General features: G+C 57.4%; 100 protein-coding genes and 2 tRNA genes (1 of these 102 cut by a window edge). 38 read left to right on the top strand and 64 right to left on the bottom strand.

Annotation, left to right across the window (positions count from 1 at the left end; genetic code table 11):
- Positions 1-78: 78 nt before the first annotated feature.
- Positions 79-417, top strand: a complete 339-nt coding sequence (bamE, locus tag ACB042_RS00800) for an outer membrane protein assembly factor BamE (protein ID WP_005337980.1) — start codon at positions 79-81, stop codon at positions 415-417.
- 182 nt (positions 418-599) lie between these two features.
- Positions 600-1,229: an NAD(P)H-binding protein gene (locus ACB042_RS00795; RefSeq protein ID WP_371177582.1), complete on the top strand. Its 630-nt coding sequence runs from the start codon at positions 600-602 to the stop codon at positions 1,227-1,229.
- Positions 1,230-1,355: 126 nt separating this feature from the next.
- Here ACB042_RS00795 and ACB042_RS00790 read toward each other — a convergent pair whose 3' ends face one another.
- Positions 1,356-3,050, bottom strand: a complete 1,695-nt coding sequence (locus ACB042_RS00790; RefSeq protein WP_371177581.1) for an aspartate aminotransferase family protein — start codon at positions 3,048-3,050, stop codon at positions 1,356-1,358.
- A 222-nt stretch (positions 3,051-3,272) separates the two neighbouring features.
- On the bottom strand, positions 3,273-4,289 hold the full coding sequence (locus tag ACB042_RS00785; RefSeq protein ID WP_371177580.1) for a lipoate--protein ligase A: 1,017 nt from the start codon (positions 4,287-4,289) through the stop codon (positions 3,273-3,275).
- Positions 4,290-4,718: 429 nt separating this feature from the next.
- Here ACB042_RS00785 and ACB042_RS00780 point away from each other — a divergent pair, with 429 nt between their 5' ends.
- A complete protein-coding gene (locus ACB042_RS00780) occupies positions 4,719-7,181 on the top strand; it encodes a diguanylate cyclase domain-containing protein (protein WP_371177579.1) in 2,463 nt (820 codons plus the stop codon).
- A 51-nt stretch (positions 7,182-7,232) separates the two neighbouring features.
- On the opposite strand, the gene ACB042_RS00775 is transcribed toward ACB042_RS00780, so the two are convergent.
- Genes ACB042_RS00775 through ACB042_RS00735 form a run of 9 tightly spaced genes read right to left on the bottom strand, consistent with a single transcriptional unit; the run spans position 7,233 to position 16,946 of the window.
- Positions 7,233-8,432: an ABC transporter permease gene (locus ACB042_RS00775; RefSeq protein ID WP_064341472.1), complete on the bottom strand. Its 1,200-nt coding sequence runs from the start codon at positions 8,430-8,432 to the stop codon at positions 7,233-7,235.
- On the bottom strand, positions 8,432-9,646 hold the full coding sequence (locus ACB042_RS00770; protein ID WP_371177578.1) for an ABC transporter permease: 1,215 nt from the start codon (positions 9,644-9,646) through the stop codon (positions 8,432-8,434). The genes ACB042_RS00775 and ACB042_RS00770 overlap by 1 nt, the downstream gene beginning before the upstream one ends.
- Positions 9,647-10,336, bottom strand: a complete 690-nt coding sequence (locus ACB042_RS00765; RefSeq protein ID WP_236370074.1) for an ABC transporter ATP-binding protein — start codon at positions 10,334-10,336, stop codon at positions 9,647-9,649.
- Positions 10,329-11,468 (bottom strand): efflux RND transporter periplasmic adaptor subunit, encoded by a 1,140-nt coding sequence (locus tag ACB042_RS00760; protein ID WP_371177577.1) that lies wholly within the window; start codon positions 11,466-11,468, stop codon positions 10,329-10,331. The genes ACB042_RS00765 and ACB042_RS00760 overlap by 8 nt, the downstream gene beginning before the upstream one ends.
- A gap of 27 nt (positions 11,469-11,495) precedes the next feature.
- Positions 11,496-14,660: an efflux RND transporter permease subunit gene (locus ACB042_RS00755; RefSeq protein WP_371177576.1), complete on the bottom strand. Its 3,165-nt coding sequence runs from the start codon at positions 14,658-14,660 to the stop codon at positions 11,496-11,498.
- A complete protein-coding gene (locus ACB042_RS00750) occupies positions 14,653-15,693 on the bottom strand; it encodes an efflux RND transporter periplasmic adaptor subunit (RefSeq protein WP_371177819.1) in 1,041 nt (346 codons plus the stop codon). The genes ACB042_RS00755 and ACB042_RS00750 overlap by 8 nt, the downstream gene beginning before the upstream one ends.
- Positions 15,694-15,734: 41 nt before the next feature.
- Positions 15,735-16,205, bottom strand: a complete 471-nt coding sequence (locus ACB042_RS00745; RefSeq protein ID WP_279491147.1) for a YeeE/YedE family protein — start codon at positions 16,203-16,205, stop codon at positions 15,735-15,737.
- Between the two features lie 13 nt (positions 16,206-16,218).
- On the bottom strand, positions 16,219-16,632 hold the full coding sequence (locus ACB042_RS00740; protein WP_069554757.1) for a YeeE/YedE family protein: 414 nt from the start codon (positions 16,630-16,632) through the stop codon (positions 16,219-16,221).
- Positions 16,632-16,946, bottom strand: a complete 315-nt coding sequence (locus ACB042_RS00735; RefSeq protein ID WP_005338008.1) for a helix-turn-helix transcriptional regulator — start codon at positions 16,944-16,946, stop codon at positions 16,632-16,634. Before ACB042_RS00735 ends, ACB042_RS00740 begins: the two co-directional genes overlap by 1 nt.
- Before the next feature lie 88 nt (positions 16,947-17,034).
- Between ACB042_RS00735 and ACB042_RS00730 the strand changes: the two genes are divergently transcribed.
- The 4 genes from ACB042_RS00730 to ACB042_RS00715 all read left to right on the top strand — a co-directional run bounded on the left by ACB042_RS00730 (position 17,035) and on the right by ACB042_RS00715 (position 20,337).
- Positions 17,035-17,220, top strand: a complete 186-nt coding sequence (locus tag ACB042_RS00730) for a DUF2892 domain-containing protein (RefSeq protein WP_005338011.1) — start codon at positions 17,035-17,037, stop codon at positions 17,218-17,220.
- A gap of 54 nt (positions 17,221-17,274) precedes the next feature.
- Positions 17,275-18,546, top strand: coding sequence for an NAD(P)/FAD-dependent oxidoreductase (locus tag ACB042_RS00725; RefSeq protein ID WP_206900136.1), 1,272 nt, complete (start codon positions 17,275-17,277; stop codon positions 18,544-18,546).
- Between the two features lie 382 nt (positions 18,547-18,928).
- Positions 18,929-19,333: a hypothetical protein gene (locus ACB042_RS00720; protein WP_371177575.1), complete on the top strand. Its 405-nt coding sequence runs from the start codon at positions 18,929-18,931 to the stop codon at positions 19,331-19,333.
- Positions 19,334-19,608: 275 nt separating this feature from the next.
- A complete protein-coding gene (locus ACB042_RS00715) occupies positions 19,609-20,337 on the top strand; it encodes an MgtC/SapB family protein (protein ID WP_123173429.1) in 729 nt (242 codons plus the stop codon).
- Positions 20,338-20,427: 90 nt separating this feature from the next.
- Here ACB042_RS00715 and ACB042_RS00710 read toward each other — a convergent pair whose 3' ends face one another.
- The 8 genes from ACB042_RS00710 to grpE all read right to left on the bottom strand — a co-directional run bounded on the left by ACB042_RS00710 (position 20,428) and on the right by grpE (position 31,217).
- Complete coding sequence (locus ACB042_RS00710) at positions 20,428-21,438, bottom strand: substrate-binding domain-containing protein (protein WP_371177574.1); 1,011 nt, start codon at positions 21,436-21,438, stop codon at positions 20,428-20,430.
- A 27-nt stretch (positions 21,439-21,465) separates the two neighbouring features.
- Positions 21,466-22,881, bottom strand: a complete 1,416-nt coding sequence (locus ACB042_RS00705; RefSeq protein ID WP_371177573.1) for a glycoside hydrolase family 32 protein — start codon at positions 22,879-22,881, stop codon at positions 21,466-21,468.
- On the bottom strand, positions 22,881-24,245 hold the full coding sequence (locus tag ACB042_RS00700; protein ID WP_042657031.1) for a sucrose-specific PTS transporter subunit IIBC: 1,365 nt from the start codon (positions 24,243-24,245) through the stop codon (positions 22,881-22,883). The genes ACB042_RS00705 and ACB042_RS00700 overlap by 1 nt, the downstream gene beginning before the upstream one ends.
- An 83-nt stretch (positions 24,246-24,328) precedes the next feature.
- Positions 24,329-25,285, bottom strand: a complete 957-nt coding sequence (locus ACB042_RS00695) for an aminoimidazole riboside kinase (protein WP_335849294.1) — start codon at positions 25,283-25,285, stop codon at positions 24,329-24,331.
- A gap of 115 nt (positions 25,286-25,400) precedes the next feature.
- Positions 25,401-26,906 carry a carbohydrate porin gene (locus tag ACB042_RS00690; RefSeq protein WP_371177572.1) on the bottom strand — a complete coding sequence of 502 codons (1,506 nt, stop codon included), beginning with the start codon at positions 26,904-26,906 and terminating at the stop codon, positions 25,401-25,403.
- Positions 26,907-27,170: 264 nt separating this feature from the next.
- A complete protein-coding gene (gene dnaJ / locus ACB042_RS00685; RefSeq protein WP_005338032.1) occupies positions 27,171-28,313 on the bottom strand; it encodes a molecular chaperone DnaJ in 1,143 nt (380 codons plus the stop codon).
- A gap of 101 nt (positions 28,314-28,414) precedes the next feature.
- Positions 28,415-30,343, bottom strand: a complete 1,929-nt coding sequence (gene dnaK, locus ACB042_RS00680; protein WP_005338034.1) for a molecular chaperone DnaK — start codon at positions 30,341-30,343, stop codon at positions 28,415-28,417.
- A 298-nt stretch (positions 30,344-30,641) separates the two neighbouring features.
- Positions 30,642-31,217, bottom strand: coding sequence for a nucleotide exchange factor GrpE (gene grpE / locus ACB042_RS00675; RefSeq protein ID WP_005338036.1), 576 nt, complete (start codon positions 31,215-31,217; stop codon positions 30,642-30,644).
- A gap of 291 nt (positions 31,218-31,508) precedes the next feature.
- Between grpE and nadK the strand changes: the two genes are divergently transcribed.
- The 6 genes from nadK to ACB042_RS00645 all read left to right on the top strand — a co-directional run bounded on the left by nadK (position 31,509) and on the right by ACB042_RS00645 (position 40,227).
- Complete coding sequence (gene nadK, locus ACB042_RS00670; protein ID WP_005338038.1) at positions 31,509-32,393, top strand: NAD(+) kinase; 885 nt, start codon at positions 31,509-31,511, stop codon at positions 32,391-32,393.
- Positions 32,394-32,643: 250 nt separating this feature from the next.
- Positions 32,644-34,308 (top strand): DNA repair protein RecN, encoded by a 1,665-nt coding sequence (recN, locus tag ACB042_RS00665; protein ID WP_150388746.1) that lies wholly within the window; start codon positions 32,644-32,646, stop codon positions 34,306-34,308.
- Between the two features lie 279 nt (positions 34,309-34,587).
- Positions 34,588-35,478: a manganese-dependent inorganic pyrophosphatase gene (locus tag ACB042_RS00660; protein ID WP_371177571.1), complete on the top strand. Its 891-nt coding sequence runs from the start codon at positions 34,588-34,590 to the stop codon at positions 35,476-35,478.
- Positions 35,479-35,726: 248 nt separating this feature from the next.
- The gene (macA, locus tag ACB042_RS00655) at positions 35,727-36,890 is read left to right on the top strand and encodes a macrolide transporter subunit MacA (protein WP_194495902.1); all 1,164 of its coding nucleotides are present in this window, start codon (positions 35,727-35,729) and stop codon (positions 36,888-36,890) included.
- On the top strand, positions 36,887-38,860 hold the full coding sequence (locus tag ACB042_RS00650; RefSeq protein WP_371177570.1) for a MacB family efflux pump subunit: 1,974 nt from the start codon (positions 36,887-36,889) through the stop codon (positions 38,858-38,860). Before macA ends, ACB042_RS00650 begins: the two co-directional genes overlap by 4 nt.
- A gap of 2 nt (positions 38,861-38,862) precedes the next feature.
- On the top strand, positions 38,863-40,227 hold the full coding sequence (locus tag ACB042_RS00645; RefSeq protein ID WP_204379519.1) for an efflux transporter outer membrane subunit: 1,365 nt from the start codon (positions 38,863-38,865) through the stop codon (positions 40,225-40,227).
- 532 nt (positions 40,228-40,759) lie between these two features.
- On the opposite strand, the gene ACB042_RS00640 is transcribed toward ACB042_RS00645, so the two are convergent.
- The 19 genes from ACB042_RS00640 to ACB042_RS00550 form a co-directional block, all read right to left on the bottom strand.
- Positions 40,760-41,170 carry an H-NS family nucleoid-associated regulatory protein gene (locus ACB042_RS00640; protein ID WP_167572285.1) on the bottom strand — a complete coding sequence of 137 codons (411 nt, stop codon included), beginning with the start codon at positions 41,168-41,170 and terminating at the stop codon, positions 40,760-40,762.
- Positions 41,171-41,778: 608 nt separating this feature from the next.
- The gene (locus tag ACB042_RS00635) at positions 41,779-43,494 is read right to left on the bottom strand and encodes a Wzy polymerase domain-containing protein (protein ID WP_371177818.1); all 1,716 of its coding nucleotides are present in this window, start codon (positions 43,492-43,494) and stop codon (positions 41,779-41,781) included.
- A gap of 118 nt (positions 43,495-43,612) precedes the next feature.
- On the bottom strand, positions 43,613-44,683 hold the full coding sequence (locus ACB042_RS00630; protein WP_371177569.1) for an LPS O-antigen chain length determinant protein WzzB: 1,071 nt from the start codon (positions 44,681-44,683) through the stop codon (positions 43,613-43,615).
- Between the two features lie 20 nt (positions 44,684-44,703).
- Positions 44,704-45,234 carry a dTDP-4-dehydrorhamnose 3,5-epimerase gene (gene rfbC, locus ACB042_RS00625; RefSeq protein ID WP_144712363.1) on the bottom strand — a complete coding sequence of 177 codons (531 nt, stop codon included), beginning with the start codon at positions 45,232-45,234 and terminating at the stop codon, positions 44,704-44,706.
- A 273-nt stretch (positions 45,235-45,507) separates the two neighbouring features.
- On the bottom strand, positions 45,508-46,398 hold the full coding sequence (rfbD, locus tag ACB042_RS00620; protein WP_371177568.1) for a dTDP-4-dehydrorhamnose reductase: 891 nt from the start codon (positions 46,396-46,398) through the stop codon (positions 45,508-45,510).
- A gap of 6 nt (positions 46,399-46,404) precedes the next feature.
- Complete coding sequence (locus ACB042_RS00615; RefSeq protein ID WP_235690375.1) at positions 46,405-47,541, bottom strand: sugar transferase; 1,137 nt, start codon at positions 47,539-47,541, stop codon at positions 46,405-46,407.
- A 174-nt stretch (positions 47,542-47,715) separates the two neighbouring features.
- Positions 47,716-48,882: a nucleotide sugar dehydrogenase gene (locus ACB042_RS00610; RefSeq protein ID WP_144712358.1), complete on the bottom strand. Its 1,167-nt coding sequence runs from the start codon at positions 48,880-48,882 to the stop codon at positions 47,716-47,718.
- Between the two features lie 3 nt (positions 48,883-48,885).
- Complete coding sequence (locus tag ACB042_RS00605) at positions 48,886-49,635, bottom strand: glycosyltransferase family 2 protein (protein ID WP_144712356.1); 750 nt, start codon at positions 49,633-49,635, stop codon at positions 48,886-48,888.
- A gap of 26 nt (positions 49,636-49,661) precedes the next feature.
- Positions 49,662-50,435: a glycosyltransferase family 2 protein gene (locus ACB042_RS00600; RefSeq protein ID WP_144712354.1), complete on the bottom strand. Its 774-nt coding sequence runs from the start codon at positions 50,433-50,435 to the stop codon at positions 49,662-49,664.
- Between the two features lie 59 nt (positions 50,436-50,494).
- Positions 50,495-51,757 (bottom strand): hypothetical protein, encoded by a 1,263-nt coding sequence (locus ACB042_RS00595; protein WP_144712352.1) that lies wholly within the window; start codon positions 51,755-51,757, stop codon positions 50,495-50,497.
- 18 nt (positions 51,758-51,775) lie between these two features.
- Positions 51,776-52,774 carry a glycosyltransferase family 2 protein gene (locus ACB042_RS00590; RefSeq protein ID WP_371177567.1) on the bottom strand — a complete coding sequence of 333 codons (999 nt, stop codon included), beginning with the start codon at positions 52,772-52,774 and terminating at the stop codon, positions 51,776-51,778.
- A 68-nt stretch (positions 52,775-52,842) separates the two neighbouring features.
- Complete coding sequence (locus ACB042_RS00585; protein ID WP_144712348.1) at positions 52,843-54,093, bottom strand: O-antigen translocase; 1,251 nt, start codon at positions 54,091-54,093, stop codon at positions 52,843-52,845.
- Positions 54,090-55,193, bottom strand: a complete 1,104-nt coding sequence (locus ACB042_RS00580; protein WP_371177566.1) for a DegT/DnrJ/EryC1/StrS family aminotransferase — start codon at positions 55,191-55,193, stop codon at positions 54,090-54,092. The genes ACB042_RS00585 and ACB042_RS00580 overlap by 4 nt, the downstream gene beginning before the upstream one ends.
- A gap of 3 nt (positions 55,194-55,196) precedes the next feature.
- Positions 55,197-55,658, bottom strand: a complete 462-nt coding sequence (locus ACB042_RS00575) for an acyltransferase (protein ID WP_371177565.1) — start codon at positions 55,656-55,658, stop codon at positions 55,197-55,199.
- On the bottom strand, positions 55,639-56,064 hold the full coding sequence (locus ACB042_RS00570; RefSeq protein WP_144712342.1) for an FdtA/QdtA family cupin domain-containing protein: 426 nt from the start codon (positions 56,062-56,064) through the stop codon (positions 55,639-55,641). The genes ACB042_RS00575 and ACB042_RS00570 overlap by 20 nt, the downstream gene beginning before the upstream one ends.
- 1 nt (position 56,065) lies before the next feature.
- Positions 56,066-56,932 carry a glucose-1-phosphate thymidylyltransferase RfbA gene (rfbA, locus tag ACB042_RS00565; protein ID WP_144712340.1) on the bottom strand — a complete coding sequence of 289 codons (867 nt, stop codon included), beginning with the start codon at positions 56,930-56,932 and terminating at the stop codon, positions 56,066-56,068.
- A complete protein-coding gene (gene rfbB, locus ACB042_RS00560; protein ID WP_371177564.1) occupies positions 56,929-58,017 on the bottom strand; it encodes a dTDP-glucose 4,6-dehydratase in 1,089 nt (362 codons plus the stop codon). The genes rfbA and rfbB overlap by 4 nt, the downstream gene beginning before the upstream one ends.
- A 625-nt stretch (positions 58,018-58,642) precedes the next feature.
- Positions 58,643-61,792, bottom strand: coding sequence for an efflux RND transporter permease subunit (locus tag ACB042_RS00555; RefSeq protein WP_371177563.1), 3,150 nt, complete (start codon positions 61,790-61,792; stop codon positions 58,643-58,645).
- A 17-nt stretch (positions 61,793-61,809) separates the two neighbouring features.
- On the bottom strand, positions 61,810-63,003 hold the full coding sequence (locus ACB042_RS00550) for an efflux RND transporter periplasmic adaptor subunit (protein WP_021231193.1): 1,194 nt from the start codon (positions 63,001-63,003) through the stop codon (positions 61,810-61,812).
- Positions 63,004-63,143: 140 nt separating this feature from the next.
- Between ACB042_RS00550 and ACB042_RS00545 the strand changes: the two genes are divergently transcribed.
- The 6 genes from ACB042_RS00545 (at position 63,144) to ACB042_RS00520 (ending at position 67,159) form a co-directional block, all read left to right on the top strand.
- Positions 63,144-63,782 (top strand): TetR family transcriptional regulator, encoded by a 639-nt coding sequence (locus ACB042_RS00545; protein WP_167572295.1) that lies wholly within the window; start codon positions 63,144-63,146, stop codon positions 63,780-63,782.
- A gap of 105 nt (positions 63,783-63,887) precedes the next feature.
- Entirely contained in the window at positions 63,888-64,439 is a 552-nt protein-coding gene (locus ACB042_RS00540) for a hypothetical protein (protein WP_304520046.1), read from the top strand.
- 192 nt (positions 64,440-64,631) lie between these two features.
- Positions 64,632-65,813 (top strand): dicarboxylate/amino acid:cation symporter, encoded by a 1,182-nt coding sequence (locus ACB042_RS00535; protein ID WP_005359180.1) that lies wholly within the window; start codon positions 64,632-64,634, stop codon positions 65,811-65,813.
- 225 nt (positions 65,814-66,038) lie between these two features.
- A complete protein-coding gene (locus ACB042_RS00530) occupies positions 66,039-66,353 on the top strand; it encodes a DUF134 domain-containing protein (protein WP_371177562.1) in 315 nt (104 codons plus the stop codon).
- Positions 66,350-66,931, top strand: a complete 582-nt coding sequence (locus tag ACB042_RS00525; RefSeq protein ID WP_371177561.1) for a NifB/NifX family molybdenum-iron cluster-binding protein — start codon at positions 66,350-66,352, stop codon at positions 66,929-66,931. Before ACB042_RS00530 ends, ACB042_RS00525 begins: the two co-directional genes overlap by 4 nt.
- A gap of 42 nt (positions 66,932-66,973) precedes the next feature.
- Positions 66,974-67,159, top strand: a complete 186-nt coding sequence (locus tag ACB042_RS00520) for a hypothetical protein (protein WP_005338109.1) — start codon at positions 66,974-66,976, stop codon at positions 67,157-67,159.
- Positions 67,160-67,323: 164 nt separating this feature from the next.
- Here ACB042_RS00520 and ACB042_RS00515 read toward each other — a convergent pair whose 3' ends face one another.
- The gene (locus tag ACB042_RS00515) at positions 67,324-68,448 is read right to left on the bottom strand and encodes an HD-GYP domain-containing protein (protein ID WP_371177560.1); all 1,125 of its coding nucleotides are present in this window, start codon (positions 68,446-68,448) and stop codon (positions 67,324-67,326) included.
- A gap of 292 nt (positions 68,449-68,740) precedes the next feature.
- Between ACB042_RS00515 and rimO the strand changes: the two genes are divergently transcribed.
- Complete coding sequence (gene rimO, locus ACB042_RS00510) at positions 68,741-70,069, top strand: 30S ribosomal protein S12 methylthiotransferase RimO (protein ID WP_021231199.1); 1,329 nt, start codon at positions 68,741-68,743, stop codon at positions 70,067-70,069.
- Between the two features lie 80 nt (positions 70,070-70,149).
- On the opposite strand, the gene ACB042_RS00505 is transcribed toward rimO, so the two are convergent.
- Together ACB042_RS00505 and ACB042_RS00500 are read right to left on the bottom strand one after the other, a co-directional pair.
- Positions 70,150-70,731, bottom strand: coding sequence for a DUF1349 domain-containing protein (locus ACB042_RS00505; RefSeq protein WP_371177559.1), 582 nt, complete (start codon positions 70,729-70,731; stop codon positions 70,150-70,152).
- Positions 70,732-70,958: 227 nt separating this feature from the next.
- On the bottom strand, positions 70,959-71,336 hold the full coding sequence (locus ACB042_RS00500; RefSeq protein ID WP_371177558.1) for a hypothetical protein: 378 nt from the start codon (positions 71,334-71,336) through the stop codon (positions 70,959-70,961).
- A gap of 721 nt (positions 71,337-72,057) precedes the next feature.
- On the opposite strand from ACB042_RS00500, the gene ACB042_RS00495 reads away from it, so the two are divergent.
- Positions 72,058-74,172 carry an NACHT domain-containing NTPase gene (locus ACB042_RS00495; protein ID WP_371177557.1) on the top strand — a complete coding sequence of 705 codons (2,115 nt, stop codon included), beginning with the start codon at positions 72,058-72,060 and terminating at the stop codon, positions 74,170-74,172.
- 6 nt (positions 74,173-74,178) lie between these two features.
- Positions 74,179-75,075, top strand: coding sequence for a hypothetical protein (locus tag ACB042_RS00490; RefSeq protein WP_371177556.1), 897 nt, complete (start codon positions 74,179-74,181; stop codon positions 75,073-75,075).
- Positions 75,076-75,300: 225 nt separating this feature from the next.
- On the opposite strand, the gene thrC is transcribed toward ACB042_RS00490, so the two are convergent.
- The 4 genes from thrC to ACB042_RS00470 all read right to left on the bottom strand — a co-directional run bounded on the left by thrC (position 75,301) and on the right by ACB042_RS00470 (position 80,987).
- Positions 75,301-76,575 (bottom strand): threonine synthase, encoded by a 1,275-nt coding sequence (thrC, locus tag ACB042_RS00485; RefSeq protein ID WP_371177555.1) that lies wholly within the window; start codon positions 76,573-76,575, stop codon positions 75,301-75,303.
- The gene (gene thrB, locus ACB042_RS00480; protein ID WP_216948243.1) at positions 76,572-77,567 is read right to left on the bottom strand and encodes a homoserine kinase; all 996 of its coding nucleotides are present in this window, start codon (positions 77,565-77,567) and stop codon (positions 76,572-76,574) included. The genes thrC and thrB overlap by 4 nt, the downstream gene beginning before the upstream one ends.
- Positions 77,568-77,569: 2 nt before the next feature.
- The gene (thrA, locus tag ACB042_RS00475; protein WP_371177554.1) at positions 77,570-80,029 is read right to left on the bottom strand and encodes a bifunctional aspartate kinase/homoserine dehydrogenase I; all 2,460 of its coding nucleotides are present in this window, start codon (positions 80,027-80,029) and stop codon (positions 77,570-77,572) included.
- 250 nt (positions 80,030-80,279) lie between these two features.
- The gene (locus tag ACB042_RS00470; RefSeq protein ID WP_371177553.1) at positions 80,280-80,987 is read right to left on the bottom strand and encodes a tRNA/rRNA methyltransferase; all 708 of its coding nucleotides are present in this window, start codon (positions 80,985-80,987) and stop codon (positions 80,280-80,282) included.
- A gap of 206 nt (positions 80,988-81,193) precedes the next feature.
- On the opposite strand from ACB042_RS00470, the gene aceK reads away from it, so the two are divergent.
- Complete coding sequence (gene aceK / locus ACB042_RS00465) at positions 81,194-82,921, top strand: bifunctional isocitrate dehydrogenase kinase/phosphatase (RefSeq protein ID WP_371177552.1); 1,728 nt, start codon at positions 81,194-81,196, stop codon at positions 82,919-82,921.
- Positions 82,922-82,999: 78 nt separating this feature from the next.
- Here the strand turns inward: aceK and tesB are convergent, their stop codons facing one another.
- From tesB to ACB042_RS00435, 6 genes are all read right to left on the bottom strand, one after another.
- On the bottom strand, positions 83,000-83,866 hold the full coding sequence (tesB, locus tag ACB042_RS00460; protein ID WP_019445657.1) for an acyl-CoA thioesterase II: 867 nt from the start codon (positions 83,864-83,866) through the stop codon (positions 83,000-83,002).
- Positions 83,867-84,099: 233 nt separating this feature from the next.
- Entirely contained in the window at positions 84,100-85,023 is a 924-nt protein-coding gene (gene rluB, locus ACB042_RS00455; protein WP_005347347.1) for a 23S rRNA pseudouridine(2605) synthase RluB, read from the bottom strand.
- Positions 85,024-85,157: 134 nt separating this feature from the next.
- Complete coding sequence (gene scpB / locus ACB042_RS00450; RefSeq protein ID WP_005350230.1) at positions 85,158-85,730, bottom strand: SMC-Scp complex subunit ScpB; 573 nt, start codon at positions 85,728-85,730, stop codon at positions 85,158-85,160.
- Complete coding sequence (locus ACB042_RS00445) at positions 85,714-86,583, bottom strand: ScpA family protein (protein WP_371177551.1); 870 nt, start codon at positions 86,581-86,583, stop codon at positions 85,714-85,716. Before ACB042_RS00445 ends, scpB begins: the two co-directional genes overlap by 17 nt.
- On the bottom strand, positions 86,576-87,196 hold the full coding sequence (locus ACB042_RS00440) for an L-threonylcarbamoyladenylate synthase (RefSeq protein ID WP_371177550.1): 621 nt from the start codon (positions 87,194-87,196) through the stop codon (positions 86,576-86,578). Before ACB042_RS00440 ends, ACB042_RS00445 begins: the two co-directional genes overlap by 8 nt.
- Positions 87,197-87,302: 106 nt before the next feature.
- On the bottom strand, positions 87,303-88,184 hold the full coding sequence (locus ACB042_RS00435) for a PHP domain-containing protein (protein ID WP_371177549.1): 882 nt from the start codon (positions 88,182-88,184) through the stop codon (positions 87,303-87,305).
- A 448-nt stretch (positions 88,185-88,632) separates the two neighbouring features.
- On the opposite strand from ACB042_RS00435, the gene ACB042_RS00430 reads away from it, so the two are divergent.
- From ACB042_RS00430 to ACB042_RS00395, 8 genes are all read left to right on the top strand, one after another.
- Positions 88,633-90,267, top strand: coding sequence for an anthranilate synthase component 1 (locus tag ACB042_RS00430; RefSeq protein ID WP_371177548.1), 1,635 nt, complete (start codon positions 88,633-88,635; stop codon positions 90,265-90,267).
- Positions 90,260-90,859, top strand: a complete 600-nt coding sequence (locus ACB042_RS00425) for an aminodeoxychorismate/anthranilate synthase component II (RefSeq protein WP_005359135.1) — start codon at positions 90,260-90,262, stop codon at positions 90,857-90,859. Before ACB042_RS00430 ends, ACB042_RS00425 begins: the two co-directional genes overlap by 8 nt.
- A 15-nt stretch (positions 90,860-90,874) precedes the next feature.
- A complete protein-coding gene (trpD, locus tag ACB042_RS00420; protein ID WP_019445648.1) occupies positions 90,875-91,903 on the top strand; it encodes an anthranilate phosphoribosyltransferase in 1,029 nt (342 codons plus the stop codon).
- Positions 91,903-93,411, top strand: a complete 1,509-nt coding sequence (gene trpCF / locus ACB042_RS00415) for a bifunctional indole-3-glycerol-phosphate synthase TrpC/phosphoribosylanthranilate isomerase TrpF (RefSeq protein WP_371177547.1) — start codon at positions 91,903-91,905, stop codon at positions 93,409-93,411. Before trpD ends, trpCF begins: the two co-directional genes overlap by 1 nt.
- 47 nt (positions 93,412-93,458) lie before the next feature.
- The gene (gene trpB, locus ACB042_RS00410; protein WP_005338139.1) at positions 93,459-94,652 is read left to right on the top strand and encodes a tryptophan synthase subunit beta; all 1,194 of its coding nucleotides are present in this window, start codon (positions 93,459-93,461) and stop codon (positions 94,650-94,652) included.
- Positions 94,649-95,455, top strand: coding sequence for a tryptophan synthase subunit alpha (gene trpA, locus ACB042_RS00405; RefSeq protein ID WP_371177546.1), 807 nt, complete (start codon positions 94,649-94,651; stop codon positions 95,453-95,455). The genes trpB and trpA overlap by 4 nt, the downstream gene beginning before the upstream one ends.
- 543 nt (positions 95,456-95,998) lie before the next feature.
- Positions 95,999-96,790 carry a TIR domain-containing protein gene (locus ACB042_RS00400; RefSeq protein ID WP_245147482.1) on the top strand — a complete coding sequence of 264 codons (792 nt, stop codon included), beginning with the start codon at positions 95,999-96,001 and terminating at the stop codon, positions 96,788-96,790.
- 104 nt (positions 96,791-96,894) lie between these two features.
- Complete coding sequence (locus ACB042_RS00395) at positions 96,895-97,359, top strand: hypothetical protein (protein ID WP_245147481.1); 465 nt, start codon at positions 96,895-96,897, stop codon at positions 97,357-97,359.
- 231 nt (positions 97,360-97,590) lie between these two features.
- Here ACB042_RS00395 and ACB042_RS00390 read toward each other — a convergent pair whose 3' ends face one another.
- Entirely contained in the window at positions 97,591-98,124 is a 534-nt protein-coding gene (locus ACB042_RS00390; RefSeq protein ID WP_371177545.1) for a metal-dependent hydrolase, read from the bottom strand.
- 216 nt (positions 98,125-98,340) lie between these two features.
- On the opposite strand from ACB042_RS00390, the gene ACB042_RS00385 reads away from it, so the two are divergent.
- Positions 98,341-99,117 carry a BPL-N domain-containing protein gene (locus ACB042_RS00385; RefSeq protein WP_371177544.1) on the top strand — a complete coding sequence of 259 codons (777 nt, stop codon included), beginning with the start codon at positions 98,341-98,343 and terminating at the stop codon, positions 99,115-99,117.
- 183 nt (positions 99,118-99,300) lie between these two features.
- Here ACB042_RS00385 and ACB042_RS00380 read toward each other — a convergent pair whose 3' ends face one another.
- A complete protein-coding gene (locus ACB042_RS00380) occupies positions 99,301-99,450 on the bottom strand; it encodes a hypothetical protein (protein WP_005338159.1) in 150 nt (49 codons plus the stop codon).
- A 443-nt stretch (positions 99,451-99,893) separates the two neighbouring features.
- On the opposite strand from ACB042_RS00380, the gene ACB042_RS00375 reads away from it, so the two are divergent.
- Positions 99,894-101,993: a hypothetical protein gene (locus ACB042_RS00375; protein ID WP_371177543.1), complete on the top strand. Its 2,100-nt coding sequence runs from the start codon at positions 99,894-99,896 to the stop codon at positions 101,991-101,993.
- Between the two features lie 78 nt (positions 101,994-102,071).
- Here ACB042_RS00375 and ACB042_RS00370 read toward each other — a convergent pair whose 3' ends face one another.
- The 7 genes from ACB042_RS00370 to ACB042_RS00340 all read right to left on the bottom strand — a co-directional run bounded on the left by ACB042_RS00370 (position 102,072) and on the right by ACB042_RS00340 (position 108,470).
- On the bottom strand, positions 102,072-103,280 hold the full coding sequence (locus tag ACB042_RS00370) for a NupC/NupG family nucleoside CNT transporter (RefSeq protein WP_371177542.1): 1,209 nt from the start codon (positions 103,278-103,280) through the stop codon (positions 102,072-102,074).
- Between the two features lie 358 nt (positions 103,281-103,638).
- Positions 103,639-104,064, bottom strand: a complete 426-nt coding sequence (gene arsC, locus ACB042_RS00365) for a glutaredoxin-dependent arsenate reductase (RefSeq protein ID WP_005338171.1) — start codon at positions 104,062-104,064, stop codon at positions 103,639-103,641.
- A 61-nt stretch (positions 104,065-104,125) separates the two neighbouring features.
- On the bottom strand, positions 104,126-105,190 hold the full coding sequence (gene arsB, locus ACB042_RS00360; RefSeq protein WP_270660003.1) for an ACR3 family arsenite efflux transporter: 1,065 nt from the start codon (positions 105,188-105,190) through the stop codon (positions 104,126-104,128).
- A gap of 109 nt (positions 105,191-105,299) precedes the next feature.
- Positions 105,300-107,063 carry an arsenical pump-driving ATPase gene (gene arsA / locus ACB042_RS00355; protein ID WP_371177541.1) on the bottom strand — a complete coding sequence of 588 codons (1,764 nt, stop codon included), beginning with the start codon at positions 107,061-107,063 and terminating at the stop codon, positions 105,300-105,302.
- A 27-nt stretch (positions 107,064-107,090) separates the two neighbouring features.
- Entirely contained in the window at positions 107,091-107,459 is a 369-nt protein-coding gene (gene arsD, locus ACB042_RS00350; RefSeq protein WP_371177540.1) for an arsenite efflux transporter metallochaperone ArsD, read from the bottom strand.
- A 4-nt stretch (positions 107,460-107,463) separates the two neighbouring features.
- Positions 107,464-107,832 carry an ArsR/SmtB family transcription factor gene (locus ACB042_RS00345; RefSeq protein ID WP_371177539.1) on the bottom strand — a complete coding sequence of 123 codons (369 nt, stop codon included), beginning with the start codon at positions 107,830-107,832 and terminating at the stop codon, positions 107,464-107,466.
- Positions 107,833-108,071: 239 nt separating this feature from the next.
- Positions 108,072-108,470 (bottom strand): META domain-containing protein, encoded by a 399-nt coding sequence (locus ACB042_RS00340; RefSeq protein ID WP_005359119.1) that lies wholly within the window; start codon positions 108,468-108,470, stop codon positions 108,072-108,074.
- A 157-nt stretch (positions 108,471-108,627) separates the two neighbouring features.
- Between ACB042_RS00340 and ACB042_RS00335 the strand changes: the two genes are divergently transcribed.
- Positions 108,628-109,107, top strand: a complete 480-nt coding sequence (locus ACB042_RS00335) for a hypothetical protein (RefSeq protein ID WP_371177538.1) — start codon at positions 108,628-108,630, stop codon at positions 109,105-109,107.
- 1 nt (position 109,108) lies between these two features.
- Here ACB042_RS00335 and ACB042_RS00330 read toward each other — a convergent pair whose 3' ends face one another.
- The gene (locus ACB042_RS00330; protein WP_005338188.1) at positions 109,109-109,588 is read right to left on the bottom strand and encodes a putative 4-hydroxy-4-methyl-2-oxoglutarate aldolase; all 480 of its coding nucleotides are present in this window, start codon (positions 109,586-109,588) and stop codon (positions 109,109-109,111) included.
- Between the two features lie 42 nt (positions 109,589-109,630).
- The gene (locus tag ACB042_RS00325; RefSeq protein WP_371177537.1) at positions 109,631-110,038 is read right to left on the bottom strand and encodes a DUF3293 domain-containing protein; all 408 of its coding nucleotides are present in this window, start codon (positions 110,036-110,038) and stop codon (positions 109,631-109,633) included.
- Positions 110,039-110,434: 396 nt separating this feature from the next.
- On the opposite strand from ACB042_RS00325, the gene arcA reads away from it, so the two are divergent.
- The gene (gene arcA / locus ACB042_RS00320) at positions 110,435-111,154 is read left to right on the top strand and encodes a two-component system response regulator ArcA (RefSeq protein WP_005338193.1); all 720 of its coding nucleotides are present in this window, start codon (positions 110,435-110,437) and stop codon (positions 111,152-111,154) included.
- 162 nt (positions 111,155-111,316) lie between these two features.
- Here the strand turns inward: arcA and ACB042_RS00315 are convergent.
- Positions 111,317-111,391: transfer RNA gene (locus ACB042_RS00315), tRNA-Gly, on the bottom strand.
- Positions 111,392-111,406: 15 nt separating this feature from the next.
- A tRNA-Gly gene (locus ACB042_RS00310) sits at positions 111,407-111,480 on the bottom strand.
- A 201-nt stretch (positions 111,481-111,681) separates the two neighbouring features.
- On the opposite strand from ACB042_RS00310, the gene cydD reads away from it, so the two are divergent.
- From cydD to rcsF, 3 genes are all read left to right on the top strand, one after another.
- A complete protein-coding gene (gene cydD, locus ACB042_RS00305; RefSeq protein ID WP_371155117.1) occupies positions 111,682-113,451 on the top strand; it encodes a cysteine/glutathione ABC transporter permease/ATP-binding protein CydD in 1,770 nt (589 codons plus the stop codon).
- Complete coding sequence (cydC, locus tag ACB042_RS00300) at positions 113,444-115,174, top strand: cysteine/glutathione ABC transporter ATP-binding protein/permease CydC (protein ID WP_371177536.1); 1,731 nt, start codon at positions 113,444-113,446, stop codon at positions 115,172-115,174. Before cydD ends, cydC begins: the two co-directional genes overlap by 8 nt.
- Positions 115,175-115,337: 163 nt before the next feature.
- On the top strand, positions 115,338-115,343 hold the 5' end (the start) of the coding sequence (rcsF, locus tag ACB042_RS00295) for an Rcs stress response system protein RcsF (protein WP_013723982.1). Its footprint extends 366 nt past the window's final position; the window shows 6 of its 372 coding nt (coding positions 1-6); its start codon is at positions 115,338-115,340; the stop codon falls past the right edge of the window.

Below are 115,343 nucleotides of genomic sequence, written 5' to 3'. Positions count from 1 at the left end.
AATGGCTTTTTACTTCCGTGGAGGGAGTCGGTATGATTTGCCGAGCCAAAAAGACTGTATGGATGATCTGAACTCGATATGCGGATGAAACACCTGATTGCCGCGGCTTTGACCGCCCTCACCCTCTCCGGTTGCAGCCTGGTCTATCGTATCGATATTCCCCAAGGCAACTATGTGGAACAAAAACAGGTCGACAAACTGCGCCAGGGGATGACCCGCGAGCAGGTCAGCTATGTACTGGGGACCCCCATGCTGCGTGACGGCTTTGACCCCAACACCTGGTACTACCTCTATGAATTCCAGCCGGGCCACGGCGACAAGGAGCGCAAAGAGCTCACTGTCACCTTCGCCAATGACAGGCTGACCACAGTGACGGGTGACTTCCCGCTGCCAGCAGCTTTCAATACCCCGCTCTGATATCCCGCAAAACCGGCCTCGCGCCGGTTTTGTTTTATCCAGCCCCGCGTAATTCATCCTGCCCTTGATCCTGTCAGGGGATACAGTGTCATCTCCCCCATTGCAGCTGCTCGCAAATTGCCTGATGCTGATGAGCAGCCACCATGGCATCAACACCATCGAATGACACAGGGAGAATCCCCATGAGCCGGATCCTGATTGCCGGAGCCAGCGGCCTGATCGGTCGCGAACTGGTGCAGCAACTGCCTGCCGAACATGAACTGACCCTGCTCTGTCGCAAGCCGGGCAAGGATGCACACCACTGGCTGCCGGTCAATTTTGATGATCTGGCCAGCGTCACCCTCTCCCGCCCGGTCGATATCGCCTTCTGTGCCCTCGGCACCACCCGCAAGGAGGCGGGCTCTGCCGAGGCGTTTCGCCGGGTCGATCTCGACTATGTGGTCGCCTTTGCCGATCTTGCCCGCCGCCACGGCTGTCAGCGGCTGATCGTGGTCTCGAGCATGGGGGCCAGTGCATCGTCCCCGGCTCTCTATCCGCGTACCAAGGGGGAGATGGAGCAGGCCCTGCTGGCCCAATCCTGGCCACGGCTCGCCATCGTACGCCCCGCTATGCTGCTCGGAGATCGCCAGCCACCGCGCCTCTCCGAGCAGATCTTTCAGACCATCTATCCGCTGTTTCGGCCGCTGCTGGTGGGCAAGCTCGCCCGCTGGCGCGCCATCGAGGCCCGTCAGGTGGCCCGCGCCATGATCGCCCTCTCGAAACTGCCCGCCGGGTGCGAGATTGTCGAGAACGAGCAACTGCTAGCACTCTGAACCCGGCCTTTTCCATCGCTATCGCATACCGTCGTTAAAACAGCAGGGCAAGCCAACCGGCTTGCCCTTTGTTCGTACTCTTGATCTGCCGCCACTAGCCACGCCCAGCAGCCAGGGTGCCCAACATCAACCGCGAATATGGTCGATAAAGGCGTCGATCTGCTCGCGAGTGCAGGCAGGATTCATAAAGACCGCCTTCTCCCCGGCGATGTAGGAGTATTTGCCGCGGGCATCGTAGTCGGAGTGGGCCACCGCCTCCACCCAGTTGGTGTAGAGCCCCACCTTGCCGCGCCCCTTGAACAGGCTGCGGTGGTAGTCGGTGTTACGCTGCAGCCGCGCCTTGTAGGCAGGGTCGCTGGAGCGGGCCAGCTCGAAGGCGAATTCGGCCTCCGGATCGCTCACCCACTCGGGGTTGTAGATCTTGAAGCCGACACTCGGCCCCTGATTCTCATGCGCCACCAGCTTGACGTTGCCAAGCTGACTCAGGCGATAGCGGAAGTAGTTGGCATTTTGCAGGCAGTGGGCCAGCACGATACGATACCCCTCCACTCCCATATAGTTGAGCGCCGCATAGGCGCCAAACAAACCGTTCGCCCCGCGGGAGCACTCGATGGTGGATTGCAGGTGGGTCTGGCCCTGAATGTCCCGCTCGAAGTAGGAGAAGTTCTCCGGGTCGTTCTCCATCGCCTTGAGGTCATCCTGATCCTTGATCATCACCAGACTGGAGGTGTAGGGCACATAACCCCACTTCTGGAAGTCGACAGTGAAGGAGTCGGCATATTTGAGCTCGGCAAAGCGCGCCACGTTGCGCTCGATCCCCGCAAGAGTTGCGCTGTTGATGGCGAGCGGGTTGACGGCAAAGTCGTAACCCAGGAAGAAGATCATCGACCAGCCGATGGCGGCATCGACGTGGATATGGGGTTTGACCGCCACCTCAAACTGCTCGCACAAGCGATTGCGCAGTTCGAACACGGGTTTCACCTGATCCACCCCGAAGGTGTCGGTGGTGCCCATGGTGAGCATGATGGTGGGCACCACGTGTTTGAGGGCAAAACAGGCGGTCAGGGTGCGCTCGAGATGGTCGAGATCGATGTCGTTGTTCTCGCCGACCTGAATGCGGATAGTCTTGTTCTCGATATCGACCCCGAGCAGGGAGAGGTTGGTGATGTTGGAGTAGTGACCGCCCTGGGAGTTGATGATGCGGTAATCCTGATAGTGGCCGAGCCCCTTGTGCTTGGCCTCCGGCAAGGTTTTGCGAATGCCGAGCAGGTAGCCGTAGAGGTTACAAAAGGTCCCCCCCTGGGTGAAGATGCCGGTGGCGCGAGCCGGGTCGTAACCCGCCAGCAGCGCTATCTGGCGCACCACCTTCTTCTCCAGCTCCTCGGCCACTCCGGCGTATTCGGAGTAGACCAGATTGGGGTTGGCCAGAATACCCAGCTGGGCGCCATAGATAGCGGGGTCCGCCGACATGGTGATGACGTTCTCGACGCTGGAGGGGTTCTCCCAATCCTTCGACAGCGCGGCGGCAAACAGCAGCTCGGCCATCGGCTCGCCCGGGGTACGCATGGTGGCGGGCACCGGCATGGTCTCGCAGAGATCGGCCAGGCGGGCACGGCCATCAGGCCAGGCGTTCAGGCGGGCATCCGGCGCCAGACCACGGGCCCGAAATTCATTGAGGGTGGCAAATCCGGGTTCGCGAAAAACGGGCCAGAGATCGGGATTACGCGAGAAAAAGTTGGCTTTGACGCTGGCGAAACGGGCGGAGAAATCGGGATGGACGGCATTGACGCTTTCGTCTTGCAGATAAACTAAGTCACTCATTTTTATACCATTAGTACAGCAAATGTGCGGCCGTTATACCCCTGAGGCAGCAGGGCCGACAGTGACAATATCTAATGGCCTACCCTACTTTTTGTCATGTATCAGTCATCACAAGGGCTGGCAAAAAGGCGCCTTTGAGGCGCCTCTTTATATTTCGTGATCTTGCTCCCATCCTGGCTGACAGCGCCCTCACTAACGGACCACCATCAGCACAGCGCCCCCTCAACGCAGGGAGGCCAACAGCCACCGTGCAAACTCCGCCAGCTCGCTCTGCTGCTGCGGAAAGGCCGCCAGCCAGGGCTGCAAGCGCGCGGCGACAGCGTCCGGCCGATAGCCGCAACCCGCCAGTTCGGCCGCCAGCAGATCAAACGGGGCCGGCTCCAGAGTATCGCTAAAGAGCTGCGCCCGAGTGATGACCCCTTTCTCCACATCAAAGTGCAGCTCCACCCCGCCCCAGCTGAACCGCTCCTCCAGCAGATGGCTGAAGGCCGGGGCATGACCATAGTTCCACTCCCAACTGCGCTGACGGGCGAAGGTCTCGGCAAAACCGGGCAGATCCGGCATCTGCTCCGGGGAGATATGCTCGGGCTCAACTCGCGCGCCGTAATGATGGAAAAAGGCCTCCTGCAGCGCCTCGCTCACCTGTTGATGGTCGATCCCCGGCTGCAGTTCGCACAGATTGGCCACCCGGCTGCGCACCGAGGTGATCCCCTTGGCCGCCAGCTTCTTGGGGTCGGGGTTGAGGTAGTTGGCAAGGCGGCCGAGATCGGCGTCCAGCAGCAGGGTGCCGTGGTGGAACCCGCGATCCTGAGTCTCCCGATAGGCCGACCCCGATACCTTGCGCTCCCCGTCCGGGGTCGCCACCAGCAGATCGTTGCGACCGGAGGCAAACGCCTCGATCCCCAATCGCTTGAGCCCGTCCAGCACGATGGCGGTGGAGACGCTCTTGTCATACTCCGGCTTGCCCGCCATGAAGGTGAAGCAGCTGTTGCCAAGGTCGTGGAACACGGCGCCACCACCGCTGCTGCGGCGCGCCAGGGTGACCCCGTCCTCTTCCATGCGGCGGGTATTGCACTCCTTCCACGGGTTCTGGGCACGGCCAATCACCACGGTATTGGCATTGCGCCAGAGGAACAGCACCCGCTGGCCGGGGTCCATCTGGCGGAAGATGCACTCCTCAACGGCCAGATTGAACAGGGGATCGTGAGAGTCGGAGACAAGCAGACGCAAGCGGGACATAAAAAGACCTTATCCGGAACTGGGGGCAGCATGATAACACTGACGGGGTACCATCACTGAGCCATCGCACATTAACCGGTGCGCAGCAGCCGCGATACATTTGCGTCACACCTGACCGCCCCATAAAAGTATCTATTGATATAACGACACAGCTTGACGTGCAACCACGGAAAAAATGCAGTCAAGCTACAATGACAACGATAAAAACGGGAAAAAGTGGCTAGAATGCGACCACTTCGATAGGCCATATGACTCTCTTATTGGTCACATAACTTGCAAAAAACGGCATGTATCCATCCCGTGTGATGAACGACACAAAAATGACTTTCCAACCCCCCTATACCCCATTGCAAACGCCTTTTCTCCCCTTGCAGGTGACACAAAATTGCTTGAATCTAGCCTAGACACCGCTCCCGAGAGAAACGTTGTATGACGGAGAACGCAGCCCCCCGCCAGCCCCTCAGCTGGTTTATGCCAATGCTGGTCAGTATGGTCATCGCGACCCTGACCTCTTCCCCCGTGCGAGCCGGCGAGCAGGTCATCGTCCAGTTGCCGTGGCAACACCAGTTCCAGTTTGCCGGTTACTACGCGGCCATCGCCAAAGGGTTTTATCGGGAGGCCGGTCTGCATGTCACCCTGCGCGAAGCGGACTCCCGCACCGATGTGGTCAACGAGGTGATCTCGGGAAAGGCCCAGTTTGGCATCAGCGGCAGTGATCTGCTGCTGGATCGGGCTGCCGGTCGTCCGGTGGTGGTGCTCGCCGCCCTGCTGCAGCACTCGCCGCTGGTTCTGCTCACGCTGGATAGGCCAGATATTCGCAACCCGGCCGATCTGGCCAACAAGCGACTGATGCTGGAGCCGGGCTCCAACGAGCTGCTGACCTACCTTTCCAACCAGACCCGCAGCCGCGACTGGGTCACCCTCCCCTATAAACAGGGGATAGAGGCACTGCTGGCGGGCAAGGTGGATGCCATCAGCGCCTACAGCACTACCGAGCCCTTCTATCTGCAACAAAAAGGGATCCCCTATCGGGTCTTCAGTCCGCGCACCATCGACTTCGACTTCTACGGCGACAACCTGTTTACCTCCGAGCGGGAGCTGATCACCCGACAGGATCGGGTCTACGCCTTCCAGCAGGCCAGCCTCAAGGGGTGGCGCTATGCGATGGACCACCCCGAAGAGATGATCAACCTCATCATGGAGCAGTACCCGACCGGGGCTGGCCGTGAACAGCTGGAGTTCGAGGCTCGTGAAACCAGAGAGCTGATGCAGCCGGATCTGATCGAACCTGGCTACATGCAGCAGGAGCGCTGGCTGCAGATCGCCAAAACCTATCTGGAGGCGGGCATGCTCACGGTATTGCCCAACCTCGACCGCTTTATCTACGACCCGGCGCAGGAGCGGCTGCGCCAGCAACGGCAGCTGCTCGACAAGAGCGTGGCGGTGGCCATGCTCATCACCTTTACCCTGATGACCCTGCTCGGCATCTTCTTGCACCTCTATCTGCGCCTGCGCCAGGAGGCGCGGGATCGCCAGCGGCTGACCCGTGAACTGGCCCAGAGCGAGCAACACTACCGCTTCGTGGCGGAGAACAGCGCCGATGTAATCTGGACCATGGATGCCGCCAGCTTGCGCTTTCGCTACGTCAGCCCGGCCATCACTCCTCTGAGCGGCTACGAGGCCCCCGAGCTGTTTGCCCTGCCCCTCAAACAGCTGCTGCCGGATGCCTCAAGGCAACTGCTGCGCGAGGAGATCTCCGCCACCCTGGAGGCCTGGCAGCGGGGGGAACATGACCAGACTCGCCGGGTCATTCGCACCCAGTTGCGCCACAAGGATGGCCATCTGGTGGCGACCGAGACCATCACCACCCTCCATGGCAACCACAACGCCCAGCCGGAGGCGATCCTCGGGGTCACCCGGGATATCACCGAGCGGGCAGCGCGAGAGGAGATGATGCGCCGCCTCGCCTTCTACGACCCCCTCACCGGGCTGCCCAATCGCCGCTTGCTGCAGCAACGGCTCAAGGAGCTGATGGAGCAGGAGACGCCCCGTCCGCTGGCATTGATGTTTATCGATCTCGATCACTTCAAGCCGATCAACGACACCTTCGGCCATGAGACCGGGGATATTCTGCTCAATATGGTGGCCGAGCGGATGAGCCACTGCGTGCGCAAACAGGATCTGGTGGCACGGCTGGGGGGCGACGAGTTCGTTATCTTGCTGCCGGATAGTGGCGACGAAGTGCTGGCGGTGGCCGACAAGCTGCACCAGCAGCTGCGCCATCCGTTCCAGCTGGAGGGGCAGGAGCTGCTTATCTCCAGCAGTATCGGGCTGGCGCTCTATCCCGAGCACGGGGAGGATGCCAAGACGCTGATGCACCACGCCGATCAGGCCATGTATCAGGCGAAGAATCGCGGCCGCGGCCGGGTCTGCCTCTTTACCGAGGGCCTTGATCCCGAGCAGGGGGCACTGCTGTGGCAACCCGGCCACGAGTGCGGTCACCCGCGCATCGATGCCGAGCATCGCCAGCTCTTCGTATTGACCAACCGGCTGCTGGAGCGGATGAAAGATCAGCACGAGGATCCGGCCCCGTTTCTGGAGAGTCTGGAGAGCCTGTTCGACATGGCTCGTCACCATTTCGCCTTTGAAGAGCAGATGCTGGCGGAGATCGACTATCAGGAACTCGTCAGCCACCGTCAGGATCACCAGCGCCTGCTCAACAAAGCAAGCCAACTGCTGCACGCTGCCAAAGCGGGGACGCTGGGCAACGACGAGCTGCTCAACTTCATCATTCAGGAGCTGGTAGTCGGCCACATGAGTCAGGCGGATCGCCGCTACTTCCCTCTGTTCAGATCTGAGCGCAACGCGCCGGTTGCGGAGGTGGTCGCCTAGTTCCCCCCTGTTCAGACCCGAGCGTAACGCGCCTCTTGCGAAAGGAGCGACCTAGTCACCGCGCAGGGCCACCACGGGGTCGAGACGCACAGCCCGCAGCGCAGGAGCGACCCCGGCCAATAGGCCAACCAGGGCGCTGCAACCGAGCGCCAGCAGCAGATAGAGAGGATGGAGGGTGAGCGGCAAGCCGGCCGCCAGCAGGGTGAGCAGCAGCTTGAGCCCGCCGAGCAGGGTCAGTCCCATGGCTCCGCCCAGCAGCGCCAGCACCACGGCTTCGAGCAGGAACAGCAATAAAATACGCCGCCGCGGACAGCCCAGCGCCATCAGCAAGCCCACTTCAGGGATCCGCTCCTGCTGGGCGATGCTCATGATGCTGAAGATGCCGACCGCCCCGATCAGCAGCGAGATAATGCCGAGCCCGCCAACCGCCAGCTTGATGATGGAGAGTATCTTGTCGAGGCTGGTCAGCATGTCCTGCTGGGAGGTGAGGGTGAAATCCTCGGCGCCGTGGCGGGCGATCAGCACCCGCCGGATCTGGGCAGTGATATCGGCCTCCGTCTGTCCGGCGCGATAGATGACGTCGATCTCCTGCAGCCCCTCCTTGTTGAACAGCGCCTGGGCGTGAGCGGCGGGCAGATAGATCATGTCATCCAGATCAAAGCCAAGAAATTGCCCCTTGGGGGCCAGCACCCCAGCCACCCGAAAACGGCGATCACCGGCGCGCAGCAGGTTCCCCGGTGCATCACCACCGGGGAACAGCTCTGCTGCCACCTTGGCACCCAGCACCGCATAGGCGCGGGGCATGGCACTGTCATCCGCAGGCAGAAAACGCCCCTGCACCAGGGTGAGTCGCCAGCCGGAGAGCGCCGCCGGGCCGGTGCCCAAAATGGCGGTGCTGCGAGTCAATCCGCGGCTACGCACCTCCCCCTGCCCCTGCACTACAGGGAGCGCAGCCTCTACCCCGGCCAATCTGGCGAGGGCATCGGCATCCTCCAGCAGCAGGGGACGGCTGCTGGAGAGGATGCCGGGCGGGCCGCCGGCGGTCTCTGTCTTGCCCGGGGTCACGGCGATCAGCCGGGTGCCAAATTGGGAGAAGCTGTCGAGCAGATAGAGCCTGAGCCCCTCGCCGATGCCGGTGAGCAGGGTCACCGAGGCGATCCCGATGGCAATGCCCAGCGCCGACAACAGACTGCGACTGCGCCCCGCCAGCAAGGCACGCCAGAGCCAGAACAACAGATCGGCGGCGCGCATCAGCCACCGCTCCACTGCCCGCTGCGCAGGCTGCTGACCGGATCTTGCCTTGCGGCCCGGGAGGCGGGCAGCCAGCTAAAAAACAGCCCGGTCAGCAGGGCCGCCGGTATGGTGCAGAAAGTAGCGAGCAAGGGGACCGCCGCCGGAAATCCGGGCCAAATCACTCCAGCGAGGCCAACCAGGGCATAGCCCAAGACCGTGCCAAACAGCGCGCCACTGCCGCTCAGCAGCAGCGCCTCCCACAAAAACAGCTGGCGGATCTGGCGACTATCGGCCCCCAGCGCCTTGAGCAGGCCGATCTCGCCAGTGCGCTGGCGGGTGCTGATCAGCGCCAGATTCATCATCATGATGCCGGAGACCAGCAGGCTGATGGCGCCGATGCCAGCAACCGCCAGGGTGAGGGTCGAGAGAATGGTGGAGAAGGTGGCCAGCATGGCGTCGCGGCGCACCACGGTCACATCGAGCCCCCCGTGACGCGCTTGCATCAGCTGCTCCAGTCGCTTGACCAGCGGGGGCACCGCTTGCCCCGCCAGCGGCTGGATCAGCAGCCGAAACAGCCCCTCGGTGTTGAACAGCCGCATGGCGCTACCGACCGGGATCAGCGCGGCCTCGGCCATATCCATCCCCAGATTGCTGCTCTGGCTGGTGAAGACCCCCACCACCCGAAAGCGGCGATTGTCAAAACGCAGCCACTGTCCGACCGGATCGGCCTGACCGAACAGCTCACGGGCCACCTTGGCCCCGAGCAGAACGGCCGGGCGATCCTCTGCGGCATCCCCCGGCAGCCAGCGGCCGGAGAGCAGCTCCAGCCCGTGGGTATGGCGCAGCCCGTTGCTGCTGCCAAGCAGCATGGTCTGGCGCAGCCGCGCCCCCTGTTTGGCCTCGGCAAAGCCCATCACCAGCGGCACCAGCCGCACGTTTGGCTGGTGCTGGCCAAGGTAGTGCATGTCATCGAGAGTGATCTGCCGCAGACTGTTGCCGGTGACCGGCGGCAGCCCACCGGTGGTCTCCTTGCGGCCCGGGAACATCACCAGCAGATCCTTGCCAAGGGAGCTGAACTGGTCGGCCACATAGCGCCTCGCCCCCTCCCCCAGCGCGGTGAGCAGCAGCACAGAGGTGACGCTCAGACTCACCGCCAGGATCAAGACCAGCGCCCGTGAACGCTGACGCAGCAGGGCCACGGCGGCAAAGCGGATCACATCGGGGCGCCGCATTCAGCCACCCCCGCTATCAATGTTGATGCGGCCATCGTTCATCAGGATCCGCCTGCCCGCCCGCTCACCGAGGCGCGGATCGTGGGTCACCACCACCAGCGTGATCCCCTGCTCCCGGTTGAGCCCCTCCAGCAGGGTAATCACCTCCTCCCCGGAGCGGGAGTCGAGATTGCCGGTGGGCTCGTCGGCCAGGATCAGCCGCGGCGCCATCGCCATGGCCCGGGCGATGGCTACCCGCTGACGCTGACCGCCGGAGAGCTCGGCAGGGCGGTGTCCGGCCCGGTTCTCCAGCCCCAGATCCCCCAGCAGTCGTTGGCTGCGACGATGGCGCTCGGCGGGGGCGATCCCGCACAGCATCAGCGGCAGCTCGACGTTTTCACGGGCGGTGAGGCGGGAGATGAGGTGAAACGACTGGAACACGAAGCCGATGCGATGGCCGCGCAGCTGGGCCAGCGCAGGTTCTGACAGGGTGGCGGTGTCCTCGCCCCCCAGCCAGTAGCGCCCCTCGTCTGGCCGATCCAGCAGCCCCAGCACATTGAGCAGGGTCGATTTGCCGGATCCCGAGGGGCCCATCACCGCCAGATACTCCCCCTCGGCAACCCGCAGGGAAACGCGGTCGAGGGCGGCCACTTCGCTCCCCCCCAGAGTGAAACGACGGCTGACGGCATCAAGGCGAATGAGATCACTCATCCGTCTGCTCCGTGGCGGCGCTGAAAGGGCCCTCCCCGACAATCTGTCCGGGCTGGGCTGCCAGCCGATCACCGGCGGCGAGCCCCTCGGCCACCTCAATCCAATTCCAGTTCTCCACGCCCCAGCGGGGCACCACCCGCACCAGCTTATCCCCTTCCAGCCGCAGCACACTGCCATCGTCGGCCCGGCTGCTGGCCGCTACCCGCAGCACATCGGTAGCGCGGGTCACTTCGACTTCGAGGTCAGCACTGTAGCCGATAAGCAGGGGGACATCGGTGGGCAGGGCAGTGAGCGCAGCCTCCACCTCGACGGTGCGGGCCTGCTTCTCCAGCTCCTTCACATAGGGGGCGATGCGGGTGACGGTGGCGGCAAAATCGCGCCCGGGCATGGCGTCGAGCAGCACCCGGGCAGACTGGCCCACCTTGAGGCGGGCAGCATCCACCTCATCGATGGGGGCTGAGACATAGAGACAGCGATCGTCGATAAGATCGATAACCGGAGGCATGGCCACTCCGGGCGGTGAGGGAGTCATGTATTCGCCCAGCTTGCTGTTGACCTCCGCCACCACACCGGCAAACGGCGCCAGCAGGCGACGCTCGCTCAGGCGGGCCTCCACCTGGGCGACCTGCGCCTCGTCAACCCGCTCCTGCTGACGGGATGCCTGGCAGACATAGCGGCGGGTATCGGCCAGATTCTGGGCCTGCTCGGCAAGGGTGCGGGAGGTGAGGTTTTTGGCCAGCAAGGTGGCCAGCCGGTTGGCCTCCCGCTCGTAGTAGGCCGCCTCGCTGCAACGCTCCTCACGCTGGGTCTTGCCAAGGGCCTGCTGGGCGCGGGCACGGGCGAGATCGGCGTGAATATCGTCACTCCAGAGGGTCAGCAGCAGATCTCCCCGGGCTACCCGCTCCCCGGCCTTGACGGCGATCTGCTCCACCACACCGCCACCGGGCAGACTGAGTCCGGCCCGCTGACACGACTTGATGGTGCCGGCCCGGGTGTTGACCACGGTGACCAGCACATCCCCCCGCCCGACCTCAGCCAGCCTGATCGGCGTCGGCTGCGGTCGCCACCACCATGCCAGAGCAGCAGCCGCTACCACAGCGCCACTTCCCCACCACAACCAACCTCTCTTCATCGCGCATCCTTTCGCTAGTGACTCCCGTCATGAGCGTCGGGAGAGCAGGGCATAATAGAGCAAGGGTATCACCACCAGGGTGAGCAAAGTGGAGACCAGGATCCCGAAAATCAGGCTGATGGCCAGTCCGTTGAAGATGGGATCATCGAGGATAAACAGGGCTCCGATCATCGCCGCCAACGCCGTCAGCATGATGGGTTTGGCCCGCACCTGCGCCGCTTCGATCACCGCCTGCTCGAACGCCACTCCGGCGCTGCGCTGCTGCTCGATAAAGTCCACCAGCAGGATGCTGTTGCGTACGATGATCCCGGCCAAGGCGATCATCCCTATCATCGAGGTGGCGGTAAACTGGGCCCCCAGCAGGGCGTGGCCCGGCATCACCCCTATGATGGTGAGCGGAATGGGAGCCATGATGATGAGTGGCACCAGATAGGAGCGGAACTGGGCCACCACCAGCAGATAGATGAGGATCATCCCCACCCCGTAGGCGATACCCATGTCGCGGAAGGTCTCGTAGGTGATCTTCCACTCCCCGTCCCACAACAGCGCCACCTCCCCCAGCTTGTCGGGCTGCTGCACGTAATACTGGGGCAGATCGATATCGGCACCGGCGGCAAACATGCCGTAGAGCGGGCTGTCGGTGTGGCCACCCATGTCGGCCACCACCATCACCATGGGCTGCATGTTCTTGTGCATGATATAGCTGGGGGCCACCTCATCACGGCGACTCACCAGCTCGGAGACCCGCACCAGCTGGCCGCTCTGGCTGCGCACCTTGAGGGCCAGTACGCCCGCCAGCTCCCGTTTGTCACCGGGTGCCAGTTCGATGCGGATCGGCACCGGATACTTGGCGCCGTGCCCCTGCAGCCAGCTGGCATCCTGATAACCCACCCCGCCATTGAGGGTGTTCACCAGATCCCCGAGATCGACCCCGAGCAGGGCCGCCTTGCTGCGATCCACCACCAGCCGCCACTTGGGCTGCGGGTCGGTCAGATAGATATCCACATCCACCAGATCCGCCGTGGCCACAAAACGGGCCTGTACGGCGCGCGCGGCCGCTTCGCGGGCGGCCTGAGTCGGGCCATAGATCTCGGCAACGATGGGGGACCAGACCGGCGGGCCGGGCGGCACCTCTACCACCTTGAGGTTGCCCCCTGCCGCACTGGCGATGGCCTGCAGCGGCTCCCGAACCGACTGGGCAATCTGGTGGCTGCTGCGATCCCGCTCATGCTTGTCCACCAGATTGACCTGAATATCCCCCACGTTGGCGCCGCTGCGGATAAAGTAGTGACGAACCAGGCCGTTGAAATTGATGGGGGCGGCTGTGCCGGCGTAGATCTGGTAATCCTTCACCTCCTCCACCTTGGCAAGCTCCCGCCCGACCGCCAGCAGGGTGCGCTCGGTCTGCTCCAAGGTCGCCCCCTCCGGCATATCGAGCACCAGCTGGAACTCCGACTTGTTGTCAAAGGGGAGCATCTTGAGCACCACCCACTGCACCACCGGCATGGCGGTGGCGGCCCCGACCAGCAGCAACACCGCCAGCCAGAGCTTGCGTCTGGCACGCTTGGCGCCATCACCAATCAGGAAAGGGCTCATCAGCCGGTGAAAGAGACCCGCCTTGGCCTCGCCGTGGGCACCGTGCACCTCACCCTTGAGCAAATGGCTCGCCAGCCAGGGGGAGAAGATAAAGGCCACCAGCAGGGAGATAAGCATCCCCATGCTGGCATTGATGGGAATGGGGCTCATGTAAGGGCCCATCAGCCCGCTGACAAAGGCCATCGGCAGCAGGGCCGCGATGACGGTCAGGGTCGCCAGTATGGTCGGCCCCCCCACCTCGTCCACCGCCCCCGGTATCAGATCCTTGAGCGCCCCCTTGCCCAAACCGCGATGGCGGTGGATGTTCTCCACCACGACTATGGCGTCATCCACCAGAATGCCGATGGAGAAGATCAGCGCAAACAGCGACACCCGGTTGAGGGTAAAGCCCCAGGCCCAGCTGGCGAAGAGAGTCAGCGCCAGGGTGATGACGATGGCAACGCCAACTACCAGCGCCTCGCGCCAACCCATGCTCACCAGTACCAGCAGCACCACCGCCGTGGTGGCAAAAATCAGCTTGCCGATCAGGGTGTTGGATTTGGTCTCGGCGGTGACGCCGTAGTCCCGGGTCACCGTCACCTCGACGCCGGCAGGGATAAGCCGATTTTTGAGACTCTCGACCCGCGCCTCCACCCGCTTGGCCACATCGACCGCGTTCTGGCCCGGCTGCTTGCCGATGGCCAGGGTCACCGCCGGATAACTGGCCTGCCCCTGCCCCATCCAGCTGCGCTTGGTCGGAGTCTCCTGACCCAGAGAGACCCTGGCCACATCCCCCAGATAGACCGGCTTGCCGTCGTGCAGCCCCACCACCAGTTCTCTAGCCTCCTGCTCACTTTGCAGGAACTGCCCCACCTGCACCTTGATCTCACTGTTGTCCTGCTCGATGGCCTGTGTCGGGCCCACCTGATTGGCGGCCGCCAGTCGTTGGCTCAGCTCGCCCCAGCTGATGCCGTGGGCGCTGAGGGCCGCCGGATCCGGCATCACCCGCAACACGGCACTCTGGCTGCCCAGCGTGTAAATATCGCGGGTACCGGGAATGCGCTTGAGTTCGGTCTCCAGCTCATGGGCGACCCGGGTCAGCTCGGGTGCCCCCAGTTGCTTGCTCCCCTCTTTGCTCCATAAGGTCAGACTGACGATGGGGACATCATCGATCCCCCGGGGTTTTACCAGCGGCTGACCGACCCCGATCCCCTGTGGCAACCAGTCGCGGTTGGAGTCGAGCTGGTTGTTGAGATCGACAATGGCCTGCTCACGGCTCACCCCTACCTTGAACACCACCACCAGCAGGGCGCCATCGGGTTGGGAAAAAGAGTAGAGAGTATCAATCCCCTTTATCTGGGAGACCACCTGCTCGGCAGGGGTGGTGACGAGAGAGGCCACTTCAGCCGGGCTGGCTCCCGGGAAGGGAATGTAGACATCGGCGAAGGTGACATCGATCTGCGGCTCCTCCTCCTTGGGGGTCACCAGCACTGCAAACAGACCGAGCAACAGCCCCACCAGCGCCAGCAGCGGGGTGATGGCCGAGCCCTGAAACAGCGCAGCCAGCCGACCAGCAGGCCCCAGCCTCTCCTTGTTGCCGTTCAGCTCGCTACTCATGGGCCACCTCCTGCTGCTGCGCCCAGGCATCGGGGGCCAGCTTGTCACCGGCTTGCAGCCCGGCCAGGATCTCGCACTGCCCTTCAAAGCAATGGCCGACCCGCACCGGCGTCAGGGCCCAGCCAGCGGGTTGCTGCAGATAGACGCCGTTGAACTCCCCTTGCCGCAGCAGGGCGCGATCCGGCACCTGCAACACCTGACGCTCACCCTGTTTGAGCTGCACCTTGAGCCACATGCCGGGCAATACCCCGGCGGTTTGCGGCGGCAAGTCGAGGCGCAACCTGAAGGCGTGGCTCTGGCTGTCGGCATAGTTGAAGCGGGTCAATTTGACCGGGGTAACAGACTTGCCATCCGGCAGCAGCACCTGCACATCCGCAGGCTCACGAGCCAGCGTCAGGGCGGATTGGGGCAACTCGACCTCCACCCGCAAGGTGTCGAGAGAGAAGCCGGAGAGCAGTGGGGTACCGGGGGCGACAGTCTCCCCCAGCTCCACCAGCCGTTTGGTCACCACCCCGGCGTAAGGGGCCAGAATACGGGTATAACCGTAAGCCTCGCGGGCCTGAGTGAGGGCCGCATCGGCCGCATTGACCTCAGCGCGGGCGGCGCGATCAGTCGCCTGGGCATTGTCGAGCTGGGCGCGGGTGATCACCCCCTTGGCAATCAGCGCCTGAAAGCGGGCAAGCTGCCGCTCTGCCTCTACCTGCTGGGCCTGCGCCCGCGCCAGCCGCGCCTCGGCCCCCGTGACGGCGGCAAACTGCTCCTTGCCGCTGATCTCCAGCAGCGGTTGCCCCGCTTGCACCTGATCGTTCACATCCACCAGCATGCGGGAGACCCGACCACTGGTCTGGGCCGCCACCGTTCCCTGATTGATGGCACTGACGGTGCCATCCAGCGTCAGCCAGTCGGTCACCGGCTGTGGCGCCACTGTCAACAGGGGCTCTTGCACCCCGTCTGCGGCAAAGGCCCGGGGGGATGTCATGGCCTGCGATGTCATCATCAATAAGGTGATCCCCAGCAACCGGATCTTTTCCATCATTACTCTCCTTCCCTGGCGTAATCTGTCACTTCACGGGATCAGGTGGTATGGGACTGGCGCACCTTATCCACTCCCCGAGCTGGCGCCTTGGTCAGAACCCTGGCCAGTCCTTTGTCAAACAGCAAGATCCCGGCCACCATGGCCGCTATAAACAACATTATCATGGGCTGCCCGCTGGAAATGAGACTCAGAGCAGGCCCCGGGCAGATGCCCACCAGCCCCCAGCCGATGCCAAACAGCGCGGCCCCGCCGATCAGCCTGCGCTCCAGCCTGGGGGCCGGTACGGCGGCGATGGGCTCCCCCAGCACACTCTGGCGACGGGGTTTCACCAGCAGAAAATAACCCGGCATAAAGACCAGCAGAGCCCCTCCCATCACAAAGGCGAGGCTGGGATCCCAGGCCCCGGCCAGATCGAGAAAACCGGTGACCCGAGCAGGATCCATCATGCCGGAGATGGCCATCCCCAGTCCGAACAACACACCCGCAAACAAACTTGTCAGCAACTTCATGGCGATCAGCCCCTTACAGCAGATGATGAGTGACGAAGACGGTGATAAAGCCAGCCGCCATAAAGGTCAGAGTGGCGACGATGGAGCGCAGGGAGAGCCGCCCCATGCCACAGATGCCGTGGCCGCTGGTGCAGCCATTGCCAAGACGGGTACCGACCCCGACCAGCAGACCGGCCAGCAGCACAACGGGCCAGCCGGGCAAGGTGGTGAATGCGGGCATGGTGGCCCAACCCAGGGTCAGCGCCAACCAGGCGCCCGCCCCGAGCCCCAGCAGAAACAGCACCCGCCAGGGTGCACGGTGTTGCAGCGCACCGGCCAGAATGCCGCTGATCCCGGCCACCCGGCCGTTGAACAACATCAGGATCAGGGCCGACAGCCCCGCCAGCATGCCACCGCCCAAAGAGAGCAGCCATTGGCTTTCCATCATCAAGATTCCTTATTTTCTGAGTGACAAAAATGGGTTTGCAGCGCTCCCAGCACATCGGCGGCCGCCTCGCTCACCAGCGAGTAGTAGATCTGCTGGGAGACCTTGCGCGAACGGATCAGGCCGTAGCGCTTGAGCACTGACAACTGCTGGGAAAACGCCGACTGCCCGAGTTGGCTATGGGCCAGCAGCTCCCCGACCCCCTTCTCCCCCTCCACCAGCTGGCAGAGCACCATCAGGCGTTCGGGATGAGCCAACGCCTTGAGCAGGGAGGCGGCGGCTGTCGCATGTCTGTTCATCTCGTCGAATTGGCTCATAAGAGTAAATTAGCAATTGCTGATATTTGTTCTATTGTATAAAACAACACTAAATTAGCAATATCTAAAGTAGATAAGGAGAAAGACCATGACAGTAGATAACGGAGTCAGAATCGTCGCGGGTTGCATGTTGCTGCTCTCGCTGATCCTTACCACCTGGGTTCATCCTGGCTTTGTCTGGTTGAGTGCCTTTGTCGGGGTCAACCTGATCCAGAGCGCATTCACCGGTTTCTGCCCGGCAGCGATGATCCTCAAACGGATGGGATTTAAATAACAGGGTCGGATGACCCGGCTCACATGAGCGTGTAATAAACGCAGGAGGCTGAACATGGCAACGGTAATCGTCATCGGCGCGGGTCTCGGGGGCATGTCTGCCGCCTACGAACTCAAGGCCGAACTGGGCAAGCAGCATGAGGTGATCCTCATCAATGACAAGCCGGACTTTGAATTCACCCCCTCCAACCCCTGGATTGCCGTCCAGTGGCGGGAGCGTAAGGAGACCTCGATCCCCATCGAACCCCATGTGAAGAAGAAGGGGATCCGCTTTATCCATGCCGCTCTGACCGAGCTGCAACCGGCGGCGCAGCAGCTCACCCTCTCCGATGGCCAGACCCTGCGTTACGACTTTCTGGCGATCTGCACCGGCCCGGCCCTCGCCTTTGACGAGGTGGCAGGGGCTGGCCCCGAATCCGGTGGCACCACCAGCGTCTGTACCCTCTCCCACGCCGAAGAGTGCCGTCACAGCGTCAGCGCACTGGTCGATGAGCCCGGCCCTGTGATTGTCGGCGCCATGCCGGGCGCCTCCTGCTTCGGCCCCGCCTACGAGTATGCGTTCATCCTCGATCGCCACCTGCGTGACAAGAAGGTGAGAAAAAATGTGCCCATGACCTTTGTCACCAGCGAGCCCTACATCGGCCATCTGGGTCTCAACGGCGTGGGCGACTCCAAGGGGATGCTGGAGAGCGAATTGCGGATGCGCGACGTGCAGTGGATCTGCAATGCCCGCACCGTGGCGGCGCAAGATGGCCAGATGACGGTGGAGGAGCTGGACGATGAGGGCAACCTCAAGCGCACCCACACCCTGCCCTACAAACACGCCATGATGCTGCCCGCCTTTGTCGGCATTGCGCCGCTGCGGGGCATCGAGGGGCTGGTCAATCCCCGCGGTTTTGTCATCGTCGACGAGCACCAGCGCAACCCCGCCTTCCCGCAGATTTACGCCGCCGGGGTCTGCATCGCCATTGCACCGCCGCACAAGACGCCGGTACCAACCGGGGTGCCCAAGACCGGCTATATGATTGAGGCGATGGTGCGCACCCTGAGCCACAACATCAAGGCGGAGCTCAGCGGCCAGCCGCCGGTGACCAAGGCAGTGTGGAATGCCATCTGTCTGGCAGACATGGGGGACACAGGTGCCGCCTTCGTCGCCATGCCGCAGATCCCGCCGCGCAACGTCGCCTGGTTCAAGAAAGGAAAGTGGGTCCATCTGGCCAAGATCGCCTTTGAGAAGTACTTCCTGCACAAGATGCAGGTGGGGGATACCGAGCCCATCTACGAGAAACTGATGCTCAAATACCTCGGCATCGACAAGACCGAATGACCCCGCAGACCCGGCCCTCGCCGGGTCTGCTTTTGGCGGCCCTGCGCGGCAAAAACGGGGCTTTCGATTATGTTTCAAGATGTTGCTGCGGGCAGCGCGGGGTTTACCCTGCCTGCCGCCTCGGCTATCATTCGAGCCTCTTATCAATAGCGGAGACCATCAGTGGGCAACTCATCAAGTGACAGTTGTAGACCGACCCTCATCGTCGGTACCAAGGTCGCGAGCTAGCCGCAGGTCTTTCTCTGCCGCATGCTCGCAACCCTGCGAGAAGCGGAAATCCACTCCCCTCTTCTCCCTTTTTACACTTGACGTCTGGCAACCAGAGGCCAACCGCCACGGTCGCCATGCCTGCATAGTTTCTGCTTCCCACAAGGAGGCTGCTATGCGTTTTATCTCAATCAAACCGGCTGCGGATCGCGCGGTCGCAACAGGTTCTGTTGCTACCCGGGCTCACCCCCTGTTGAGCCGGCTCGGCCGTGGCATGCTGCCACGATGGCTGGGCGGCAAACAGCGTCAGCACCACTACCGGCTGCAGATCCGCTGTGAGGATCGCGCCGATATGGAGCAGGTGCTGGATATGGTGAACCACACCCTGCAACCGGCCGGGCTGCAACCGATGCAATCGATGAAGCCGGGTCGCGGCAGCGGGCGTGAGCTGGTGCTCAACCTGCAGTGCACCCCGCCCCAGCGCCGCTATCTGGTGCAGTTTGTTCATCAGGTCGGGGTGGCACATCCGGTGCGCTGGCAACTGCGCCCGCGCATCGACTGCGATCCCGAACTCAACTGACCGCACACCTGCGTTAACCACAGTGAAAGGGGCCAGCCACGCTGGCCCCCTTGTCGTGAGCAACAGCTTGCTCTGCGGCTGATCAGATAGCCGATACGCCGTTCATGCTCGCACGTATGTTCGCGCCTATGCTCGGCTCGCACCCCGAGCGCCCGAAGGCGGGCGCGCTGTGTTGTTTTTCTGCTGGCCATCCGCGCAATCACACCTGATCCATCCGCCATAGGGCGTTTCATCATGGATTGCGCCAAGCCAGCACTCATCAGAAGGAGTACGCCATGAAGATGTGGCAACAAATTGACATGATCTCCCTGCTCGATACTCTGGCCAGCCTGCTGCTCGCCTTTGTGCTAGGCAGTCTGGTCGGGCTGGAGCGCCAGTACCGCCAACGTACCGCGGGCCTTCGCACCAACGTGCTGGTCGCCGTGGGGGCCGCCCTGTTCGTCAGTCTGGCCCAGCGCATCTATGACCTGCACGGCGGCAACTACAACGTGGTCCATGTAGTGGCCTATATCGTCTCCGGCATCGGCTTTCTCGGCGCTGGCGTCATCATGCGCGAGTCGGGCAATATCCGTGGCATCAACACCGCCGCCACCCTCTGGGGCGTAGCTGCGGTCGGCGCCGCCTGTGGCGCAGGGTTGGCCATGGAGGCAATTCTGGGTGCCCTGTTCGTGCTGGCCGCCAACACTCTGCTGCGACCGCTGGTCAATCAGATCAACCGTCGCCCGGTGGACAATACCGACACCGAAGTGACCTACAAGGTGACGGCACTGACCCAGCGCGAGCATCAAAAAGAGGTGCTGCACTGGCTCGAGGAGATGCTGGAGCAGGCCAACTACCCCCTGAGCGAGCTCGACATCGAGCCGTTTGGCGCGGGGGATCTGGAGATCTCTGCGGTGCTGCTCGCCACCTCCATCGATGGCGACGAGCTGGATGCCCTGATGGTGAAACTCGGCATCCACCCCCATATCAAGCAGGTGTTCTGGCGCACCAGTACCACCGATTGAGCCGTTGATCAGAGGAACGAACCATCCGCCCGCAGCAAAAAGCCCCGCCAGCAATGGCGGGGCTTTTTCATATGGATGGGCGAAGAGTGGCTAGCGGCGGCTGCGCCAGCGCACCCTGGGGGTGATCACCTGGGCAGTCTGTGCGGGAGGACTGCCCGCAATCAGTTGCTGCATCAGCTCGAAAGCGGCGAGGGCCAGCGCCGGACAATCCTGCGCCACCGAGTCGATGCGCATGGGAATACAGTCGAGCAGGTCGTGATCGTCGAAGGTGCACAGGCGCATCCCTGTCTCCATCAACCCCGCCTCGTTGAGGTAGCGCAGTACCCCTTCCAGCAGGGTAAAGGAGGCGGTAAAGAGCCCCTTGGGGGGCGCTCCCAGCTCGGCCACCAGCTCGGCCATCAGCTGATAACCGGAGCTCGGCTGGTAGTCGCGATGGCGCACCCGGGCGGCATCGGCTTCAAAACCGGCGCGATGGAGCCCCAGCTCATAGCCCGCCAGCCGGTGACGGCTGGGGGAGAGATCCAGCAGACCGCCGAAGTAGTAGATCTGCTCGCCGCACTCGCTGGCCATGTCCCGCACCAACTCGGCGGTCGCCTTGCAGGCATCGGAGATCACCATGGGCAGGCGCGACTCGCCGATATGGCGGTCGAGCTGCACCACCGGCAGGCGGTTGTGGATGCGGGCATAGATGTCATCGCTGTGGCCGCTGGAGGCAACAATCAGCCCGTCCACCTGACGGCTGATAAGGTTGTCCACCACCCGCTGCTCGAGGGCGGGATCATCTTCGGAGCAGGCGATCAGCAACTGGATGCCCGCCTCCCGGCAGTGAGCCTCGAGGGCGCGGGCGATGCGGGCAAAACCGAAGTTGGTGAGATCGGGGATCACCAACCCCCAGGTGTAGCTGCGGGTCTCGCGCAGGGAGCGGGCATGAAAGCTCGGCAGGTAGTGACACTCCTCCGCCACCGCCTGAATGCGCTTGCGGGTATCGTCGGCAATGCGGTACTCCGCACTCTTCCCGTTGAGCACCAGACTGGCGGTCGCCTTGGACACCCCCGCCAGTTCGGCGATCTGGGCAATCGTGATCCGTTTCTTCTTCTCCACCTGGCCTCCCGGCTGACTAGAACCGGGCTATTGTACTAGGCATGCCGACAGCGGCCAGTGATTGAGGCAAATTTTGCAGCCATCATCGCCGTTACCTGATGATAGTTGCGGCTTTTCCCCTGGGAAGTAGCGCGCCGACAGGCTGTGACGACCCTCATCGATGAAACACTCCAGACTGGAGCGATCACACAGCACGGTGATCCGCCCGCCAGCCCATGGGCTGCTGCGGGTCTCCCACACCCCGCTCAGCCAGTTCTGGCGCCGCAAGGTGATGCGCCCCGGCTGCCACACCAGCTCGGCCACGGCACCGAACCAGAGGCTCCCCTCACCGCAGAGATCCAGATCGAGCCAGGCCGAGTCGATGGCCAGCCCCGGTAATTCACCGAGCGTCCCCTCGAAGCGGGCCAGCTCTCCCTTCAATGCCGCCAGCTCCGCCACCGGTCGCTGGCAGAGCCACTCATCCTGCCAGAACAGCTCCCGCGGGCAGCTCATCTGGTGGATCCAGCCGTAAGCGACAGTGGGCTGGCTCATCTCGTTCTCCTCCGGCAGCCCCAGCCAGCCAATCAGCAAGCGGCGCCCCTGACTGTCTCGGGTGGTTTGCGGTGCATAGAACTCGAAGCCCCGGTCCAGCTCGTGGAAAGCCCCGTGCTCGAAGCGCTCGCCGTCGAAGTTGCCCGCCAGCCAGCCGCACTGGTAGAGGTTGCGATAGTCCTCGCCTGCCGGGGCAATCCCCTGCGGGCAGCTGATCAGCACATGGCGCTCCCCCAGCGGGAAGAGATCCGGGCACTCCCACATATAGCCAAACTCACCCAGCCCCCCGTGCCCACTGCCGGCGATGGGGCCCACCCGCTGCCAGCTTTGCAGGGTGTCGCCGCGATAGAGCAGCACTTCCCCCTTGTCATCCAGGGTGCGCGCGCCCAGCACCATCAGCCACTGTTTGCCGTCGTGCCACACCTTGGGATCGCGCACATGGCCGCTGTAGCCTGCGGGCAGATCCAGCACAGGCCCTAGCTTGGCAAAACCGCCCTCACTGTCGGCGCGGGCCAGACACTGATAAGCGGTGCGGCTGCCATCCGGGTATTTGACATTGCCGGTGTAGATGAGGGTCAGACGCCCCTGCTCATCGCTCACCGCCGAGCCCGAGTAGCAGCCGTGGATCTCATAGGCTTCGGTGGGCAAGAGCGCCACCGGCTCGTGCTGCCAGTGCAACAGATCGGTGGAGGTGACATGGCCCCAACCCTTGTTGCGGTGCTCGCAGCCAAGCGGGTTCCACTGGTAGAAGAGGTGGTAGCGCCCGTCGTGCTCGATAAAGCCGTTGGGATCGTTGAGCAGCCCCACCGGGGCTGCCAGATGCCAGCGGGGCCGATGGGGATCGGCCGCCGCCTTGAGCTGTCCGGCCAGCAGCGACCGGACAATCTGGTTGAGAAGATCGCTTTCCTTCATCACTCCACCTTGTACTTGAGCAGGTAGGATGCGGCGAAGGCGGCGCCAAAGGCGATCACCAACCCGATGATGTAATGAATAAGGCTCATGGGCTGGACGATGGCCATGCCGGGAATACCGGTCAGCCCCACCGCCGTCATCCCCACCTTGGCCGCCACCACGTAGGCGCCGCCGCAGGCCCCGCCAAACAGACCGGCAAGGAAGGGTTTGATATAGCGCAGGTTGACACCAAAGATGGCCGCTTCCGTGATGCCCAGCAGGCAGGACATGGCAGCCGGCACGGTAATGGCCTTGATCTTCACATCACGAGTCTTGAAGTAGACCGCGAGGCAAGCCCCGCCCTGTGCCACGTTGGCCATGGCCCAGATGGGCAGCAGGAAGTTGACGCCAATTTGCGGATTGGCCAGCAACCCCGCCTCGATGGCATGGAAGCTGTGGTGGATGCCGGTGATGACGATCAGCGAATAGGTGCCGCCAAATACCAGCCCCGCCAGCCAGCCTGCCTGCTCATAGAGGGCGCTCAGACCGAACGAGATACCATCCCCCAGCACACGACCCGCCGGGCCGATAAAGAGTAGCGCCACGAAGCCGGTGATGATGACGGTCAAAAACGGGGTGAGGATCAGATCCAGCGCATCCGGAATGCGCTTGCGCAGCTGTTTCTCCAGATGGGACATAAACCAGACTGCCAAGAGCACCGGGAAGACGGTGCCCTGATAGCCGATCATGGCCACATCGAGCCCGAAGAAATCCATGGTCTTGAAGCCACCGGCCACGCCCCAGGCGTTGGTTAGCGCCGGGTGGGTGAGGATGCCACCAAGGGTCGCCCCGAGGTACGGATTGCCGCCAAACTCACGTGCTGCCGTAAAGCCGATCAGGATCGGCAGTATGATAAAGGCCGCCGAGCTGAACATGTCGAGCATCACAAACAGGGCGCTGTCGGCATTGACCCAACCGTAGGTGCGCACCATGCCGAGCAGCCCCATCAGCAGGCCCGAGGCGACGATGGCCGGAATGATCGGCACGAAGATGTTGGAGAGGGTTCGCGCCAACCGCTGGGCCACGTTGAGCTTGGCCGCCGCCATGTCGGTCAGCTCCGCCTTGCTGGCGGTGCCGGTACCGGTCAGCGCCACAAACTCCGCATAGACCTTGTTGACCAGACCGGTGCCGAAGATAACCTGAATTTGGCCCGCGTTGCTAAAGCACCCCTTGACCCCCTCCAGCTTGTCGATGGCGGCCTTGTTTACCTTGCTGTCATCGGCCAGCACCAACCGCAGCCGGGTGGCGCAGTGGGCAGCGCTGACGATATTCTCCTTGCCCCCGAGCAGGGGCACCAGATCCTTGGCTATCGCACTGATATTCATATTCTTCCTCTTATGACTCGCCACGCTGGCGAGTCCTTGTCACATGAGAGTAGGGGCTGTCGAGCCGGGCTTCTAGCCGCAGCTCAACAGCCGCTTGCGCCTGATCGCAAAAAGGCATCCAGTTCGGAGCGGGTCGGCAGCGCCGTCATGGCCCCCTTGGCGGTGGTGGCGAGCGCCCCGCAGCCGTGGGCCTGAGCCAGGATGGCGGGTAGCTCGGCCAGCGTCGGCAGCGACGAGCGCCCGGCCAGCGCCGCCAGCAGACCGGCGACGAAGGCATCCCCCGCCCCCGTGGTGTCGATGGGCGTCACTTTCTGCCCCACCCACTCCAGCAACTCGCCATCAAGGCGAGTCACCACCCCGGCCGCCCCTCTGGTCACCAGCACCAGCGCCGGGCCAGAGAGAGTTGCAAGCCCGGCCACCAGTTCATCCTCGCCACTCAGCAGTTGCAGCTCCTCAATGGAGAGCTTGAGCACATCCGCCTGCGCAATGGCCTGACGCACCAGCGGCAGCATCTCGGCGGGGTTGCCCCACACCTCGGGGCGCAGGTTGGGGTCGAAGCAGACCCGCCCGCCTGCCGCCTTGATGGCCGCCATGGCCTGCAGGCAGCTGGTGCGCACCGGTTCGTTGGCGAGCGCGATGGAGCAGGTGAGCAGCCACTGACCGGCATCGAAGCGGGGCAACTCATCCGGGGTGAGGAACTGGTCGGCACTGGGGCGCACCATAAAGGTGAAGCTGCGCTCCCCCTCATCATCCAGTGCCACCAACACGGTAGAGGTGCGATGGTCTGGATCGAGCCGCAGCTCACCGATATCCACCCCCTCCCCGCTCAGGGTATCGGCCATAAAGCGGCCGAACGGATCGGCACCAACCCGGCCGATAAAGGCCGCATCGCCACCCAGCCGTGCCACACCAACCGCCACATTGGCGGGCGCGCCACCCGGACACTTGAGGTAGTGCAACGCCCCTTCCGGGATCAAATCCACCACCGCATCCCCCATTACCCACACACGATTCGTCACCTTGCTACTCCACTGCTGCATCGGATCCACGGTCAAACCCGAACTCTGTTCTGTTGGCTGGCATTATCAGCTAAACCGTTTTAGCCAACCAACAGATCTCGGCACCGGCTGCCATTTTTGTGATCGGGATAACGAACTAGAACCAGGTTTCCATCTGTACGCCAAAGTTCCACTCGCCACCGGCGGTGAAGTTGCTCTGGCCCATGGCATCGTCGCTGGCGTAATTGTCGAGCTCGGAGGACCAGTCCATCCAGCTGGCGAACACCCGCAGCTCGGGACGTTCGAAGAAACCGGCGGTCTGCGCCTTGAAGGTGGGGGCGAAGGTGAGCTTGGTGAAGTTGCCGTTCACCGCCTGGCGTCCCTTGTAGCCCTTGGGATCGAGATCCATGTACTGCCAGGCTGCCTCGTAGACCAGCTCGACGTTCTGGCTCAGCACCTGCGCCACCCGGGTATTGAAGGTGAGCCAGCGGTACTCGTCCCCTTTCACGTAGCGATCCTGACTCTGCTCGGCCAGCAGGGCCGGGGCAAAACGCCAGCGCGAGTTGAGATCGGTGGCGCCAAACACGGCAACCCGCACTGCATCGGCGTCCGCCAGCAGCTCGCTGTCAGAGCCCAGCCCCTTGACCTCGGCCCCCAGCCCATGACCGTACAGCACCGCCGCCTTGGCAAAACCGGGGTTGATGCCAAAGAAGCTCTCGCCGTGGTAGGCCAGCAGGGTGTGTGCCCCCTTGTCCGCCGCCTCGCTGCCCGCCCCCTTGTCATTGATGCGGGCGTCATTGTCCTTGGCCGAGAGGCCGTTCACCATCCACTGCCAGTTACCGATGCGGTTGTTCATGGTGAGGATGTAGCTCTCGATATCGGAGAGACCGCTGGCGCTGATGTCGCCGTAATCGCGGCCATAGAGGGAGAAGTTGGCCTTCCAGCTGTCGGCCAGCTGCACGTCGTAAACACCGCCGCCGGTACCGGCCAGGAACACCACGTCGGAATCAAGCCAGTGGATGTCAAAGTTGTCCCGATCAAAGCGCTTGCCCGCCCACAGCACCGCATTCTTGAAGGGGCCGTCGAAGCTCGCCAGATTACCGATCTCGGCAAACACCTGACGGGTATTGAGGCTCGAATCGCTGGCGGTCCAGTCGTTGCTGGTCTCCACCCCGTCAGCCAGCATCAGCTTGTAGCGGGCCCAGCTGCCATCCTCGAAGGTCTGGGTTTTCAGCAGGTTGGCCTCCATGTAGGTGTCATCCTCGTTGCCAAGGCGACCGACGGCCCCGCCCACCGAACCGGCTGGCGTGATGTAGGGGCCGCCGCGCCCACCGTTGCCATTGCTGTTTACCAACAGGCCCGAGCGGGCATAGCCGTGAAACTCGAAGCCCTGGGCACCAGCGGTCTTCTCATCCACCTTCTGGCTGCGGTTGTTGACCACCTGCGCCTGCTCGCTGGCCGCGCTCGCCTTCACTTCCGCCTGACTGGCACGGCTCTCTGCTGCCTCGGCTCTCGCTTCGGCCGCCTGTACCCGCGCCTCCAGCGCCGCCAGTCTGGCCTCGACACTCTCACCTGCAACACTCGCCTGCGCCGCCCACAGCGGACTGCTCATCCCCAATCCCAGCGCTACCGCCAGCGCCAACTTGCTCTTGAACATCATCATCTTCCTCACCTGTCATCTGTGGCCCGGACGGGCGCTGTTGTTATCGACAGATGGAGCATAGCTAAACCGCTTTAGCCAACTCAATACAGCAACTAAACCGTTTCAGCGACAGTGTGAGCGGGATAACATTTGTACAGCAGGAATTGGCGGGAGTTGTGAGGAGGATCCCTCATCAGGATCCACTCAATAGGGCGGATCCTGGCTAAACGGCGGGCAAAAAAAGAGCCGGCACAAGGCCGGCTCTGTTTATTCGGGTCGCAGAAATCAGCTGGTCAGATCGTCGAAGAAGCGTTTCACCCCTTCGAAGAAGCCTTCCGATTTCGGCTTGTGGGTCTTGGCAGCGGCACCGCTGAACGACTCGTCCAGCTGGCGCAGCAGCTCTTTCTGCTGCTCGGTGAGGTTGACCGGCGTCTCGATCACCACCTTGCACATCAGATCCCCTACCTGACCGGAGCGCACGGACTTCACGCCCTTGCCACGCATGCGGAACATCTTGCCGGTCTGGGTCTCCGGAGTGACCTTGAGCTTGACGCGGCCATCCAGGGTCGGCACTTCAATCTCGCCACCGAGGGCGGCTGCGGTGAAGCTGATGGGCACTTCGCAGTAGAGGTTGTTGCCGTCACGCACGAAGATCTCGTGCTCTTTGACGTGCACCTGTACGTAGAGATCCCCTGCCGGAGCCCCTGCCTCCCCTGCCTCCCCTTCGCCGGAGAGACGGATGCGATCGCCGGTATCGACGCCCGCCGGAATTTTCACCGACAGGGTCTTGGTGCGCTGGTAGCGACCTTCACCGTGACACTTGCGGCACGGATCCTTGATGATCTTGCCGCGGCCGTGACAGTGCGGACACGCCTGCTGCACCGCGAAGAAGCCCTGACGCATCTGCACCTGGCCGGAGCCGTGGCAGGTCGGGCAGGTCTGGGCACTGCTGCCGGTGTGGGCACCGGAGCCGTTACAGACTTCGCAGTGAACCAGAGTCGGCACCTTGATCTCCTTGGAGACCCCGCGTACCGCCTCTTCCAGCGTCAGCTCCATGGTGTAACGCAGGTCGGAGCCACGGGCCGGGCCACGACGGGCACCACCACGGCCACCGCCGAAGATGTCACCGAATACGTCACCAAACATGTCGGCGAAGTCGGCACCGCCGCCAAAGCCACCGTGGCCACCGCCACCCTGGCTCGGGTCGACACCGGCATGGCCGTACTGGTCGTAACGGGCACGCAGGTTGGCATCGGTCAGGACCTCGTAGGCTTCCTTGACCTCTTTGAACTTCTCTTCGGATGCGGCATCACCCTGGTTACGATCCGGGTGATACTTCATGGCCAGGCGCTTGTACGCCTTCTTGATCTCGCGATCGTCGGCATCTTTCGCCACACCCAGTACTTCGTAGAAATCGCGCTTCGACATACTCATCCTGTGGTTACGCAGACGGGCGTTGGTTACCCAACGCCCGTGAATTCATTGACCAAGCCGATGGGCGAAGCGGACTTCGCCCATCTGGGTAGAGCTTACTTCTTGTCGTCTTTCACTTCTTCGAACTCGGCGTCGACTACGTCGTCGTCAGCCTTGGCAGAAGAGGAGGACTGACCGGCATCAGCACCGGCTGCACCCTGGGCCTGAGCCTGCTGCTGGGCAATTTCCATCAGCTTCTGGGACGCTTCCAGCAGAGCCTGCTGTTTGGCTTCGATAGCAGCCTTGTCGTCACCCTTGATGGCCGCTTCCAGCTCGCTCAGAGCAGCTTCGATCTTGGTCTTGTCGTCGGCAGGCAGGGCTTCACCGGCTTCGGTGATCTGCTTGCGTACGGAGTGGACCAGACCATCAGCCTGGTTGCGAGCCTGTACCAGCTCTTCAAACTTCTTGTCCTCGGCCGCGTTGGCTTCGGCTTCGCGTACCATGCGCTCGATCTCGTCATCAGACAGACCAGAGGAGGCCTGGATGGTGATCTTCTGCTCTTTGTTGGTCTCTTTGTCTTTCGCAGAGACGTGCAGGATACCGTTGGCATCGATGTCGAAGGTCACTTCGATCTGCGGCAGACCGCGCGGTGCCGGACGGATGCCTTCCAGGTTGAACTGGCCCAGAGACTTGTTGTCGCTGGCGCGCTTGCGCTCACCCTGCAGCACGTGAATGGTCACGGCAGACTGGTTGTCTTCGGCAGTGGAGAACACCTGGGACTTCTTGGTCGGGATGGTGGTGTTCTTCTCGATCAGCGCAGTCATCACGCTACCCATGGTTTCGATACCCAGGGAGAGCGGGGTGACGTCCAGCAGCAGTACGTCAGTCTTGTCACCGGACAGTACGGCGCCCTGGATGGCAGCACCCATGGCCACGGCTTCGTCCGGGTTAACGTCTTTACGCGGCTCTTTGCCAAAGAACTCGGCAACGGTCTTCTGAACCAGCGGCATACGGGTCTGACCACCAACCAGAATCACGTCGTCGATCTCGCCAACTGCCAGACCGGAGTCTTTCAGGGCAACACGAACCGGCTCCAGAGAGTCCTTCACCATGTCTTCTACCAGGGATTCCAGCTTGGCGCGGGTCACCTTGATGTTCATGTGCTTCGGACCGGTGGCATCTGCAGTGATGTACGGCAGGTTGACGTCGGTCTGCTGGGCAGAAGAGAGCTCGATCTTGGCTTTCTCGGCGGCATCTTTCAGACGCTGCAGAGCCAGCTGGTCGTTGCGCAGGTCGATGCCCTGCTCACGCTTGAACTCGTCTACCAGATAGTTGATGACGCGGTTGTCGAAGTCTTCCCCCCCCAGGTGGGTGTTACCGTTGGTCGCCAGTACTTCGAAGGTGGTTTCGCCTTCCACTTCGTCGATCTCGATGATGGAGATATCGAAAGTACCGCCACCCAGGTCATATACGGCAACCTTGCGCTCGCCCTTGACCTTGTTCACGCCGTAAGCGAATGCAGCAGCAGTCGGTTCGTTGATGATGCGTTTTACATCCAGACCGGCGATGCGACCGGCATCCTTGGTAGCCTGACGCTGGGCGTCGTTGAAGTAGGCCGGAACAGTGATAACGGCTTCGGTTACCGGCTCACCCAGATAGTCTTCGGCGGTCTTCTTCATCTTTTTCAGCACTTCGGCAGAGATCTGCGGCGGTGCCATTTTCTTGCCCTTCACTTCAACCCAGGCGTCGCCGTTGTCAGCTTTGGCGATGGCGTACGGCATGATTTTCAGGTCACGCTGCACTTCTTCATCTTCAAAACGACGACCGATCAGACGCTTGATGGCGAACAGGGTGTTTTTCGGGTTGGTGATGGCCTGACGCTTGGCCGGCTGACCAACCAGGATCTCGCCATCATCGGCATAGGCAATGATGGACGGAGTAGTACGATCGCCTTCTGCGTTCTCGATCACGCGAGCAGTGTCGCCATCCAGAATAGCGACGCAGGAGTTGGTAGTACCCAGGTCAATACCGATGATTTTACCCATTTGACGAATCTCCAAATACTTTGAATAAACTGGCGAGGAACTCGCCTTAATGCGTTAACGGCTAGGTGGGGGCTGCCAATCTGGCTTTCAAGCTCCCGGCATCAATTTTTTTGTGCCGCCGCGGCCTTGCTACCTATATGGGGTCGCCAGACGCAGCTTCAAGCCCCAACCCTAAAAAACCACACCCTTTGTCATGGTTGCGCGGTCACGTTGAGCCGTAAAACCGGGCAAGATGAACAGGTGCTGCACTGCGAAACAAAAAGCCCGCCACGGGGCGGGCTCGGGCACCCACAGCCAATCAGTCGACCGCTTTGGCGATCATCACCATGGCCGGACGGATCACCCGACCGTTGAGGTCATAGCCCTTCTGCATTACGGCGATCACGGTGTTCGGCGCCACATCGGCACTCGGTACCATGCTCATCGCCTGATGGGCGTTGGGGTCAAACGGCTGGTTGATCGGGTCGAGCGCTACCAGACCAAACTTGGCCACGCCGCTCTGCATGGATTTCAGGGTCAGCTCGACACCTTCAATCATCGGCTTGAGGGCTTCGTTCTCCTTGTCGGCCAGTTCGATGGCTCGCTCAAGGTTATCCAGCACCGGCAGCAGTTCGTTGGCGAACTTCTCCAGAGCAAACTTGTGCGCCTTCTCCACATCCAGCTCGGTACGACGACGCAGGTTCTCCATCTCGGCGGCGGTACGCAGGGCGCGTTCACGCTCTTCCGCCGCTTTTTGGATGGCAGTTTCCAGCTGTGCTTCCAGTTCGGCAATACGGGCCTGCTCGGCTGTCACTTCACTGTCTACATCGGTCGGCTCGACTGGCTGGGCTTCCACTTGCTCCATCGCTTCAACCTTTTGCTCTTCGTGGTTCATGACATCTCCAATTCCGGGGTTACTTATGAGGGCCCTGACGTCTGGTTGAGCGACCGGACGACCACAGACCGACTATGTCGGCGCTATTATGGGGATGCATCCCCGGCTTTCAAGGGGTAAAGGGCAATCAGGGTTGCTGAATAGCCGCAACCGTCGGTTTATCCGGGTTACCGCTCACCGTTTAACCAGTAGCCTCAAGGGGATAGCCACCCCCGTCACACGGGAGAGCGTCACAAGCGGAGCAAAGCACTGTATACTGGCCCGCAATACCCATCCCAGATCTGACTGACTATGGATTCTCCGTTCAAAACCATCGCCCTGATTGGCAAACCCCACCATGAGGGGGCCAACCAGACGCTGACCGGCCTGCATCAATACCTGACCGCCCGCGGCTTTCGGGTTCTGGTGGAGAGCCGGGTCGCCCAGACCCTGAGCATCCTCGATGAAAACGTGATGGATCTGGTGCAGCTCGGTCAGCAGGCCGATCTCGCCATCGTGGTCGGCGGTGACGGCAACATGCTGGGGGCGGCGCGGGTGCTGTCGCGCTTCGATGTGGCGGTGATCGGGGTCAACCGGGGCAACCTCGGCTTTCTGACCGATCTCTCGCCGCAGGATTATCTGCTGCCGCTGGAGCAGGTGCTGTCCGGCCACTACAAGAGCGAACACCGCTTCCTGCTGGAGGCCTCGGTCTATCGCCACGGCGAGCGCAAGTCGAGCAATCTTGCGGTCAACGAGGCGGTGCTGCACCCGGGCAAGATCGCCCACATGATCGAGTTCGAGGTCTATATCGATGGCAGCTTTATGTATAGCCAGCGTTCGGACGGCATCATAGTCGCCACCCCGACCGGCTCCACCGCCTACTCCCTGTCAGCGGGCGGCGCCATCCTCACCCCCAAGCTCAACGCCATCACGCTGGTGCCCATGTTCCCGCATACCCTCAGCAGTCGCCCCATCGTGCTCGATGCCGACAGCGAAGTACGGCTGCTGGTCTCGCCGGATAATCAGGACGATGCCATGCAGGTCAGCTGTGATGGCCAGGTGACCCTGGCGGTCCACCCGGGGGACGAGATCCTTATCAAGAAGAGCCACCATCAGCTTCATCTGGTGCATCCGCTCGACTACAGCTACTTCCACGTGCTGCGCAACAAGCTCGGCTGGGGCAGCAAGCTGTTTTAATCGGCGCTGACCGACAACGGCATTGCCAGAGAGGGTGCCTGAATTGGCGCCCTTCTCTTTTCTGTCGTGGCAACGTCGCCTGCACTCTCATACCCGTACCGCGTACCAATAGTCAGTACCGCATTTTCATAGCGATACCACACTGGCGCGGCTTTCCTGCGTTAAAAATGACGGCGCCCTCTTTACTGTATATAAGACCAGTATATACTGGATGCATACACAGTAATGTTGACCTATACAGGATGAGACCATGCTGACCCAGCTGACCGTCAACAACTTCGCCATCGTCAAGTTTCTCGAACTCGATCTGCAACCGGGCATGACCTGCATCACAGGTGAGACCGGCGCCGGTAAATCCATCGCCATCGACGCTCTCGGTCTCTGCCTCGGAGAACGGGCCGAAGCCGGCATGGTGCGACCCGATAGCGACAAAAGCGAGGTCAGCGCCCGCTTCCTGCTGGACAACAACCCGGCCGCCCGCGCCTGGCTCGCCACCAACGAACTGGAAAACGAAGGTGAGTGTATCGTCCGGCGAGTCATCTCCGCCGAGGGGCGCTCACGCAGCTATATCAACGGCGTGCCCGTCCCCCTCACCCAGCTCAAGAATCTGGGCCAGCTGCTGGTCAACGTGCACGGTCAACATGCCCACCAGATGCTGCTCAAACCCGACTACCAGCTCGCTCTGCTCGACGGTTATGCCGGTCACCATCTGCTGCTCGACGAGGTGCGCCAGCACTATCAGCAGTGGCGCCAACTGCAAAACGAACTGAACCGGCTCAAGGCCGAGCAGCAGCAGCGAGAGGCCCGCCGCCAACTGATCGAGTATCAGGTGCAGGAGCTGGACGAATTTGCCCTGCAACCAGGGGAGTTCGAAGAGATAGAAGAAGAGCACCAGCGTCTCGCCAACGGCACAGAGCTGATGCAAGAGTGCGGCGCTTGCCTCGATCTGCTCTATGACAACGAAGAGACCACTATCGCTGGCCTGCTGCAATCGGCCGTCGATCGGGCCGAGGGGCTGGTCAGCATGGACAGCCGCCTCACCCCGGTACTGGAGATGCTGAACGAAGCACTGATCGGGGTGCAGGAGAGCCACAGCGAGCTGCGCAGCTATCTCGATCGGCTGGAGCTGGATCCCGAGCGGTTCAACGAGCTGGAAGCTCGCCTCTCCAAGGCAATCAATCTGGCCCGCAAGCACCACGTCAAACCGGCAGATCTGGCTCAGTACCATCAGGAGCTGGCCTCGGATCTCGCCCGCCTCAACTCTGACGAAGAGCGGTTAGAGGGGATGGAGGATGAGCTGGCCGAGGCCCGTCAGGCTTTTGTCCAGGCCGCCGAGGCCCTGAGCCAGAGCCGTCAGCGTTACGCCCAGGAGCTGGGCGCCAAGGTAACCAGCAGCATGCACGAACTGGCGATGCCCGATGGCCGCTTTGCCATCGAGGTGCGCCCCGATGCCCAGAGCAGCCTCTCTCCGCTGGGTATAGATCGGGTGGAATTTATGGTCACCACCAACCCAGGCCAACCGATCCAACCGCTTGGCAAGGTGGCCTCCGGCGGTGAACTGTCGCGCATCAGTCTCGCCATCGTGGTGATCAGCGCTCGCAAGGTCTCCACCCCGACCCTGATTTTCGACGAAGTGGATGTGGGGATCAGCGGCCCGACTGCCGCCGTGGTGGGGCGCCTGCTGCGCCAGCTCGGGGAGTCCACTCAGGTGATGGTGGTCACTCACTTGCCTCAGGTGGCAGGCAACGGCCACCAGCATATGGTGGTGAGCAAGCATACCGATGGCAAAACCACCGAAACCCGGATGGATGCACTCGACCAGAATGCCCGCCTCAATGAGCTGGCACGCCTGCTCGGTGGCGACCAGATCACCGACAACACCCTAGCCAATGCCCGCGAGCTGCTGCGCCGTTGAATCAGGCCAAAACGCCGATTTGCAGCGATGGCGACTGACAGGGCTGACCGAACATGCTGACTTCGCAGGCACAGGCGAGCGCCATAGCCTCCACAGTCAGCAATAGCCAATAGCCAGCTGTGAGCACCGAACTCGCGTCAGGATTACCGACCCAGATCAATAAAATGGCGAGTTAGGCGAAGCTGGCAGCAACATGGGCGTGGATCCGGTTGCCTTCATGTGGCGGATTTCGCATAGTGTTGCCCCCCTTTATGGGTATCCAATTGTGAGGCTTTGTCTATGATCCACGTTTTTGGTCACAAGAATCCTGATAGCGACAGTATCTGCAGTGCGCTGGTTATCACCGACTGGCTCAATGGCCAGGGCCGTCAGGCCACCCCATGGAGTCTGGGTGACCTGCGCACTGAAACCCGTTTTATTCTGGAGCAGGCTGGCGTCAGCGAACCCGAGTTGCTGACCAAAGATCTGACCGGTGAAGATGTCTGGCTGGTGGATTTCAGTGATCTGGAACAGGGCCCTGCCACACTGGCACAAGCCAATGTACTGGGTCTGGTGGATCACCACCGTCTCGGCACTCTGGTCACCCAGTCTCCGCTGGATGCCTGGATCCGGGCTGTCGGCTGCACCTGCACCATCGCCTTCGATCTGCTGAGCCAGCAAGGCACTGTAACCCGCAGCCAGGCTCGCCTGATGCTGGGTGCCATCATGAGCGACACCCTCTGTCTCACCTCGCCCACCACCACCGAGCAGGACAAGATCGCCTGCGAGCGTCTTGCACCGCTGGCCGAAGTATCGCTGGCCGAGTTCGGCCAACAGCTGCTGATGGCGAAAACCGACCTGAGCGGCCTGACTCCGGCTCAACTGCTGCAGCAGGATGAGAAGGCATTCCAAGCCGAAGGTCTGAACTTCATCATGAGCCAGATTGAAGTGGGCAGCGAACAACAGCTTGCCGACCAGATCGAAACCCTGCAGCAGGAGATGGCCCTGCGCGTGGAGAGCGAAGGGCTCGACTTCTTCGTGCTGATGGTGACTGACCTGACGGCCGCAGCCAGCCGTATCTACTTTACCGAGCACGCCAAAGTACCGGCCGAGTCCAGCTACCACCCGGGCTTTGTCAGCCGCAAGAAGCAGGGTCTGCCCTGGGTGATGGATCTGCTGGCCAAGGCCTGATCCTCCCTCGCCATCACCTATTCCAAAGCCCTGCCTCTGCCCAGGGCTTTTTCATCGCCACCACCAGTCGCACTCCCCCCTCTTGCTGACCATCTTGCTCACCACTGCGGTCTCTCACGTACGCCTTTCACTGCTTATTGACAGTTAACGCCATAACTTTGCTTACATATTTGCGGCTGTTATTTATCAGGGCTTTGCTGCAGGATAATCGCCGCGCACAACCTTTTCCGTTTCCATTCAGGTGATCGATGAACATAACCCCCAAGCAGAGAACCCTGGCCATCACCATGTTGATCGCCGGGGTGCTCCTCGGCTGGCTGCTCTGGCCCAGTCAACCACCCAAGGCGATGCTAACCGCTCAAGTGACCCGCGAGGATATTGCCCAGACCGTGCTGGCCAGTGGTGTGCTGCAGGCCGTGGAGCAGGTGGATGTGGGGGCACAAGTCTCCGGTCAGGTTACCAAGCTGGCCGTCGAGGCTGGTGATCAGGTCAAGCAGGGAGACCTGCTGGCCGAGATCGATCCCCTGATTGCCCAGAACAACCTCAAGACGGCCGAGGCGGAGCTTGCCAGCAACCGCGCCCAGCTCAAGATCAAGCAGGCACAACTCAAACAGAACGAGCTCGCCTGGCGGCGCCAGCAGCAGATGTTCAAGCAGGAGGCGAGCTCACGGGCCGATCTGGAGAGTGCCGAGGCCCTGCTGGCGGTCACCCGCGCCGAACTGCAAAACAGTCAGGCCAATATCGACAACGCCCTGATCAAGGTTGATCGGGCCAAGACCGAGCTGGGCTACACCAAGATCCTGGCGCCGATGGATGGCACCGTCATCAGCATTGTGACCCGTCAGGGCCAGACCTTGGCTGCCAGCCAGACGGTGCCGACCGTGCTCAAGCTGGCCAACCTCGAGACCATGACAGTCAAGGCTCAGATCTCCGAAGCCGATGTCACCAAGGTCAAAGCCGGCATGCCGGTCTACTTCACCCTGATCGGCGATCCGGATACCCGCTATCAGGGTACGCTTCGCGCCGTGGAGTTAGCGCCTACCAACATCAACGATCAGGCCACCACAGGCACCACCACCAACAATGCGGCCGTTTACTACTACGCCCTGTTCGATGTGCCCAATCCCGATCATACCCTGCGAGTGGCAATGACCACCCAGGTGACCATAGTGCTCGGCGAGCGCAAGCAGGTGCTCACTGTGCCGCAAACCGCCCTCGGCAAGTCGCTGGGTGACAACGAGTATGAAGTCACCGTGATCAAGGACGATGAGACAACCGAAACCCGCCATATCAAGACCGGTATGAAGGACGAGATCCGCATTGAGGTGATCAGCGGGCTGAGTGAGAAGGAGGAGGTGCAGCTCAATCACGGAGCCCCCGCCGACAATGATGAGATGGCGGTGATGCTATGAGTGAGCCCCTGAACCAGCTGCCGTTGATCCAGCTGAAAGGGGTCGAGCGACGCTACCAGAGCGGCGACAGCGAAGTCACCGTGCTCCACCCTCTTGACCTCACCATCACGGCAGGAGAGATGATCGCCATTGTCGGCGCGTCCGGCTCTGGCAAGTCGACCCTGATGAACCTGCTGGGTTGTCTCGATAGCCCGAGCGGCGGCCAGTACCTGTTTCGCGGTCAGGACACCGCCACCATGGATGCGTTGGCGCTGGCCCGGCTGCGCTGCCACCACTTCGGCTTTATCTTTCAGCGCTACCACCTGCTGCCCCATCTCGATGCCGCCGCCAACGTGGAGATTCCAGCTGTCTATGCCGGTACCAGCCGCCCGGATCGCCAGGCGCGCGCGCGTCAGCTGCTGGACAGACTGGGGCTGGCCGATCGCAGCCACCATACCCCGGGCCAGCTCTCCGGCGGTCAGCAGCAGCGGGTCAGTATCGCCCGGGCGCTGGCCAATGGCGGCGAAGTGATCCTCGCCGATGAACCGACCGGCGCACTGGATAGCCAGAGCGGCAAGGAGGTGATGGCGATCCTCAAGGAGCTGCACGCTCAGGGCCACACCATCATTCTGGTCACCCACGATATGAACGTGGCCAGCCATGCCGACCGTATCATCACTCTCAAAGATGGTCGGATTGAACAAGATAGCGGCCCCAGCCAAACGGCCGTGTTGGCCCCAGCCACCGCTGTAGCCGCTCAAAAAATAGCTCCCACTAAAGGCGCCATGGGTCACGACTGGGATCGTTATCGGGAAGCGGGACGGATGGCGATGCATGCCATGCTCGCCCACCGGATGCGCACCTTCCTCACCATGCTCGGCATCATCATCGGTATCGCCGCAGTGGTGAGCGTGGTCGCTCTTGGTCAAGGGGCGCGCGCTAAGGTGATCGACCAGATCAATGCGATGGGCACCAACACCATCGAAATCTTCCCGGGTAAAGGATGGGGCGATGAGAAGATGGCCAGCATCCAGACCCTCAACAAGGGGGATCTCGATGCCCTGCTGGGGCAGCCCTATCTTGCGGGCGCCAGCCCCGAGATCGGCAGCTCAGGGCAGTTGCGCTACCGCAACAAGACCAACAGCGGCAACGTGACCGGGGTCGGTAACGACTATTTCAAGGTGAAGGGGATGACGCTGGTCAGTGGTCGCTTACTGGAGTGGCAAGATATCCAGCAGCGTGCCGCCGTTGCCGTGGTGGACAAGAAGAGTATCACCAGCCTGCTTGGCAAGGAGGATCCGGTCGGCAAGGTGGTACTGGTCGGCACCTTGCCGGTGCGGATTGTCGGTGTAGTTTCGCAGGAGACCGGCTTCGGCCCCACCAGCCAGTCGGTCAATATCTGGCTGCCCTACAGCGCGGTGATGAGTCGTCTCATCTCGCAGCACCACTTCAGCCAGATCACCATCCGGGTCAAAGACGGGGTACAACCGGCACTGGCCGAACAGGCGGTGATCGAGCTGATCACCAAGCGCCACGGGGTGAAGGATTTCTTCACCTTCAGCAGCGACAGCATCATCAAATCGGTGGAGAAAACCACCGCCACCATGACCCTGATGGTCTCGGCCATCGCGGTGATCTCGCTGATCGTCGGCGGGGTGGGCGTGATGAACATCATGCTGGTGTCAGTGGTCGAGCGCACCCGCGAGATCGGCATTCGCATGGCCGTGGGCGCCCGCCAGTCGGATATCCTGCAGCAATTCCTGATTGAAGCTGTGATGGTGAGCCTGCTGGGGGGGATCTTCGGCGTCGGCCTCTCGCTAGGCATTGGCGCACTCTTTTCACTGCTGGTGGACTCCATCAAGATGCAGTTCTCGCTCTTCTCCATCCTGATGGCCTTTGGCTGCTCGTCACTCATCGGGATCCTGTTTGGTTACCTGCCGGCACGCAATGCGGCGCGGCTCGACCCTGTTGTCGCACTGGCGAGGGAATAACAATGCACAAACTCTCCTGGCTGGCTCTCTGCATGGCCCTCAGCGGCTGTAGTCAGCACAGCACCTATCAAAGACCCGAGCTGGCGATCGCCCCCACATGGCAACAAGCAGAGGGCGCCCAACTGGCTGCGCAGGCAGGCCCCTGGTGGCGGGAATTTCATGATCCCCAGCTCGACAAATTGGTCGAGGCGGTACTGGCCGCCAACCCGGACATGCATGTGGCGGCCCTCAAGCTCAAAAGCGCCCGACTGGGCGCCGAGCAGGCCGATACCAACCTCACCCCCTCGGTCAATAGCACTATCGCCGCCAGTGGCAACAAGGATCTGAAAACCGGCAAAGGCACCAACAGTCTGGGCCCCTCGCTGAGCCTCAGTTACGAAGTGGATTTGTGGGGCAAGCTTGCCTCGGTGCGAGATCAGGCAAGCTGGGAGGCGGCGGCAAGCGAGCAGGATCTCGCCAGCACCCGACTACTGCTGATCGGCAATACCCTGGAGCAGTATTGGCAGCTCGGCTATCTCGGCTCTGCCATCACCCTTGGGGAACAGCAGCTGGCCAATCTGATCCGTACCGAGCAGCTGACCCAGACCAAATACCAAGCAGGCGCCATCACCCGGCTCGATCTGGCGCAGGCACGCCAACAGTTGGCCGGAAAACAGGCTGAGCTGGCCTCCCTCAAGGCGCAGCAGGAGCAGGCTCGCAATGCCCTGCGTCTGTTGCTGGGCCGCAGCAGCGGGCCGCTGGAGTATGCACCCGCTTCCCTTGCAAAGCAGACCATTCCTGAACTTGCGGTGGGTATTCCGGCCGATGTGCTGGCACGCCGCCCCGATGTCAAAGCGGCCGAATTGCGGCTGCGCAAGACGCTGGCTAAAGGAGACGAGATCCGCACCAGCTTCTACCCCAGCCTGACCCTGACCGGCAGTGCCAGCACCGCATCCGATAGATTGGCGCAGGTGCTGCAAAATCCGGTTGGTACGCTGGGAGCCAGCCTTGCCCTCCCCTTCCTTGAATACAACCGCACCCAGCTCGCCATCGAAAGCTCAGAGCTGGATTACCAGATCGCTGAAACCGAGTTTCGCAAACAGCTCTACACCGCACTGGTAGAGGTGGAAGACAATCTGGCCGCCCGCCACTATGGCCAGCAGCGACTCGATTATCTGCAGGAGCAGCTGAGTTATGCCCAGGAGGCCGAACGACTGGCAAAGGCTCGCTTCCAGGCGGGTGCGACCGGCGTGCAAGCCTGGCTCGATGAGCAGAACCGACTGTGGGATGCCCAGCAGAGCCTGTTGGCCCAGCAAAAAGAGCAGCTCACCACCACTGCCAAAATCTATCGCGCCCTGGGTGGCAGCGATAGCGTGGCGCCCCGATAACGCCTCGGCTATTCCCCACTCTGCCTGTAGAGTGGGGAATGCCATCACCATCGACCGCACAGAATTCCCTCTCCCACACGGCAGACGAACGCCATTGCTCATCATCAGGGGCAGTTACGGCAGCACATCCAATTACATGCATCGGCGACCCTGAATATCCCGGCCATACCTTGCGGCTCTCTCTACCTCACGCCCCCTGATCGGAGATAACGGTTACCGGATATTCCATCAGCAGCGAGCTCGGTGCTCTTGCCGAGCGGCTTACCGTGAATCGTGAGAGACATATCCGAAGCGCATATCTGCACGACGCATACAAATAGCGATATCACGCTGTTAATCCTACACGACAAAATTAATCGCAAACAACGATTGATATTGAGCAAAGTAACAGTGAAGTGAAACGACGGTAAAAAGGATACAAGCGAGGATGTAGATAGTAGAGCGGCAGAAGGCGGATTGGATAACGACGAGTAAAACGGCAAAAAATAATGCCGCTCTTGGGCGGCATTATTCAATCTCGGAACCTGACGAATTAGATCAGGAAATCGTTCAGGTCTTTACCCAGAGCTACTTGAGCAGCAATGGCTTTCGGCATACGGCCTTGACCGGTCCAGGTTTTTTCCTGGCCATCTTCTTCGTACTTGTATTTAGCCGGACGCGGAGCACGCTTGCTCTTGGCAGCGCCAGTTGCAGAAGCCGGAGCAGCGGCAGTCGCCAGCAGCTCGCGAGGATCAATACCAGCCTGCTGCAGCATTTCGGTGAATTCATTCAGCTTGCGCTGACGCTCTTCCTGTTCAGCACGCTCCTGTTCAACAGAATCGGCGCGCTCTTGGTAAACCAAGTCAAACTTCTCTTTAGCTTCCAGCAGTTGCTCAAACGGCAGCTCACGAATAGCCGCACGCAGACTGCGAATGTTCAGCAGAACTTTCAGAAACTCGTTCATTATTTCCTCACAAAAAAGTCGGTTACAGGGATACCGTTTCAGAATAGCATGGACAATTCGCGAGAACATACAGTTTTTCTATATTAACGTTCTTTTTTTCTTAAATTTCACCATCAAGATCGAATGCTTGCCACTATCAATAACAAACTGGCTGGAATGCAGATCTTCTGGGTAGTGTGGTGATTACCATCTTGTGTTCAAGAAACATCAGTATTTCAAGACTCATTAATTTCCAGTTCAGCATCCAACAAAACTAACTCTGTAACCTGCTTTATAAGCCTGAGCGCACATTTCTACCATACGTTCAACATCATGTGACAAGACTACGCCTATCTGTTTAGCAATGAACACGTCTAGAACCTGTCCCTTCACCTGATGATGAGGGGGATACTCCCAATTGACTATCAACCCATTCGACACCACCAATAAAATCACATATCAATCAATTTGTTGAGAGCGAATCATGACATTTCAAATATGCTTTTCGTAGCCCGTATAACAGACGTATGCGTCCGAAAACAGACTGTTCGGATACTGGTCGTCCAGAAGGTAAACAATAAAAAAGCCAGCCGTTTTTAAGGGCTGACTTTCTATGTAGCCAAATAGCACTATTTATTTTTGGTTATATTCTTGCCTGATTGGTCAACACCAGTAATCACAGCCTGTGAAGCGGATCCAGTTAAAAGGGGCTCGGTTGGATAGAGCTTGAGCGCTTCCGCTCGCATCGTATTGGCTTCCTCTGTACGACCCAATGCATTAAGCGCGATCACCATATTGGCGTATATGTTGGCACGGGGTGTATGGCGTACGAATGACAGCCCCCACTCCAGATAAACTTCCAGTTCAGCCTTGTTATTTGTCTGCAAGCCCACCATCAGACGAACCGAGTTCACATCAAATTCCACTCGGGTCAACCAAGCCATGGGATTGATGATATCAAGTAGCAAAGTCGGCTCTTTATACCCACCTCTTTCGTACTTGGTGACTACCCATGCGGTGTGAATTGCTGTGAGCATAAAGGGAACAACCAGCAGCGGGATAGCGATCGCCATAAATCGCAGTAACAACCATGGTCGGCACTCCATATCCCACCATGATGAGAAACCACGACTCGCCAGGTTGGTCTCTTCAATTTCGGTATCGATGATATAAATCAGCGTCAGCAATACCCACCACAACACGATCGCATGGTAGAGCGGGTATTCCGTCTGGGTATGAAGCAATATCGGTGTAACCGGAGCAAGCAGTCTCATGGCATTTACCCAACGCACACTCGCCAGACGCCATAATAATGCGCCTCCCATGATCACCATGCCGACCATGGGTGCAATACCGCCCTCAACAGCCCAATAGAGAAACTCGTTGTGGGGGTGGTCAAGATTGTACTCAATCTGCGCCATGGACGGATTCAGTGCTTTATCAGCCATGTAGTGATGAAGAAAAACAGATTCAAAACTGCCGTATCCCCAACCACTCCAGGGAGCCTGTGCAATCAGTTTTGCCGCGTAAGGCCAGTAAATAGAGCGCATACCACCGGACTGATAGATCTCTAATCCGCGTTTTGCTCCAGCCAGCCAATATTGTGATAACAGGCCAATCGCTACAGCCAAAATAACCAGACCCACTATACGCCATAACAGCCGCTGTCGATAAAGCTGAGGCATCAGTAAAAACAGTGCTAGCAGACCGCCTAACTGCCCCACTCGGGATTGCAAAACAACGAGCAGCAGTGCCGCAGATAGAATGACGCCATAGCGCAACGCCATCAGTAATCGACCACCCTCTCGGCGTAATTCCAGCCAGATAGCAAGGGCAAGGCCAGTTGCCATAAACGTCGCCATCACGTTTGGCTGTTGAAAGATCCCGTAAGGGCGATTGGCCTTGGTGTCATAGCCAATCCAGTTACCTGGCGTCAACAGGTAGAACTGCACCAGCCCCAGCACTGCCTCCATCGCGATCGCAATCAGGATGAGATAGAGCAAGCGCTCACGCTGCGCCTTATCAAAACGCCATTGATAGAGTCCAAACAAAAACAGTAGGCCAGCAAAAAGTCCCAGCAATCGGGTAATAGCATAATCCTTGAGTGCAAAACCTGGATAGAGCATCGGGAGCAGTAGCAAGAGAGCTCCTATCCATAAACCCGCTTGTAATGGAGAAAAGGCCAGACGTTGACGTAACGTCACCTGCCACAATCCCAATCCAATAGCCAGCGAGGCAAATACCCATCCCCATGCATTAAAGGGCAGATACAGCCCTGATCCTCCCGGGTTGTGCATAAAAAAATGCATCCCCAACAACCAATAGAGCCCACATAAAACCATCATGATTCGCGTTAACGTCACAGCCCAGCTCCTTAGGCCCACCCATCATTGAAAGGGCATACAAGATACAGATAAAAAGAGAGGGGGCACATTGCCCCCTCGATTACATCAACGATTCCAATTATGCCTCTTCTGGTCGGCGAAATGCATGGCGAATCAGCACAATACCAACACCAAGCATCCCTCCCAGCAGAGTTGCCAACACCACAATCAAGGGCCGTTTCGGCTTGTCACGGCTAAGAGGTTCATCTGGAGCATCCAGATAGGAGAAAGGACGAAATGCAATACCTTCCAAAGATATACTTTTTAAACGTGCCATCTTCAACTGCAAAGATTGCAACTTGGGTTGATAAACCTCAAGATCGATGGATTTCAGTAATGACAGTTTTTCTTCCAAACCTTTCGAACCCAGAGAAATGAGGAGACGCTCCTGAACATTATAGTTTTCCAATGGCGCACTGACACCAGCCGCTTTGGCTATTTTGTTAGCCATTGCCAATTCTAATATTTCCTGTTGCAGGGCACGTTTAGTATCCTCCACCATGATCAGGTACTCAGTTTTCATGCCATCCAACTGCAGATCACGTTGCTCTGCAAGTCGGTTTGTCAACTGTTTCTGTTGCAGTCTGACAATATAATCAATATACCCTTCCAACATTGCCAGCGACGTCTCGGCGGTAGGGGCTGCAAACTTGAGCTCAACCCCCGGCACCTCCCCCTTCTTGTCTACAGGCTGAGCCATGACAGATTTACTCCAGTCGCGTAACCAACGTACCTGTGCCTTGTCATCCAGCTCATGACTTTTTACAACTTCGGCAAATAAAGGACTGGCTTTGAGATAGTTACGGCGATTTTCGTAACTGTTGAACTCCAGAATAAATTCTTGGTAAAGATATTTTCCGCTGGGAAAACCGCCAAGACCCAATGCTGTTGCCTGCTGTGATACTTTCAGCATCGGTGTCATCTCTTCCGGCTTCGGCTCTGCAACCACTGCCGAAGCGGACCACTGCTGTGGAGCCAACAGCGCATAGGAGATACCACACACTGCAAATACGCCAGCAATAAGCACTATCAGCAGCTTCTGGTGCCACAACACCAGCATCAGCTCACGAAAATCAATCTCATCATTGGAGGATGGTGACCATCCGCAAGGCAGTTGGGTATCTGAATTATCGAGCATATTTTTATTCATAGTGGGCCCTACAAGTGAAGTCATAGCCAGAAAGGTGCATTACGATCTTTTTCAGAAAGTATCAATGGCACTTGATCCAAAATGGGCCACTCAATTGCCAAGGTCGGATCGGACCAGTTGAGGGTAGCCTCAAGTTCAGGGGCATAATAATCGGTGCACTTGTACAACACATGAGCCTCCTCGCTCATCACATAAAAACCATGGGCAAAACCTGGTGGGATCCACAATGATGCGCCCTCTGCAGCCGAAAGCCGAGCGCCAACCCATTTCCCATAAGTTGTACTCTTCTCTCGCAAATCTACCGCTACATCAAAAATGGAACCAGCAATAACCTGTACTAACTTACCCTGTGGTTTTTGTCGTTGATAATGCAGCCCGCGCAATGTCCCTTGCCGAGAGCGGCTCAGATTGTCCTGAACGAAACCAAAATCACCGCATCTACGGGTAAACAGGTCGTGGCGGAAGAGCTCCATGAAATCACCTCTGTCATCTTCATGGCATAGATGGTTAATCTGAACAACATCTGGAATTTTTAGTGGAATAAAATGCATAGAAGAGTCTTTGGTGTAAGGGGCAAGTGTATATCAGCATACGTAACGGTCTTTAACGTCCTATCTCAACATCTCTGGCTCAACAAAGGGGCGCCGACACACTGGCAGGTATCATACGCCCCGGAGCTGACGGTCACCTGATCGGTGTCAGGTGATGACGTTCATCGTGCTTCTCCAGGCAAAGAAAACCTAACTCACTCATCTGCCCAGATGCATGGTGTCTTTTACTTTGTATCCACATACCGTCATCTGGTGCAAAGCAAATGCAGGCCATCAATCCACAGTACCTAGGCCCGCAAGCCAGTGTCTCATCTGTTGCAGCCAAGGCGGCAACCTGACGCCAAATACAGCAGAAAACTGTCGGCAATCGAGCCTGGAGTTGAGTGGCCGGCGGGCCGCCTGGGGCCAGTTCGCCGAAGGAATGGGTTTTATCGGAACGGGCCGCGCCAGCAGGCCAAGCCGACAACCTTCCTGCACCAGGGCCGACGCAAAGCCATGCCAACTCGTCTCTCCTTCGGGACTCAGATGATAGAGACCGCACTTGTCTGGCGCCTTCACGACCTGCTCCAGCGCCAGGAGTACGGTCGTCGACAGCCAGTCCACCTGCGTCGGCGCCCCCCATTGATCCGCCACCACCTCAAGGGGCTGGCCCTCTTTGGCACGGCGCAGAATGGCACGCGCGAAGTGTGCCCCCTCCCCGCCATAAAGCCAGCTGGTTCGCACAATTAGATGATGGGGACACAGGGCCTGGATGGCCTGCTCGCCGGCCAGCTTGCTGGCCCCGTAGACATTGAGCGGGGATGGCGCATCCGCCTCGCGCCAAGGTCCACTGCCGGAGCCGTCAAACACATAGTCGGTGGAGAAGTGCACCAGCAGTGCCCCCCTGGCACTGGCCTCTCGGGCAAGAAGTGACACCGCCTCATGGTTGATGCGCTCGGCGAGCGCAGGCTGGGCCTCTGCAAGATCGACTGCCGTATAGGCCGCGCCGTTGAGGATGACATCCGGCTGATGGCGCTCCAGGGCACCGATCAGCGCACCGGGGTCTGTGATGTCGCACTCCGCCCTGCCAAGGGGCGTCACCTGCCAATGGGAATAATCCCGGCAGAGGGCAGAAAAAAAGGCTCGTCCCAACTGACCACGAGCCCCCAGCAACAAGATCCGCATCGAGGATTACCGCGCGCCGAAGCCGGTCAGAATGGTGCGGATGGTCTTGAACACGATGAGCACATCCAGCCAGAGGGAGAAGTGCTTGATGTAGTAAAAATCGTGCTCGATCTTGATGCGGGTATCATCAGCATCGGCGGCATAACCGTGCACCACCTGAGCCCAGCCGCTGATCCCCGGCCGCACGATATGACGATACATGTAAAAGGGGATCTCCCGCTCAAACTGATCGACGAAGGTGCGCTGCTCCGGCCTCGGCCCAATCAGGCTCATGTCCCCCTTGAGGACGTTGAAGAACTGCGGCAGCTCGTCGATGCGCAGCTTGCGGATCACCTTGCCCACCCGGGTGACGCGCATGTCGCCGTCCTGAGCAAACTGGGCACCGGCCTTCTCCGAATCCTTGCACATGCTGCGGAACTTGTAGATGCAAAAATCCTTGTTGCCCTTCCCCACCCGGTTTTGCAGGAACATCACCGAACCCGGGCTATCCAGCTTGATGAGGATAGCCGTCACCAGCATCAAGGGGGAGAACAGCGGGATCGCGATCAACGCGGCCAGGATGTCCATTCCCCGCTTGATAAAGGCATAAACAGGGGACGGCAAGAGGGAGCCAAGCTGGTTCTCATGGAGATGGTCGATCTTTACGCGTCCGGTCAGGGTCTCGCTGATCTGCTTGATGTGATAGACGGGGATGTGAGCCAGGGCACAGCGCGCCAGGAAACGCTCCCACTCCCCCGCCAGTTTCTCGTCCCGAAGATCTGCCACCACGGCGTCATAGCGCACGGCCCCAAGATCGGGCTTGTCCAGCAGGCGCCACTGCACGCTGGAGTGCCGTGTCAGGGCCTGGTAGTCGCCAAAGGGCAGCAAGGCGTATTTGGGTGTCCGGTAACGGCGACCGATGAAATAAGCCAGCCAGCAGCAGAGCAGGGCCACCACATACGATTCGAACAACACCTGACGGCTGTAAGGTAGGCGAAGGAAAAAGAGAACCCCCACCAAAGCACCATAGAGTGTCGTGACAGTCGGGATCATATAGGCAACGGGGCTCGCGCCCGGATAGCGCAGGAAGCGATGCAGCACGATCCCAGTCAACAGAAAGGCCACAAAGGCGCCGCTCAGGGTATTGATCCTGACGGCATCCATTTGATACCAAAACTCCCATCCCCAGCGCTCTATGGCTGGTAAACAAACCGTAAGCAGGGCCCCGAAGATAAACAGTGCAGGAGGAGTAAATATGATGCGCTCATACCAGCGTGAGTGGCGACGTTGATAACTCACTTGATTCCTCAATATGATTTTTATAAGGGGAAAATAATGTCAATCTGAACCGAAAAGATCACGAGTGTAGAGTTTGTCTATAACATCATCAAGCTCAGCCACGCGTCGATTGGCCAGTATCACATCGCAACTGGCTTTAAACTCTGCCAGATCTGTGATGACCCTGGAATGAAAAAACTCCGATTCCGCCAATGCTGGTTCGTAGATAACCACTTCAATGCCTTTCGCCTTGATGCGTTTCATGACACCCTGTATGGCTGAAGCTCGAAAATTATCAGACCCCGACTTCATGACTAATCGATATACCCCGACTCTTTTCGGCTTTTGTCGGATAACAGAATCCGCAATAAAATCTTTGCGGGTTGTATTGGAATCGACTATCGCCCGAATCAAGTTATTTGGAACCTGACTGTAATTAGCCAGCAACTGCTTGGTATCTTTTGGCAGACAATAACCACCATACCCGAACGAGGGATTGTTATAGTGGCTGCCAATACGCGGATCCAATCCAATACCTTCAATCACCTGCCGGCTATCGAGGCCATGCAACTGAGCGTAGGTGTCAAGTTCATTGAAAAACGCAACACGCATCGCAAGGTAGGTATTAGCAAACAGCTTGATCGCCTCTGCTTCTGTGCTGTCCGTATAGAGCACAGGTACATCCTTCTTGATCGCGCCTTCCAACAGCAGGTTGGCAAACACCTGAGCCCGCTCTGAACGCTCACCAACTACGATACGAGAAGGATGCAGGTTGTCATAGAGAGCTTTCCCTTCACGCAAAAATTCGGGGGAAAAAATCAAATTCTCACAACCGAGATCCTTGCGCAACCTGGCGGTATATCCAACTGGAATGGTCGATTTTATCACCATAACAGCACTTGGATTGATTACCATCACATCCTTGACTACTGACTCAACCGTACTAGTATTGAAATAGTTAGTGTCGGGATCATAGTCTGTTGGCGTCGCAATGATGACGAAATCGGCTTGTTGATATGCCTCTGCTTTATCTAAAGTCGCCCTCAGATTAAGCTTTCCGCCAACCAGGTACTCTTCGATCTCTTTATCTACGATGGGAGAGAGCCCTTGATTGATAAGCTCGACCTTGCTGGCAATAACATCAACAGCAACCACCTCATGGTGTCGTGCCAGCAATACTGCATTAGACAGGCCAACATATCCCGTACCCGCAATAGCAATTTTCATGTTTTATTTCCGATGTTTAAAAAAACCATTTAGTGCATACCAAAAGAAGTACCATAAGGACTTCAACAGATTCAGCTGTACTACAGTCCTGTAAAATTCCCACTGATATTTCGCTACATTCAATTTATTTTGCGTCATACCAGAGTCTGTTCTATATCTTGCCAACACATCAGGTAAACCATAAGCTTTGTCACACTTTGTTAGCAAAGCCAACCATAGCCCCATGTCCTGCCTCTTTCTTATAAGTGGCATTTCCTGACGGCCTAAGATCTCAGCATTATATACTGCAGTTAAACATCCGATAACATTACCATACAACAATTCATTATAAGTCACGGATGCAGGAGCATGGACAACCTTGCCCTCGCCCTCGCAGGAAAACATTTGATATGAAGAAAAAGTAAATAAATAATTTTTTCTCTCCATAAAAGAAATCTGAACTTTCAGTTTATCTGGATTCCAAAGGTCATCTGAATCGAGGAATGCGATATATTTACCCTTCGACCTTCTGATTGAATGATTTCTTGAGAATCCTGCACCAGAATTAGTGTTATTGCATACAACATTAATCCTTGTGTCTTGCGCTTCAAAAGCTTTTAATATAGCAACGGTATCATCAGATGAGTTGTCATCTGTAACCAACAATTCCCAGTTATCATACTCTTGAAGAAGAATACTCTGTATTGCTGCAGATATCGTTTTGCCCGAATTATAACTCGGCATAACGATTGAAACGAGGGGGGATGCGTCCATAATAATATTACCTCACGGATGTGAGCTTACTTAAAAAGCGAGTGTTTTAAGAAAAACAAACCATAGCCAGCCTTGTATGCCGCAGGATATTTTTTCAAAATAAACAGTATAAACATAATTCCGCCTAACTGGCCATACACTCTTTTAAACATGGCCTTCTTAGCCAAGATCTTTTCTTTGGTAGAATAGAAGTCGCTACCTGATGTGACAGGAGGATGAATACATACCTCAATGGGATATCTTTTCAACTTTAAACCTGACTTTATACAGTCAGATAAAAATATCATTTCTTCACCCGAAGGATAACTGGTCCCTAAACCAAAGTCCTCATCAAATAGCACTCCACTTGCAACTATCGATTCCCGCTTTAAACAAATATCAATTGATGAAGGGTTAGCGATATTTAACATATTGTGAGAAAAAGAGTAATCCCTATTTTTTGTAGTCTTTCCGTTGGTGTATTTATGATAATATGTACCAATGTCCACATCATCTTCATTCATACATATTATTAATTTCTCTATGCTATCTAAAAAGAAACATACATCATCATCCATTATTAAAATATAGTTACCCGTGGCATTTTTAATTGCTATATTTCTACTTACAGAAATCCCTTTCGTGTCAGTAGGTATATATAAGACATCATTTCTATTTTTTATATAGCTGATGGACTCCTTAGCTACATTTTGTGGTTGCTGATGCACAACAACATAATTAATGTTAGGGTAATGTTCTAATAATTTTAAATTAGCAACTCGTTCCGCATAAGTAGAAATAGCGATAGATATTGTTGTCACTTTAGTTACCTAGTAAAAAAGCAGTGAAATCCTTAAGGATTACTATATTTTAAACTCACTCATCCACGAATACGCTTATGAACAATAGAAATGGGTATCACTAAGAAAAACAGTATATATAGGAAATATTTTTGATATATTATAAATTGCAAAGATTGATTAATTGGCAGCATGGAGAAAAAGATCATAGCTATAGGCCAATATATAATTCTATTGAATGAAAAAAGCCACTTGAAAAATAAAAAATAAAAAATCAAAAAAAACAAAACTATAAATGAAAAAACAAAAACACCGACATCACCTGCATATGCCCACATTTCTCCTACAATATATGTGTTGGAGTTTACAACGTGAGTACTATCTGAATAGATATATGGGATTATCCATTCGTCCGGCTTTAATTCCTTTAAGCCCAGCAGATGAGAGAATGGTAAATCTGAAAATATACCAGTGAGTTTTGGATCATAATATTCGATAATATAATACATACCTTGCGCCTGACCGAATATACTTCTATCAAGAGCTCTTAATAATGGATTCCCATCTCCAGACATCATGAAAGAATACAGTGAACTTGCTATAAGCATAAAAGAAAAGAATAATAAAAATAACTTTAAAAATGATTTAGAAAGAATGAAATACGTAATAGTAACCATCATGAATAGTAGAAATAGACTAGCCTTTTGCCCATCAAAGGTAAGCTGTAACGAGGCTAAAACAATCACAGAAATTAATTTTAATTTAGCCTCCTTATTATTGTGAACTAATATCATGGTAGTGAGTGTTAGATAGAAAGCGAGAAAATAAAATATTTTGCCAAGATATGGAATATCGACAGAAATATCACCTTTTTGGATTGCAGCTCTTGCTAGTGCCGCTTCCTCAGGTTGCCCCATAGCAGCAATATATAAAGGAGAAAGCTTATAAAAAACAACTATTTTTATAACGCTATATATAAAAAATGCTATATAAAGAGGGTTGATAACTCGTACAGTTTCATCTAATTCAGCATTATCACTAAGATTTATCTGTTTATGGTCGTACAAGTATAAATATATACCCATACCGAGAAATAAAATCAAAACAGATATAGATGCTTTATAATAAACATCAAGTATTAGATCATAGCCAAAGCCACTTAATCTAGTTGATATATCTGGAAAAAAAACAACTAGTACGGTAGATAACCAAGAAGTAAAAAAAACATTGAATGCTATCAGGATAAAACAAGAAACACTTTGCTCTTTCTTTTTTAAGAATTTAATTATGAATATAAAAAAAACAAACATAACCATTAAAGCAATAATGGCTTCATTAATCATTTTCAATCCTTCATATAGTTAATCATTTTTCTTACCTTCATTTATATTTATTGGCAACTTGCTTATCAAATGAAGCTTCATTTTATACATTTGAAAACTAATAAAACCAGGTTTTAAAAAATTAATACCCATTACTAATACATCAGAATAAAAGCTCTTTTTGTTGTCAAAAATCCTAACTATGTAGCGCATGAGTTTTGACCAAAGTCTTTTTCGAATTTTGAAAATAAAGTCACTTTTTGAAAGCCTAGGAATTATTATAAGCTCATCAATTAACGATATCTCATGAAGATAACTTTCATTTATTATCTTCGATTGGCTACTGCTAATGCTCTCAGACTTACGATACATGACTGTTTTTTTATCTAAAAACCGAAGAGCAAAACCATGCTGGGACAAATTTAACCATAACGGGTAATCTTCAATTAAATGAAAACGCTCATCTGCATAATTAACTGATATTAATGCGTTGCGCTGAATAAAGGAGGATGGAGCCATTGGTATACCGTGTACTTTCAAATAACTATATTGTTCGCTTGGCGTTAACGTGAAGAACCTTAAGTATGCAGGCGATGGAGTTACACCAATGTAACGTTTTTTTAAGTCACAGTCAGCACTAAATATTTGGAGTAATGAGAATACTGCACCTATATTTTCAGAGTCACTCTCTTTAGCCAAAAATGAAACATTATCCGCAATACAACTAGGCAAAAGGATATCATCACCAGCTATTGTTTTTATCCATTCAGATGTCGACGCTCGCCATGCCATATTAATATTTTTTGACACACCAAGATTATTTTCATTTTTAATGAAAATAATCTTTTTGAAACTATTCTCGTTATTTTTTAGCCATTCACCAATGACTCCGATAGTATTATCTTTTGAACCATCATCAGATATTACCAACTCAATAAAATCAGTACCATAAGTTTGAGAGGCAATACTATTCAATGTCTCGAGCACTGTTTTCTCTGAGTTATAAGTTATAAGAGCAACAGATATAATCTTTTTCATACTTCACCCAAACCCATAAATTTTAACACAAGACTACCTTCATTTGTTTTGAGATAGTTAATCATCTTTTACTTGTATATTTTTATCATATTGTGTCTTATAAACAAAAAATAAATTACGTAGTTTACTAGATATGCAATGGGAGCACCTTCAACCCCGACCAAGCAAACAAATATATATGTTAAAAGTACGAATGTAAATGATGATACTATTTCTGTCATGACAAACCATCTAGTAGCCCCCTTGGAGAGCATAGGGTATGCATACAACCAACTAGTTATCTTTATTAAATCACCACTCAATTGAACCAAAAATAGATCGCGTGCTGTATAAAAGTCTGGAGTAAAGAGTAGCCAGATGACAAAGTCTCGAGAAAAATATATAACCAATGCCATCAGAGCAACTATAGGGATAATGACTCTAGCAGTGTTATTAATTTCATTAACAATGGCGTCTGTTTTCGTCAAGGAAGATAGACGAGGCAAGTAATAGGTCCCTAAGGCCATGGTGATCACGCCAAGATAGACTTCGGATATTTTCCATACTGCCTGCCAATGACCAGCAGCTTCCCATCCCACTTGCTGGATCAAAATTGTACGAACTAGAATCAGTGATATAGGGACGGTCAAGGCACTGGTGATTGCCATCAACATGTAGCCACCAATAGACTTTCTCGCTTCCGAATCTGTTCTTCCCCACCAATACTTCAATCTAAACCAGGGTTGGCGCAAATTAGCAATCAGCATCACCAGTCCAATCAAGGCAGCCTGTACGGCAGCAGCCAACAAGGCTCCCTGGATATTGGCCATCACTATCATGATCAACATCACACAACCGGATATAACGGCAGAGAGCATACCCAAGCCAACATAGCGGCGATATAGTTGCTGACCATTGATAATGGAATTACACAGTGTCCCTATGGCTGACAACGGCAAAACACAGACGGTTGCCATTACCACCCAAGCAAGGGCTGTATCTTGAAAAAGCCAATTTGAAATGTGTTCGGCCAGAAGCAATCCGCTTGGAATCGTGATGGCAGAAATAATCATTACCCACTGTACTGCTGCTCGCCACCAGGGAGAACATGCCTCAAATCCCTGAGCTTTCTTCTCGGCGGTATAACGTACAACCCCGCTGCCAACTGGGGCATTAATCACCCCATTGAGCGCACCGACTATGCTTTGAACCTGGCCTAACATGGCCATCCCAGTGGGGCCTGTATAAATGGCCACCACCTTGGCAATGACAAACCCCATCGCCATTTTAAGGAGCGTCAATAGCCCCGTCATGGCGGTCACTTTAAGCAAGCGTCTCATACGGTAAAGCCATTCACCGCATCGATCACCCTAGTCACAGCTTCATCGCTCATGGTCGGATCCATGGGGAGAGAAAGGACTTGCTGATGGATCTGCTCTGTCAACGGCAGCCGGTAATCCTGGAATTCAGGATACGCTTTTTGTTTATGGGGAGGTATAGGGTAGTGGATCAGCGTCTGGATACCTTGCTCAGACAACCATTGCTGCAACTGCTCACGTACGTCACTGCGTACTACGAATAAATGCCATACATGGGCACCCTCATTTTCCACACAGGGTAGTGTTACGAAAGGATTGTTAATTCGTGTGCGATAGGATTGAGCAATACTTTGACGACGGGCCGTTTCCCCTTCCAGATAAGGGAGCTTGACCCGCATCATTGCCGCCTGAATTTCGTCCAAGCGGCTGTTGACCCCTTGATACAGGTTTTCATATTTTTTGTGCGAACCATAATTGCGTAGAGCCCTGATTGTCTGAGCTAACACATCATCATTCGTTGTTACAGCCCCTGCATCTCCCAGAGCCCCCAGGTTTTTGCCTGGATAGAAGCTGAAACCTGCAGCATGTCCCCAGTTGCCTGCGCGCTTGCCCTGAATTTCGGCACCATGCGCTTGGGCACAATCCTCCAACACCAGCAAATCAAACTCTGTGGCAATTGCCATCAGTTCTGGCATAGGAGATAGTTGGCCATACAGATGCACTGGTAGTATGGCTTTGGTTCTTGATGTGATAGCCCCTCTAACCTGAGTCGGTTCCAGGTTAAAAGTTTCTGGATTTGGTTCCACTAAAACAGGAACCAAATCGTTTTCAGTAATCGCCAGAATGGAGGCGATGTAGGTATTAGCCTGCACTATTACTTCATCGCCAGCTTGCAATTTTCCGAGTTTCTTCCATGCTCTCAGTACCAAGTTGAGAGCATCCAATCCATTGGCTACCCCAATTGCATGCTTGGTGCCACAATAACGAGAAAACTCGATTTCAAATTGAGTAAGCTCATTTCCCATAATATACCATCCAGAATCAATAACTCTGGCACAGGCATCTTTAAGTTCATTTTTGTACTGATTATTGATAGCTTTCAAATCGAGGAAGTTAATCATTGTTTACATCTCAGCATAACGAATTATTTTAGCCGGGTTACCCACCACAACAGCATAATCGGGTACGTCTTTTGTGACAACGGATCCAGCACCGACCATGGCATATCTTCCTATGGTGATTCCAGGTAACAGTGTCGCATTCGCTCCGATAGATGCCCCATTCTTTATGAGCATTTTAGAGAATTCATCTGGATAAATCTTGGAGCGAGGATGCCTGTCATTCGTGAATGCAACACAAGGCCCGATAAAAACATCATCCTCGATTGTGACTCCATCCCAGATATATACACCAGATTTGATCGTAACACGATCACCTATGGTGACATTTCCCTCAATTAGAGTATGTGCACATATATTACATTCTTTACCAATTCTTGCGCCTTGTAGTACAACTGAGTACTGCCAAATACGAGTGTTATCGCCTATATCACTTGACATTACATCACTAAGATGATGAATAAACATTTATATCTCCCCTAGCTAGGCGCAAAAAATCTTCATACTTTCTTATATAATCAGATTCATCATACAACTGATCAGCCAATACCATCAGCACACAGTCATCAGAAAAATCATGCATCTCACGCCACATAAAAGATTCTATTAACAACCCTCTAGTCGGCACATCAAGAATAACTTCTGCCTTATCCACCCCATTATCAAGGACAAAACGGCAAGATCCAGACACTGCAACAGCAACCTGCTTTAGTGCTTTGTGGGCATGGAATCCACGAGAAACACCTTTTACCGTGTTGAAAATGTAGTAAACTCGCTTTATGTCGAAAGGGATATTATTGTTGCTTTCTAGTGATAACAAAGAACCACGTTCATCACCGAGCATTGGGAACTCAATAAGTTTAACAAGGCCCATCTTAACTCCTTATTAAATCTAGTAGATATTGACCATAGCTATTTTTAGCCATCCTTTGAGCTGTTATAGCAACTTCTTTTTTGCTGAGCCAATCATTTCGTAATGCGATTTCTTCAAGGCATGCTATTTTGAACCCCTGCCTAGCCTCAATGGTAGCCACAAAATTTGATGCTTCAAGTAGGCTTTCGTGGGTGCCACTGTCGAGCCAAGCAAAACCGCGCCCCAGCAGTTCAACATTAAGCTGCCCTCGCTCCAAATATGCTTGATTGATACTGGTTATCTCAAGCTCCCCTCGTTTAGAGGGTTTGACTTGTTTTGCAATATTGACTACTTGATTGTCGTAAAAATAGAGCCCAGTTACTGCAAAATGTGACTTGGGTTGTGCAGGCTTCTCTTCGATAGAAATGACACTCTGCTTATCATCAAATTCCACAACTCCAAATCTTTCTGGATCTTGAACTTTATAGCCAAATACTGTTGCGCCTTCTTTCCTGCTGGCGGCGTCTCGCAACATGGGTGAAAAACCCTGCCCCCAAAACATGTTGTCGCCAAGGATCAAGCATACTGATTCATGCCCAATGAAATCCTCACCAATAATAAATGCTTGAGCAAGCCCATCCGGACTTGGCTGAACTGTATATTCCAGTGAAATACCAAATTGACTGCCATCACCTAACAAACGTTGAAAGCTGCCTTGATCTTCCGGGGTGGTAATAATCAAAATTTCCCTGATACCGGCAAGCATCAAGACCGACAGTGGATAATAGATCATGGGTTTGTCATAAACGGGAAGCAACTGCTTGGAAACCCCCATGGTAATGGGATAGAGACGGGTACCAGAACCACCAGCCAGAATAATGCCTTTCATTGATTTTTCTCCCCATACTGCTGGGTGATCCAGGATTGGTAGGCACCGCTCTTGACGTTGCTGACCCACTGCTGGTTATCCAGATACCACTGCACGGTTTTGCGAATACCGGATTCAAAGGTCTCTTGCGGTTGCCAATCCAGCTCGGCGCTCATCTTGCTGGCATCGATCGCATAGCGGCGATCGTGGCCAGGACGATCCGCCACATAGGTGATTTGCTCACGATAAGAGCCCGCCTTCGGCACCATCTCGTCCAGCAGATCGCAGATGGTGTGTACCACCTCTAGATTCTGCTTCTCGTTATGACCGCCGATGTTGTAGGTCTCGCCGATGACACCTGTGGTGACCACGGTATAGAGCGCGCACGCGTGGTCCTCCACATAGAGCCAGTCACGGATCTGGTCGCCTTTGCCATAGACCGGCAACGGCTTGTCATCCAGCGCATTGAGGATCACCAGCGGGATCAATTTCTCGGGGAAGTGGTACGGGCCGTAGTTATTGGAGCAGTTGGTGACGATGGTTGGCAGGCCGTAAGTACGGCGCCAAGCGCGAACCAGATGGTCGCTGGAGGCCTTCGAGGCGGAATAGGGGCTGCTGGGGGCGTAAGGAGTGGTTTCGGTAAAGAGCGGCAATGGTTCACCGACGGCTACTTCATCCGGATGGGGCAGATCACCATATACCTCGTCTGTGGAGATATGGTGGAAGCGGAAGGCCGCCTTGCGTACCTCGTCCAGACCATTCCAGTAGGCGCGGGCCGCTTCCAGCAACATATAGGTGCCGACGATATTGGTCTCGATAAAGTCAGCCGGGCCTGTGATGGAGCGATCAACATGGCTCTCGGCGGCCAGATGCATCACGGCATCCGGCTGGTGCAAGGCAAACACCCGATCCAGCTCGGCGCGATTGCAAATATCCACCTGCTCAAACACATAACGCTCGCTTGACGATACATCGGCCAAGGATTCCAGATTGCCGGCATAGGTGAGTTTATCGAGATTGATAACGGAATCTTGGGTATCACGGATAATATGGCGCACCACGGCAGAGCCGATAAAACCTGCGCCACCGGTAACGAGAATTTTCATAGATATGTGTTCTCTTGCGAGGAGTGAATACAGAATTGGGTATCAAGGGTATGGTATGGCAGGCGGCAGATCCGTTGATTAACATTAAGGAGCAACAAATAACGTATGTTGTTAAGGCTATACAAAACAACAGGCGCGCTTATTTTTTGAACAAGCACAGGAGAGGTGTCATGGCTACCGCCCCTAGGTTACAGCCCCCAGTTTGCTGCTTTTAACCGAATTTTGCTTGCTGTTGGTCATCATGTCCTCCAGCATTTTTATGTTTCGATGGAACATCACCTTGTTACCTCTTGAGCCTGCACAGCAAAAAGAGGTTGTGATATTAACAAGGGACATACCGCCTACCAGCCCGATAAGGGGCAGATTCTATCTCGTTTTTTATAAACCTGCACACCAAAAAGTGCCTTCATCAAGGGTTTTGAATCAAGATTCGATGGAGAACCAAAAGCACTTAGTGGACTCATACAAACCCCGCCCCAAAATCGAACAGATCACAGACAAGTTACCGTTTTTTGGGCGAAAAAAATGGGGCAACCGCTCACGTTGCCCCATTTTATAGTCAGCGCTAACTGACTCATTTATCAAATTGTGATCTGTCGCTCAGAACAGATGGACACGCTTTTGCTCAGTCACCTTTTGACTCAACCGCTGCAGCCATGCGCGCCTCTTTACTCTTGTGGTTAGTGAAGTAACGCATCACCAATACGAAGAAGAGGGGTACGAAGAAGATGGCCAGCACGGTGGCACTGATCATCCCCCCCATCACGCCGGTACCGATGGCGTTACGGCTGCTGGCACCTGCACCGGAGCTGATCACCAGCGGCAGCACCCCGAGGATAAAGGCGAGCGAGGTCATCAGGATCGGACGCAGACGCAGGCGCGCCGCCTCCACCACGGCTTCACCCAAGCCCATCCCTTTGTCGTAGAGCTCTTTGGCAAATTCCACGATCAAAATAGCGTTCTTCGCCGACAGACCTATGGTGGTGAGCAGGCCGACCTGGAAGTAGACGTCGTTCTCCAGCCCGCGCAGGGTGGCAGCCACAATGGCCCCCAGTACCCCGAGCGGCACCACCAGCATCACCGAGAACGGAATGCTCCAGCTCTCGTAGAGGGCCGCCAGACAGAGGAACACCACCAACAAGGAGATGGCGTAGAGCGCGGGTGCCTGTGAACCGGCCTGACGCTCCTGGAAGGAGAGCCCGGTCCACTCGATACCCACCCCTTCCGGCAGCTGTTTCACCATCTGCTCGATGGCGGCCATCGCATCACCGGTACTCTTGCCGGGCGCCGCCTCACCGACGATCTCCATCGCCGGCACGCCGTTATAACGCTCCAGACGAGGCGAGCCGAAGCTCCACTTGGTACTGGCAAAGGCGGAGAAGGGCACCATCTGACCGGCACTGTTGCGCACATACCAGAGTTTCAGATCTTCCGGGTTCATCCGGAAAGGGGCATCCGCCTGCATGTAGACCTTCTTGATCCGGCCACGGTCAACGAAATCATTGACGTAGGACGAGCCCCAAGCGGTAGCCAGGGTGTTGTTGATATCCGCGATGGATAGCCCCTGCGCCAGTGCCTTCTCGTAGTCGATCTTGATATCGAGCTGCGGCGTATCTTCCATCCCGTTCGGGCGTACCCGCACCAGAGTGGGATCCTGCGCCGCCATGCCGAGCAGCTGGTTACGCGCCGCCATCAGCTTGTCGTGACCAATACCGCCGCGATCCTGCAGGAAGAAGTCAAAACCGGTCGCCGTACCCAACTCCGGGATCGGAGGCAGGTTAAAGGCGAACACTTGCGCCTCCTTGATGCTGAACAGATAGCCCATGGCGCGGCCGATGATGGCATTGGCACTGCGATCCGGGCTCTTGCGCTCGCTCCAGTCCTTGAGCTTGATAAAGGCCATCCCCGCGTTCTGGCCACTACCGGCGAAGCTGAAGCCGGATACGGTCAGCACAGAATCGACATTATCCTTCTCGTTTTTCAGGAAGTAGTCGCGCATGTCCGCCAGCACCACCTCGGTGCGCTGCTTGGTCGCCCCCACCGGCAGTTGCACCATGGACATGATGACCCCCTGATCCTCTTCCGGCAGGAAGGAGGTGGGCATCCGCATAAAGAGCACGGCCAGTACCGCCAGCATGGCACCGTAGATCAGGCTGTAGCGCACGCCCTGCTTGATCACCTTGCGCACACCGCTCTGATAGCGGTTGGTACCCGCATCAAAGGCGCGGTTGAACCAGCCAAAGAAGCCGCGCTTGGCACCAAACTCGCCATGTTTCATCGGCTTGAGCAGGGTGGCACAGAGCGCCGGTGTCAGGATCAACGCCACCAGCACCGACAGCACCATGGCCGAGACGATGGTCAATGAGAACTGGCGATAGATGGCGCCGGTCGAGCCGCCGAAGAAGGCCATCGGCACGAACACGGCGGATAGCACCAGGGCGATCCCCACCAGCGCGCCGGTGATCTGGGTCATAGACTTGCGGGTCGCTTCCAGCGGGGAGAGATCCTCCTCGCTCATCAGCCGCTCCACGTTCTCCACCACCACGATGGCGTCATCCACCAGCAGGCCGATGGCTAGCACCATACCGAACATGGTGAGGGTGTTGATGGAGAAGCCGAAGGCCGCCATCACCCCGAAGGTACCGAGCAGCACCACAGGCACCGCAATGGTCGGGATCAGGGTGGCGCGGAAGTTCTGCAGGAACAGATACATGACGCAGAACACCAGGAAGATCGCCTCGATCAGGGTCTGCACCACCTCCTCGATGGAGATCTTCACAAACGGCGTGGTGTCGTAGGGGTAGACGATCTCCATGTTGGCCGGGAAGTAATCCGACAGCTCATTGAGCTTGGCACGCACCTTCTCGGCGGTATCCAGCGCGTTGGCGCCGGTAGCCAGCTTGATGGCGACCGCGGCGGTAGACTGGCCGTTGTAGAGCGCATCGGCGTCATAGCTTTCGCCCGCCAGCTCGACCCGGGCCACATCTTTCAGCCGTACCTTGGAGCCATCCTGATTCACCCGCAGCAGGATGTCGTTGAACTGCTCCACGGTAGAGAGACGGGTCTGCCCCATGATGGTGGCGGTGAACTGCTGATCTTCTACCGACGGGGTGCCGCCCAGCTTGCCGAAGGCCACCTGGGCGTTCTGCGCCTTGATGGCTGCCTGCACATCCCCCGGGGTCATCTGAACTCGGTTGAGTTTGTTGGGATCGAGCCACACCCGCATGGAATACTGGCTACCGAACAAGGTGATATCCCCTACCCCGTCCAGACGGCTCAGGGGCTCCTTGATGTTGGAGACCACATAGTCCGCCAGATCGTCGTTGTTCATCGAGCCATCGCTGGAGATGAACGCCGCGACCATCAGGAAGCTGCTGGAGGTCTTCTGTACCCGGATCCCCTGCTGCTGCACCTCTTGCGGCAGCAGCGACATCGCTTGCTGCAGCTTGTTCTGCACCTGCACTTGGGCAATATCGGGATCGGTCCCCGGCTGGAAAGTGAGGGTCACCGACACCCGCCCCGCGGAGTCAGACTGGGAGGACATGTAGAGCAGGTGATCCAGCCCGGTCATGTTCTGTTCGATGATCTGGGTTACCGAGTCTTCCACCGTTTTGGCAGATGCGCCCGGATAGCTGGCAGAAATACCGACCGCGGGCGGCGCAATGCTCGGATACTGGGCGACCGGCAATTTGATGATGGCCAGGCTACCCGCCAGCATGATCACCAGCGCGATCACCCAGGCAAAAATGGGTCTGTCTATAAAAAATCGAGCCATGAAGCGACTACTCCATCCTACTTGTTGGCCGGGGTGTTGGACGCAGCTTGAGCAGACGGTGCATCAGCACCCTGCTCGGCGGGATTGACCACGGCGCCCGGTCGTACTTTCTGCAAGCCAGCCACGATCACCCGCTCGCCGGAGGTGAGCCCTGACTCCACCACCCAGTTGCTGCCGACGACACGGCTCAGCTGCACGTTGCGCAGCTCCACCTTGTTGTCAGCGGTTACCACCATCACGGTGGCACCGCCGTTGGGGGTGCGAGTAACGGCAGTTTGCGGCACCAGCAGCCCTTGCGCCCGCTCACCCTCTTGCAGGGTCGCGCGCATAAACATGCCGGGCAACAGCAGTTGGTGAGGGTTGGGCACAATCACCCGCAGGGTCACCATGCCGGAGGTCTCATCCACGGTCACATCGGAGAACTGCAGCGAGCCCTCTTCGCCGTAAGTGGAGCCATCTTCCAGCTGGAAGGTCACCTTGGCCCCCTTCTGCTCGTCCTGGGTCAACTTGCCCTCGGCGACCAGTCGCTTGAGGCGCAGCAGATCGGCAGTGGACTGACGCACATCCACATACATGGGATCGAGCTGCTGAATGGCGGTCAGGCTGTCAGCCTGCTGTGCAGTCACCAGCGCCCCCTCGGTCACCGCGGATTTACCGATGCGGCCACTAATGGGGGCGGTGATGCGGGTGTAACCGAGATTGATCTCGGCAGTACGCAAAGCCGCCTTGCTCGCCATGATCTCCGCCTTGGCCTGCTTCCAGCTGGCGTCGGCGTCGTCATAGTCCTGACGGCTGATGGATTTGACCTTGAGCAGCTCCTGATAGCGCTGCGCCTTGAGGCGGGCACTCTGCTCGTTGGCCTCGGCCTTGGCCAGATTGGCTTTGGCGCTGGCGACTGCCGCCTGATAAACAGCCGGATCGATCTGATAGAGCAGATCGCCCGCCTTCACATCGCTTCCCTCGGTAAAGAGGCGCTTGAGGATGATGCCGCTCACCTGCGGACGCACTTCGGCCACCCGCAACGGGGCGCTGCGGCCGGTCAACTCGGTGGTCAACATCAGCGGACCGCTCTGCAGAGTCACCACGTTGACCGCCGCGGGGGGCATGCCGCCCTGTCCCTGGGGGGCGCCCCCCTTGTCACCACAACCTGCCAGCAAGCCTGTAGCCAGCAAGGCAAGACCAACTGAACGAGCAAGAATATGTTTATGCATGAAACACCTGAGCCTTTGCCAGTCAATGAACAATCAGGGCCACATGGGCCCTGTTGGTAAATAGTCGAAAGATGAGGCAATATACATACATTCATAAATGTATGTAAGTGACTTTTTGCTTGCATGAGGCACAAATTTCGATGGCCAGACGAACCAAAGAAGAGGCGCAGCAAACCCGCTGCCACATCATGAGCACGGCGCTGGATCTGTTCTGCTCTCAGGGCCTGGCCAAGACCAGCCTGACCGACATCGCCAGGGCGGCAGACCTGACCCGCGGGGCCATCTATTGGCACTTCAAGAACAAGGATGAACTCTTCATTTCGCTCTGGCAGGAGCTCTGCAGCCCCCTCGCCCACCAGCTCGATGCCTGCCTCAATCCAGATGAGCCGGATCCGCTCGGGCAACTGCGCCTCTTCTTCGAAGGGGTGCTCCACAGCTTCATTCACAATCCGGCCCAGCGGCAGATGTTCACCATCCTGTTCAATCTCGAATCGCTGGAGGGGGAAGCCATCTCACTGCGCGAGCATATCCGCAGCCAGTCCGCCAACTTCTTCCGGGATCTGGAGACCACCCTGGCCAACGCGGTACGGCGGGGGCAACTGCCCGCCAACCTCAACCTGCAGCGCGCCGCCACCCTGCTCCACTGCACTCTGGATGGCTACATCATCAACTGGCTCCACTTTCCGGGGCGGATAGACCTGCAGGGCGAATCCGCCTTTATGATAGAGAGCATGTTCACCATGCTGGCCCAACCCCACGGGCCTGCCTGTGACCGCTAACCGGCTCCGGCAACTCTCACCCATCCAAATCGGGGCCTGACCGCGCGCTTTGGCAGTCTGGCCCCGATTTGTTACCCTGTGCGCCCCCTGCTTGAGGTAACCCCTGTGCCACACTCTGACGCCATCCCCGCTTCCTGGCCATTTAACGACCAGCACGCCCGCGCTCGGGCTGCCTTTGTGGCACGCCTCAAACCCGGTGCTCACCTGCTCAATGGTCAGTGCGGTATGGGGGAGGATCTCTGCTGGCTGCGTGCAGAAGGGTATGTGGTCACTGCCTGTGACGCTGTGCTGGCTGACGCCAAAGTCGCCTCGCAGCAATCCGGACAAGCGGTGCGGGTCTGCCTGCTGGCGAAGATGCACTCGGTGCTCCCTTACGATGGCATCTGGCTAAGCCGCCCGCTTGATGGCGACGCGGCCACCCTTGTCCCCCTGTTGCAACAGCTGGCGACCCTGCTCAAAGCGGGCGCTCCGCTCTGCTTCCCCCTGCAGCCAAGCGGCAAGATAAGTCACGCTCAGCTACCGCAACTGATCACCACATCCGGGATAGAGCTACAACTGGCGCCGATGGAAACCGCCTCGACCAACACGCCATCATGCACAGGTCAACACGCCACCCAGTACGTCATGTTGCTGCGTGGCGATCATCAGGCCACCTAACGGGCTAATTCATCACGGATTTTCCCGTTCAACGTCAAGCCGACAGCTAGTCGGCGATCTTGGCTTTCGACAATATTTAACTCGGCATTAACGCGGAAAAGGCAGACATAACACGGCTTACGTGTTAAAAAGTGTGATTAATATCAAATTTTAATAACAAAACAGACAATACAACCAACTCCGGATTTCCTTATGAAACTTGTCCTGAAACTCATTGCTGGCATCCTTGCCGGTCTCTTGCTCGGTCTCTACGCCCCTGAGTGGGTGGCGCGCGTGCTGTTTACGGCCAAGACAGTGATAGGTCAGCTCATCACCTTCACCATTCCGCTCATCATTCTGTTCTTTATCATGAGCGGCATCGCCAGCCTGCCGAAAAACTCCGGCAAGCTGCTGGGCAAAACCGTAGCCCTCTCCTACTGCTCCACCATTCTGGCAGGGCTGTTCGCCTTTACCGTGGCGAGCCACCTGATCCCGCAGTTCACCACCGCTGCCGAGCCCACCACGGCCACGGCTATCAAGCTCGCCTCCTACGTCAATCTGGAGATCCCGCCGCTGTTTGGCGTGATGTCGGCACTGGCCGCCGCCTTCGTGTTCGGCATCGGCATCAGCGCCACCCAGGCCACCGATCTGCGCCGGGTCGCCGATCAGGGTCGTGACATCATCGACCGCCTGCTGGCCAAGGTGATCATCCCGCTGCTGCCGTTCTACATCGCTGGCGTCTTTGTCGAGATGACGGTAGAAGGCACCGTATTCGCTACCCTGAAAACCTTCGGCGTGGTGCTGGTGATGGCGATCCTGATGCACTGGATCTGGCTCTCCGTGCTGTTCGTCGGTACCGGTCTGGCCCTTGGCCGCTCACCGGCCCAGCTTATCAAGAACATGCTGCCCGCCTACTTTACCGCGCTGGGGACCATGTCGAGCGCCGCTACCATTCCGGTCGCCCTGCAATCGAGCAAGAACAACGGGGTGAGCGACGGCATCGCCAACTTTACCGTGCCGCTGTGTGCCACCATTCACCTCTGTGGCTCCACCATTACCCTGGTCACCTGCGCCACCGCGGTGATGTTCCTCTCCGAGCATCTGGCCATTCCGGGTATCGAGACCATGCTCCCCTTCATCATGATGCTGGGGGTGATCATGATTGCAGCTCCAGGCGCGCCGGGTGGTGGCGTGATGTCGGCGCTGGGCCTGCTCACCTCCATGCTCGGTTTCGGTGAAGCCTCCATCGCCCTGATGATCGCCCTCTATCTGGCGCAGGACAGCTTCGGCACCGCCTGCAACGTCACCGGTGACGGCGTGATTGCCCTGTGGGCGGATCGCTTCGCCAACGGTAGCGAGAGCGCAGCTCCAGTGGCCGAGGCCGAACAGGCATAAGCTCGCCGGGAAGGCCCGACCATCCTCTGCAAAAACCGCAGGCCCGAACCTCTGTTCGGGCCTGCGTCGTTTCTGCCACCTTCACTGCTTTTGTACGTATTCCTCCTCCCTCTCTTTACCCCCCTCTGCCGTAAACAGCATTCGCGCAGCTCTCTACACCCGACAAAATTATTGGCATATGCTACATATGAGCGTATAAATGGCTTATGCCAATTAGGAGCCACCATGCCAAGACCCAAGATTGCCCGCCAGATCTGTGGCCACCCCGCCAACAGCTGCTTCAAACCCAACGGCCGCCCCATGCATCAGCTGGAACAGGTCACGCTGGCCCCTGACGAGTTCGAGGCACTGCGCCTCGTCGACCTTCAAGGAATGCAGCAGCAGGAGGCCGCCCTGGTGATGGGGGTTTCCCGCCAGACCCTGGCCAATATCCTGAAAAAAGGGCGCTACAAGGTGGTGGAGTGTCTGAGTCTGGGCAAGGCATTGATGATGCAACCCGCCGAGCCCGACCACCAAACCAGTGGAGAAGAGCCGACATGAATGCTGTCACAACCATGACCACCAACCCCCGCAACAGCGCCCTGATGCTGAGTCAGGGGCTGCTGGCTGGCCACTTTACCCGTGCCGAGCAGCTGCAAATTCTTAACCCCGAAGGGAACGTTATCGCCACTCTGCCCAATCCGGCCGCCGCCGAAGGCTGCCACGGCAAGCAAGCGCTGCTCGACGCCCTCACCCATCATCAGGTGGGTCAGGTGGTGGTGCGCAATATCGGCGAGCGGATGCTGGGTCGCCTGCTGGCGGTCAATATCCGGGTGCTGCAGTGCCGCTCTGCCCGCCTGCCGCTGCCCGCGCTGCTAGCCCCCGCCAATCTGCAACCTCTTACCGAGGCAAGTCAGGGCCGTCCGTCTCGTCGTCATCAGAGCAAGGCGACTATCCGTGCCATCCAGCCCGTCGGCGCAGGCCACAGCCATGCGAATTGTCACGGTGGTTGCAACAGTGGCTCCGATCACTGTTGCGCCAGTAGTGGCAATCAGGCAGAGAGCTCACGACAAGGCCATACTTGTTGCCACGGCAGTGAAGGCGCCAACCAGCAGGGCGGTTGCTGCCATCATCACTGATGCCATCGCTGTGCATGTCATCACCATCAAGGAGAAGAGATCATGTCCATCTGGTTGTTGAGCCTGCTCGCCTCGTTTGTGCTGATCCTGGCCATGGGCACCATCATCTGGTGGCGCCAATACCAGCTTGCCCAGAAGCGGGAAGATAAAGAGGTGCGTCCCTGTGGCTGCTCCAGCGCCTGCGCGGATCACCTCTACCAGATCAGTGAGCCGACGCCCAAAAAGTAACCTGACCGCAGCCGCCATAGCCGCAGAGATAAGGTCGGCAAAATAAGGGCGCGTGGAATCGAGAGGCGCATAAAAGAGAGGGGGCACCTGCTGGTGCCCCCTCTCTATTTATTCCTCGCCATGCTTGAACCGCCTCTTTCCCCCCTTACGCTCATCACGGGCGCTCAACCCGGCTCGGCGCCGCTGGCCGCCATACTCGGAGTGCAGGCCGGATCCTGATACTGCTGATAGATGGCATAAAACTTGGCCTTGTTGTGCAGGGCTGCGGCAACGCAGGCGGGATCAAACTGGCTGCCGGCATGCTCCTCCAGATAGGCAAACGCCGTCTCGAACGGCCAGGCCTTCTTGTAGGGGCGCTCGCTGGTAAGGGCATCAAACACATCGGCCACCGTCACGATGCGTGCCGCCAGCGGGATCGCCTCCCCCGCCAGCCCCAGCGGATAGCCGGTCCCGTCAAAGCGTTCGTGATGGCTGGCGATGATATTGGTCAGCATGTCGGTGTGATGAATGCCATCGAGACCAAACTCGTTGATCATCAGGCTGATCATCTCCCGCCCCTTGCCGGGGTGGATCTTCATGATCTCGAACTCTTCCGGCGTCAGCTTGCCCGGCTTGAGTAAAATGGCGTCCGGCACCGCGATCTTGCCGATGTCGTGCAGCTCGGAGAAGAGGTAGATAAACTCCACCTCCTCATCGCTCAGCCCGCAGGTCGGGGCCAGCGTCTTGGCGATCAGTCGGGAGTAGGCCGACATCCGGTGCAGATGGTTGGCGGTCTCCTCATCCCGATAGCGGCTGAACTCCCGCGCCGTGGTCAGCGCGCCGCCAAGGGTCTGGATGGAGAAAAACTCCACCGCAATGATGGCCGAGAGCGCCTGGGCATAGGCCGACAGCTCGCTGCGGATCGGCTCCTCGAAGTATCCCGGCTCCATGGCATCGCAAAACAGAAAGCCAAACAGCTTGCTGTTGAAGAGCAGCGGCTCGGTATAGCTTGAGGCATAACCCGCCTCCAGCACCTTGCGGCTGTGCTCCGACGCCGAGCCACGCAGGGCATCGAGATTGCCGAGCACCCGGGGCTGCTTGTGCTCCGCCAGATAACTCAGGGAGGGAACATCGCTCAGCTTCACCTCATATTGCACCAGCGGCGAGGGCCCCTCGGTGCTGTGGGCAAAGGTCTTGAGCTGATCGGTATGGGGATCGTAAATCGCGATGGCCACCCGACTCAGCTTGTCAAAGCGCTGCCTGAGCGTGGCATGTACGCTCTGCATTTTTTCGCCAAATGAACTTTCCATCGCCTTCTCCAACGGGACCCCGTGATGGAAGTATAGTGACTCCCTTTGAAGCTCTCCCCGCCACAGCGTCAAAATTGACAGAAAAATCAACAAAGCAGCTTCCCCACAACAAGCCTGCATGGCAGAGGCAATAGCCCCACCAAGGTCGAGCCATCACCGGTTGCTCGTGCGGCCCAATCTTGCCTAGTCGGAGATATTGTTCGGTTCTGCCATGCTGGCTGTATAGTTTTTGGTTAACCATTCCGGTAAAATCCGCGCCCTTAAAGAAGAGCCACCTAAGAGTGATTGAGCGATGTCCAACACAAAACAGGCCCCCAAAGTAGGATTCGTCTCCTTGGGTTGCCCCAAAAACCTGGTCGATTCAGAACGCATCCTGACCCAGCTGCGTACCGAAGGGTACGATGTGGTGCCCAGCTATGACGATGCCGAGCTGGTCGTCGTCAACACCTGCGGCTTTATCGACAGCGCGGTGCAAGAGTCGCTGGAAGCGATCGGCGAAGCGCTGGCCGAGAACGGCAAGGTGATCGTCACCGGTTGCCTCGGCGCCAAAGAGAATCAGATCCGCGAGATCCACCCCAAGGTGCTCGAGATCACCGGCCCCCACGCCTATGAAGAGGTGCTGGGTCACGTCCACAAATATGTGGAGAAGCCGCAGCACAACCCCTTCACCAGTCTGGTTCCGGCCCACGGCGTCAAGCTGACCCCGCGCCACTATGCCTATCTGAAGATTTCCGAAGGCTGCAACCACCGCTGCACCTTCTGCATCATCCCCTCCATGCGCGGGGATCTGGTGAGCCGCCCCATCGGCGACGTGCTGGCCGAAGCCAAGCGCCTGAAAGAGGCGGGCGTGAAGGAGCTGCTGGTGATCTCCCAGGACACCTCCGCCTACGGCGTCGATGTGAAGCACCGTACCGGTTTCTATGACGGCATGCCGGTCAAGACCAGCATGGTCGCCCTGTGCGAAGAGTTGGCCAAGCTCGATATCTGGGTACGTCTGCACTACGTCTACCCCTACCCGCACGTGGATGACGTCATCCCGCTGATGCGTGATGGCAAGGTACTGCCCTACCTCGATATTCCGCTGCAGCACGCCAGCCCGCGCATCCTCAAACTGATGAAGCGCCCGGGTACTGTCGAGCGCACTCTGGAGCGGATCCAGAAGTGGCGCGAGATCTGCCCGCAGATCACCCTGCGCTCCACCTTTATCGTCGGCTTCCCGGGCGAGACCGAGGAAGATTTCCAGATGCTGCTGGACTTTATCGACAAGGCGGAGCTGGATCGGGTCGGCTGCTTCAAATACAGCCCGGTCGAAGGGGCGCTGGCCAACGAGCTGCCGGATCCGGTACCGGAAGAGATTCAGGAAGAGCGCTTCCAGCGCTTTATGGAGCTGCAACAGCAGGTCTCCATCCGCAAGCTGGCTCGTAAAGTGGGTCAGGAGATGACCGTTATCATCGACGAGGTGGACGAAGAGGGCGCAACTGGCCGCTCCTTTGCCGATGCGCCGGAGATCGACGGTCTGGTCTACCTCAACGGCGAAACCGGCCTCAAGCCGGGGGACATGGTCAAGGTACGGATCGACGAATCCGACGAATATGATCTGTGGGCCAGCCTGATCAGCTAATTGAGGCTTTACCAGCCAAATGAAAAAAGCGCCTGCGGGCGCTTTTTTATTGGCTCAATGTCACAGGCAAAAACGCTGGCCTAGCTCAAATCATGGAGCGCCTTGCCAAAGGGCGGCGTGAGGCGCAAGTCAGAGAAGCGCACCGCCAGCCCCTGCCGCTCCGGCGTGCAGCACATCACCCCGATAAAGCAACTTTCGCTTGGCGGGAACGGGGCGAGGCGCAGCAGCGGCCACACCTTGCCATCGGTGGAGTATTGCAAACGCAGGCAATCGGCCAGCCGGGTCAGCCGCAGCCAGAAGCGGCGCGGATTGCCGGTGAAGATGCCGGTGGCCCAGTCAGAGCGCGGATTGGTCAGCACGCTGCCGATCATCGGCTGGGCATCGTTGTACTCGATCCCCGCTTTCAGCCAGTGCGCCTCGTCTTGCAGCAGCATCAGCCCCGCCTGATCGTAGAGGGTGGTGAACTTCCCCTCGACGCAGACCTGAAAGGTAAACTCACCCGCCACCTCGCAGCCATAGAGATGACCGCTGTGGCGCTCGAAGCCATACCAGGTGCTGCGCCAAAAATCGGTCTGCCGGTCTGTCACTACCTGCAAACCGTCGTCTGTCTGGTGCCACTCGGTCGGCTCATTGAGCCAACGCCATTCCATCCCTTCCATCATCCAGCTTTGCTCCTTTTTATCCCGCATAATCCCGCAAAAATGGGGCTCGCCAACCCCTCGACCGGTCACGGCAGGTCATGGCTGCGCCTCTGCGGAACCTATAAAAGGAGTCAATAGTGTCGCTATTGCCGCCCCGATACAAGGCTTGTGCGTTGCGCCATCACTGCGCCCCAAAAAGCGCGGGGGGCCTGATGGCCCCCCGCAAACACACCGGATGAGAAAATGCCTTACTTGGCGGCGCTATCCTTCACGCACTTCTGAACAAAACTGTTCTTGGCCGCGCCAGCCAGCTTCTTGTCGGCCGCCGCCTTATCGCACTTGGCCGCCGGATCCATCGCCGCGCCCGTCTTCACGCACTTCTGGATAAAGCTGTTCTTGGCCGCTCCGGCCAGCTTCTTGTCGGCTGCCGCCTTCTCGCACTCGCCGGTCGCGGCGCCAGCAGCATCTTTCACACACTTGCCGACAAAGCTGGTTTTGGCGGCGCCGTTTAACTTTTTGGCTGCGGCCTGCGCTTCGCACTGCAACTGGGCTGTGTCGTTGGCAAAGACCGGATTGGCCAGCAGCACGCTGCCGCAGAGCAGGCCGAACAGGATGGTACGCTTCATGGGAGATCTCCTCTCTATCTGGTGATGTGTTTGCATGGTCATATTTGCATGACGAAGTGTTGCAAATGGTTGTGATTGCAACAGCTGATTGTTGCCGCAGATCCCCCGCCTCGCCAGCTTGGGAGACGGAGCAGAAGGCAACCAGCGCCCGCACTATAGCGCCGATTGGCCACGCGGGATTGTCCCCACCAACCCTTCCTCAGCGGCAAGCCCGCCCCCTACTTTCCCGCCACGCCTGCCAACCCCAATAAAATCAAGGGCCATGGGAATCCAATGCCCACTCAGTTCGATTTGTTGAGCCAGCGCAAAAAACCAATCATTACTGACAGTTACGTCATTTTTTGTCTGGTGAGCACAGATTCGATTGGCTTAACATAGCCATCCGGTGCCTATTCATCAGTGATGGGCTGCTGCCCTCGCTGGTTAATGGAGCATTTTGGAAGCTGTAATCCACGGGCGGTAGCGTGGGTTTTGAACAACTATTGATACTTTGTAGTAGGTTAACGCTAAGCGCAGCAAAGCCCAACAAATGAGAGATATCATCTCCAAAGCAATATGAATTTTGACGATATAATATCAACAGCCAAATCAAATTTAGCTTTCACGGTAAACGTTGGGCCTTACTTCGTTTAACGCAAGCCAAATATATGAGATATAGTAATACTCTCCAAGTGCAGAATAATTTTTCATTCCTAACACAAAACTATATGAAGAAAATTCCATGAAAGATATAGAAAAAATAAAATCTGAATATTTAAAGTATGGATATAAAGAATTTAAGCATGATATAAAAAATGGATTCCTTTCTTATCTTTACACTACAGGACCTTTTAGAAATATTGAAATTATAAGATTGAAGGCAGAGTCAAACACAAATGAGTTTGAGCTCGAGCTGAAAAGATCTGGATATAACACCTTAGTAATAGATAAACACAATGCAACAAACGAAAGACTTTTTAATAGCTTTTTCCATGTTCAAGACTATAGGGAAAAAATAAAATTCGACTATCAGTCTTATACAAAATCAATAAGTGACAAATACAGCAATGTATATTCTTATGAATACCTGAAAGCACCATATATTATAGATGGTAGTGTTGGTGAGTTAGATATACCTCAAGAGATCATATCACGTCTAAATACGCCTAAACCAATACTGTTTGTAATAGAAGCTGCTGCGGGATTTGGTAAAACAAGTTCCGCCTATGAGCTCGCATCACAAATCAACACAATTTCAGATAAAATTCCGTTACTCGCTGAATTATCAAAAAATCGTCAAGCTAGAATATTTAAACATATTTTATTAGATGAAATAGACAAATCATTCCTAGGTTTAACATCTGGTTTGGTTAAAAGTGAAATCGAAGATGGGAAAATAATTACTATTCTAGATGGTTTTGATGAGTTATTAAAAGATGATAATAAAAATGAAAGCGATTTTGTAAGTAAAGAACCAATGCTTGAAACCATTGGAGATTTTTTGCATGGTGCCGCAAAAATAATATTAACAACAAGAAGAACAATGCTTTTTGATGGAGATGACTTTCATACATGGGCAGAAAAAAACAATTCAAACTTTCAATTAGTTAAGATACAAATAAATGAGCCGTTAGTTACCGACTGGTTAAATAGAGAACGGCATGATATGTTACAGCAAGCAAATATAGAAATAGATTCCATTGCAAATCCTGTAATGCTCTCATTCCTCAGATATGTATCAATAGAACGATTACATGAAATATTTTCCAGTCCAGAAAGTCTTGTTGACAACTATTTTGGGTTCATACTTGAGCGAGAACAAAATCGACAAGACCTTAAAATGTCAGCATCAAAACAAAATGAAATAATAGATATCGTGGCTTCTGATATGATATTGAATGATTATCGATCAGAAGACCGAAGTTATATTGTAGAGTTAATTAAAAATGAGGGTGATGAATTAATCGAAGAGTGTATAGAGAAGTATACATCTGTAGAACGTCCAACAACTGACGCCATATCAAACAAACTAGCTAGCCATGCCTTTTTTGATAGGAGTTCAAGAAACCCAACGAAAATAGAGTTCATTAATGAATTCGTGTTCGGACACTATGTTTCAAGGTTTTTAAGCAAAAATACTGACTGGATTAGTGATGACTGGAAGATCATTGGACCGGCTGTGCTTTCATTTAGAACTAGGTCAAAAGAGAACAGGATAAAGCTATGGGAAAGGCTCAAACCATCCTTAGATTTTGTGACGCCGAGCAATAAGATTTCAGCTGCTATTGAATTATTGCAATCTATCCCATTTGAAATTGAAAACAGTGAAGTAAACTCACTTAATTTCAATAAAATTCTCTTGGGAGAGAATAATATAACCAACAGTCAATTTAATGATTGCCAATTCAGTAATTGTACTTTCAACTTATCCTCTATAGGTGACGTTACTTTTTTCTCTTGTAGGTTCTATAATTGCGTTATTGTTAACGGTAACATGCAGCTTGGTGGAATACATACTCCGGGAAGTTCATCCGACAATGATTTAATTCAACAATTTCATTCTCGTAAAGAACAAGAGAACGACTTTAAAGATGAGGACATTAGTATTATTGATAGAGCAGAGAGAGCTGTTCTTGAAAAATTTTGGCCTGTAGGAAAAGAAACTATGCCACATAAACATCGGCCGATTAGAGGTATATGTATATATTCAGACTCTGGGCATATAACTCCAGATGAAATGTATGATGCTATTCAATCTCTGAAAAAGAAAGACATTTTAAGAAGTGGAAAATCATCAACAATAGCAGAAATAAATCTATCCGAGATAGTTGAAATACGTAAAATTCTAGGTCGGTAAATAAATATGAATAGTCATTTTCATCATAGCGCATTAGACATACAGAAAGAAATTGAAAATAAGCTACATGGATGCGGTATCCTTTGCCGTGTTTTTGGGAGAGGGAAAAGTGAAGCATCTCTTTTAAAGAAACTAGAAACATTAAGCGACGATGGGCAATCAAAAAAATATTCAATCGATGGAAAAAAAATCCAAGACAGTGTTGGTATTAGAGTAGTGCTATATTTTTCTGATGATATAGAGATTGTGCATGACATTTTGAACGATATGTATACAGCCTTACCTAATGACTCAACAATAGATGAACCAGACCCTGATAAATTTTGCGTAACAAGATTCAACCTGATTTATAAGGTACCTCAGGAACAAAAAAATAACTTTGATAGAAACATTAATAGTAGGCCTATTGACTTTACTTTTGAAGTACAGTTGCGAAGTGTGCTTTCTGAGGGGTGGCATGAGGTTGAGCATGACCTAAGGTATAAACAAAAAGAACACTGGGAAAATCAGAATGAATTATCAAGATCACTAAACGGAATATTAGCCTCTCTCGAATCTAGCGAGTGGGGGATGCGCAAGATATTTGAAGAATTAGCCTACAAACACTATAAACAAAAATATTGGGATGCGATGGTCTCTCTAAAATTCAGGTTAAGAATTCAAGGAAGCTTAAGTAAAGATATTAAATCAATTTTTGACAATGACCCAAGGGTTGCAAAAAAAATATTAAAATTTGACAGAGGAACTTTCCTTTCCATGTATTCTAAACATTTCTACACCATACCATTAAACATGGATAACCTTATCTACATCACCAATATATTATCCTCTCCTATTACATCCATAACAGATATAACCCCTTCCTTTATCATTGATCAAAAAATAAATTCACGACAAATATAAACTAGCATAACTTATATTTAGCCCATAAAAACTCTACTTCTGTACAGATCTATTAATCACCTGCTACAAACTCGGGCTTGTGGGAGCTCAGCAACACTACGCCCAAAAGATTGTCGAGTCAATTGTGCAGCCCCTCAAACTTGATTGACCTTCCCAATCCAGAAAACAAAAAATCCCCCATCACTGGGGGATTTTTTGTTTCTATCGGTTATCTCGACACAACAGTTAACCCACCAAAAACGCCCTTAACCGGGCAAACTCCGCTGGCAAATTCACGGAGAGCAGCGGCAGTTCGGCGTGCTTGGCGAGCGGGCCGGGCAGCGGTACATCGAGATGCAAGATCTCGTCCACTGACTCCTTGAACTTGGCGGGATGGGCGGTGCAGAGGAACACCCCCACTTCGTCCTCGGCCAGCTGTTCCCCCAGCAGATCCCAGGCAATCGCCCCGTGGGGTTCGCACAGGTAATCCAGCTCGTGCAGGCGTTTGAGGGCTGCGCGGGTTTCGGCATCACTGCGCATGCCAGACCCCAGGGTCTCCAGCGCCCAGCCCTTGCGGCGGCAGAGCTCTTCTACCCGCGGCCAGTTGTTGGGGCGGCTGACATCCATGGCGTTCGACAGGGTTGCAACCGTCTGGTGCGGCTCCCACTGACCGGTTTTCAGGTAGCGCGGCACGGTATCGTTGGCGTTGGTGGCGGCGATAAAGCGCTTCACCGGCAGCCCCAACGCCTTGGCGATAAGACCTGCGGTGAGGTTGCCAAAGTTGCCGGACGGCACGCTGATCACCGCCTTGGCGCGATCGGCTTTCGGTAGCTGGGCCACCGCCTCGAAGTAGTAGCAAACCTGCGCCAGCAGACGGCTGATATTGATGGAGTTGGCGGAGTTGAGGCCAATGGCCTTTTTCAGCGCCTCGTCGTCAAAGGCCTGTTTTACCAGCGCCTGACAGGCATCGAAGTCGCCATCGATGGCGATGGTGCGAATATTGCCGCCGAGGGTGCAGAAGAGCTTCTCCTGCAAGGGGCTGATCTTGCCCTTGGGATAGAGGATCACCACCTCAATCCCCTCCAGCCCGAAGAAGGCGTGGGCCACGGCGGCGCCGGTGTCGCCGGAGGTGGCGGTGAGGATAGTAATCTTGTCGTTGGTTCTAAAGGCTGCGAGACACTGGGCCATAAAGCGGCCGCCGAAATCCTTGAACGCCAGGGTCGGGCCGTGGAACAGCTCAAGGGCATAAGTGCCATCTTTGAGCTTCACCAGCGGCGCCGGGAAGGTGAAGGCGGCATTGATAAGCTCGCTCACTTTGGCGGCGGGCACTTCGTCCCCCAGCAGGTGGCTCAGGATGCGGGCAGAGCGTTCGGCCAGCGGCAGATCCAGCAGGGCATCCACATCGGCCAGCGGTTCGAGTTGTTCGGGGAAGAAGAGCCCCTGTTCGCGACCCAAGCCCTGACGCACCGCCTGCGCGAAGCTCACCTGTTCGCTGTTGTCCTTGATGTTGTAGAGATTCATAGCTCGCTTCCTGTTACCCGTGCCCCGGCCATGTCCAGTTTGCAGACCCGGGCAAATCCATCTTCGTTCTGCACGAAATGTGCTTCCATCCAATCTTTCATCCGCTCGGCCTGCGCCAGATCCTTCATCACCACAAACACGGTGGGACCGGAGCCGGAGATGCCGGTGGCCAGCGCCCCGTTCTGGGCCGCCTGCGCCCGCACCTCGGCAAAGCCTTCGATCAGCGCCGCGCGGTAGGGTTCGGCAATCACGTCTTTCAAGACGCTCGCCGCCAGCCCCTCCTGTCCGGTGTAGCTGGCGTGAACAAAGGCAGCCAGGCGACGACCGTAGGTGAGGCAATCCTGACGGCGATATTGGGCCGGCAAAATGGCGCGGGCAGCAGCGGTCGAAACCACGGTACCCGGGTAGCAGACCACCCAGTACCACTGATCGAACACCGGAATACCCTGACTGATAACGCCGTGCTCTTCCAGCACCAGCTGCATGCCGCCCAGATAACAGGGGGCCACGTTGTCGTAGTGAACGGAGCCGGAGATCTTGCCCTCCATCTCCCCCATCAGCAGCAGCATGTCGTGCTCGTCGAGGGGCGCGCCGTGAAAGGCGTTGAGTCCCTCCAGCGCCGCCACCACGCTGCAGGCGCTGGAACCCAGACCCGAGCCGACCGGCAGGTTCTTCTCCAGCACCATTTCGAGCGGCTTGAGTTTCAGGCCACGCTTCTCCAGCGCCTCGCCATAGGCGACCCAGCAGTCATGGAGGATATTCTTTTTCGGATCATCCGGCAGCTTGTGGGCGTAGCGGCCCACGGATGAGAGGGCAAAAGGCACGTCAGCCGCTTTTACCTGCACCCGATCGCCCAAGAGGGAGCCATCCACAGGGGCGAGCGCTGCCCCCAGTACATCGAATCCCACGCTCAGGTTGGCGCTGGAGGCGGGTGCATAGGCGACTACGCTGCCGCCTTCAGTCATATAAGAGGGGTACATGTCTGAACTCATGCTTATAGCTCCTGCTTCCAGTTCTGGGTGCGCAGCACGTCGGCAAAGACGCCAGCGGCAGTCACTTCGGTACCGGCGCCATAGCCGCGCAGCACCAGCGGGATTGGCTGGTAGTAGGTGGAGAAGAAGGCGAGCGCGTTCTCCCCGTCTTTGACCTTGAACAGCGGCTCGTCGCCACCGACCGCCTTGATGGCGACCTTGCACTTGCCACCCTCGATGGAACCCACGTAGCGCAGCACCTTGCCTTCACGCTGGGCCGCGGCGAACTGGTCGCGGAACCAGCCGTCCGCTTCGGGCAGGCGGGCCATAAAGGCTTCTACATCGCCGCTCACATCAAAGCCGGGTGGCAGCGCCTGCTCTACCTCGACATCGGAGAGCTCCAGCGCCATGCCAGCCTCACGAGCCAGAATGAGCAGCTTGCGCGCCACATCCATGCCGTTGAGATCGTCGCGGGGATCCGGTTCGGTAAAGCCGTTGCTGCGGGCAATCTTGGTGGCTTCAGAGAAGGCCATCCCTTCATCCAGCTTGCCGAAGATAAAGGAGAGGGAACCGGAGAGAATGCCATCGAAGGCACGCAGCTTGTCACCGGCCTTGATGAGGTTCTGCAGGTTCTCGATAACCGGCAGACCGGCGCCCACGTTGGTCTCGTACAGGAACTTGCGGCGAGTCTGGCGGGCAGTGCGGCGCAGCGCCTTGTAGTAATCGAGCGAGCCGGTGTTGGCCTTTTTGTTCGGGGTGACCACGTGGAAACCGGCGGCCAAGAAGTCGGCATACTGAACGGCCACCGCCTCGGAGGAGGTGCAGTCAACGATCACCGGGTTGATGATGTGGCTATCTTCCACCAGCTTTTTCACCCCTTCCAGCGAGAAGCTGTCGCGGGCTTCCACCAGCTGTTCACGCCAGTTGGCGAGGTTCAGGCCATCCTTGTTGACCGCCATCTGGCGGCTGTTGGCGATGCCGACCACGCGAAGGCCAGTGCCCTGCTCGGCCAGTACCGGTTGCTGGCGGGCAATCTGATCCACCAGCGCCGCACCGACACCGCCGACGCCGACCACAAAAAGATCGATAAACTGCTGGCTGCCAAAGAAGTTCTGGTGACACGCCTTGATGGCTTCCGCCACCTTGCAATCCCGCACCACCGCCGAGATTGAGCGCTCGCTAGAGCCCTGGGCGATAGCGACGATATTGATGGAGGCTTGCGCCAGCGAGGTGAAGAAGCGGGCCGCCATCCCTTTGCTGGTGCGCATGCCGTCACCGATCAGGGAGATGATCGCCAGATCGCTGATGATATCCAGCGGCTCCAGCAGCTGGTTTTTGAACTCCAGCTCGAACTCGCGCTCCAGCACCTTGCGGGTCTTCTCACTGTCGTAGCTGTGGATACAGAAGCTGACGCTGTACTCGGAAGATGACTGAGTGATCAGCACGATACTGACCCCGGCACGTGAGACGGCGGAGAAGATGCGACCGGCCATGCCGACCATCCCCTTCATGCCGGGGCCGGAGACGTTGAACATGCACATGCCGGAGAGATCCGAGATGGCCTTCACTTTCAGGTCATCGTCGCCGCTCTCGGGGCCGATCAGGGTGCCCGGCCCTTGCGGGTTGAAGCTGTTCTTGATGAGGCAGGGAATATGGAACTGGGCCACCGGCGCGATGGTTTTCGGATGCAGCACCTTGGCGCCGAAGTAGGAGAGCTCCATCGCCTCCTTGTAGGAGAGGGTTTTCAGCAAGTAGGCATCCGGCACCAGACGGGGGTCGCAGCTGTAACAGCCTTCGACGTCAGTCCAGATCTCGCAGCACTCGGCATCGACGCAGGCAGCCAGCACGGCGGCGGAGTAGTCGGAGCCGTTACGACCCAGCAGCACTGTTTCACCCTTGTCGCTGCCGCCGGTAAAGCCCGGCATCAGATAGAGACAATCGCTGCGTAATCCTTTGGCGGCAAAGCGCAGGCGGGAGGCTTCGATATCGACGTGAGCTTCCAGATAGCCGCCGTCGGTGACCAGCAGCTCTTCCGGTACGATCAGCTCCAGATCCAGACCGCGTACCCGCAGCAGCTCGTGCATAAAGGCGATGGAGAGGTTCTCGCCACGGCTCAGAATGCGTGCCTGCACGTTGTCCGGGCAGAGGCCCAGCAGACGGATGCCCTGCATCAGGCGCTCAACCTGATCCAGCTCGGCGGTGAGACGGGCCAACAGCGCCTTGTCATCGAGCGCCGGATAGGCCGCCTTCAACCCGGCCAGCAGGCGGGAGAAGATACCGTTGACTTCAAACAGGGTGGAACTGGCATCCATGCCGCGGCTGGTCTGTTCCACCAGCGCCACCAGATGATTGGTCACCTTGGCAGGTGCAGAGAGCACCAGGGCTACCTGAGATTGGCCGTGGGTGTTGACCGCGATATCGGCCACCCGTAAAAAACGCTCTGCATCGGCCAGTGAAGACCCGCCAAATTTCAACACTCTCATCGCTTTCTCTCCCTGTAAATCTATGAAATTCAATCTAAAAACCAATCCAACAAAAAGGCCCGTACTGGGTGGGTACGGGCCTTTTCTGATTTCTGTGCTTGTTCGTCAGCGCATCAACCGGCCCCAGTGCCACCTGTGGTGGTACCGGTAATAATGGTGGTGGTGATGACGTTGATGAATAACTGCATGACGAACACTCGTTGACGAAGCTGGCTTTTAGCAATACCGCGGCGGGCGCTGGGCTGTCAACTTAAACCTCTTTGCCAAGTTTGCGCGCAAGGTCTTTGCAGAGCAGGTGGAGCATGTTCAAATCCCGCTGCGGCAGCATGGGCACCCGGTCCATCACCCATTGATGCAGTTTTTCATCCTGCGAAACTCCGAGTTCACCAAGTAATTCTGCTGTTTTGCTTTTCAGCACCCGAACCTGCCCGGCGTTATCAAAATTTTCTGCTACCGCAGCGCCGCCGTCGGCGTTCAGCTCATCCATCAGCTGACTCATCTCGTAGGCGTAGAGCATGATCGCCTGCCCCAGATTGAGGGACGGGTAGCTCACCTTGAGGGGCAGATAGCTGATGAGATCGACCTCGGCCAGCTGCTCGTTGGAAAGCCCCGACTCCTCGCAGCCAAACACGATGGCCACCTTGTTGAGTGAAGGCTTGCTGCGGATCTGCTCGCGGATCTCCCCCGGGGTGAGGTAGTGCTGGTAGCGACCGCGCTCACGGGCAGTGGTGGCGATCACCAGATCCATGTCCGCCAGCGCCTCGGACAGGGTGTCAAACGCCTCGGCCTGGGTCAGGATCTCCTGGGCGCCGTGGGCCACCCAGCTCGCCTCCTCCTCTTCGTGTACCCGGCTCGCCACCAGTCGCATGGCATCGAATCCCATGGTTTTCATGGCGCGGGCCGCCGCCCCCACGTTCGCAGGACGGGCAGGTGCCACCAGGACAAAATAGAGCTTCATCAGGTTTCCTCACAGGCCGGACGGCCTCTCAAACAGACAGCAAACAGTCGCTAAACCATCACCAAAACAGGGGCGCAATCTACCGTTTATCCCCGAAAATTGCCACTTGAACAGACGTTTGAATGTTGCGATAGTTGCCAGACGTGTGAACAAATTACACCCAATCCTTCGCGCTATCGGCCCGACAGATCACAAGGAAGAGAGAGATGCAGCAGCCATTGGAACAGGCCGTCGCCGAGACTATCTTGCAACGCTTCGAGTCGTTTTACAGCCGGTTTCTCGAGATAACCCAGGGCAGCAAGAGCCGCTTCGAGAACAGTGACTGGCTGGGGGTGCAGCTCGCCGGGCGCGAGCGTATTCGCCTCTATGACCACCATGTGGGGGCCACCGCCAGCTCCATCCGTCAGATGATGGGGGAGCACCACGCCACTCAGGAGCTGCTCAAGCGGGTCAAAAGCGCCTTCAGCGATCTGCTGCCCCGTTGTGACAACTTCGAGGTGGCGGAGTCCTTCTTCAACTCCGTCTATCGGCGGATCTTTCGTCATCGCAATATCCGCGACGAGAACCTCTATATCCACCCCTTTGTCAGCCGTGGCGAAAAACCGGATTTAAGCTCCCTGCTGCGGATCTATCGCACCGATCTGGCCCACTTGCCGCAGACCTTGAGCCAGCTTTTGGGGGATTACAGCTTCACCCTCCCCTACGAGGACAAGCAGCGGGATATTGTCGACATCCACCGCCATCTTGCGGAGAACGGCCCGCAAATTATCCATGACGAGCCGTTTGCCATCGAGCTATTGAAAGAGGTGTTCTACCGCAACAAGGGGGCCTATCTGGTGGGACTGATCCGGGCCCGGGATCAGGTGTTCCCCTTTATCCTGCCCCTGCTCAGCACCGGCCACAGCATCTATGTGGATACCGTCATCTTCGAGCCGGATCTCGCCTCCATCGTGTTTGGCTTCGCCCGCGCCTATTTCATGGTCTATACCCGCGAACCGGCGCTGTTTGTCGCCTTCCTGCGCCAGATCATGCCCCACAAGCCCGATTACGAGATCTACAACGCCATCGGTTGCCAGAAGCATGGCAAGACCGAGCTCTATCGCCACTACCGCCACCATCTGGCCCAGAGTCGGGATCAGTTCATCATCGCACCGGGCATAAAGGGGATGGTGATGAGCGTGTTCACCCTCCCCTCCTACGACGTGGTGTTCAAGGTGATAAAAGACGAGTTCACTCCCCCCAAGGATGTGAGCCACGAGCAGGTGAAGGCGAAATACCGGCTGGTTAAACAGCACGATCGGGTGGGTCGGATGGCCGATACCCAGGAGTTCACCAACTTCGAGTTTCCGCTGGACCGCATCTCGCCGGAGCTCCTTGCCGAGCTCAAGACGGTGGCACCGTCGGCGCTCACCATCAGCGACGACAAGCTGGTGATCAAGCACCTCTATACCGAGCGCAAGATGATCCCCCTCAACCTCTATCTGGACAAGGCGGACGAGCAACAGACCCGGCTCGCGCTTGAGGAGTACGGCAACGCCATCAAGCAGCTGGCGGCGGCCAACATCTTCCCGGGGGACATGCTGTTCAAGAATTTTGGCGTCACCCGTCACGGCCGGGTGGTCTTCTACGACTACGACGAGATCTGCTACATGACGGAGTGCAACTTCCGCCAGATCCCGCCGCCTCGCTACCCCGAGGATGAGTGGAGCGCCGAGCCCTGGTACTCGGTGGCCCCCAACGACATCTTCCCCGAGGAGTTCGCCACCTTCCTGCTGCAAAAGCCACAGGTGCGCGAGATCATGTTGCAGTTGCACAAGGAGATGTTCGACGCCAACTACTGGAAGATGCTGCAGAGCAACATCAAGGTGGGGGTATTCGAGGATGTCTATCCCTACCGACGCAAGAAGCGCTTCAAGTACCAGCGCGGCGGCTGATCCCGCAGCGCCCGCCCACATCGCAGCAACGAAAACGGGGTGGCCCAAGCCACCCCGTTTTGCTATCCGCTTTGCGCCTTAACTGCCGCGACGGCGGATCACTCCTTCCTGCATGGTACTCGCCACCAGCATGCCATCACGGGTAAAGAACTGGCCGCGCACCAGACCACGACCGCTGCTGGCGCTCGGGCTGTCTACCACGTAGAGCAGCCAGTCGTCGAAGCGGAAATCCCGGTGGAACCACATGGAGTGGTCGATGGTGGCCACCTGCATATCCGGCTCCCAGTAGGACACCCCGTGCGGCTGCAGCGAGGTGAGCAGGAAGTTGAAGTCGGAGGCGTAGGCCAGCAGGTATTTGTGCACCCGCAGATCGTCCGGCATCTGGCCGTTGGCCTTGAACCAGACGTGGCGTACCGGATCCTGCACCGTCGGGCGAATAGGGTCGACCAGGGTCACCGGGCGCATCTCGATGGGCTGCTCGCAGAGGATCTTGTCGCGCAGAGAGGCCGGGATCAGATTCTCATAGGGGCGCACCAGCTCCAGCTCGCTCTTGAGCTCCTCCGGCGGGGTGATGCCGGTGGGCATCTGCGCCTGATGCTCGAAACCATCTGCCGGCACCTGAAACGAGGCGTTGAGATAGAAGATGGGCTTGCCGCCCTGAATCGCCTTGACCCGGCGGGTGGAGACGGTCTGGCCGTCACGGATATTCTCCACGTCATAGACGATGGGACGGGTCACATCCCCCGGACGCAGGAAGTAGGAGTGAAAACTGTGAACCTGACGGCCGGTCTCGACCGTCTGCTTGGCGGCTGACAAGGCCTGCCCCATTACCTGTCCGCCAAACACGGCCCGCAGACCGAGATCCTGGCTCTGGCCCCGAAACAGGCCCTCCTCGATTTTTTCCAGCGCCAACAACGCCAGCAGCTCATCAAGTACCTTGCTCATCGTTCACTCCTCTATCAGAGCCGCACAGGCTAACAAGCTCACCGGAGCAGAGCAACCTCGGCCACGTCTTAGCGGGCAAGCTGACGACAGAAATGCCCCCTCAATTTCTCACCAGCCACCCTTTTACCAGCCAAGGGGCGCTGATACAAAAAAGCCCGCACCAGTTGGTGCGGGCCTTTGCTTGGCCGACTGTGCGCTATTTGACGGCGCGCAGTTCGCAACAGGCTATCGGCTTACTTGCTGCCGGTCCCTGAGTTGCGGGTAGAGGCTTGCGGCTTGCGACGGGCGGTGGTGGCGCGAGCGCGCGGCTCTTTGCCCTGCATCTCTTTGTGACGCTGCACGGCGCGACGGATCTGGGCGGCCTGCTTGTGACGGCTGGTTTTGCCATCCTGCTGCAGATCGACTTTGGATTCGGTCTCCGGCGGCAGGTTGACCAGACCGCGCAGGTAGTTCACTTCCGGCAGTTTCAGCTCTTGCCAGCCGCCGCGCGGGATACCGCGGTCCAGCTTGACGTCGCCGTAGCGGATCCGCATCAGGCGGCTCACCTGCACTTCCTGGGATTCCCACAGGCGGCGCACTTCACGGTTGCGTCCTTCGGTCAAGGTAACGTTGAACCACTGGTTCAGACCCTCACCGCCAGCCGGTTTGATCTTGTTGAACTTGGCGGTGCCATCTTCCAGCTGCACGCCCTTGCGCAGACGCTGCAGCATGGCTTCGGTGATCTCGCCAAAGACACGGACCGCGTATTCCCGCTCCACTTCGTGGCTCGGGTGCATCAGACGGTTGGCCAGCTCACCGTCGGTGGTGAACAGCAACAGACCGGAGGTGTTGACGTCGAGGCGCCCGACCGCAATCCAGCGGGCACCTTCCATCTTGGGCAGGCGATCAAACACGGTGGGACGACCTTCCGGATCGTGACGGGTACACATCTCCCCTTCCGGCTTGTGATAAGCCAGTACGCGGCAGATCACTTCCTCTGCGGCACGGGTCTTGACCTGGTGACCATCCACCCGGATCACGGCGTTCACTTCGACGCGATCCCCCAGTGTGGCGACCTTGCCATCCACACTGACCCGACCTGCGGTGATCAGGGCCTCCATCTCACGACGGGAGCCGTGACCCGCGCGGGCCAACACTTTTTGCAGTTTTTCACTCATCGGGGTTACCTGATTGTTGATCGCTGCCCACTGGTGAAAGGGGCAACGGGGTTAACTGTAACAAACGCCGTTTGGAGCACTCGCCACAGTTGAAAAATGTATATCTCGGTGACATCGGCACGCTTGGGCGCCATTCACCGGGCATCGCTCTCCCCGTCCACCGCAGAGGGCAACAGGGGTTGCAGTTCAGGATCCAGCTCGGGGAGCTGCTCCAGACTCTGCAGATTAAAGTAATCCAGAAACTCTCTGGTGGTGGCGAGCAGCTCGGGGCGACCGGCCACCTCTTTGTGGCCTATGCTGCGCACCCAGCCACGTTCTTTCAGGGTATTCACTATCTGGCTCGACACCGCCACCCCGCGGATCGCTTCGATCTCGGCCCGAGTGATGGGTTGGCGATAGGCAATCAGGGTCAGCGTCTCCATCACGGCGCGCGAATAGCGCGGCGCGCGCTCGCTCCAGAGCCTTGAGAGCTCCTCGGCATACTCCTGACGCGCCTGAAAGCGCCAGCCGGAAGCGACCTCCTTGAGCTCGACGCCCCGCGAGCTGTAATCTTGCCTGATCTCGGCCAACAGCAGCTGAACATAGCGACTGGTCACCGGATAATCCGCCAGCACGCTGCTTTTCAGCTCGCTGACATTGAGCGGACGACCGGCCACGAACAGCGCCGCTTCGATCAGGGTCTTGAGTCGTTCAGTGGGCAGCGCCACGGTTGCCCTCCTCGCTCTGCTCGGCCAATGCGAAATGGATTGGGCCGAGCGGTTCTGCCTGCAGGATCCAGACCAGTTGCTCCTTGCACAGCTCCAGCAGGGCCAGAAACGTCACCAGTACCCCCATGCGCCCCTCTTCGGCACGCAGCACCTGCTCAAGGCGCAGGGTCTGCCCCAGCGTGAGCATGGCGAGGATCTCCGCCATGCGCACCCGGGTCGGGATCTGTTCGCGGCGGATCTGGTGATGTTCGAAATGAGTCGCGCGTTTTACCACACTTTGCATGTAAAGGGCGAGCTCAACCAGCGAAACATCGGGCGCCAGTGGCTTGAGGGCGCCAAAATCGGGGGGCAAGGCAGCGGCGATATAAATATCCCGCTCCACCCGTGGCAGCTCATTGACCCTCTCCGCCCCTACCTTGTAGCGCTCGTACTCCTGCAGGCGGCGGATCAGGGTCACTCGCGGGTCTTCTCCCTCATCTTCATCCTCCAGCTCCGGCGCCTTGGGCAGCAGCAGGCGGGATTTGATCTCCGCCAGCCAGGCCGCCATCAGCAGGTATTCGGCCGCCAGCTCAAGGTTGAGCCCCTGCATCAGCTCCACGTACTCCATGTACTGGGCGGTGATCTGAAGGATTGGCAGGTTGAGGATATCGAGCTGCTGGCGCCTGATGAGATAGAGCAGCAGATCCAGCGGCCCCTCGAAGGTATCGAGGAACACCTCCAGCGCATCGGGCGGGATGAACAAGTCCTGGGGCAGCTCGTGATAGGGCTGCCCCAGGACTTTCGCGATGGGTAGTGCGGCGCCAGTCCCCGTCTCGGCGGAAGGGACTGTCACCGGTTCAGCGACATCACTCAAACGGAGTCGGGTCTCCGGCGCCGCGACGACGCAATACCGGCTCGTCGTCAGAGAAATCGACCACAGTGGTGGGCTGCTCACCCAGATAACCGCCGTTGACCACCAGATCGATCTGCTTGCCCAGCTTGTCGAAGATCTCTTCCGGGTCAAACTCGGCCATCTCGGAGTCCGGGAGGATCAGAGTGGTGGAGAGCAGCGGCTCGCCGAGGGCTTCCAAGAGTGCCTGAGCAATCTTGTTGTCCGGCACCCGGATGCCAATGCTCTTCTTCTTCTCGTTCATCAGGCGGCGCGGCACCTCTTTGGTCGCCTTGAAGACGAAGGTGTAGGCACCCGGGGTGTTGTTTTTAATCAGGCGAAACGCGCTGTTGTCGACCTTGGCGTAGGTGGAGATCTCGGAGAGATCGCGGCACACCAGGGTGAAGTCGTGGTTAGCGTCGAGACGACGGATGCGGCAGATGCGCTCCAGCGCGCCCTTGTCACCCATCTGGCAACCCAGCGCATAACCGGAGTCGGTCGGATAGACGATGACGCCGCCGTTCTGGATGATCTGTACCGCCTGACCGATCAGACGGGCCTGGGGGTTTTCCGGATGTACGTAAAAATGCTGACTCATAGCTTGTTCTCGCAATGGGGGCAGCAATACCTGCCCGCTCGTATGGTCACGGGTCAAAGACCCATGACACTACCTTAACCTGTTTGTGGCCGCTTCGCTGGCGCCGTTACCGGCTTGCCAGCAGCTCGGCGTGTTGCTCGGTGGTGAGCCCAAAGTGACTTGGATAGGCCAGCCATACGGGCATCCCCTCTTTGGGCAGCCAGAGGTGGCGGCCCAGCTCGGTCCAGTTGGAGGGGAAGTGAAAATCCGATCCCACCGAGATATAGAGGTCGTGCTCCTTGGCCCACTGGCCCAGATTGGCCCGCTCCTGCGGGCTCTGCTGGGGCAACGAGACCTCCATGGCATCGCCACCGGCCGCTTTGAAGGCCACCAGCAGCCGCTTAATCCACTTGGCGGTGAGATCGTAACGGCTGGGGTGGGCCAGCACCGCCAGCCCACCCGCGGCGTGAATGGCAGCGATGGCTTCACTCATCTCGGGCCACTCGGCCGGGGCATAGCCTTTATTGCCACGGCTCAGGTACTTTTTGAATACCTTCTGCATGTTGTCGGCCACCCCGCGCGCCACCAGCACTCGGGCAAAGTGGGCGCGGGTCACGGCGGCGTCACCGGCGAGCGCCTTGGCCTCTTCATAGGTGCCGGGGATGAGGCACTTCTCCAGACGACGCCCGATTTCCAGCGCACGCGCTTCGCGACGGGCCAGCTGACCGGCCAGAAAATCCAACAGCTGCGGATTTTTTTCATCCACCCCCAGCGCCACGATATGGATCTCGTGGTGCTCCCAGCCGGTGGAGATCTCGACCCCGCTCACCAGTCGCAGCGGCAGTTGCTCGGCTTCGATAGTGCGACGCACCTCATCAAGTCCGGCAAGGGTATCGTGGTCAGTAACCGCTAACACCTCGACCTGTTTCTCGGCGGCGCGGCGCACCAGTTCGTCCGGGCTCAGCACCCCGTCGGAAGCAGTGGTATGGCAGTGAAGATCGAATCTCATCAGGTTATTCCGCTCTCGTGGTCAGGTCACCATTCATGAAAAATCGGTGAAAGAAGGCTAAAAAGCGACTTGACTTGGCCGCGGCTTTATCGTTTTCTGTAGGCACTTCATTGCAAACATCTTTTTACAGGACTTTATCATGCAAACGACTTCCATCCTGACCATTTGGTGGTGGCACACTCCCTGACATGCGGGCGTGTGGTCGTTGCTGTACCTGTAAACTGACAGCAAATTAAGAACCCAAAGAAAAAGCCCGCTGACCCCAGCGGGCTTTTTTATTATCCGGCAAATGGAGCTGTGATGAAACCGAGAATTCAGACAAGCGTAATGACCAGGCGATGGCGCCCCTGCTGAAACCGCCAGAACCCACCTCATTTTCAAGGCACTTTTTCAAGGTATTAGACGTCATGAACATCGGTAACACGCATCACACGCAAGGGAACGCACTATGACAGCCACGCACCGCCTTCCTCTGGGTGAATTCGATACCCTCAAACTCAACGCCCCCTATGTGGCCGATCCGCTGGCGCTCTACAGCGAGTTTTGCCAGCAGCGCCCCAACACCCTGCTGCTGGAATCGGTCGAGATCGACTCCAAGGCGGGCAAACAGAGCCTGCTGCTGGTTGATGCCTGCCTGCGCATCGAGTGCCGCGGCCGCACCGTGCGGGTGCGCAGCCTCAATGACAACGGCGCCCAGTTGCAGAGCCTGCTGACCGAGCGCCTGCCCGCCGCCGTTATCCAGAGCCTGGTGGCCGGCGAGCTGCAGCTCGACTTCCCGGCCTCCGATCGGGAGCAGGATGAAGATAGCCGCCTCAAGGGGATCAGCGTGCTGGACGTGCTGCGCACCCTGCAGCGGGAGCTCGATTGCCAGCTCGGCAAAGAGGCGCTGTTTATGGCGGGCAGCTTTGCCTACGACCTCATCGCCTCTTTTGAAGATCTGCCCGAGGTACCGGAGGGGAGCAACGACTGCCCCGACTACTGCTTCTACGTGGCCGAAACCCTGATCACCATCGACCATATCGCGCGCACCACCCAACTGATTGCCTGTATCTTTGGCGGCGACAGCGACGAGAGCCGGGTGGAGGACAGATACCACCGCCTGAGCGAGCGTCTCGCCCGGTTCAAGCAAGCCTGCCAGCAGGCGCCGCAACAGGAGCCGGTAACCCCGGCCCTGAGTGGCGGCATCAGCGTGGACAAGAGCGACAAGCAGTTCTGCGCCGAAGTAGAGAAGCTCAAGGGCTTTATCCGCCGTGGCGACATCTTCCAGGTGGTGCCGTCCCGCTGCTTCTCCCTGCCCTGCCCCAGCCCCATCGCCGCCTATCGCCGCCTCAAGCAGACCAACCCCAGCCCCTACATGTTCTACGTGCAGGATGAGGGCTTCACCCTGTTTGGCGCCTCCCCCGAGAGCGCGGTGAAATTCTGCGCCACCAGCCGCGACGTGGAGATGTACCCCATCGCCGGTACCCGCCGCCGCGGCTTCAACCCCGATGGCAGCATCAATCGGGATCTCGACGGCCGCATCGAGCTGGAACTGCGTCAGGACGAGAAAGAGGTGGCCGAACACCTGATGCTGGTGGATCTGGGCCGCAACGACATCGCCCGCATCTCCGAACCCGGTACCCGCTACGTCAAGGAGCTGCTGAAAGTGGATCGCTACAGCCACGTGATGCATCTGGTCTCCAAGGTGGTCGGCACCCTGCGTTCCGACCTTGACGCCCTGCACGCCTATCAGGCCTGCATGAACATGGGCACCCTGACCGGCGCCCCCAAAATCCGCGCCAGCGAACTTATTCGCATGGTGGAAGGCAAGCGCCGTGGTAGCTACGGCGGCGCGGTCGGCTACATCAACGGTGCCGGCGAGATGGATACCTGCATCGTCATCCGCTCCGCCTTTGTCAAAGATGGCGTGGCCCACGTACAGGCCGGTGCCGGGGTGGTCTATGACTCCAAGCCGCAAGCCGAAGCGGACGAAACCCGCGCCAAGGCGGCCGCCGTGCTGGCCGCCATCGCCGCCAGCCATGGCACCTCCCTGCAAGCCCTGAGCGCCCAGCAGGAGCAACATAAGGACGTGAGCCATGACTAACATCTTCCTGCTCGACAACTTCGACTCCTTTACCTACAACCTCGTCGACCAGTTCCGCTCCCTCGGCTATCCGGTGCGGATCTACCGCAACAGCCTGCCGGCGAGCCGCATCATGAGCGAGATCGCTGCCTGCGAAGGGGATGCCGTGCTGGTGCTCTCACCGGGCCCGGGCGCCCCCCATGAAGCGGGTTGCCTGATTGATCTGATCAAACTGGCCCGTGGTCAGGTGCCCATCCTCGGCATCTGCCTCGGTCATCAGGCCCTGTGCGAAGCCTACGGTGGCACCGTCGGCGCGGCAGGCGAGATCGTCCACGGCAAGCGCTCCCTGATTGAGCACAACGGCCACGGCGCCTTCGCCGGTCTGCCAAGCCCGCTGCCGGTGGCCCGCTACCACTCGCTGGTCGCTACCTATGTACCGGAAGAGCTGACGGTGATTGCCCACTATCAGGGCATGCCCATGGCCATCGAGCAGCAGGATGAGCGGGTGCTGGGCTTCCAGTTCCATCCCGAATCCATCATGACCTCGGAAGGGGCCCGTCTGCTGACCCAGGCGCTCGCCCATATCACCCGTCCAGAAAGCAGCGTGCGGTAAGGTAAGGAGACCAACATGCATCATCATCTCAACACCCTCTATCAGGGTCAGTCTCTGAGCCGTGAAAGTACCCGCGACGCCTTCGGCCAGGTGGTACGTGGCGAAGTGGATCCCATCGTGCTCGCCAGTCTCTTGACCGCCCTCAAGATCAAGGGGGAGACCCCGGAGGAGATCGCCGGCGCCGCCGAGGCCCTCTTGGCAGAAGCGCGCGACTTCCCGCGTCCGGACTATGAGTTCTGCGACATCGTCGGCACCGGTGGCGATGGCCTCAACACCATCAACGTCTCCACCACCTCGGCGCTGGTCGCCGCCGCCTGCGGCCTGAAAGTGGCCAAGCACGGCAACCGCTCGGTCTCGAGCAAGTCGGGTTCGAGCGATCTGCTCGACAAGATGGGCATCAAGCTCGACATGAGCCCGGCGCAGGCGCGCCGCTGCCTCGATGAGCTCGGCATCTGCTTCCTGTTCGCCCCCCAGTACCACGCCGGGGTGCGCCACGCCATGCCGGTGCGCCAAGCCCTCAAGACCCGCACCCTGTTCAACGTGCTGGGGCCGCTTATCAACCCGGCGCGCCCCACCTATCAGCTGATGGGAGTCTATGCCCCCGAGCTGGTGCGCCCCATCGCAGAAACCCTGCTGGCACTGGGGCTGAAAACCGGTATGGTGGTTCACGGCGCCGGGCTCGACGAGATTGCCATTCACGGCCCGACCCAGGTGGCCCAGATCCGTGACGGCGAGATCCGCGAGTTTCTGCTCACCCCGGCTGACTTTGGCCTCGAGACCTATCCGGTCAGCGCCATTCAGGGTGGTGAGCCTGAAGAGAACCGCGCCATCACCGCCGCCATCCTGGAAGGGCGTGGCACCCCGGCCCACAACGCCGCCATCGCCGCCAATGTGGCACCGCTGCTGCTGATGGCGGGCAAGGCGACCGATCTCAAGAGCGCGGCGGCCGAGGTGCTGGCGGTGCTGGCCAGCGGCAAGGCAGCGGATCTCGCCGCTCGGCTCGCCACTTTGAGCCATCAGGAAGCGGGCCATCAGGAGGCATGATGTCAGCCACCACATTGCACAGCAGTCATTCAGAACGCCCACAGGGCAAGAGCCAGCTTCGCAAGGATAACGAGATGTCAGACCTTATTGCCCCCCATGCTTTTCTGAACATGGCCTCCATCAGCCAGACCATTCTCGGCAAGATCGTGGCGGCCAAACAGCAGTGGGTCGCCGCCCGCAAGCTGGCCCAGCCGTTGGAGAGCTTCCAGAGCGCGCTGACCCCCAGCGATCGGGACTTCGTAGGCGCGCTCAAGGCGGGCTCCACCCGCTTTATTCTGGAGTGCAAGAAGGCCTCCCCGTCCAAGGGCTTGATCCGCGACGATTTCAGCCCGGAGGCTATCGCCGACATCTATGGCAAATACGCCACCGCCATCTCGGTGCTGACCGACGAGAAGTTCTTTCAGGGGGATTTCGCCTTTTTGCCGCGGGTGCGCAGCCGCGTCAGTCAGCCGGTGCTCTGCAAGGATTTCATGATTGACCCCTATCAGGTCTATCTGGCCCGCCACTATCAGGCGGACGCCATCCTGCTGATGCTCTCCGTGCTCACCGACGAGGGCTATCGTGCCCTGTTCGCGGTCGCCAAGGAGCTGGGCCTTGGCGTACTCACCGAGGTAAGCAACGAGGAAGAGCTGACCCGGGCCATCGCGTTGGGCGCGCCGGTGATTGGCATCAATAACCGGAACCTGCGCGACTTGAGCGTGGATCTCAACCGCACCAAACAGCTGGCTAAAGATATTCCGAGCGATCGGGTGGTGATCAGCGAATCCGGCATCAACCACCGCGCTCAGGTGGCGGATCTGCGCCACCACGCCAAGGGCTTTCTGGTGGGCTCGTCATTGATGGCCGAGCCGGATCTGGAAGCGGCTGTGCGCAAGCTGGTACTGGGCCAGAACAAGGTGTGCGGCCTCACCCGCGCCGAGGATGCCGCCGCTGCCCATCAGGCGGGCGCGGTATTCGGGGGTCTTATCTTTGTGGCGAAAAGCCCGCGCTATGTGGACATCCCCGCCGCCCGCGCCGTGATGGCGGGTGCGCCGCTCTCTTACGTCGGGGTATTTCGCAACGCCCAGCCCGCCACCATCGCCAAGACAGTGGATGCGCTGGGGCTCGCCGCGGTGCAGCTGCACGGGGATGAAGATGCCGCCTATATCGAGATCCTGCGTCCCCTGCTGCCCGCTGGCTGCCAGATCTGGAAAGCAATCGGCATCTCTCTTGGCAAGGAAAGCGGCGAGCCGCTGCCCGCCCTCGACTACCCGGCCGATCGCCTGCTGCTGGATACGAAAGTCGGCAGCCAGAGCGGCGGCACCGGTCAGGCGTTCGACTGGGCCCTGTTGGCAAATCTCGATAAAGCCAAGCTGATGCTGGCGGGCGGCCTTAATCCCGACAACGCCCTGCAGGCGGCGCAAGTGGGCTGCCTCGGCCTTGATTTCAACTCCGGGGTGGAGAGTGCCCCGGGCCAGAAGGATGCGCACAAGATTGCAGCCGCCTTCGGCGCACTGCGCAACCTGTAACGCAACCCTTTTTGATGTTTCGATTTAGCTAATACAAGGAAGAAGCCATGACCCTGCTCAACCCGTTTTTCGGCGAATTTGGCGGTATGTATGTACCCCAAATCCTTATCCCGGCCCTGCTCCAGCTGGAGAAAGCCTTTGTCGATGCCAAGGATGATCCGGCCTTTATCGCCGAGTTTCAGTCCCTGCTGACCGAGTATGCCGGTCGCCCGACTCCGCTCACCCTGACCCGTAATCTGACCAAGGGCACCAAGACCCGCCTCTATCTGAAGCGTGAAGATCTGCTGCACGGCGGCGCCCACAAGACCAACCAGGTGCTGGGTCAGGCGCTGCTGGCCAAGCGGATGGGCAAGAACGAGATCATCGCCGAGACCGGCGCAGGTCAGCACGGCGTCGCCACTGCCCTGGCCTGCGCCCTGCTCGGCCTCAAGTGCCGGGTCTATATGGGTGCCAAGGATTGCGAGCGCCAGAAGCCCAACGTATTTCGCATGAAGCTGATGGGCGCCACCGTCATTCCGGTGCACTCAGGCTCGTCCACCCTGAAAGATGCCTGTAACGAGGCGCTGCGCGACTGGGCCGCCAACTACGAGTCGGCCCACTACCTGCTCGGCACCGCCGCGGGCCCACACCCCTTCCCCACTATCGTGCGGGAGTTCCAGAAGATGATCGGCGAAGAGGCCAAGGCCCAGTGCTTCGAGAAGGAAGAGCGACTGCCCGATGCGGTGATCGCCTGCGTCGGCGGCGGTTCCAACGCCATCGGCATGTTTGCCGACTTTATCGATGAGCCGTCGGTGCGCCTGATCGGCGTCGAGCCGGGTGGTCACGGCATCGAGAGCGGCGAGCACGGTGCGCCGCTCGGTCACGGCAGCAAGGGGGTCTTCTTTGGCATGCACTCCTACCTGATGCAGGACAATCAGGGCCAAATTCAGGAGTCCTACTCCGTCTCGGCGGGGCTCGACTTCCCCTCCGTCGGCCCGCAACACGCCCACCTGGCCGCCATCGGCCGCGCCGAGTACCCCTCGGTGACCGACAAGGAGGCGCTGGACGCCTTCCAGGAGCTGGCCAAATCCGAAGGTATCATACCAGCGCTGGAGTCCTCCCACGCACTGGCCCACGCCCTCAAGATGGCCCGCAGTGAACCGGAAAAAGAGCAGGTGCTCATCGTCAACCTCTCCGGCCGTGGCGACAAAGATATCTTCACCGTTGCTGACATTTTTGAGAAAGAAGGAACCTTGTCATGAACCGTTACGCACAACTCTTCTCCCGTCTGGATGAAGCCAATCAGGGCGCCTTTGTGCCGTTCGTGATGCTGGGTGACCCCACCCCCGAATTGTCGCTAGCCATCGTCGATGCGCTGGTAGAAGGGGGCGCCGATGCCCTCGAGCTCGGCATTCCCTTCTCCGATCCGGTGGCGGATGGCCCCACCATTCAGGGCGCCGCCCTGCGCGCGTTTGCCAGCCACACCACCCCGGACGACTGTTTCGAGCTGCTCGGCCGCATCCGCGCCAAGTACCCGCAGCTGCCCATTGGCCTCTTGGTCTACGCCAACCTGGTCTATGTGCGCAAAATTGACGGCTTCTACGAGAAGTGCCAGCAGGCGGGCGTGGATTCGGTGCTGGTCGCCGACGTGCCGGTGCAGATGTGCGCCCCCTACAAGGCGGCCGCCGACAAGTTCGGCATCGACAGCATCTTTATCGCCCCGCCCAATGGCGACGCCGAGACCCTGGAACAGGTGGCGGAGCTGGGCAATGGTTACACCTATCTGGTGAGCCGCGCCGGTGTCACCGGTGCCGAGACCAAGGCCGGCATGCCGGTGGAGGGGCTAATCAATACCCTGCGCGAGTTCAACGCCCCCCCCGCCCTGCTCGGCTTTGGCATCAGCGAACCGGCTCAGGTGCGTGAAGCGATTGCAGCTGGCGCCGCCGGTGCCATCTCCGGCTCCGCCGTGGTGAAGATCATCGAGACCCACCACCATAACCCGGAACATATGCTCACTCGTCTGAAAGAGTTTGTGGAAGGGATGAAGGCTGCAACCAATCGATAAGGTCGGGTATGGGGTAGGCTGTCTGTGGCCCTGAGTTGCCAGTTCGCATAACCATGTAAAAGGGAGCCTGACCGGCTCCCTTTTATGTTGCTCGTTTGTACCCGCTAACCGCACCCTCTCCCAAGGGAGAGGATGCGGGAAATTAATTACCACCGATGTGACTCACATCGAATATCACTAATGGCTGTGTTTTGAGCGACTCCGTTTTTTTTCCAAAGCCCTCTTCTCATTTATCCCCCTACTCGATTAGAATGTCCAAACGAAAACGGCTCCTCAATGAGAGATCGTATAAATAATCCTTAATATCTCGCTGAATGGAGACTGGTCTGTATCTTAATATGATGAAAATAACTTCAATAGATACCATCTTCGTTTGGCATTTAGACTTATTTATTCTGTATTATGAAATAAATACATTAAAAACAAACAATAGGATATCGAGTTAATTTCAGTTTCCATTTCATTATTCTTGCATTAATTAAGTTCAAACAAGCTATAAATATATTAGCTAAATTTCTGACACGATCCTATCAGAGAGGACATATGGATATAAAAACACTGCAGAATATGGTACAGAGTGCATTAAGTGCTCTTGACAGTTTTGAAGACGGCACCGACACAAATGGGGTTTTTGATAAAATTAGGGCTGCGGCAGATATATGTATCGAGAATAATGATCTTCATCCCTTCCTGAAGGAAAATATTGAACTTACTAAACAGTATACATTTAAAAAAGTAGTTTTTAGCCTATATCAACTTAATGCTCTAACAGGAGGAACAAGAGGCAACCCTTCTATACGCGAATATCTATCCTTTATGAGCGCCACCTATGACTCGATCATCAATAAACCATCCCATAATGAAGAAGATAAAATTAATAATGTAGCTCAATCTAATAAAATATTTATCGTACATGGTCACGATGAGCAAGCAAAAATAGAAACTGCTCGATTCATCGAAAAAGCAGGTCTTGAGGCAATAATTCTTCATGAACAGCCCAGTGGAAGTAGGACGATCATTGAAAAAATTGAGTCGTTTGGTGATGTCGGATTTGCGATTATTTTGTATACCCCATGTGATGTAGGTGCAAAAAAATCCGAAACGCTGGAACTAGCTGAACGCGCGAGGCAAAATGTAGTTTTTGAGCATGGTTACTTTATCGGACGCCTAGGGCGTAGTCGTGTTGCGGCATTGGTAAAGGGTAAAATTGAGACTCCCAATGATATTAGTGGCATTGTCTACACCTTAATTGATAATAGTGGCGCATGGAAAATGGCGTTATTTAAGGAGTTAGAGGACGCAGGATACATTGTCAATACTAAAGCACTACGATAAACATAAACAGAGCAAGTAGTTGAAATTTATTTTCAGTAGAACCAGCTACTTTTAATTGTCGTATAAATAATGCAAGAAATTTTATTTTATGTTAAGGTGGTAGTTTGCAAATGAATGATTTTTTAATTGGTGTATTCGCTAGTATCGCAGCCACAGTATTTGTCACAATCATAGCAAAGTGGATTTGGCCAAATATCAAAGATCGGTGCTTGTATAATGGAATTCGCGTTGATGGAGCATGGGATATAATAGAGACACGAAATGGAAATAGTGTCAACGTAGGAAGAATCAAGCTAAACCAACAAGGCCGTATAATAAAAGGTATAAGTACCCGAACAAAAACAAGAGATGGAAAAAAATCTGAAAGAACTTTTAATTACAATGGATTTGTTAATGGCAATCAGGTAACTTTAATTTTTGAGGATGCACAGGGTATTGGATTTGATACTGGAACCTATGTATTCATTATTCATAATGACGTAAAGACAATGGTTGGCATGGCAACCTTTAATGGAAAAACAGAAAATAAAATAGTCTCTGAACCGAGAACCTTAAGTAAGGTAGTATAGTAATGCATCATGTAAAGGATCTTAAGCGTTGATTCCCTTTAACAAACCTTCCAAGATCCTAGTCTGTATAGATTTTCTCGGCTTTGTGCGGCAAACGCTCCTTGCCAAATAATCAGGACACCCATTTTTCTGGGTAAAATGTTGCATAGCCAGAGCAGAATAGATGGGTGTCCAAGTTTTGATTTCTTTGCTCAGCCAAGATATATCCAACAACCAATTCCGATCCAACCACTACAGCCCTCTTCCCCACACCCGCCACCCCATCAACACCAACATCAATGCAACCCCCGGCAGCCAGACCCAGTAGAGCTCGGAGAAGATCACCGCTTCACCCCGGGCAGTGAGATAGGCCTCCAGCTTGAAGGGGGCAACCCGGATCACCTGCCAGGGGGCAAAGAAACGCTCGTCACGCCACGGCCAGAGCCAGCCAACCCCTTTACCGCCGGTGGTGAGGGAATCGAGCAGGCTATGGGAGAGCAGAGAGACCAGCAGAAACGACCAGACGGTGGCGGCGCTGGCCCGAAATTGGCGGTGAAACAGCATGGCCAGGGTGGGCAGGGCAAAGGCGAACAACAGGGAGTGGGTAAAGCCGCGGTGGCCAAAGACATGGCCGTAGGCGACCCCCAGTTTGAAGGCAAGCACATCGGCATCGGGCAGCATGGCGATGGCAACCCCAGCCAGCAGCAGGCGCGGCGGGATAATCCGGCTCCCAAGCCCCAGTCCAAGGCAGAGAGGCACGGCAGCGTGGGTGACTATGGTGGGCATACGGTGAAGCTCCAACTGAAAACGTGAGCCTACCCTACCCCCGCTCGGTGAAGTGAAGGTGAAGTGCGCCCACTGTATTGGTTCGCTGTTAGATAAACGCAGCGCCAATCAGCGTTGGCGCGTTAACTTGAAATGTTCATTTAACAGCGGCTGACATGCAGAACGGGATCGTGATAAGTAGTCTCTTCGATTCACATCACAGGGATAGTGGCAGCGATGAATGTACCAAAAAGCGTCGTGCGGATTGCGAGCGTTATCAGCCTTTGGTTAATGACAGGGTGCATGGCAGAGGCCGCCTCTGCGCAGCCGCAGCAAGAGCCGTACGCGCTGATCTATAACGGGCCGGTTTCTGATGGGGATAGCACGAAGGCGATTGCGGATGTGGTCAGGCAGGTGGGCTTGCCGGTCAGGTATCTCTCCAATCTCGAGGCGCTGCCTGCAGAGCTCAATAATGCCAGGGTATTTATCGTTGGCGGCACTGAGGACGATGTGGAGCCGCTCCTCAATGCCTTCACCGCAGACGCGCGCTCGGCATTAAAAACCTATTTGCTAAGCGGTGGCCGCTACCTCGGGATCTGTGGGGGTGCCTTTGTGGCATCTATCGGCTGGTCTGAGGATGAAGGCTTTGTGCCGGCGCTGGGCCTTGTTCCTGCGACATCCGATGATTATGACGGCGACTTTAGCGCCAGGATCTTCCCGATCAGCTGGCTTGGTGAAGAGCGCCAGATGTATTACCAGGCCGGCCCGCAATTTACGCCGGTGCCAAGCCCCGAGCAGGTCAAGGTCATCGCCCATTTTCAAAACCATCATATTGCCGCGCTGATCAGCTCATACGGGAAAGGCAAGGTGGCCGTTTCCGGGCCACACCCCGAAGCCCCCGAATCGTGGAAAGAGAATGCGGTGGATGGCGACAAGATGGAGTCGAATATTCATTTAGCCACAGGACTCGTCAACGAGTTGCTCTCCGAAGAGCCCGTCACCCATTCGAAGTAGTCGCGCCCCTACGCCCCTGGATGTGACCCCATTGCTCGGCCCGGAAGTCAGGCCAGCCAATCGGCAGCAATCCATAAAAAAAACCACCGACCTGCAAAAGGTCGGTGGTTTTTTTATCGGTGGTAGATAACGGGTAGCCGATACAAAGGGTTCGCTACCTCAACTTTCGCCCGGGAACGAGCACTACTCTTCCTGCTCCTCCGGTTGTCTCTCCTCACCCCGTATCTGTAGCAGCTCTTCGACCCTGGCTTGCCACTTGTCGTGGGCCTGTTTGCGCTCCTGCTGCATAAATGCTTCTCGCATGGTGTCGATTTTCTGGTCAAGTGTTTCCATCAGAGTGTCTCCTTGTGTGACCGCGTAAAGACTGGCTGACGGCGCGTTGGCCAACCTGCTCCCCTAATCTGACACCGCTAATGCCGTTACTGCCCAATCAAATAATCGATTGGAAGTACTAAAACCAATCTAAAAATTCTTTTCCTTGTTTGTTCCACCACGCCAGCGCAAGGGAAACAGACCGCTCAGAGCGGGATGATCCGGCACGCGGCCAACACGTTGTTGAGTGTGGTCGCCCCCCTTTTCAGGAGAATGGGGCGCCGTTTCCCCATCCGTCCGGTGAGGAGTACCGGCAGATTTCAGGCGTGTTGCTGTGCCCATGATCACACAGTCACAACTCTCGCCCTCCTCTCACCGCGCCCCCGCTTTTTATCATCTAGAGTTACCGGGCAGTCCAAAGCTGCTGAATTATATACATTCGCCGCCAAGAGGGATCTTTTTTCATGACCGAGCATATCGATCTGCTACCTATCAACACGGATGATGAGCAGGACGCAGGCAACCGTTACCTCTACTACACCGAAGGGGATCTGGCCCGCATTCTTGCCAATCTGGAACAGCTGCGCCACGCGGTGTTTCCGGCCGCCATCGGAGAGAGCGAAACGGGCGCCACCGTGCCCCACAACTTTCCGTCCGTCTGTCTGGTGGGGCTGGGGCGCTGCGGCTCCAACATCGCGCAGGATGTGGCCTCGCTGGTCTACAACGCCCGCAGCTTTTATCTCAATGAGTTCAACAGTGAAGAGCAACGCAAGCAGGAGAAGGAGTTTGGCCCGGTGAGCTGGATCCGGCGCAACCTGCGACTGCCAAACAACGGGGCCCGGCCGGTCTTTCTGATCGAGCCCATGGTGATGCTGGGGGATCTGGACAAGGACATCGATGGCCGCATCCGTCACTCCAATCGCAGCGGCGAAGGTGGCTCCTTGCGTGATTACGCCAAGATGCGGGTGATGGACTTGTCGGAGATCCACGCGGGAGGCGCGGGTAACGCCCCCATCCTTGGCCAGTATCTGGCCAAGATCATCCTCAACAAGAGCCCCCACTACTTCGCCAACTCCGAGTGGCAGGCCATTCATACCTATCTGGTGGACTCCTGCGGCATCAAGGCCAACCAGTCCCGCCTCTATTTCTACATCTTCAGTGCCGGGGGCGGCACCGGCTCCGGCATGGCCTCCGAGTTCGGGCTGGCCCAGCAGTACTCCTACATGAGCAAGACCTTTTCGCCCCCGTCAGAAGAGGAGGAGCACCTCTCCCTCGGGGAGCACTTCATGTTCGATCCCATCTTCACCAGCGGCATCTGCATCCTGCCCAATATCTGTGATCGGGGTATCGAGATCTCGGAAGCGCTGCACATCAACGCGGGGCGCCTGCTGTGCAAGTACCTGGCCGAGGAGTGGGACTTCTCCTATCACTTCGACAACGAGCAGGCGTGCGATGCCAGCATGCTCAAGCGGATCAGACCCTGGAATGCCATGATGCTGATCTCCAACGACATCATGCGCTACGCCGAAGAGAGCGACGATGGCGAGATCCAGCATGTTGATGTCAACACCATGGAGAAGTACGCCAACCAGTACATCTCCCAGCAGATCTTCAACATTCTTACCGCCCAGGCCGTCACCACCGACTACGACGAGAACTACTTTCGCCGAGCGGGCATCGACATCAGCGAGACCATTCGGCTCGATGCCAACGACCTCTTTATGAGTCTGGCGGGGCCGGTGGCGGTGGCATATGCCGAGTCTATCTCGCCCCCCGGCGGCCTGTTTGACAAGGAGGACGGGCTCAATGTGGACGATCTCTTCACCCGTTCCATCGAGCTGCCCCACTTCAACAAGATGACCCAGGCCATCGAGGGGATCAGTCTGCTGCCCATCGAGGCGGGCAACTATCGGGAGTATCTGGACGACTATGTGAAAAGTGGCCATGACCCGGCCCACCTCAACGAGCTGCACTTCTTCAAGAACTGCTCCTCTGTGGTGTCGATCATCTCCCTGCCCAAGGAGTACAAGCTCTCCTATATGGATCTCAACCGGCTCAAGTCTCACCTCAACGGGCTCTTCCCCAATACCACCCTGAAGCGCTATGCGCTGGTCATCGGGGCGTCGGCCAACATCTCCCTCACCACCCTGATCGTCAAGAGCCCCTGCCTGAGCGATGACTTCCTGACCCTGATCGTGGCCTTTATCAAGCGCTGCTTTGCCAAGGATCACTATCGCTTCGATGAGCATCTGGACAAGGCGGTGATCGAGATGATCTGCAATGAGGAGTGGAACGATGCGCTGCTCGACAGCATGCTCAACGAGTTCGAGAATCCGGCCAAGATCCTCGATACCAACTGGTACGCCATCAAGCCCATGTATGAGAAGAAATATCGGGAGCTTATCCGCGAGAAAGAGAAGTTCGTCTCCATCAACGATATTCGCCTCAGCCGCGAATCGGTGAAAAAGGCGCTGCTCTATCTGCGGGAGATCTATCGCCACCGGGTCAGCAAGACCCGCATTCTCTCCCTCAACCCACGTCTGGGGGAAGCAAACGCTCGCTAGCACTCTGCCCATGAAGCAAAGCGCCAGCCCCAGATGGAGCGGGCGCTTTTTTTACTGGCGCAGCCTCGTTTTATCTCATCAGAGGGAAACAAAGATCCCGGCCAAGGTGGCGCTCATCAGGTTGGCCAGGGTCGCCGCCAGCACCGCCTTGAAGCCGAGGCTCGCCACGTCGTGGCGGCGCTCCGGCGCCATGGTGCCGATGGAGCCTAGCTGCACCGCAATGGAGCCCAGGTTGGCAAAACCACAGAGGGCGAAGGTGATGATGATCTGGGTGTGGGCGCTCAGATCCGCCTTGATATTGGCAAAGTCCAGGTAGGCGACGAACTCGTTCATGATCACCTTCTGGCCAATCAGGGAGCCTGCCGCCATCATCTCGCTGGCGGGCACGCCAATCAGCCAGGCCACCGGGGCAAACAGATAGCCAAGCAGCTGCTGCAAGGAGAGATCGGCCCAGCCGAACCACTCGCCGACCGTGGTGAGACCTGCGTTGATCATGGTGATGACGCTGACAAAGGCGAGCAGGATGGTGCCGATGGCCACAGCGATTTTCATGCCCCCCATGGCGCCGCCCGCCAGCGCATCGATGGCGTTGCTGTAGTCGCTCTTGTCGAGGGTGATCTCGGTCTGATCGCTCACCTGCTGCTGCTCCGGCACCAGCAGTTTGGCCATCAGCAGGCCACCCGGCGCCGCCATAAAGGAGGCGGCAATGAGGTATTTAAGATCCACCCCCAGACCGGCGTAACCGCCCAGCACCGAGCCCGCTACCGAGGCCATGCCGCAGGTCATCACCGCAAAGAGCTCGGAACGGGTCATACCGGCAAGGAAGGGACGAATAAGCAGCGGCGACTCCCCTTGCGACAGGAATATATTGCCGGTGGCCACCAGAGATTCGGCGCGGCTGGTGCCGAGCAGGCGATGGATGGCGCCGCCCAATACCCGGATCACCCACTGCATGATGCCGAAGTGGTAGAGCACAGCGATCAGCGCGCTGATAAAGATCACCAGCGGCAGCACCCGCACGGCGAAGATAAAGCCGTTGCTGGCGAGACCGCCAAACACGAAACGGATGCCGCTGTCGGCGAAGCCGAGCAGGGCGGAGACGCCATTGCTCATGGCACCGAGCATGATTTGTCCGGGGGGGAAATAGAGCACCAGGGCAGCAAAACCGGTTTGCAGGGCGAGTGCACCCAGCACGGTTCGCCAGCGGATGGCTCGGCGGTTTTCACTCGCCAGCCAGGCGATAAACATCAGGGCCAGCATACCGACCAGACTCAATAACAGTGTCATCTTGCACCTATGAAGAGAGGAGTTTCATATGGCAAGTCTGCAGACAGGCGTCGCGGGCGATCCGGCGAGAGAAATGCCGACCCACGCGACACGCAGACCACAAACCTACAGGTTAGTGGCGGGTCCCATCCTGGGGTCATTCACGTTCCGGGTGACAGCATGTATCGGGTGACGCCAGCGCCGTCGCAGGGGGAGATGCGGCCGGGTGGCAGGTCGGGCGGCGATGGTACAGTGATCATCGTCACAGAAAAAGCGGTAAAACGATTGGCCGGAATAACTTTTTCAACTTGTTCACACAACGAAACAGGGCCAGCGTGAAGCTGGCCCTGTTTCAATCCGTACTTGAGCGTTCAGATGATTACTTGAGGCGCTTGCCGCTCGCATCCACCACCTGCTCGCCATCCTCCTTGGCGAAGGCCCCTTTTTGCTGATCGGGCAGAATATCGAGCACCACTTCCGACGGACGGCACAGTTTGGTGCCAAGCGGCGTGACCACGATGGGACGGTTGATGAGGATGGGGTGAGCCAGCATGGCATCGATCAGTTCATCATCGCTGAAACGATCTTCCGCCAGCCCGAGCGCCTCGTAGGGTGGCACGTTCTTGCGCAGCAGATCCCGCACCGGCATGGCCATGGCGGCGATCAGCGCCACCAGCTGGTCACGGGAGGGAGGCGTCTCCAGATAGTGGATGACAGTGGGTTCCACGCCGCTGTTGCGGATCAGCTCCAGGGTGTTGCGGGAGGTACCACATTCCGGGTTGTGATAGATGGTGATTGCACTCATTTGCGTGTCTCTCATTAATCAAGTGAATAGAAAATGGATAGCATCAGTTCGCAGCCATCAGTTAACGGCTTAGCCCTGCTTCGTACCAAGGTTTGCTGGCGTTAACCACCCGCACCACCAGCAGCATGACCGGCACCTCGATCAGTACCCCGACCACTGTGGCGAGCGCCGCGCCGGAGTGAAAGCCGAACAGGCTGATGGCGGCAGCTACCGCCAGCTCGAAGAAGTTGGAGGCACCGATCAGGGCGGAAGGACAGGCAACTGAGTGCTTCTCCCCCACCTTGCGGTTGAGCCAGTAAGCCAATCCCGAGTTGAACAGCACCTGGATCAGGATGGGCACCGCCAACAAAGCGATAACCAGCGGCTGCTCGATGATGGCGTTGCCCTGAAATGCAAACAGCAGCACCAGAGTGAGCAGCAGGGCCGCCACCGACCAGGGCTGGATGCGAGTCATGACGCCGTCAAAATGGGCCTCTCCCTTTTTCAGCAAAGCCTTGCGCAGCAGTTGGGCGATGATGACCGGGATGACGATATAGAGCACCACAGAGGTGAGCAGGGTATCCCACGGCACTATGATGCTGGAGACCCCGAGCAGCAGCGCCACCAGCGGCGCGAAGGCAAACACCATGATGAGGTCGTTCACCGCCACCTGCGACAGAGTGAAGTAGGGATCGCCGTTGGTAAGGCGACTCCAGACAAACACCATGGCGGTGCAGGGGGCCGCCGCCAGCAGGATCAGGCCCGCTACGTAACTGTCGAGTTGATCCGCCGGCAGCCAGTCGGCAAACAGCACGCGGATAAAGAGCCAACCGAGGAAGGCCATGGAGAAGGGCTTGACCAGCCAGTTGATAAAGAGGGTGACCCCAATACCCTTTATGTGGCCCTTCACCTGATGCAGGGCGCCAAAGTCGATCTTGAGCAGCATGGGGATGATCATCACCCAGATCAGCAGCCCCACCGGCAGGTTGACCTTGGCCACCTCCATGGCACCGATCGCCTTGAAGAGATCCGGCAACCCCTGCCCAAGCCCAATACCCACCAGAATGCAGAGGGCGACCCAGGCGGTCAGATAACGTTCAAAAAAGCCGATGGCAGGCACGGCCTTGGCATCACATGTTGCAGACATCACAGCTCCCGATGCGGCGCAATTTCGCATCTTCTATTGGTTCAAAACACGGGTTTATAACAAGTAACGGCATATTCAAGCCGCCCCGGCAGCAGGCCGGGGCGGCGACTCAATGGTGCTGGCAGAGACGGCGCAGGGCATCGGGCCCCACCGGCTCTTCAGCGAGCAGCGGCACCACGGCGTAGCGGCTGGCGTGTTGCTGCTCGACCGCTTCGATATGGGGCAACTGGCGCTCGGCCCGCAGTTGCAGCAGCGGTGAGCTGACCGCGGCTTGCTGCAAGCTGTGGTTGATGAGCCAGCCCCAGGGCTCTATACCGGCCCGGCGCAGATCGGATTGCAGATTGACAGCCTCCTGCACTGGCGTCGGCTCGGGCAACGTCACAATCAGCACCTTGGTCTGTTTGGGGTCCTGCAACTGCATCATGGGGGTGGTGAAGTGCAGCCCCTTGTTTCCCATCTGGCGAGCGATCTCCCTGTGGTAGGCGCCGGTGGCGTCGAGCAGCAGCAGGGTGTGGCCGGTGGGGGCGGTATCCATTACCACGAAGCGCTTGCCCGCCTCGCGAATAATGCGCGAGAAGGCCTGAAACACGGCGATCTCCTCGGTACAGGGGGAGCGCAAGTCCTCCTCCAGCAGTGCCCGCCCCTGCTCGTCCAGGGCTGCTCCCTTGGTGGCCAGCACCTGGGCGCGGTAACGCTCGGTCTCGGCGTGGGGGTCGATGCGACTCACCTCTAGATGGGGCAAACTAGCTGCCAAGGTCTCGCTCAGGTGCGCAGCGGGATCCGAGGTGGTGAGGTGCACCGGCAAACCGCGGCTCGCCAGCTCCACAGCCACGGCGGCCGCCAGCGTAGTTTTGCCCACCCCGCCCTTGCCCATCAGCATGATAAGGCCGTGACCGTCGGCGGCCAGCTCGTCCACCAGCGAACTCAACTCGGGCTGGGCTTGCTTGACAGTGGACTGTACTGTCGAGGATTGAGCAGCTGTTCCCTCTGATTGCAGCAGCTGGCGCAAACTGTCGACCCCCACCAGATTGGTGGCCAGCAGCGGGATATGATCCTGCGCCAGCCCCTTTATCCCCTGTGGCATCTGGGCGAGAGCCTGTTGCTCGCGCTGCCAGAGCGCCATTGCCAGCGGATCTCCGGCAATAGCGCCTTCGGGGAAGAGGCCATTGATCACCAACTGCTGATTCAGCAAGCCGATGGCGGCCAGCTCTTCGTGGGTGCGAGCCACTTCCCGCAGAGTGGATTGCTGGGCGCGCGCCACCAGCACCAAGCGGGTGCTGGCAGCATCAGCCAAGGCGGCGACCGCCTCGCCATACTGGCTGCGCTGCTTCTCCAGCCCCGCCAGCGGGCCAAGGCAGGAGGCATCCCCCTTGCCCTGCTCCAGAAATTCGCTCCAGGCGCCCGGCAGTTGCAGCAGCCGGATGGTGTGGCCGGTTGGGGCCGTATCAAAGACGATATGGTCATACTCGGCCAGCAGCGTTTGGTCGGTCAGCAGCGCAGTGAATTCGTCAAAGGCGGCGATCTCGGTGGTGCAGGCGCCGGAGAGCTGCTCCTCGATGCTGCGCACCACGCTCTCGGGCAACTTGCCGCGCACCGGCCCGACGATCCGCTCCCGATAAGCTTTGGCCGCCGCGGGGGGATCTATCTCCAGCGCCGACAAACCGGGCACAGCGGCGATGGCGGTGACGCGATTGCCGATCTCGGTGGCAAACACCTGCCCCACGTTGGAGGCAGGGTCTGTGCTCACCAGCAGCACCCGCTTGCCAATATCACACAGCGCCACCGCACTGGCGCAAGCCAGCGAGGTCTTGCCCACCCCGCCCTTGCCGGTGAAAAAGAGAAACGGCGGTGGATTGGTCAGAAAATGGTACATAGCCTCTCCCGAATGGTGCGTCGCGACTCAGCAGCAACCGCTGCCGGAGCAGCAGCCACCCTTGACGATCCCCTTGATGGCCACTTGCGGCGCAGGCAGCCCGGCATAACGGGCCAGCTCGCTGCGGTTCGGGTAACGGCCGGTCAACACCACCTGCCCTTCCACCAGCACCAGTGGCAACCCCTCCTCCCCGGCGTGGGTCAGAAAAGCGCTGACCGCAGGTGTCTCGGCAAACTGCATCGGCTGCTGGGCCAGATTGAAACGCTCGATGGCTACCCCCTGCGCCTTGGCCCAGGCAAGGTCGGCTGCGAAGGTGACCAGTGCCTGATCAACCTCGGTACCGCAGACACCGCTGGAGCAGCAGAGGGCGGGATCAAAAATCTGAATGGAGGACATGGCATTACTCCTTGTTGCAGCAGGGCTGCGCAGGCAGAACATGGGGGGAGCAGGCTGACTCGGCACGTATCACGCCGCACGCCTCGGGATGACCGGCACAGCACTCCTCGGTGAGGTAGGCGATCACATCCAGCATCAGGGGAATATTGGCGCGGTAGCGTAGAAAGCGCCCCTCCTGCTCCACCGACAGCAGACCGGTGTTGAGCATCGCCTTAAGGTGAAACGAAAGGGTATTGGGGGCAATATCGAGCTCGCTGGCCAGTTCACCGGCGACCCGCCCCTCCAGCCCGGCCTTCACCAGCAGCCGCCATACATCGAGCCGGATGCCGGATGCCAGCGATTCAAAGACCTTGGTGGCCATCTCTTTGTTCATCTTCACTCCCCTTGGTGCAACCTTTCATTTCAACTATACAAGAATCATTGAAATGATCAAGATACGTACCGAAGCAAAGATACGAGATTCTGGCATCAAACCGGGCAGAAAGGGGAATCGACAAGTGAACAACCGTTGTGGACGGCCACACAGGGTTCATCGCAGATAAACAGACGCCCTCCAGAGGGAGGGCGTATCAGACAGTCAGCGCTGTCGGGGCAATCAGACGAACGCGTGCCTTATTTGGCAGCAGGCACAGCGTTAAAGGTGAGCAGGGCAGCCTTGTTGGCATCGCTCAGGGTCAACTGGTTGCCGTTGATGGAGTAAGTTGCCACCTTCTCCAGCTTTTGCAGGAACTCGGTCTCTTTGTTCATGGCGTCGCCGATGCACATCATGCGAGTGGAGCCCATGGCGCCCAGCGTCAAGACACCGTCACCCTGCTTGGTGATGCCGCCAAAATAGCGGTTGCAGCCGCCCTTGCCCGCCACCTTGCCGTCGACCACTTGCAGGGTGAAGGTATCGCCGGTGGCGCCTTGCAGCTGCCAGCTGGATGCTTGCAGTTGAGCCATGCTGGAACCTGTTGCCATTGCGCAGCCTCCCAGTGCCAGCGCGGCCAGCAGAGTCAGTTTCTTGTTCATGGATTCACCTCTTAATGATTAGAGCCATCAATACGGCAGCCTGTTTAACATGGCTGGCGCCCATGCCAAAGGATTTTATTGTGATCTCCCTTCACTTTACTACCAGCTGGCATGTGCCATGCTTAGGCTCAGTTCCGGACCCAGGGAGGGGAAACGAATGGTCAAATCACTCATCATCACACTGCTTGCAACCTGCGCCAGCATGGCCGTACAGGCCGCCGACTGGGCAGTGGTTCAGCCGCAATCCAACCCGTCTCTCTATGTCAAAAGTTACTCGGGTGTGCTGCTCAATGGCCATAGCCATCACAGCGACAGTTTTGATCTCTGGCTGGTCAATAGCGGCTATCAATATCCGGTGGTGGATGATGTAACCCTCTTTATGGAAGCGGGCCCGGCAGTGGCGGATAAAAATCGCACATCCGGTTTCAATATGAGTTCGGGGGTACGCTACCAGCTCTCTCCGGCATTCAATATCGGCAGCCAAATCAAGCATCTCGATCTCGACAAGGCCAGCACGCTGCTGGAGCTCAACTCCAGCCTGCTGCTGACCCCCAGACTCTCCCTCACCGCCAACTACGGCGTCAGCGCCATCACAGCCGATCAGGCGCTGAGCCTGGGGGTCGGTTTCAACTTCTGAATCAGATCAGCGGCGTGGCACTCACCACCACGCCGTTGCGATCCGCATAGACGTAATCCCCTTCGTGGATGGTCACACCGGCAAAGCTGACCACGGCCCCCAGCTCTCCCAATCCTCGCTTCTCGGTCTTGACCGGACAGGCTGCCAGCGCCTTGACCCCGAGCGCCAATGTCGCCAGGGTGCCCACATCCCGCGCCGCGCCGTGGATCAGGATCCCCTCCCACCCCTGCTCCACCGCCTTGACCGCCAGTTGATCGCCAAGCAGCGCACGGCGCAGCGAGCCGCCGCCGTCGATCACCATCACTTTGCCGTGACCGGGGCGGGTCACCAGATCCCGCACCAGGCTGTTGTCTTCATAACAGGAGAGCGTTACGGCGCGACCATAAAAGAGGGCCTTGCCGCCAAAATCCTGAAACACCGGGTCGGCCACTTGCAGCAAGTCGCCATGTTGATCGCAGAGGTCGGGCAGGAGATCCAGCATGATTTGATTCCTTTCAGATGCATGAAGGTGTTCATTCTTTCATCAGGCAAGGTTTCTGGCAATCCAGAAGGATTCAATATTGCCCAGACAAACTGCTGATCTATCCGTCAATACTGGTGTCAGCCAGAGCTGGCCATCCTCCACCCAGTAGATGGCGTTCTGGCCAAAACGCGCAGCCAGCTGACGGGCTTGTGGCAGGGATAGCGCCAGCGCCAGCGATGACTCCTGCCAGCGTTCGTCCGGGTCAGATCCCCAAAACGGCCCCACCACGGGCACCTGCAAATCCACGATCAGATGGCGCCACAGCGCCCGTTCCCGCCGCATATTGCGTCGTTCTGTGACACACTGGCTGGCCGGATTCCAGGCTGTGATGATGGCAAAGGCAGACCAGTCTGGTGGCTCAAATGGCGCGATAAAGCAGATTTTCTTGTAGTTTTCCCACAAATTCATGTCAATCACATGTTACATTCCATTACATTTTGTAGGGGCGAAAACCCGGTTCAGGCCAAGTATGATGCTGCTGTACCAGGGTTTGACCTATATCAAATCAGAGTTAAAAAGTTGCTATCTGACGGCAAAGAGTGTTGTTATGCTCCTGTTAACTGATAAAATGCGGCCACTTTCGTAATGGACGACCTTTCCAGGCTCTGCTCGACCAGACTTGTCGGGAACCTATAAGTGGCACAGGGATACTTGCCGGTACTGATGCCTAATTCGCGATATTCCGACCTGACTCTCATACCCAGGATGACGTAATAAATTTTCAGGATCAGTCAGGAAATCGGTTTGAAACGCCAAAGAGTGTTAAATTTAAGATAATTAACTGATAAGAATCTGGGAATACTCATGCAAACACCACACATTCTGATCGTCGAAGACGAGCTGGTCACACGCAATACCCTGAAAAGCATTTTTGAAGCCGAAGGCTACATCGTGCTCGAAGCCAACAACGGCGACGAAATGCACCAGGCCCTCACTTCCCACACCATCAATCTGGTGATCATGGACATCAACCTGCCAGGCAAGAACGGCCTGCTGCTGGCCCGTGAGCTGCGTGAGAACGACAACATCGCCCTGATGTTCCTGACCGGTCGTGACAACGAAGTGGACAAGATCCTGGGTCTGGAGATCGGCGCCGATGATTACATCACCAAGCCCTTCAACCCGCGCGAGCTGACCATCCGTGCCCGCAACCTGCTGAGCCGCACCATGAACGTGGCTGCCGGTGGCGAAGAGAAGAAGCTGGTTGAGCGCTACCTGTTCAATGGCTGGGCGCTGGATATCAACAGCCGCGCACTGGTCAGCCCGACTGGCGACATGTTCAAGCTGCCGCGCTCCGAGTTCCGCGCCATGCTGCACTTCTGCGAAAACCCGGGCCAGATCCAGACCCGTGCCGAACTGCTGAAGAAGATGACCGGCCGTGAGCTCAAGCCCCACGACCGTACCGTCGATGTGACCATCCGTCGCATTCGCAAGCACTTCGAAAGCGTCAACGATACTCCGGAGATCATCGCCACCATCCACGGCGAAGGCTACCGTTTCTGTGGTGAGCTGGAGCAGGAATAAGCTCCCGCAACGCTGTTGATCTGAAAAGGCGCCTTGGGCGCCTTTTCTGTCTCTGCGGTTTGCCTTAAAAGCTGAGAAACCGTGAGCGTGACGTCGAACGCCGCACACGACAGATGAAAAACAAAAAGCCCACTCTCAGGAGTGGGCTTTTTGTTTTGAAGCTGGAGCGGGCAGCGGGAATCGAACCCGCATCATCAGCTTGGAAGGCTGAGGTAATAGCCATTATACGATGCCCGCCTGGCATCTGAAATTTGGAGCGGGTGATGGGAATCGAACCCACGTATGCAGCTTGGGAAGCTACCGTTCTACCATTGAACTACACCCGCGTCAGGGCTCCTACTATATGCATTTTGCCGCCGAGCGCAATGGCGCCTTTGCCACTTTTTTCAATAAATCAATCTGTTCGGACAAGGATTGAACAGACGGTTGCTTTTTCAATCAAACATTTTCAACACAGATAATTTACAAGGTTGCCAAGGCCAAACGGCAAGGATAGTCTTGCGCCACTCGACGCGAGGATGGTGGTAATGGATAAAAAAACGCAAAAACGTCTCTATGGCTGGTTGCGCAAGCAATCGAGTCACGGTCGCCGCTGGATCACGATATCCATCGCTTTTGGCCTTGGCCAGGGCATTCTGATGGTGGCGCAAGCCTGGCTGCTGGCGACCCTGTTGCACGGCTTCATCATCGAAGGCTCAACGCCCGAGCAATCCATCACGTTCTTTCTTACCCTGCTGCTGGTGACGCTTGGCAAGGCCGCTCTGGCCTATGGCCGCGAAGTGGCCAGTTTCAAGGCGGGCAGCGCGGTGCGCCAAACCATCCGCCAGCTGGTACTCACTCGCTTGAGTCGTCTCGGCCCTGCCTATATCCAGCGCCGTCCGGCCGGTAGCTGGGCCAGCCTGTTGCTGGAACAGATTGAAAACATGCAGGATTTCTTCTCCCGTTATCTGCCGCAGATGGCCATCGCCGTCTTTATTCCGGTGGTCATTCTGGTGGCCGTGTTCCCGGTCAACTGGGCGGCGGGCCTGATCCTGCTGGGCACTGCGCCCCTCATCCCTATCTTTATGATCCTGGTAGGTGTGGGCGCCGCCGATGCCAACCGCCGCAACTTTCAGGCGCTGGCCCGTCTCTCCGGCCACTTCCTCGATCGGCTGAAGGGGCTGCGCACCCTGCAACTCTTTATGCGTACCCAGGCAGAAGGTGACGCCATTCGCGATGCCTCGGAAGATTTTCGCGAGCGCACCATGGAAGTGCTGCGCCTGGCGTTTTTGAGCACCGCCGTGCTGGAGTTCTTCGCCGCCATCTCGGTAGCGCTGGTTGCCGTCTACTTCGGCTTCTCTTATATCGACCATCTGAACTTTGGTAGCTATGGGGTAAAGGTCACCCTCTTTACCGGCCTGTTCGTGCTGTTTCTCGCCCCCGAGTTCTACGCCCCGCTGCGGGAACTGGGTGCCCACTACCACGCCAAGGCGCAGGCCATCGGCGCTGCCGAGCAGTTACTTGAATTCCTCGAAGCCGAGGTGAGCGAACCGGCCGCAGGCACGGCGCCGTTCCATGCCGACAGCCCGGTCAAGGTAGAAGCCAAAGGACTTGAAGTGCTGAGCGCCGAGGGCAAGGTGCTGGTCGGCCCCATCGACTTCACTTTGGAAGCCGGTTCACGTACCGCCCTCATCGGCGTCAGCGGCGCAGGCAAGAGCTCGCTGGTCAACGCCCTGCTCGGCTTTGCCCCCTATCGTGGTGAGCTCAAGGTCAACGGGCAGGAGCTTGCCACCCTCGACATGAGCCAGTGGCGCTTGCAACTGGGCTGGCTCTCGCAAAACCCGCAGCTGTTCCACGCCTCCTTGCGCGACAACCTGCTGCTGGCCAAACCAACGGCCAGCGATGCCGAGCTGGAAGATGCCCTGAAACGGGCGCAGGCGTGGGAATTTGCCATGGAGAAGGGGCTCGACTATCCGGTCGGCGATCAGGCCGGCGGCCTCTCTGTCGGTCAGGCTCAGCGTCTTGCCCTGGCGCGAACCCTGCTCAAATCGACCCAGCTGATGGTGCTCGATGAGCCGACCGCCAGTCTGGATCGCCACTCCGAGCGCGCCATCATGACCACCCTCGAGCAGGCGATGGCTGGCCAGACCCTGCTGATGATCACCCACCGCCTCGACCAGCTTACCAAGATGGACAAGATAATGGTGCTGGCCCACGGCCAGCTGGTGGAGCAAGGCAGCTTCCAGCAACTTAGTTCTGGGCAGGGGCATTTTGCCCGCCTGCTCTCCCAACGTTCCGGAGGTTCTCTCGATGAGTGATCTGTTGCCGTTTCTGCGTCTCTATCGCCAACACTGGCTCAGCCTCACCATTGGTTTGCTGCTGGCGCTGGTGACCCTGGCCGCCGGCATGGGGCTGCTCTCCCTCTCCGGCTGGTTCCTCTCCGCCGCCGCCGTGGCGGGGATGACCGTTGCGACGACCCATGCCTTTAACTACATGACCCCCGCGGGCGGAGTGCGCTTCTTCTCCATCGTCCGCACCGCCGGTCGCTGGGGTGAGCGGGTCGTGAGCCACGACGCCACCTTCCGGGTACTGACCCGACTGCGGGTCTGGTTCTGGCAGAAACTCTCGCCGCTCTCCACCGGTACCCTGGCCGGTTTCCGTCAGGCGGATCTGCTCAACCGGCTGGTGGCCGACATCGATGCGATGGACCACGTCTATCTGCGGCTGATCACCCCCATAGGCGCGGCCCTGCTCAGCACCGCCGGACTGGTCTTCTTCCTGTCGTTTTTCGACAGTCGCCTCGCCCTTACCCTGGGTGCCATTCTGCTGTTTGGCATGATTGCCCTGCCGCTGGTGTTCTACTTCCTCGGCCGTCGCCCCGGTCAGGCGCTGATTGCCGAAAAATCGACCCTGCGTACCCGAATGGTGGACTATCTGGATGGTCAGGCCGAGCTGCAGATGTTTGCCGCCGCCCCCAAGGCGCTGGTTGAGCTGCAACAGGCCGAACAGGCGCTGCTCGTCGCGCAGGCCCGCATGGCCAAGGTGAGCGGGCTGGCCAACTTCTCGGTGCAACTGCTGAGCGGCTGGACCCTGACCCTGATGCTCTGGCTGGCCGGTCATGGGGTAGCGGGCGCTGCGCCCGACCCCATTACCGCATTGATGGTCTTTGCCACCCTGGCAAGCTTCGAGGCACTGATGCCACTGGCGGGGGCTTTCCAGCACCTCTCCACCAGCCTCACCTCGGCACGCCGCCTGAACGAGATCCTGCAAGAGGCAAAAGCCCCCGTGTGGGGCGACGAACAGACCCATGCCACCGCTGGTGCGCTGCAGATCAATGACCTCTATTTTGGCTACCCCGGCAACCCTCAGCCGGTGCTGCGTGGCTGCACCCTGCAGCTGCACGCCGGTGAGAAGCTGGCGCTGCTTGGCCAGACCGGCTGCGGCAAATCGACCCTGATGGGGCTGCTGACCCGGGAGTGGAGCCCGCAGGCTGGCAAGATCCTGCTCGATGGCAAGCCGCTCACCGACTACAGCGAAGGGGCGCTGCGCGCCTCCATCTCGGTGGTGAGCCAGCGGGTGCATCTGTTTGCCGATACCTTGCGGGGCAACCTCAAACTGGCCGCCCCGACCGCCACTGACGAGCAGCTGATTGCAGTGCTGACCCAGGTCGGGCTGGCCAATCTGCTGGAAGATGAGGCGGGTCTGGATGCCTGGCTCGGTGACGGCGGCCGCCCCCTCTCCGGTGGCGAGCGTCGCCGTATCGGCATCGCCCGCGCCCTGCTGCACGATGCGCCGCTCTGGCTGCTGGACGAACCGACCGAAGGGCTCGACAGTCAGACCGAGCGGGAGATCATGGATCTGCTGTTCAAGCTTGGGGCAGATCGCACCTTGCTGCTCATCTCCCACCGTCTGCTGGGGATGGAGCAGATGGACCGGATTGCCCTGATGGAAGAGGGACAGATCCGCCTCTGCGCCCCTCACAACGAGCTGCTGGCGGATGATTACTACCGCAGCCTCTATCAGCGACTGGCTCCGGTTTGATATCAGGCTGATGGGGGTCACACCCTGACAAACGGGCGCAAAACGGGGCTGGTCGCCGCAGGCGGCTGGCCCCTATAATGTCCCCCTCATTATTCAACAAGATGCCGACATGGAGCGCCTGCGCATTTCTACTGTCCTCATCACCGACACAAGATACGAGACGATGAAA

Origin of the sequence: Aeromonas sp. S13(2024) (genome assembly GCF_041402405.1) — a bacterium.
GTDB classification, from domain to species: Bacteria; Pseudomonadota; Gammaproteobacteria; order Enterobacterales; family Aeromonadaceae; genus Aeromonas; species Aeromonas veronii.
The sequence above is the reverse complement of the archived record's forward strand: the minus strand, read 5'-3'. Positions and strand labels throughout refer to the sequence as shown.

Coding starts and splice junctions, on each gene's coding strand:
- ACB042_RS00700 (WP_042657031.1), bottom strand. CDS start 24,245: ATGAATATCAGTGCGATAGCCAAGGATCTGGTGCCCCTGCTCGGGGGC.
- ACB042_RS00785 (WP_371177580.1), bottom strand. CDS start 4,289: ATGTCCCGCTTGCGTCTGCTTGTCTCCGACTCTCACGATCCCCTGTTC.
- ACB042_RS00740 (WP_069554757.1), bottom strand. CDS start 16,632: ATGATGGAAAGCCAATGGCTGCTCTCTTTGGGCGGTGGCATGCTGGCG.
- ACB042_RS00345 (WP_371177539.1), bottom strand. CDS start 107,832: ATGAACAAAGAGATGGCCACCAAGGTCTTTGAATCGCTGGCATCCGGC.
- arsD (WP_371177540.1), bottom strand. CDS start 107,459: ATGTCCTCCATTCAGATTTTTGATCCCGCCCTCTGCTGCTCCAGCGGT.
- ACB042_RS00585 (WP_144712348.1), bottom strand. CDS start 54,093: ATGAGACGCTTGCTTAAAGTGACCGCCATGACGGGGCTATTGACGCTC.
- ACB042_RS00400 (WP_245147482.1), top strand. CDS start 95,999: ATGGATATAAAAACACTGCAGAATATGGTACAGAGTGCATTAAGTGCT.
- ACB042_RS00335 (WP_371177538.1), top strand. CDS start 108,628: ATGGTCAAATCACTCATCATCACACTGCTTGCAACCTGCGCCAGCATG.
- ACB042_RS00470 (WP_371177553.1), bottom strand. CDS start 80,987: ATGAAGCTCTATTTTGTCCTGGTGGCACCTGCCCGTCCTGCGAACGTG.
- ACB042_RS00570 (WP_144712342.1), bottom strand. CDS start 56,064: ATGGGCCTTGTTAAACTTATTGAGTTCCCAATGCTCGGTGATGAACGT.
- ACB042_RS00575 (WP_371177565.1), bottom strand. CDS start 55,658: ATGTTTATTCATCATCTTAGTGATGTAATGTCAAGTGATATAGGCGAT.
- aceK (WP_371177552.1), top strand. CDS start 81,194: ATGCAGCAGCCATTGGAACAGGCCGTCGCCGAGACTATCTTGCAACGC.
- thrB (WP_216948243.1), bottom strand. CDS start 77,567: ATGAGTTCAGACATGTACCCCTCTTATATGACTGAAGGCGGCAGCGTA.
- ACB042_RS00425 (WP_005359135.1), top strand. CDS start 90,260: ATGACTAACATCTTCCTGCTCGACAACTTCGACTCCTTTACCTACAAC.
- ACB042_RS00725 (WP_206900136.1), top strand. CDS start 17,275: ATGGCAACGGTAATCGTCATCGGCGCGGGTCTCGGGGGCATGTCTGCC.
- recN (WP_150388746.1), top strand. CDS start 32,644: ATGCTGACCCAGCTGACCGTCAACAACTTCGCCATCGTCAAGTTTCTC.
- grpE (WP_005338036.1), bottom strand. CDS start 31,217: ATGAACCACGAAGAGCAAAAGGTTGAAGCGATGGAGCAAGTGGAAGCC.
- ACB042_RS00550 (WP_021231193.1), bottom strand. CDS start 63,003: ATGCATAAACATATTCTTGCTCGTTCAGTTGGTCTTGCCTTGCTGGCT.
- ACB042_RS00645 (WP_204379519.1), top strand. CDS start 38,863: ATGCACAAACTCTCCTGGCTGGCTCTCTGCATGGCCCTCAGCGGCTGT.
- ACB042_RS00590 (WP_371177567.1), bottom strand. CDS start 52,774: ATGAAAAAGATTATATCTGTTGCTCTTATAACTTATAACTCAGAGAAA.
- ACB042_RS00505 (WP_371177559.1), bottom strand. CDS start 70,731: ATGATGGAAGGGATGGAATGGCGTTGGCTCAATGAGCCGACCGAGTGG.
- ACB042_RS00795 (WP_371177582.1), top strand. CDS start 600: ATGAGCCGGATCCTGATTGCCGGAGCCAGCGGCCTGATCGGTCGCGAA.
- ACB042_RS00635 (WP_371177818.1), bottom strand. CDS start 43,494: ATGATGGTTTTATGTGGGCTCTATTGGTTGTTGGGGATGCATTTTTTT.
- ACB042_RS00595 (WP_144712352.1), bottom strand. CDS start 51,757: ATGATTAATGAAGCCATTATTGCTTTAATGGTTATGTTTGTTTTTTTT.
- arcA (WP_005338193.1), top strand. CDS start 110,435: ATGCAAACACCACACATTCTGATCGTCGAAGACGAGCTGGTCACACGC.
- ACB042_RS00660 (WP_371177571.1), top strand. CDS start 34,588: ATGATCCACGTTTTTGGTCACAAGAATCCTGATAGCGACAGTATCTGC.
- ACB042_RS00690 (WP_371177572.1), bottom strand. CDS start 26,906: ATGATGATGTTCAAGAGCAAGTTGGCGCTGGCGGTAGCGCTGGGATTG.
- ACB042_RS00535 (WP_005359180.1), top strand. CDS start 64,632: ATGAAACTTGTCCTGAAACTCATTGCTGGCATCCTTGCCGGTCTCTTG.
- ACB042_RS00730 (WP_005338011.1), top strand. CDS start 17,035: ATGACAGTAGATAACGGAGTCAGAATCGTCGCGGGTTGCATGTTGCTG.
- dnaJ (WP_005338032.1), bottom strand. CDS start 28,313: ATGTCGAAGCGCGATTTCTACGAAGTACTGGGTGTGGCGAAAGATGCC.
- rfbA (WP_144712340.1), bottom strand. CDS start 56,932: ATGAAAGGCATTATTCTGGCTGGTGGTTCTGGTACCCGTCTCTATCCC.
- rfbB (WP_371177564.1), bottom strand. CDS start 58,017: ATGAAAATTCTCGTTACCGGTGGCGCAGGTTTTATCGGCTCTGCCGTG.
- ACB042_RS00375 (WP_371177543.1), top strand. CDS start 99,894: ATGACCGAGCATATCGATCTGCTACCTATCAACACGGATGATGAGCAG.
- ACB042_RS00745 (WP_279491147.1), bottom strand. CDS start 16,205: ATGAAGTTGCTGACAAGTTTGTTTGCGGGTGTGTTGTTCGGACTGGGG.
- ACB042_RS00770 (WP_371177578.1), bottom strand. CDS start 9,646: ATGCGGCGCCCCGATGTGATCCGCTTTGCCGCCGTGGCCCTGCTGCGT.
- ACB042_RS00325 (WP_371177537.1), bottom strand. CDS start 110,038: ATGAATTTGTGGGAAAACTACAAGAAAATCTGCTTTATCGCGCCATTT.
- ACB042_RS00520 (WP_005338109.1), top strand. CDS start 66,974: ATGTCCATCTGGTTGTTGAGCCTGCTCGCCTCGTTTGTGCTGATCCTG.
- arsA (WP_371177541.1), bottom strand. CDS start 107,063: ATGTACCATTTTCTGACCAATCCACCGCCGTTTCTCTTTTTCACCGGC.
- macA (WP_194495902.1), top strand. CDS start 35,727: ATGAACATAACCCCCAAGCAGAGAACCCTGGCCATCACCATGTTGATC.
- ACB042_RS00750 (WP_371177819.1), bottom strand. CDS start 15,693: ATGGAAAAGATCCGGTTGCTGGGGATCACCTTATTGATGATGACATCG.
- ACB042_RS00390 (WP_371177545.1), bottom strand. CDS start 98,124: ATGCCCACCATAGTCACCCACGCTGCCGTGCCTCTCTGCCTTGGACTG.
- ACB042_RS00605 (WP_144712356.1), bottom strand. CDS start 49,635: ATGGACGCATCCCCCCTCGTTTCAATCGTTATGCCGAGTTATAATTCG.
- rimO (WP_021231199.1), top strand. CDS start 68,741: ATGTCCAACACAAAACAGGCCCCCAAAGTAGGATTCGTCTCCTTGGGT.
- ACB042_RS00760 (WP_371177577.1), bottom strand. CDS start 11,468: ATGAAGAGAGGTTGGTTGTGGTGGGGAAGTGGCGCTGTGGTAGCGGCT.
- ACB042_RS00775 (WP_064341472.1), bottom strand. CDS start 8,432: ATGCGCGCCGCCGATCTGTTGTTCTGGCTCTGGCGTGCCTTGCTGGCG.
- cydC (WP_371177536.1), top strand. CDS start 113,444: ATGAGTGATCTGTTGCCGTTTCTGCGTCTCTATCGCCAACACTGGCTC.
- nadK (WP_005338038.1), top strand. CDS start 31,509: ATGGATTCTCCGTTCAAAACCATCGCCCTGATTGGCAAACCCCACCAT.
- ACB042_RS00490 (WP_371177556.1), top strand. CDS start 74,179: ATGAATAGTCATTTTCATCATAGCGCATTAGACATACAGAAAGAAATT.
- ACB042_RS00495 (WP_371177557.1), top strand. CDS start 72,058: ATGAAAGATATAGAAAAAATAAAATCTGAATATTTAAAGTATGGATAT.
- ACB042_RS00530 (WP_371177562.1), top strand. CDS start 66,039: ATGCCAAGACCCAAGATTGCCCGCCAGATCTGTGGCCACCCCGCCAAC.
- rfbD (WP_371177568.1), bottom strand. CDS start 46,398: ATGCGGATCTTGTTGCTGGGGGCTCGTGGTCAGTTGGGACGAGCCTTT.
- ACB042_RS00515 (WP_371177560.1), bottom strand. CDS start 68,448: ATGGAAAGTTCATTTGGCGAAAAAATGCAGAGCGTACATGCCACGCTC.
- ACB042_RS00615 (WP_235690375.1), bottom strand. CDS start 47,541: ATGGATGCCGTCAGGATCAATACCCTGAGCGGCGCCTTTGTGGCCTTT.
- ACB042_RS00650 (WP_371177570.1), top strand. CDS start 36,887: ATGAGTGAGCCCCTGAACCAGCTGCCGTTGATCCAGCTGAAAGGGGTC.
- ACB042_RS00440 (WP_371177550.1), bottom strand. CDS start 87,196: ATGAGTCAGCATTTTTACGTACATCCGGAAAACCCCCAGGCCCGTCTG.
- ACB042_RS00720 (WP_371177575.1), top strand. CDS start 18,929: ATGCGTTTTATCTCAATCAAACCGGCTGCGGATCGCGCGGTCGCAACA.
- ACB042_RS00500 (WP_371177558.1), bottom strand. CDS start 71,336: ATGAAGCGTACCATCCTGTTCGGCCTGCTCTGCGGCAGCGTGCTGCTG.
- ACB042_RS00385 (WP_371177544.1), top strand. CDS start 98,341: ATGAATGTACCAAAAAGCGTCGTGCGGATTGCGAGCGTTATCAGCCTT.
- ACB042_RS00790 (WP_371177581.1), bottom strand. CDS start 3,050: ATGAGTGACTTAGTTTATCTGCAAGACGAAAGCGTCAATGCCGTCCAT.
- dnaK (WP_005338034.1), bottom strand. CDS start 30,343: ATGGGTAAAATCATCGGTATTGACCTGGGTACTACCAACTCCTGCGTC.
- ACB042_RS00380 (WP_005338159.1), bottom strand. CDS start 99,450: ATGGAAACACTTGACCAGAAAATCGACACCATGCGAGAAGCATTTATG.
- arsB (WP_270660003.1), bottom strand. CDS start 105,190: ATGTCTGCAACATGTGATGCCAAGGCCGTGCCTGCCATCGGCTTTTTT.
- arsC (WP_005338171.1), bottom strand. CDS start 104,064: ATGAGTGCAATCACCATCTATCACAACCCGGAATGTGGTACCTCCCGC.
- ACB042_RS00630 (WP_371177569.1), bottom strand. CDS start 44,683: ATGAATAAAAATATGCTCGATAATTCAGATACCCAACTGCCTTGCGGA.
- ACB042_RS00525 (WP_371177561.1), top strand. CDS start 66,350: ATGAATGCTGTCACAACCATGACCACCAACCCCCGCAACAGCGCCCTG.
- ACB042_RS00765 (WP_236370074.1), bottom strand. CDS start 10,336: ATGAGTGATCTCATTCGCCTTGATGCCGTCAGCCGTCGTTTCACTCTG.
- ACB042_RS00610 (WP_144712358.1), bottom strand. CDS start 48,882: ATGAAAATTGCTATTGCGGGTACGGGATATGTTGGCCTGTCTAATGCA.
- tesB (WP_019445657.1), bottom strand. CDS start 83,866: ATGAGCAAGGTACTTGATGAGCTGCTGGCGTTGTTGGCGCTGGAAAAA.
- rfbC (WP_144712363.1), bottom strand. CDS start 45,234: ATGCATTTTATTCCACTAAAAATTCCAGATGTTGTTCAGATTAACCAT.
- ACB042_RS00580 (WP_371177566.1), bottom strand. CDS start 55,193: ATGATTAACTTCCTCGATTTGAAAGCTATCAATAATCAGTACAAAAAT.
- ACB042_RS00330 (WP_005338188.1), bottom strand. CDS start 109,588: ATGCTGGATCTCCTGCCCGACCTCTGCGATCAACATGGCGACTTGCTG.
- thrA (WP_371177554.1), bottom strand. CDS start 80,029: ATGAGAGTGTTGAAATTTGGCGGGTCTTCACTGGCCGATGCAGAGCGT.
- ACB042_RS00705 (WP_371177573.1), bottom strand. CDS start 22,881: ATGAAGGAAAGCGATCTTCTCAACCAGATTGTCCGGTCGCTGCTGGCC.
- trpD (WP_019445648.1), top strand. CDS start 90,875: ATGCATCATCATCTCAACACCCTCTATCAGGGTCAGTCTCTGAGCCGT.
- ACB042_RS00430 (WP_371177548.1), top strand. CDS start 88,633: ATGACAGCCACGCACCGCCTTCCTCTGGGTGAATTCGATACCCTCAAA.
- thrC (WP_371177555.1), bottom strand. CDS start 76,575: ATGAATCTCTACAACATCAAGGACAACAGCGAACAGGTGAGCTTCGCG.
- cydD (WP_371155117.1), top strand. CDS start 111,682: ATGGATAAAAAAACGCAAAAACGTCTCTATGGCTGGTTGCGCAAGCAA.
- ACB042_RS00555 (WP_371177563.1), bottom strand. CDS start 61,792: ATGGCTCGATTTTTTATAGACAGACCCATTTTTGCCTGGGTGATCGCG.
- trpCF (WP_371177547.1), top strand. CDS start 91,903: ATGTCAGCCACCACATTGCACAGCAGTCATTCAGAACGCCCACAGGGC.
- ACB042_RS00545 (WP_167572295.1), top strand. CDS start 63,144: ATGGCCAGACGAACCAAAGAAGAGGCGCAGCAAACCCGCTGCCACATC.
- ACB042_RS00435 (WP_371177549.1), bottom strand. CDS start 88,184: ATGAGATTCGATCTTCACTGCCATACCACTGCTTCCGACGGGGTGCTG.
- trpA (WP_371177546.1), top strand. CDS start 94,649: ATGAACCGTTACGCACAACTCTTCTCCCGTCTGGATGAAGCCAATCAG.
- bamE (WP_005337980.1), top strand. CDS start 79: ATGCGGATGAAACACCTGATTGCCGCGGCTTTGACCGCCCTCACCCTC.
- rluB (WP_005347347.1), bottom strand. CDS start 85,023: ATGAGTGAAAAACTGCAAAAAGTGTTGGCCCGCGCGGGTCACGGCTCC.
- ACB042_RS00755 (WP_371177576.1), bottom strand. CDS start 14,660: ATGAGTAGCGAGCTGAACGGCAACAAGGAGAGGCTGGGGCCTGCTGGT.
- ACB042_RS00735 (WP_005338008.1), bottom strand. CDS start 16,946: ATGAGCCAATTCGACGAGATGAACAGACATGCGACAGCCGCCGCCTCC.
- ACB042_RS00780 (WP_371177579.1), top strand. CDS start 4,719: ATGACGGAGAACGCAGCCCCCCGCCAGCCCCTCAGCTGGTTTATGCCA.
- ACB042_RS00340 (WP_005359119.1), bottom strand. CDS start 108,470: ATGAACAAGAAACTGACTCTGCTGGCCGCGCTGGCACTGGGAGGCTGC.
- ACB042_RS00640 (WP_167572285.1), bottom strand. CDS start 41,170: ATGAACGAGTTTCTGAAAGTTCTGCTGAACATTCGCAGTCTGCGTGCG.
- ACB042_RS00715 (WP_123173429.1), top strand. CDS start 19,609: ATGAAGATGTGGCAACAAATTGACATGATCTCCCTGCTCGATACTCTG.
- trpB (WP_005338139.1), top strand. CDS start 93,459: ATGACCCTGCTCAACCCGTTTTTCGGCGAATTTGGCGGTATGTATGTA.
- ACB042_RS00370 (WP_371177542.1), bottom strand. CDS start 103,280: ATGACACTGTTATTGAGTCTGGTCGGTATGCTGGCCCTGATGTTTATC.
- ACB042_RS00695 (WP_335849294.1), bottom strand. CDS start 25,285: ATGCAGCAGTGGAGTAGCAAGGTGACGAATCGTGTGTGGGTAATGGGG.